The 84546-nt window shown below is 74.7% G+C and carries 61 protein-coding genes; 27 read left to right on the forward strand and 34 right to left on the reverse strand.

From position 1 onward, the window contains the following. Window positions 1-134: 134 nt before the first annotated feature. Complete coding sequence (locus WCD41_RS29305; RefSeq protein WP_337718787.1) at window positions 135-21758, forward strand: LysM peptidoglycan-binding domain-containing protein; 21624 nt, start codon at window positions 135-137, stop codon at window positions 21756-21758. Between the two features lie 73 nt (window positions 21759-21831). Here the strand turns inward: WCD41_RS29305 and WCD41_RS29310 are convergent, their stop codons facing one another. From WCD41_RS29310 to WCD41_RS29325, 4 genes are all read right to left on the reverse strand, one after another. Continuing rightward, the gene (locus tag WCD41_RS29310; protein WP_337718788.1) at window positions 21832-22230 is read right to left on the reverse strand and encodes a VOC family protein; all 399 of its coding nucleotides are present in this window, start codon (window positions 22228-22230) and stop codon (window positions 21832-21834) included. Between the two features lie 79 nt (window positions 22231-22309). Beyond that, window positions 22310-23644 carry an MFS transporter gene (locus WCD41_RS29315; RefSeq protein WP_337718789.1) on the reverse strand — a complete coding sequence of 445 codons (1335 nt, stop codon included), beginning with the start codon at window positions 23642-23644 and terminating at the stop codon, window positions 22310-22312. A gap of 106 nt (window positions 23645-23750) precedes the next feature. Continuing rightward, the gene (locus WCD41_RS29320; protein WP_337718790.1) at window positions 23751-24647 is read right to left on the reverse strand and encodes a 5-oxoprolinase subunit C family protein; all 897 of its coding nucleotides are present in this window, start codon (window positions 24645-24647) and stop codon (window positions 23751-23753) included. Further along, entirely contained in the window at window positions 24644-25303 is a 660-nt protein-coding gene (locus WCD41_RS29325) for a 5-oxoprolinase subunit B family protein (protein ID WP_337718791.1), read from the reverse strand. Before WCD41_RS29325 ends, WCD41_RS29320 begins: the two co-directional genes overlap by 4 nt. A gap of 80 nt (window positions 25304-25383) precedes the next feature. Here WCD41_RS29325 and WCD41_RS29330 point away from each other — a divergent pair, with 80 nt between their 5' ends. Then, the gene (locus WCD41_RS29330; RefSeq protein WP_337718792.1) at window positions 25384-26100 is read left to right on the forward strand and encodes a GntR family transcriptional regulator; all 717 of its coding nucleotides are present in this window, start codon (window positions 25384-25386) and stop codon (window positions 26098-26100) included. A gap of 308 nt (window positions 26101-26408) precedes the next feature. Continuing rightward, window positions 26409-28793 (forward strand): hypothetical protein, encoded by a 2385-nt coding sequence (locus WCD41_RS29335; RefSeq protein ID WP_337718793.1) that lies wholly within the window; start codon window positions 26409-26411, stop codon window positions 28791-28793. A 117-nt stretch (window positions 28794-28910) separates the two neighbouring features. Here WCD41_RS29335 and WCD41_RS29340 read toward each other — a convergent pair whose 3' ends face one another. Continuing rightward, window positions 28911-29879 carry an aldo/keto reductase gene (locus WCD41_RS29340; protein WP_337718794.1) on the reverse strand — a complete coding sequence of 323 codons (969 nt, stop codon included), beginning with the start codon at window positions 29877-29879 and terminating at the stop codon, window positions 28911-28913. 152 nt (window positions 29880-30031) lie between these two features. Here WCD41_RS29340 and WCD41_RS29345 point away from each other — a divergent pair, with 152 nt between their 5' ends. Beyond that, a complete protein-coding gene (locus tag WCD41_RS29345; protein WP_337718795.1) occupies window positions 30032-31777 on the forward strand; it encodes an MFS transporter in 1746 nt (581 codons plus the stop codon). Between the two features lie 113 nt (window positions 31778-31890). On the opposite strand, the gene WCD41_RS29350 is transcribed toward WCD41_RS29345, so the two are convergent. From WCD41_RS29350 to WCD41_RS29375, 6 genes are all read right to left on the reverse strand, one after another. Then, window positions 31891-33708: an NAD(P)-binding domain-containing protein gene (locus tag WCD41_RS29350; protein WP_337718796.1), complete on the reverse strand. Its 1818-nt coding sequence runs from the start codon at window positions 33706-33708 to the stop codon at window positions 31891-31893. 157 nt (window positions 33709-33865) lie between these two features. Further along, complete coding sequence (locus tag WCD41_RS29355) at window positions 33866-35119, reverse strand: M23 family metallopeptidase (protein WP_337718797.1); 1254 nt, start codon at window positions 35117-35119, stop codon at window positions 33866-33868. 89 nt (window positions 35120-35208) lie between these two features. Next, a complete protein-coding gene (locus tag WCD41_RS29360; RefSeq protein ID WP_337718798.1) occupies window positions 35209-35856 on the reverse strand; it encodes a response regulator in 648 nt (215 codons plus the stop codon). After that, window positions 35844-37583: a histidine kinase gene (locus WCD41_RS29365; RefSeq protein ID WP_337718799.1), complete on the reverse strand. Its 1740-nt coding sequence runs from the start codon at window positions 37581-37583 to the stop codon at window positions 35844-35846. Before WCD41_RS29365 ends, WCD41_RS29360 begins: the two co-directional genes overlap by 13 nt. A gap of 90 nt (window positions 37584-37673) precedes the next feature. After that, on the reverse strand, window positions 37674-38438 hold the full coding sequence (locus tag WCD41_RS29370; RefSeq protein ID WP_337718800.1) for an SDR family NAD(P)-dependent oxidoreductase: 765 nt from the start codon (window positions 38436-38438) through the stop codon (window positions 37674-37676). Then, complete coding sequence (locus tag WCD41_RS29375; RefSeq protein WP_337718801.1) at window positions 38435-39217, reverse strand: enoyl-CoA hydratase/isomerase family protein; 783 nt, start codon at window positions 39215-39217, stop codon at window positions 38435-38437. Before WCD41_RS29375 ends, WCD41_RS29370 begins: the two co-directional genes overlap by 4 nt. An 84-nt stretch (window positions 39218-39301) precedes the next feature. On the opposite strand from WCD41_RS29375, the gene WCD41_RS29380 reads away from it, so the two are divergent. Beyond that, a complete protein-coding gene (locus tag WCD41_RS29380; protein WP_337718802.1) occupies window positions 39302-39919 on the forward strand; it encodes a TetR/AcrR family transcriptional regulator in 618 nt (205 codons plus the stop codon). On the opposite strand, the gene WCD41_RS29385 is transcribed toward WCD41_RS29380, so the two are convergent. Genes WCD41_RS29385 through WCD41_RS29400 form a run of 4 tightly spaced genes read right to left on the reverse strand, consistent with a single transcriptional unit; the run spans window position 39920 to window position 45272 of the window. Next, window positions 39920-40402, reverse strand: coding sequence for a peroxiredoxin (locus WCD41_RS29385; protein ID WP_337718803.1), 483 nt, complete (start codon window positions 40400-40402; stop codon window positions 39920-39922). Between the two features lie 44 nt (window positions 40403-40446). Then, a complete protein-coding gene (locus WCD41_RS29390; RefSeq protein ID WP_337718804.1) occupies window positions 40447-41733 on the reverse strand; it encodes an acyl-CoA dehydrogenase family protein in 1287 nt (428 codons plus the stop codon). A 12-nt stretch (window positions 41734-41745) separates the two neighbouring features. Beyond that, complete coding sequence (locus WCD41_RS29395) at window positions 41746-44022, reverse strand: SMP-30/gluconolactonase/LRE family protein (RefSeq protein WP_337718805.1); 2277 nt, start codon at window positions 44020-44022, stop codon at window positions 41746-41748. Continuing rightward, window positions 44019-45272 carry an acyl-CoA dehydrogenase family protein gene (locus tag WCD41_RS29400; RefSeq protein ID WP_337718806.1) on the reverse strand — a complete coding sequence of 418 codons (1254 nt, stop codon included), beginning with the start codon at window positions 45270-45272 and terminating at the stop codon, window positions 44019-44021. Before WCD41_RS29400 ends, WCD41_RS29395 begins: the two co-directional genes overlap by 4 nt. Before the next feature lie 156 nt (window positions 45273-45428). On the opposite strand from WCD41_RS29400, the gene WCD41_RS29405 reads away from it, so the two are divergent. Both WCD41_RS29405 and WCD41_RS29410 read left to right on the forward strand, forming a co-directional pair. Then, the gene (locus WCD41_RS29405) at window positions 45429-46235 is read left to right on the forward strand and encodes a crotonase/enoyl-CoA hydratase family protein (protein WP_337718807.1); all 807 of its coding nucleotides are present in this window, start codon (window positions 45429-45431) and stop codon (window positions 46233-46235) included. Window positions 46236-46328: 93 nt separating this feature from the next. Further along, a complete protein-coding gene (locus tag WCD41_RS29410) occupies window positions 46329-47198 on the forward strand; it encodes an EthD domain-containing protein (RefSeq protein WP_337718808.1) in 870 nt (289 codons plus the stop codon). Between the two features lie 8 nt (window positions 47199-47206). On the opposite strand, the gene WCD41_RS29415 is transcribed toward WCD41_RS29410, so the two are convergent. Next, on the reverse strand, window positions 47207-47824 hold the full coding sequence (locus tag WCD41_RS29415; RefSeq protein WP_337718809.1) for a TetR/AcrR family transcriptional regulator: 618 nt from the start codon (window positions 47822-47824) through the stop codon (window positions 47207-47209). A gap of 92 nt (window positions 47825-47916) precedes the next feature. Between WCD41_RS29415 and WCD41_RS29420 the strand changes: the two genes are divergently transcribed. From WCD41_RS29420 to WCD41_RS29455, 8 genes are read left to right on the forward strand one after another with little or no spacing between them, the layout of a single operon-like run. Further along, window positions 47917-49068, forward strand: a complete 1152-nt coding sequence (locus tag WCD41_RS29420; protein WP_337718810.1) for an acyl-CoA dehydrogenase family protein — start codon at window positions 47917-47919, stop codon at window positions 49066-49068. 1 nt (window position 49069) lies between these two features. After that, on the forward strand, window positions 49070-50653 hold the full coding sequence (locus tag WCD41_RS29425) for an acyl-CoA carboxylase subunit beta (RefSeq protein WP_337718811.1): 1584 nt from the start codon (window positions 49070-49072) through the stop codon (window positions 50651-50653). Window positions 50654-50675: 22 nt separating this feature from the next. Continuing rightward, a complete protein-coding gene (locus WCD41_RS29430; protein WP_337718812.1) occupies window positions 50676-52598 on the forward strand; it encodes an AMP-binding protein in 1923 nt (640 codons plus the stop codon). Beyond that, the gene (locus WCD41_RS29435; RefSeq protein WP_337718813.1) at window positions 52595-53050 is read left to right on the forward strand and encodes a MaoC family dehydratase; all 456 of its coding nucleotides are present in this window, start codon (window positions 52595-52597) and stop codon (window positions 53048-53050) included. Before WCD41_RS29430 ends, WCD41_RS29435 begins: the two co-directional genes overlap by 4 nt. Beyond that, window positions 53047-53856, forward strand: coding sequence for an HpcH/HpaI aldolase/citrate lyase family protein (locus WCD41_RS29440; protein WP_337718814.1), 810 nt, complete (start codon window positions 53047-53049; stop codon window positions 53854-53856). Before WCD41_RS29435 ends, WCD41_RS29440 begins: the two co-directional genes overlap by 4 nt. Continuing rightward, on the forward strand, window positions 53853-54740 hold the full coding sequence (locus WCD41_RS29445) for an LLM class flavin-dependent oxidoreductase (RefSeq protein ID WP_337718815.1): 888 nt from the start codon (window positions 53853-53855) through the stop codon (window positions 54738-54740). The genes WCD41_RS29440 and WCD41_RS29445 overlap by 4 nt, the downstream gene beginning before the upstream one ends. Before the next feature lie 12 nt (window positions 54741-54752). Then, window positions 54753-55298, forward strand: coding sequence for a quercetin 2,3-dioxygenase (locus WCD41_RS29450; protein ID WP_337718816.1), 546 nt, complete (start codon window positions 54753-54755; stop codon window positions 55296-55298). Then, window positions 55279-56076: an alpha/beta hydrolase fold domain-containing protein gene (locus WCD41_RS29455; protein WP_337718817.1), complete on the forward strand. Its 798-nt coding sequence runs from the start codon at window positions 55279-55281 to the stop codon at window positions 56074-56076. The genes WCD41_RS29450 and WCD41_RS29455 overlap by 20 nt, the downstream gene beginning before the upstream one ends. On the opposite strand, the gene WCD41_RS29460 is transcribed toward WCD41_RS29455, so the two are convergent. From WCD41_RS29460 to WCD41_RS29480, 5 genes are all read right to left on the reverse strand, one after another. Further along, window positions 56061-56477: a hypothetical protein gene (locus WCD41_RS29460; protein WP_337718818.1), complete on the reverse strand. Its 417-nt coding sequence runs from the start codon at window positions 56475-56477 to the stop codon at window positions 56061-56063. The genes WCD41_RS29455 and WCD41_RS29460 overlap by 16 nt on opposite strands. A 106-nt stretch (window positions 56478-56583) precedes the next feature. Continuing rightward, window positions 56584-57951, reverse strand: a complete 1368-nt coding sequence (locus WCD41_RS29465) for an MFS transporter (RefSeq protein ID WP_337718819.1) — start codon at window positions 57949-57951, stop codon at window positions 56584-56586. 98 nt (window positions 57952-58049) lie between these two features. Then, on the reverse strand, window positions 58050-58511 hold the full coding sequence (locus tag WCD41_RS29470; RefSeq protein ID WP_337718820.1) for a GMC oxidoreductase: 462 nt from the start codon (window positions 58509-58511) through the stop codon (window positions 58050-58052). A 12-nt stretch (window positions 58512-58523) separates the two neighbouring features. Then, the gene (locus WCD41_RS29475) at window positions 58524-59606 is read right to left on the reverse strand and encodes a GMC family oxidoreductase (RefSeq protein WP_337718821.1); all 1083 of its coding nucleotides are present in this window, start codon (window positions 59604-59606) and stop codon (window positions 58524-58526) included. Beyond that, the gene (locus WCD41_RS29480; protein ID WP_337718822.1) at window positions 59603-60769 is read right to left on the reverse strand and encodes a hypothetical protein; all 1167 of its coding nucleotides are present in this window, start codon (window positions 60767-60769) and stop codon (window positions 59603-59605) included. The genes WCD41_RS29475 and WCD41_RS29480 overlap by 4 nt, the downstream gene beginning before the upstream one ends. Window positions 60770-60928: 159 nt before the next feature. Here WCD41_RS29480 and WCD41_RS29485 point away from each other — a divergent pair, with 159 nt between their 5' ends. The 3 genes from WCD41_RS29485 to WCD41_RS29495 all read left to right on the forward strand — a co-directional run bounded on the left by WCD41_RS29485 (window position 60929) and on the right by WCD41_RS29495 (window position 63953). Next, complete coding sequence (locus WCD41_RS29485; protein ID WP_337718823.1) at window positions 60929-61681, forward strand: SDR family oxidoreductase; 753 nt, start codon at window positions 60929-60931, stop codon at window positions 61679-61681. Between the two features lie 75 nt (window positions 61682-61756). Continuing rightward, complete coding sequence (locus WCD41_RS29490; RefSeq protein WP_337718824.1) at window positions 61757-62425, forward strand: GntR family transcriptional regulator; 669 nt, start codon at window positions 61757-61759, stop codon at window positions 62423-62425. Between the two features lie 214 nt (window positions 62426-62639). Then, on the forward strand, window positions 62640-63953 hold the full coding sequence (locus WCD41_RS29495; RefSeq protein WP_337718825.1) for an MFS transporter: 1314 nt from the start codon (window positions 62640-62642) through the stop codon (window positions 63951-63953). 4 nt (window positions 63954-63957) lie between these two features. Here the strand turns inward: WCD41_RS29495 and WCD41_RS29500 are convergent, their stop codons facing one another. Beyond that, complete coding sequence (locus tag WCD41_RS29500; protein WP_337718826.1) at window positions 63958-64398, reverse strand: Lrp/AsnC family transcriptional regulator; 441 nt, start codon at window positions 64396-64398, stop codon at window positions 63958-63960. 80 nt (window positions 64399-64478) lie between these two features. Between WCD41_RS29500 and WCD41_RS29505 the strand changes: the two genes are divergently transcribed. After that, the gene (locus WCD41_RS29505) at window positions 64479-65183 is read left to right on the forward strand and encodes an AzlC family ABC transporter permease (protein ID WP_337718827.1); all 705 of its coding nucleotides are present in this window, start codon (window positions 64479-64481) and stop codon (window positions 65181-65183) included. Continuing rightward, window positions 65176-65502 carry a branched-chain amino acid transporter permease gene (locus WCD41_RS29510; RefSeq protein ID WP_337718828.1) on the forward strand — a complete coding sequence of 109 codons (327 nt, stop codon included), beginning with the start codon at window positions 65176-65178 and terminating at the stop codon, window positions 65500-65502. The genes WCD41_RS29505 and WCD41_RS29510 overlap by 8 nt, the downstream gene beginning before the upstream one ends. Window positions 65503-65518: 16 nt before the next feature. Here WCD41_RS29510 and WCD41_RS29515 read toward each other — a convergent pair whose 3' ends face one another. The 3 genes from WCD41_RS29515 to WCD41_RS29525 all read right to left on the reverse strand — a co-directional run bounded on the left by WCD41_RS29515 (window position 65519) and on the right by WCD41_RS29525 (window position 67661). Next, on the reverse strand, window positions 65519-66019 hold the full coding sequence (locus tag WCD41_RS29515; protein WP_337718829.1) for a nuclear transport factor 2 family protein: 501 nt from the start codon (window positions 66017-66019) through the stop codon (window positions 65519-65521). A gap of 117 nt (window positions 66020-66136) precedes the next feature. Continuing rightward, window positions 66137-66562: an NUDIX domain-containing protein gene (locus WCD41_RS29520; RefSeq protein WP_337718830.1), complete on the reverse strand. Its 426-nt coding sequence runs from the start codon at window positions 66560-66562 to the stop codon at window positions 66137-66139. A 55-nt stretch (window positions 66563-66617) separates the two neighbouring features. Further along, the gene (locus WCD41_RS29525) at window positions 66618-67661 is read right to left on the reverse strand and encodes a beta-ketoacyl-ACP synthase 3 (RefSeq protein WP_337718831.1); all 1044 of its coding nucleotides are present in this window, start codon (window positions 67659-67661) and stop codon (window positions 66618-66620) included. Between the two features lie 287 nt (window positions 67662-67948). Between WCD41_RS29525 and WCD41_RS29530 the strand changes: the two genes are divergently transcribed. Then, window positions 67949-68830 (forward strand): DedA family protein, encoded by an 882-nt coding sequence (locus WCD41_RS29530; RefSeq protein WP_337718832.1) that lies wholly within the window; start codon window positions 67949-67951, stop codon window positions 68828-68830. Here the strand turns inward: WCD41_RS29530 and WCD41_RS29535 are convergent. Beyond that, entirely contained in the window at window positions 68812-69495 is a 684-nt protein-coding gene (locus WCD41_RS29535; protein ID WP_337718833.1) for a haloacid dehalogenase type II, read from the reverse strand. The two genes, WCD41_RS29530 and WCD41_RS29535, sit on opposite strands and share 19 nt — an antisense overlap. A gap of 77 nt (window positions 69496-69572) precedes the next feature. On the opposite strand from WCD41_RS29535, the gene WCD41_RS29540 reads away from it, so the two are divergent. Next, window positions 69573-70538 carry a D-2-hydroxyacid dehydrogenase gene (locus WCD41_RS29540; RefSeq protein WP_337718834.1) on the forward strand — a complete coding sequence of 322 codons (966 nt, stop codon included), beginning with the start codon at window positions 69573-69575 and terminating at the stop codon, window positions 70536-70538. Window positions 70539-70566: 28 nt separating this feature from the next. On the opposite strand, the gene WCD41_RS29545 is transcribed toward WCD41_RS29540, so the two are convergent. Both WCD41_RS29545 and WCD41_RS29550 read right to left on the reverse strand, forming a co-directional pair. Next, complete coding sequence (locus WCD41_RS29545) at window positions 70567-71247, reverse strand: TetR/AcrR family transcriptional regulator (protein WP_337718835.1); 681 nt, start codon at window positions 71245-71247, stop codon at window positions 70567-70569. Between the two features lie 58 nt (window positions 71248-71305). After that, on the reverse strand, window positions 71306-72214 hold the full coding sequence (locus WCD41_RS29550; protein ID WP_337718836.1) for an SMP-30/gluconolactonase/LRE family protein: 909 nt from the start codon (window positions 72212-72214) through the stop codon (window positions 71306-71308). A gap of 83 nt (window positions 72215-72297) precedes the next feature. Between WCD41_RS29550 and WCD41_RS29555 the strand changes: the two genes are divergently transcribed. From WCD41_RS29555 to WCD41_RS29565, 3 genes are read left to right on the forward strand one after another with little or no spacing between them, the layout of a single operon-like run. Beyond that, window positions 72298-73326 carry a thiamine pyrophosphate-dependent dehydrogenase E1 component subunit alpha gene (locus tag WCD41_RS29555; protein WP_337718837.1) on the forward strand — a complete coding sequence of 343 codons (1029 nt, stop codon included), beginning with the start codon at window positions 72298-72300 and terminating at the stop codon, window positions 73324-73326. Further along, window positions 73323-74336, forward strand: coding sequence for an alpha-ketoacid dehydrogenase subunit beta (locus tag WCD41_RS29560; RefSeq protein ID WP_337718838.1), 1014 nt, complete (start codon window positions 73323-73325; stop codon window positions 74334-74336). The genes WCD41_RS29555 and WCD41_RS29560 overlap by 4 nt, the downstream gene beginning before the upstream one ends. Window positions 74337-74353: 17 nt before the next feature. Then, window positions 74354-74593: a lipoyl domain-containing protein gene (locus WCD41_RS29565; RefSeq protein WP_337718839.1), complete on the forward strand. Its 240-nt coding sequence runs from the start codon at window positions 74354-74356 to the stop codon at window positions 74591-74593. Here the strand turns inward: WCD41_RS29565 and WCD41_RS29570 are convergent. Continuing rightward, window positions 74590-76101, reverse strand: coding sequence for a class I adenylate-forming enzyme family protein (locus WCD41_RS29570; RefSeq protein ID WP_337718840.1), 1512 nt, complete (start codon window positions 76099-76101; stop codon window positions 74590-74592). The two genes, WCD41_RS29565 and WCD41_RS29570, sit on opposite strands and share 4 nt — an antisense overlap. A 26-nt stretch (window positions 76102-76127) precedes the next feature. Next, window positions 76128-77474 (reverse strand): MFS transporter, encoded by a 1347-nt coding sequence (locus tag WCD41_RS29575; RefSeq protein WP_337718841.1) that lies wholly within the window; start codon window positions 77472-77474, stop codon window positions 76128-76130. Window positions 77475-77638: 164 nt separating this feature from the next. Between WCD41_RS29575 and WCD41_RS29580 the strand changes: the two genes are divergently transcribed. Beyond that, window positions 77639-79414 carry a flavin-containing monooxygenase gene (locus WCD41_RS29580; RefSeq protein ID WP_337718842.1) on the forward strand — a complete coding sequence of 592 codons (1776 nt, stop codon included), beginning with the start codon at window positions 77639-77641 and terminating at the stop codon, window positions 79412-79414. A gap of 4 nt (window positions 79415-79418) precedes the next feature. Here the strand turns inward: WCD41_RS29580 and WCD41_RS29585 are convergent, their stop codons facing one another. From WCD41_RS29585 to WCD41_RS29595, 3 genes are all read right to left on the reverse strand, one after another. Beyond that, entirely contained in the window at window positions 79419-81341 is a 1923-nt protein-coding gene (locus tag WCD41_RS29585) for a flavin-containing monooxygenase (RefSeq protein ID WP_337718843.1), read from the reverse strand. Between the two features lie 75 nt (window positions 81342-81416). After that, a complete protein-coding gene (locus WCD41_RS29590; RefSeq protein ID WP_337718844.1) occupies window positions 81417-82184 on the reverse strand; it encodes an enoyl-CoA hydratase/isomerase family protein in 768 nt (255 codons plus the stop codon). A 10-nt stretch (window positions 82185-82194) separates the two neighbouring features. Next, the gene (locus WCD41_RS29595; protein ID WP_337718845.1) at window positions 82195-83724 is read right to left on the reverse strand and encodes a class I adenylate-forming enzyme family protein; all 1530 of its coding nucleotides are present in this window, start codon (window positions 83722-83724) and stop codon (window positions 82195-82197) included. 166 nt (window positions 83725-83890) lie between these two features. On the opposite strand from WCD41_RS29595, the gene WCD41_RS29600 reads away from it, so the two are divergent. Further along, a complete protein-coding gene (locus WCD41_RS29600; RefSeq protein ID WP_337718846.1) occupies window positions 83891-84142 on the forward strand; it encodes a DUF3040 domain-containing protein in 252 nt (83 codons plus the stop codon). Window positions 84143-84158: 16 nt separating this feature from the next. Here the strand turns inward: WCD41_RS29600 and WCD41_RS29605 are convergent, their stop codons facing one another. Next, entirely contained in the window at window positions 84159-84401 is a 243-nt protein-coding gene (locus WCD41_RS29605) for a hypothetical protein (protein ID WP_337718847.1), read from the reverse strand. Between the last annotated feature and the right edge of the window lie 145 nt (window positions 84402-84546).

The raw sequence follows: 84546 nt of genomic DNA on the forward strand, positions 1-84546 counted from the left end.
ACACCGACACCGCGACTCCGGTGACGTCGGCCGACTCTGCCGATCCGGTGGTCGAGAACACGGGCGACGACCGGACCTCGACCGGGACGACCGACGGGACGCCGTCCACGCCCACCCCTGCAGCGACCGACGGGGTGTCCGCTCCGGTGGTCGACGACGCCTCGCCGGGCACCGGGGTCGGCGACGGCGCGACGGGATCGGGTGCCGGGCCCCCGGCCTCCGGTGACCAGCGAACCACTGAGCTGACCGACCACCACGACGACTCGTCGCCGGCGAGCGCGGAGGTGGCGTCCACCGACCCCGGCACCGACGGCACCGCCGCGGGAGAGGTCACCGCTCCCGGGATCACTCCTGGGATGGGGTTCACTGCTCTCCTCTCGGACGACGACAACCGCCCCGGCGCGCAGGACGACACGACGAACGGCGCCACCACCGTCGGCCTGCAGCTCCCCGGCCCGACAGCGACGGATGGCTCGTCCGGCGGCGACACCGTGGCGACGACCGGCGACGGCACTGCCTCTGTCGTCCCCTCCGCCTCGGGCTTCACGGCTCTGCTCCCGGGCGGTACTGCGAACCTCTCCCCGCAGGACGCGGCCCCGGCGGGGCTGACCGGCTCCGACGGCGCCACGGACGCGGGCGCCCCCGCGGTCTCCTTCGCCGACGCCACACGGCCGGCGGGCACGGACGTCCCCGACGAGGGCGCGGGGACCGCGCCTGCCGGTCCGCAGATCGTCGCCGTGCCGCCCGTCCTCCCCGGGGGGCCTGGCCTGCCCGGCGGCGGGGGTGGAGGAGGTGGCGACGACTCACGCGATCGCGACGGGACGCACGACGGCCCGGAGGAGCTCGCCACGACGGTCCCGGACGTCGCCCCCAAGCCCGACGCTCCGGCCACCGATCTCCGCGACCAACCGATGGCGCCGCTGCAGTACGGCACCGACATCGGGATGCCGAGCTCCGGCACGGGCTCGCTCTACGGGCCGGTGGACGAGGGGACGACACGCGAGGTCGAGGTCCAGGACACGGGCCCGAGCCGCACCACCATCACCACCGACACGCGCGCCGACGGATCGACGACCGTCTACACCGACAGGTCGGACCGCAACGGGCGGACACAGCGCGTCGTGGAGAGCACGCCGGCCACGGGCACGTCCGGCGGGGCGGACCCGGCGATCTCCGGGGAGTGCTCCGGCGACTTCTGCGGCACGAAGGCGGTCGACTCCAGCGGCGCGTCCTCCGGGCGGTGCTCCGGCTACGGATGTGGATCGGTCCGGGTCGAGACTCCCGACGGCAGCGAGGTCGACTGCTCGACAGCGCAGTGCACCGGGCGGCTGGCGGGACAGGACGGCGCCGAGGACGACACCGTCGTCTCCACCGCGACCGCCGCCGAGGGCCCGAGCTTCACCCTCACCCGCGACGCGGACACGCACCGCGGCACCGGCGAGTTCACCGGTGGCGGCGGGATCGACTCGGGCACCGGCGGCGAGGTCCGCACATCCGAGGGCGGCGGGCACGTCGACCTCGTCGGCACACGCCCCGACGGCACCCCGGACGACGTCGGTGCGACGGCCGGGTGCGCCGCCGCGGGCTGCGTCGCGAGCGGTCGGGATGGACAGCAGGCCACCGCCGGCGAGGGCGAGACCTCGGCGGCCGAGGTGCGGCTCGGTGCCGCGGAGAACGCCGGGGACACCGACCCCGACGCCCCGCTGGTCGTGACCCCCGACCCCGACGGCGGGATCGACACCACGGGCGACGTGGCCGCCACCGGCGACGGCGCCACCACCCGCACGGCGGACGGTTTCACCTCGACCGGGGAGGGCCCGACAGGCATCGCCGCCGTCAGGGACGCGATGGACGGCCCGTCGGACGGCATCTGCACCGGCAACGGCTGCCGCCTCGACGACGGCCGGGGCAACACCGTGACCGCGACCGGTGACAACCTCGAGCCCACCAACCTCGTCGGGCGCGACGGCGACCAGGGGGCGCACACGGAGTGCACCGTGGCCTGCCTCCAGCACGTCGCGTTCGACGCCGCCCCGGATCGGCGGCCCGACCAGTACGGGACCCTCACGGCCGGGACCATGAGCGTCGATGGCCGCGACGCGAACGGCGTCGGGCGCTGGGACTGCAGCCACTGCAGCGTGATGCTCGCCGAGGGCGAGGGGGCCGGCGCACCCCAGGGCACTTCCCACGGCACGACGCGCGGTGACGACGGCCGGCGCGCTCAGCTGCATGCCGACGGCCGCGCCGCGACGGTGGCCGACAGCACCGGGCGGACCTACGTCAACCTCACCGACCCGGCCGGCCACCTCGACCTCACCGGTACCGACGTCACCGGCTGGGGCGGCGGGGTCCACTGCGTCGGCGATTGCCTCGGCACGGACCGCACGGGCGCCACCCTGCGCGCTCCGTCCGGGCGGTCCTTCGACGACGCGCACCCGACCGAGCCGATCTTCCAGCAAGGGACGCTCACCCACCGCTTCGCGACCGGCGAGGCCGACGGTGGCGAGTGGACCGTCGGCAACGCCTGGGCCGAGGCCACGGGGACCGTTCCCGGCGGCGGCACCCAGACCTACCGCCCGACGTACGGCGGTGGGGGCGGGTTCACCCAGTTCTTCCCCGACGCGGTCGACCGCGGCGGCGCCGCGTGCGCCTTCGGGTCGGGCGGTCTCTGCGACGGACACAGCGAGGACGGCCGGCACTTCGTGACGCTGGACGGACCGATCGGCCCCGGGACGCCCGGGATGGGTGAACGCGGCACCGTCCTGTCCTACGACGGCGGCTGGAGCACGTCGGAGGCCGCCGCGGACTCGTCGTCGGCCTTCGCGGGTTCGGACCCCGAGACCGAGCGGATGCCCTGGACCCCGGTCACGGACGCCGCCGTGGAGGAGTTCGACGACCGCTACACCCGCGGCGCAGGCCGCGCACTGTCCGAGGGCGAGATTCCCGGTCAGGCCCGGTCGGAGGTCGTCCCCCCGAGCATCGGTGTCTCCGACCGGTTCGGCTCGGGCATGACGGTCACCCAGGGCATGCGTGACGCCCTGGCCCTGACCGCACTGCGCAACCAGGTCACCCGGGATCAGGATTCGTCGGCTCTGGGGCCGGAGCTCCCCGTCCTCGACGGGCTGGTCCGCCAGGCGCGCAGCGACGGCGACGTCTCCGCCGACGAGCAGCAGGCCATCGCCGACGCCGCCGACGCCCTCGAGAGTGACCACCCCGGTGCGCTCGGTCGGTGGGCGGAGTCCCAGGGGCTGCTCGACGGGATCGAGGCGCGCGCGATCACCGACGCCCCCGGGTACGCGCAGTACCTCGTGGGGCGCAGCCCCGAGGTGGTCGGCGACGTCCTGGGCTGGGCCGCGGACGACCCACGCCGGCAGGGCATCCCGTCCGAGGAGGACGTGCGCCTCGCCGCGGACGGCATCGTCGCGCAGCAGCAGGCGGTCATCGACACCGCCGACGCGCTCGCGACCTTCGCCGACTCGACCGAGAACCGCGCCCTCGACCAGCGCATCGCCGACTGGGAGAACCAGCTCGCCACCGCGCAGGCCGGCGGTCTCACCCAGGCCGAGGCCGACCGGCTCAACGCCGACCGCGAGGCGATCCTCGCCGACTCCGCACCCCTGGAGCAGCAGCGGCACACGCTGCTCACCACGCTGCGGACGCAGCAGGGCGCCCTCCGCGACCTCGACCTCGGCCTCCTCGCCGAGGACGGGATCCCCGACATGGAGGTCGTCCCGGATCCCGAGTACCTGGCAGGCCTGGTGGGCCCGGACGCCACGCTCGACCTCGTCAACGGCGTTCAGGCCGGCCTCGATCCCACCGTCGCGGACACCGGGTACCAGCAGGGGCTCGGCACCATCGAGCAGCTGGCCGGGCTCGTCTACGGCGGCGCGCTCGACGCTCCTCGCGCCGACACCAACCAGCTCGGCACGGCGCGCCTGCCCTCGACCCTGATGCCCGACATCCCCGCGGCGATGCGCGTCGGCTCGGTCGTCGACGGTCTCCGCACCCCCACGGGCGCCCTGACCGACGCGTACTACCAGCGCCTGCTCGACCCGAACTCCTGGCACCAGGGCATGCCCGAGGCGCACGAGGCCGTCGCCTACGACCCGAACCAGCTGATGGAGCTCGTCACGGCCGCCGGACTGGCGGACGGTCGCAGCCCCTACGGCACGGCCTACGACCCGACCGGCGTGCGCGGGCTCACCGACGATCTCCTGCTCTCCAGCGCCGACGGTGTCCTGCTCGCGCGCTACGCCGGACAGGTCGACGAGGACCCCCTCGGCCGGCGCGGGCCCGTCGGGACGTGGTTCGACCAGTCCTGGCGCAAGCCCGGCGACTGGGCCACGTGGACGGCGGGACTCGACCCCGACGGCGACGACCTCCAGCGTCTCGAGACCCTCCAGGACGCGGCCAACATGGGATTCCTGGACGCGACCGCGCAGACGATCACCGATGCGCTGAACGATCTCGACGGCATCGAGGCCGGCGAGGCCCGGACGAACCCGGGCGTCAACGAAGCCGCCGGGCAGGCCGTCGTGATGCTTCCGCACATGATCGATGCGCTGTGGACCGAGGTCACGCCGATCCCGGCGGCGCTGATCGACCTGGGCGCCGACCGCGCGGGCATCGACGGAGGCCTCGGTCTGCTCCAGCCCCTCGAACCCGGTGAGAGCGCGACCCCGTTCACCGACGGGCTGATCCACCAGCTCACCGGGTCCGCCGACCGCTTCACCGGTCTCGTCACCGGCGACCTCGACGCCGCGAGCAAGGGCTACACGGGCACCCAGCTCGACGCCGACGGCCGCGAGGTCCTCGACCCGATCTCGGGGCGCCCCGTGCAGGCCAATCCCTGGATGACCGGCCTCGAGGACCTCGGCACGGCGGCCCTGGTCGTGGCACCCGTCTCGGGTGCGCTGGGCAAGGTCATCCACTCGGCGCGGGACCAGGCCGCCGCGGTGAGCGTCGAGGCGGGGATGCTGCGCTCCGGCGCCCGCGATGCCCTGCCCGACGCCCGGATCGCGGTCGAGGGCCGGACCTACACGCCCCGCGAGGCCGTCGCGAACGCCGAGTACCTCGACCTCTTCGCCGCCGACCTGTCACGGCACGCCGACGGGCTGTCCCGCGCCCAGCGCGCCCTGAACGTCCCGATCCAGGCGGGCGCCGCCCCGTTCACCATGTACACCGCCGGGGCACGCCTCGCCGCCCGCGGGGTGTCGACCGGACTCGGCGCCGCCGCCGACGGATTGCGTACCGCCGCCGCCGGGACGATCACGCCGGACGGTGTCCGGACAGCACCCCGCGGGGCCGCAGCCATGGACACGCTCGGTCGCGGTCTGGGGCAGGCCTCCTACGGCGCCGGGATGGTCGGCCGCCACGGTCTCCTGAGGCTCGACACCGCCCTCCAGCAGCTGGGCGAGGACCGGGCGCTGCTCGGCGTCGGACCCCGCGAGTCCGCCGCAGCGATCCACGGGCGGGTGCGCGCCTGGCTCGACAGGAACCCGGTGCCGACGCGCGCGGAGGGCGAGTCGGCCGTCGACTTCGCTGCGCGCGAGACGCGGTACCGCGAGCAGTCCCGCGACGTCCACGCCGCCGCCGAGCGGCTCGCCGAGCGTCGGCTCGCCCAGCACGCCGAGGCACCGGACGCGCGCCCGTCAGTCGACCCCGCCGCTCCCGGTGATCCGGCGGGCCTCCCGGTCGGTCCTGTCCAGGGCACCGTCGGGAGCGGCGGCGGGGCGGGCGGGAGCGGCGGCCCGACCCCGACGCCCGGCGACGGCCCCGCCGGCGGACCTGCCGCGCGCGGTGACGGTGCCGACGGCCCGGCGATGCGCGACGGCGAGACCGTCCCCGCGGCCGACATCGACCCGCTGCACACCGGCGTGCCTCCCCCGACGGTGCTCGACTCCGCCACCCTGAACGCCCGCGGGGCCCGCAGCCTCGCCGACCTCGCCGCCGAGACCGGACGCCCCGAGCAGTCGATCCGTGACGCGCTTGCCGCGGACACCCACGCGCAGGCCCGGGTGGTGCTGGTCCGCGATGCGGCCGGCACCGAGTACGTCGCTCGCCGCGCCCCCGACGCCGAGCAGGCCACGGTCGTCGAGGGCGACCCCACGATCCTCGGCCGTGCCGCAGAGATCCAGCGCATCGCGCGGGACGAGTTCGACGGCCTGTCCGACGCCGAAGCCGCCGCGAGCCTGCGTGCGGATCCGAGCCCCGACCGTGTCCACGCCGCGGTGGTCGAGCTGCAGAACCGGCTCGCCGTCGAGCACAACGAGGCCCGCGCGCCCGGGCAGAAGCGCCACGACCCCGTCACCGACGGCATGGTCGAGGCCGGCGTCGCGTTGCGTGACGGCTTCGGTGTCCAGAAGGAGACCGGCGGCCGCAAGACCCAGATCGGCCTCGCCTACCTCGCGACCCGGCTGCTGCACGCCGAGCTGACCGGTTCCCCGTTGCGCGGCGGTACGGAGCTGGTCGTGCACTCCCCCGACGCCGCGGCCGACGCCGTCGCGGCGTACGGGGACTTCTTCACGGCGCTCAACACACGCTTCAGGACGAGCCTCACGGTCGGCCATCTCGAGTTCGGCGGCGGCATCCCCACCGCCGCGCGAGCACGGGCCCATGCCGCGGACGTCACCATCGGCCACTACGTGGACCTCGGGTTCGACGCGATCGTCAACGCGCGGTCCCGGCCCGCCCTCCGCTCGCGGACGGAGCCGCCCGCGGCCCGGCTGGTCGACGAGGCCGACCTGGTCATGCACCACGACGGTCGGACGCCCCTGCGCATCCAGGGCGAGGCCGTCGGCGGGGTCCCGCGGGCGGACCTCACCGTCGCCGACGACCTCGCCCGCCAGCTGCACCCGACCGAGCACCTGACCGACGGCCGGATCAACGGCCGCGGCCTCGAGTTTCTGCGCACGATCGAGGGTGGGCTCGACCTCACGCTGCCCCGCCACACGGCGCTGCGGGCGCGCACCGACCGGGCGGCCTGGGCCCACCACGTCCTCCCGGACGCGGCCTGGTCGCTGCGGGACGGGCGCCTGGTGCTCGTCGACGACCTCGTCGGGCGTGCACTGCCCGGGCGTACCTACGACGGCGGCTACCAGCAGGCGCTCGAGATGCGCGCCCACGACGGGATGGTGGACCGCATCAGCCCCGACCACCGACCGTTCGGGGAGATGACGCCCGAGACCTACCTGCGGGACGGCGCCGAGCTCGTGGGGATGTCGGGCACGCTCGTGCCCTCCGCCGGCGTGCTGGGCGAGCGATTCGGACTGCAGGTCTACCGGCCCCGGCCCAACCACGGGACGTCGCGGCTCGTCGACCGCGGGCAGCGGGTCCACGCGGACCAGGACGCCAAGCACGCGGCGGCCATCGAGGACATGCTGCGGGCCCACGCCGCCGGGCAGCCGGTCCTCGTCGTGGCCTCGCACACCGCGCTCCAGCGCTACGTCCGGCGGCTCACCGAGGACCTGATCCCGCACGAGCTCGTCGACCCGTTCATGAGCGAGCAGCAGGTCCGGGAGATCGTGGAGCGCGCCGGTGAGCGGGGCGCGGTCACGATCGCGACCAACCGCCTCAACCGCGGCACCGACATCGAGCCGACGCAGGCGGCCCTCGATGCCGGCGGGCTGCACGTCGTCATCACCGAGCCCGTCCCGTCCTACCTGCTCACCCAGCTCAAGAACCGGGCCGGACGCGACGGCCAGGACGGGTCGTGGTCGCAGCACACCGCCCGCGACGACGTCGCCTACCGCACCGCCGACGGCTACGTCTTCTCCTCCGAGGCGCCGGCCGCGCTCCCCGACGGCTCTCCGTTGGCCCGGATGCAGGACGCCCTGAACCGACAGATCGATCTCGACGCCGTCGTCGCCCGGCAGGGGACGACGCCGCCGGCACCGGTCGTCGGGAGGCCGACGTTCCGCACCTCACGGGTGACGGGGCTCGGGGCGAACCCCGCCGGCATCGACCTCCACCAGCTCGCCGTCGCGCGGTCCGGGCGGGCGGTCCCCGAGCTCGGCGTGACGGACAACGCCGCGCTGCAGGCGCTCCTCGAGCAGGCCGGATCCACGCCGCTGACGAGCGCCCGGGCCGCGGAGATCGCCGCGCTCATCCCGCAGCGGACCCTGCACTACGACGTCGCCCGCGGCCTGGCGCGCACGGTCGAGGCGACGACCAGCATCGTCCGGACCGCCGAGGTGGGCGAGGCGCTGGGTATGAGCCCGCGCGAGCTCGCGGACACCCGTGCGGTCGCCGAGGCGCTGCTGGCCCGCGGGGGCGAGCCGACCGGCGCCGGCGCGCTCGCCCTGGCCACCCTGGAGCCCGCCGCACTCCGGGCGTTCGTCGACCATCTCCGCGGCCGCCCCGGCGTCGACCAGGAGGCCCTCGCCACCGCCGTCGAGGCGCTGCGGTCGGCTCGCGACGGGCTTCCCGACGCCGGCCGCACGGTGCGGAGCGAGGCCGCGGTCCGCGAGGACGTGCTGGCCCGACTGCGGGCGACCGACGACGGCACGGTCGATCTGGCGATGGTCGACGGGGCGCTGCGCACGGCCTTCGAGGCCCTCCACCCCGCGGAGCAGGGACTCTGGGACCAGGCCAACCGGATCGAGGGTCTGCTCGCGGGTCTCGATCTCACGTCCGCACAGCGCGACGCGCTCTACCAGGAGCTCCTCGACCGCGACATCACCACCGCCACCGCCCTGCTCGACCAGGCCCCCGACGACCTCGGCCCCGCAGGGACCGCCGCCCTCGAGGCCGGCCGGGCCCGTCTGACCGAGACGCCGGCGCCGCTGCTGGCGTGGCGTCAGAGCCACCGCGACGCGTTGGCGGACCAGGAGGTGTGGTCCGACCGCGAGCTCACCGCGGTGTTCGGTGAGGTGCTCACCGACCTCTACGGCGGCGCGGTGGCCGACTGGACCGCGTTCTCCGTGCCGGTGCTGCGTGAGGCGGTCGGCCTGCCCGCGGTCGCCGACCTGATCACCCAGCTCGCCGACCACGGTGCGCTCCCCGCCGACGTCGCCGCGATGTGGCAGCGGGCCCGCGCCGGCGAGCTCACCGCACAGGACCTCGCGGCACTCGTGCCCGTGGCCGCCGGCGCGGTGCTGCGCGACGCGCGCTCCGTCGAGGAACGGGCCGCCCAGCTCGCGGGCCTCGCCGTGATCGACCAGCACCTGCTCGCCCGCCACGGCCCGCGGCTCGAGGGCACGGACGACGCAACGGCCCTGGTCGACGCCCTGCGCCACGCCGGCGCTCCCGTCGACGTGATCGTCGACCTGGCGCGGACGGACGAGCAGGGCGCCGTCGGGGCCGAGGCCCTTGCCGAGCTGTTCACCGTCGCGGCCACGACCCCGGGTGACGTCGCCGACCTCGTGGCCTCGTTCGCCACGGAGAACGGCTTCACCTGGTCCGCCGAGGCGCAGGAGGGTCTCGTGCGCGCCCTCGCCAGGGCGGTCACCCCGGACGGTCGTGGCGCCCCCCTGCACGGCACGGGTGACCAGGGCGCCGGGGTGCCCGGCGACCCGGCGCCGGCGGACGACCGGACGCCGACCGGTGCCGACGGCGTCCTCGCCCCCGTCTCGACCCCGCCGACCGGAGGCTCCTCCCCCGACCCCGGTCCGGCCGCCGGCGACCGGGCGGCCGCGGACCACGACGGCGGCCCGGCGGGTTTCCTGCAGACCACGCGCCTCGGACGGATGATCATCGCCGCCCTGGCCCGCGGGCCCCCGGTCCTCGGCGCGCTCTTCATCGCCGGCGGCGTGCTCGCCGGACCGGTCGCCGTCGCCCTCGGTGGCACCCAGGTCGCCCCGCCGACCGCGAACGCCGCCGTGGCCCTCGTGACGGAGCCGGCCGCGCCCGTCCCCGCGACGGTGCCGCGCCCCGACCACGTCCACCTGCTCGAGGGCGACCAGCTCGGCCGCCTCGCGTCCTCCCTCCACGTCGGTCTCGACGAGCTCGCCGTCGCGAACCCCGGGATCACGGAGCTCGACCGGGTCCGGGCGGGCCAGGAGATCGCGCTGCCGGACACCTGGGGCGGCACCTGGACCGTGCGCCGCGGCGACACGCTCACCGAGATCGGTGAGCGCCTCGCGCTGACGCCCACCGACATCGCGGAGGCCGACCCGGCGCGCTTCGCCGGCACCGACCTCGACCTCATCCGCACCGGCGAGACCTTCCGTGTAGTCCCGGTCACGCCGCCGGCCACCGCTGCGCACGACCACGTCGACGAGGAGCGGTCCGGCTCCGGAGACCCGACGGCCTCGACGACCCCGACCCCCACCCCGACCGCGACGCCCACCGCGACGCCCACCGCGACGGCGACACCGGTGCCCTCGACCGACCCCGAAACCTCGGTCGGGCCACGTCCGGCGCCCGGCCCCACGTGGTGGCCGGGCCTGACGCTGCCCGCCGCCGTCGCCGGCGCGCTCTACGGTCTCTACCGGCTCACCCGGCGCCACATCGGCTCCGCCCCCGATCGGCGCTCCCCCGACGAGCGACGCGTGGCCGCCGCCGTCAGCGCGCGCGACCAGGCGCTCACCGCCCACCGCGCACGCACCGCCCTGGTGCCGTGGCTCGCGGCGCACCTCGCGGACGTCGAGCCCTCGTGGCCACCCGACGAGATCGCCCGCCGTATCGCGACGGCGCTCGGGGGGCTCGTCACCCCCGTCGAGGTGCAGCGACTGCTCGGCGCGGCGAGGGGAGCTCCGGCGCAGCCCGGCCGTCCGTTGGCCCCGACCATCCTGACCGAAGGCGCGACCGCGGCGCTGGCGCACGTCGCCCGGCAGACGGAGCGGTGGCGCGGTGACATCGACCGGGCCGAGGAGCGCCTGCAGGACGCCATCACCGCCGCCGACCGTGCCGGGACGGGCGACCGGGCCCTCGCGCGGCTGGTCGGCACCCGCCGCGACGAGATCGCCGACGTCCGCGCCGGCCGCCCCAGCGCCGAGCAGCGCGAGCAGGATGCCCTCGCGCGCCTGGTCCGCGCCTGGGACCACCGTCCCCGCGAGGATTTCCTCGCCGCGGAGAGCGCCCTCCTCGCGACACGCATGGACGTCGTGACGGGCCTCGTCGAGGCCGGCGCTCCCGCGGAAGCGATCGAGACGGCCCGCGACGAGGTCGTCGCACTCGCCCGGCGGATGCGCGACGCGGTGCACGGCGTCCCGCCCGGCGGGTTCCAGAGCCGCCACGGTCAGGACGAGGCGAACGACCCCCTGGCCGCCGTCGCGGGGACCGCGATGACGCCGATCCGGGCTCGGCTGCTCGCCGAGGGCCTCGTCGACCCGGCGGCCCTGCCGCCCGGGGTCTCCGCCCGGGCCGGTGTGATCGCGAACCTGTTCGTCCGCCTCACCGGCGAGCTGCTCGACCCGCGCGCGGGCACCCCCGCGGGCGACGCACTGGCGCGCCGGATCCCCGGTCTGGTGGTCCCCCGGGTGCGCTGGTCGACCCTGCCCGCGTCCTCCGGCGAGCGGTCGTGGCACGCCTGGTCGGGCAGCGAGCTCGAGGTGCACGTGAACCTCGGCCGTGGAGCGGGCGCCGCGGTGCACGAGGTGACCGAGGCCCTCCTGATCGCGGCCGGCCACCCGGCGGCCGCCGCGCACCGGATCGCGACGTTCACGGAGCGTGCGGTGCCCGGCGAGGTCGTCGACCCGACGAGCTGGCTCACGCGGCGGGGACGACAAGAGATCGCGGAGCTCCGCGAGGCCGGGCGTCACGACGACCTCCGCGCGATGGCCGTGCACCACGGACGGGCACTGGGCCCGGCCATCGACGACGCGTCGGACGTCGGCCGGTGGCCGAGCGCCGTGCCGGACGCCGCGACGTGGCGGGCTGTCGACCGGGCCTACGCCGCCGGGCTGGTCGCCGAGATACGCCGGGTCGAGGGCCTGCAGCGCCGGACCGACCTCCTGCGCCGCTGGCTGCGGGAGCTCCGCAGGCTCTCACCGCTCCCCCGCCTCGTCCTGCACCGCGCAGCGGGCCTCGCGGCGAGGTCGTCGGGCGTCGATCTGGACCGCGCCCGCAGGGGCGTGCGTGCCGCCGAGACCGCCCTGGACGTCGCGCGACGCGACTGGGCCGAGCGCGCGGACTGGCTGCCCTGGCTCGCGGCGCGCCTCTCCGAGGACGGCAGCTCTCCCTCGGACGCCGCCGTCCGCGCCGCCGTCGCACTGGGGCTCGACCCGGTGGAGGCCGCCGCGGTCGCCGCGACCGGATCGCGCCGCGCCCCGGCGTTCATGCCCGCTGCGGCGCCGGCCGACCGTGTCCTCGCCGTCGTCACCCAGCAGGTCGCGGCCCGCCGCCGTGCCCGGGACCAGGCCGAGGTGGCCGTGACGGAGTGGACCGTCGAGCTCGACGCCGCCCGCGGGGCCTTCTGGACCGCGGTCGAGGGAGCCGTGCACGAGGCCGCGGGCCAGGGGCTGCGGAACCGCCAGATCGCCTTCTGGGTCGAACCGTCGACCCGCGCCCTCGTCACCACCGGGACCGGATGGTTCCCGGCCGACAAGGCGGTGTGGGGCGCGGCGGCGGAACGGGTCGCGCAGGTGCTCGACCGCGCGGAGTCCGGCCCGCAGCAGCGGCTGACCGTCGTCGACGCCGCCCTCGGCCTGCTCCGGGTGCACCGCGCGGCGCGTCTGGCCACCGGGCAGAGCCCGTCCCCGGAGGCCGCGACCTCCCACGCGGCGGCCTTCCGCGCCGTCGACCCGACCCTCGACGCCGCGCATCTCACCGAGCGCCTGGTCACCCTCGGGATCCCGCGGCGCGTGGCCGAGGCGATCGGCGAGCGCCGCCCGACGTACGGCGCGACCTGGGACATGCACCTGCACCACGGCGACTACTCCGACCCGCGCTACACGAAGCTGGCCGACCTGCTGAGCTGGCTGCGGGACGCCGGCCACACCGGCCGGGTCGTCCTGTCCCCGATCCCCCAGCGTGGCCGAGGCCTGGCGACGGCGGGCGGCGGCTTCTACTACGCCAACACCGGAGAGCTCCGCCAGGGCATCACCTTCGGCCACCCGATGCTCACGATGCGCGGGAAGTTCCCCGACGTCCGGCTGTTCGACGCGATCCGCGCGCTGCCGGACGACCTGCGCTGGCGGGCCCTGCCCGGCATCTCCGGCGCGCGCATCGACATCGCGGGAGCGCACGGCTACCTGCTGACGGCGCTGCTGCTCAACCCCGACCTGGCCTACGTCGTCGCGGAGACGACGCTCGCGAAGGAGGCGGTCACCCGCCTGCTGAAGACCCAGGCCGCGCACGTCCAGAACCCCGACTACGTCCGCTACATGCGGCGCCTGACCACCGCGCTCTCCTGGATCGACGAGGCCGTCCGCGCGGGGCGGCTGGCCCCCACCGCGCTGTCGCCGCAGCTCGCCGATCTCGTCGCCGGCACCGTCGCCCCCGCCGACTTCGCCGAGGTGCTCGCCGGCGCGGCCGAGCCGATCCGGCGCACGCTGATCGACCTCGGTGAGTCGCGCGCGGCCGACACGCTGCGCGGCCGCGACACCGACGGGACCCTGCGCACGACGGCCGGGGTGCCCGACCGCTACAGCCCGCACCTGCGCGAGATGCTCGCCGCCGCACAGATCAGCGGCCAGGTGGTCATCCTCCACAACGACGCCGGCGAGGCGATCGTCGACCGCGACGCGAAGTACGTCGCCGCCACCCCCGACGAGCGCCACCTGCGCCCGCTCGTCGCGCTGCTGCGCCAGTACCCGGACGCCCAGGTCTCGCTCTCGCACCTCGGCGTCGGGAAGTGGACGGAGCTGACCGTCGACCACATCGGGCTGCTGCGGCAGGTCCTCGAGCAGGAGGGCGCGCGGCTGGCGGACCTCGGTCGCGACCGCGAGGCCTTCCCGCGGCTGATGTTCGACATCTCGTGGAACGACCTGGCCCAGCACATCCAGAAGGACGTCGCGGTGCGCAGGGCGGCGATCGCGCTCCTGCGCGATTTCCCCGAGCACTTCGTGTTCGGGACCGACTCGGTGAAGTCGCCGACGCTCGACAACTACCTGCGCCACTACTACGACATGTTCCCGATCCTGCGCGACGTCGCCACCGACGCCCACGGGGCCGCGACGGTCGAGCGGATCCTGTTCCGCAACGCGGAGGGCATGGTCGGCGAGGCCGTCCGCCGCGGGCAGGCGTGGGCCTTCGCGGAGCTCACGGCGCCCGACGGCTTCTACGCGCAGCTCGTCGCCACCGGCCTCCTCGGGGTGGCGCGTCAGCAGGTGGTCGAGCGGTGGCTCGCCGAGCAGCGGGCCGCCGGGGCGGTCGCGCCGGCCGGCTACACCCCCGTCGGGCCGACCCCGGACTGGCGACCGGCGGCGCCGGGCGCGACCCGCGCGCAGATCGAGGCCCACGTGACGGCCTACGTGGACAACCACGAGCAGATCAAGAGCGCGGTGGCCTGGCACAACAGCGTCGGGTTCGAGGTGGTCCGCGGACGCGACTCCCGCGAGCTGCGCAGGACGAACCGCGACCTCCGGCGGGCCGACCGGGATCACGAGGCGGCCGACGCACGGGCCCGCGAGGCCGAGGAGCGCCGGCTGTCGGCCCTGCCCGAGGGTCCCACCGTCACGCGGTGGTGGCAGCGGCTGCTGCGGACGCGCCCGGCCCGCGGGCCACCGGCTCCGTCCCCCCTGCGCGACACGCACGGGAACCCCTACACCCTCGAGGCGCTGCTCTCGGCGCGCGAGGCCCACGCGATGTTCGACCACGGTCCCCTGGCCGCGTCCATCCCCGCCCAGCAGGCCGATGCGCTGCGCGCCGTGCAGGACGCGCAACGCCGCATCGACGCGGCGGAGGCCGACATCGTCACGACTCGCGACTGGTTCCGCACCCGTGCGCGCGGGGCCCGGATCGTCCTCGGGAGCGCGCTCGGCCTCGGCATCGGCGCGCTCGCCTGGGCGCTCGCGGGCGGGCCGCTCTCATCACCGGACGGGCTGGTCGGGCTCACCGTCGGTTCCGGTGCCGGCGCCACCGTCGGCGCGGTGCTCAGCGCCGCCGGGTTCGCGGTGCGTGGTGCCGTGCTGAGCCTGCGCGGGGTGCGGGCCCAGCAGATCCGGGTCGTGCACGAAGCGCCGCTCGAGCGCGGGAGGCTTTCCCGTGCGCTGGTCGAGCGGATCGCGTCCGAGCTGGTGCGCAACCTGCCCTCCGAGGTCCGCCACCACGACCCGGAGAAGCGCGCCAGGATCCTCGCGGAGCGCACGGCGCAGGTCCGGGCGGCCACCGACGAGTTCCTCGTGATCGTCGACGCCCTGGTGCACACACCCCTGGCGCGGGAGGTCCGTGACGCCCACGGGCGGGTCCTGCGGGCCGCGGAGCGCGCCGCGGACCGCGAGGCCCTGGCCGTCGCGGAGTACTCGACGTGGCACGACAAGGTGTCGCGGGCAGTGGGAGCGACCGCCTCGTCCTACTTCGGGTTGCGGCCGCACAGCGGCACCGTCGGTCGTCTGCTGCAGTCCGCGGTGCTGGCGACCTTCGGGGTCAACCTCACCTACCACGGTCTGGCCGCCGTCGACGGGGCCCTGCACCTGACCCAGCAGCCCGGGCCCGCGGTGGTGGCCGCCGTCCTCGGCGTGGCCGTCAACGCGGTCTTCGCCGGGACCGACGTGGTCCTGGGGTGGGCGGCCTTCCGCACCACCGCCGCCGGCTACGTCGGGTGGGACGACACGAACGACCCGCGGCTGCGCAGCGGGCAGAACTGGGCCAACGTCGCCCTCGCCGGCGGCGGGGCCCTGCTCACTGCCCAGTTCCTCGCCCAGGGAGACCTCGGCCAGGCGCTGGCCGCCGCCGGCTTCACCGCGGCCGGCGCGCTGCTCGCCCGGCACGCGGTCGGCATCGAGCGGTACCTCGGCCGGGCCGCCCCGCCCCGCCGGGGCGCGACCGCGGCCCTCATCACCCAGTTCGGGCTCGTCGGTCTCGGCCTGGCGGCACTCCCCCACCCCGTGGTGGCCGCCGTCGGGGTCGGCGTCGCGACCGCCGTGCCCGTCACCTACCTGCTGCGCCGCGCCTGGAAGGCCTTCGCCTCCTACGACCCGCGCAAGAAACAGAGGGGCCACGGACCCGACGGGCCGCTCGCGCTCCCGGGCCCGACGCCGTACCCGACCGGGCTCGTGGCGGAAGCGCTGCGCCGGCTCGCCGGTCGGGCCGTGCCGCTCGACCGTCGCCTGCTGCCCTACGACGCCCGTGGTCCCCCGGTGCGGATCGTCCCCGCCACCGAGCTGGAGGCCGGACTCGAGGAGCAGGGTCTGACCCGGGACGCCGCGCACCGGGTCGTCGGCCGGACGATCGCGTTCACCGTCGACGGGACGGTGTACCTGACCGACGAGCACACCACGCGGATCGCCGCCCGCCACGACGAGCCGTTCGTCGCGCTCTGGTGGCGCGACGCGCTCGCCCACGAGGTCGACCACCACGTGACCGGGCGGGCCGGCCCGGGACGTCACGACGCCGAGGCACGCCGCCTCTCGGAGCGGTTCCGCACGCTCGTCGACCCGGACGCGGGCCGCACGGTGCCGCGGGACGCGTCACTGCGCTCCCTGCTCGAGACCCTCGCCGCCGAGCCCGGCGCGACGACGGCGGGTCTCGCCGCCGGCACCCCGCTCGGCCGCGACGTCGTGAGGAACCGGCTCGTCGCCCTCGGGGAGCTGGGGCTCGTCGCCGCGGACCGGACGGTGCGTCCCCACGGCTACGCCCTCACCCCCGACGGCGCCGCCCTGCTGACCGCCCTCGACGCCCCGGTCCGCACGCGGGTGCTGGACGAGGTGGCGGCCGTCCTGGCGACCGATGCCGCGCTCGGGATCGGGTCGCCGCGGTGGCGCCTGCAGGCCCTGCTGCGGCGGTGGCGGGCCGCGCCGTCGGCCCGTGCGGCCGGTGTGGACCGGCTCGTCGTCGGCGGTGGCCGTGCGGCCGGCTTCCCGGTGGTGGGACCCCGCGACCGGACCCTGAACGTCGACGCGACGGCGGCACCCGACCTGCTCGGGGACGTCGCGGCCACCTCGCTGCCGATCGGGCGCTTCGACGAGGTCGTCGTCGAACGCGTCGGGTTCGCTGCCTTCACCGGTCCGCGGATCGGCGCGCTCGTGAACCTCGTGCTCGCCCTGCGCGACCGGGGGCGGCTGGTGATCGTCACCGGGAGGAAGATCGCCCGCGGGCCGGAGCTCGATGATCTCGTCGACATGCTGGTGCGCCTCGGCCTCACCGACATCACCGTGGAGAACGGGCGGGTCGTCCGCGTCGAGGCGACCCGGACCGCCCCGCCGGCGCCGGTGGACCTGACGGCGGTCCTCGAACGGGCCGCCCGCCTCCTGCGGGCCGCGATCGCCGGGGGCGCACACGGTCGCGAGCAGCTCGCCCACGCGCTGAGCTACACCGGGTACCTCCTCGCCACCCGCCCCTGGCTCGCGGCCGACGACGACGTCGTCCTCGACCTGCGGCCGCGCGGACCGCGGGACGGTGCTCTCGCGCTCACGGGCGCCACGCCGTTCCCGTCGGAGCACGTGGCCGCAGTGCTGCCGACCCTGCCCGAGCGCGCGATCGGGCTCGCGGGGATGCGGCGGCCCACCAGCCGCGGGCCGCCGTTGCGGGTGGTGGACACGCTCGCGCTCGAGGGCGCCCTCGTCGGGCGGGGTCTACGACCCACCGCGGCCGCCGACGCGGTGGCGCGCATGATCGCGTTCACCGTCGGCGGCGTCGTCCACGTGCACCACGAGTGGCTGGTCGAGATCGCCGGGCGCCACCACGAGGCCGCGGTCGCCGCCTGGTGGCGCGACGTGCTGGCCCACGAGGTCGACCACCACGTGGCCGGCGGCGCTGACCCCGCGGAGCACGAGGCCCACGCCGCCGCGCTGGCCGTCCGCTACCGGCGACTCCTCGGCCCGTCACCGGACGAGCTCGTCGCCGCCGAGGCGGACGTCGGCCGCGCGGTCGCCGTCGCGGCCGACAGGACCGCGGTCGCCGTGCGCGCGGTGCTGCGTCCGGTGTCGTGGCAGCACCACGTGCGGACGGCGCTCGTCGGCGCGCAGGCGGCCCTCGGCGACGCGCTGGACGTCCTCCACCGCACGCCGGGGCTGGGCGACCGGATCCCCGAGATGCGCGACCGTCTCGACGCGACCGCGGCGCAGGGGTCGCTCCTCGAGGCCGCGGCCCCGCTGGTGGACGGCGACTTCGGTCCCACGACGGCGGCGTTCTGGTCCGGTGCCCTCGACGCGCTCCCGACGCTCGCCCGTCCCGGCGCCGACCCACGCGTCGTCCGGCGCGTCCTCGGCCACCTCGCCCGGGCGCTCGAGCGGCCGTTCGTCCCGGGCCAGGACTGGAGCTTCCTCGAGCACGCGCCGTGGCTCGCCGGTCAGCCGCCCGGCCGCAACCGACGCGACCGGTTGGCACTGGCGCTCGTGCTGGCGGCGACGGGGCGCGCCCCCTGGGTCGCCGACCTGCCCCGGTCGCGGCGGGGCGCGCGGTCGCTCGGCGAGCTGCTCAGCGTGCTCATCGGCGCGCAGGCCGCCTACCGGACGCCGCTGCTGGCGCTCCTGGACGCCGCGCCCGCACCGACCTGGTTCGCCGACCGCCGCCAGTTCCTCGGCGCCTGGAGCGGGCTGGTCCGGACGGTGACCGAGCTCGACGCCGCCGTGGTGTCCATGGGCATGCGCGGGGACGTGGTCGAGACGCTCCGCACGGCGGCACCGGAGATCGCCGCCGCACCCCCCGCGGACCGGACGGCGGTGGTCACCGCGCAGGTCGGACGGCTCCAGGAGGCCGTCGTCGCCCGCGCCGGCGAGCTGCTCGACGTCGACCTGGACCCGGCTCGGGGGACCCTGCGGCCGGGCACCGACCTCTGGAACGCCGCCGTCGTGTACTTCGCCGTCGCCCGCCCCACGACGCGCGCGATGATCGGGCGCTACCTCGCCGTCCTCGAGCGCGGCGGCGACCGGGCCGCCGCGGCCGACGCGGCCTGGAGGACGTGGCGCGCGGCCTGGGTCGCCGAGCACGGGGTGCCTCCAGCCGTCGTCGCGCGGGAGGGCGTTCCGGACGACCTCGTCGCGGAGGTCGGCGGGCGACCCGTGCTCGTGGGCGCGGTGCTCGACCCCGTCGACGTCCTTCACAGCCGGCATCCCGAGCTCGGCAGCTCGTGCCTCGACTGCGTCCGGGGCTCCGAGCGGGCGCTGACCCAGCAAGCGCTGCTCCACCCCGCTCTGCTGGAGGTCAACGTCTGGGCCCGGAACCCGGACGGCACGCGGGGACCGCGCCTCGCCGGCCTCTCCACGGCCGTCACCGACGCCGGCATCCTGATCACCAGCCACCTCCACACCAGCGGGACCGACGCCCACGGGCCGGCCGTCCGGCGCTGGCTGGAGGTCTGGGCGGCCCGGACCGGGCGCGACCTGCTCACGCCGATGACCCACGGCGAGTGGTACCGCCCGGACGCGCTCGCGCTGCGTGCCGGCGAGGTCCTCCGGGTCCCGGTGGCGCTGTCGCCCTCGCTGGACGGCGCGGACGAGCTGTGGAGCGACGTCCTCGACGGATACGTCTCGCTGCCCCACGAGCAGGAGCTGCTGGTGCACCGCCAGCAGCCGGGCGGGCTGCGCCACATCGAGCTGCTCGACGTCGACCCCGCGCGGGTCTGGGCCGGCGTCCACGGACCCGAGCTGACCCCGGCCGAGGCGCTCGCGTGGTCGTCCGCGCTCGCCCGCGCCGAGCCGGTGGCCGCCGCCCTCGACGGCGTGCTCGACCTGCTGGTGCGCGCCGGCGGTGAGCTGGTCGCGGGCCGGCGGGACGGGCCCGCGCTGCGGACGTTGTGGGGTCACCTCGCGGTGACGGCCTCCCCGCTCCCCGCGATCGTGCTCCACCGCCTCACGGCGCCCGTGGTCGACGGGGGCATCGTCGTCGCGGACGCCGCCCACCGGCGGGACGGCGACGTCCTGCGCGTGTGGGCGAGCGATCCCGTCGGCGCCCTCCACGAGATCACCGAGGCCGTGCTCGCGCCGTGGCTCGGGTTCCACGGCGAGGCGGCCCACGTCGTCGCCACCCTCCTCGAGCGCGTCGTGCCCGGGCAGGGCCGCGACGCGGGCTCCGTGCTCCCCGAGCGCCTCCACCGCGAGGTCGCCGACGTCGTCGCCGCCGGGCAGGTCGGCCTTCTCGTCGCTCTCGTCGCCGACCACGGCGCCGCGCGCACCCGCATCGCGCGGATGCTGCCGGCCGGCCCGTGGCGGGAGCTCGCGCTCGCCTACCTCGACGAGCTGCGAACGCTCGCCACCGCGACCGCGCGGGCGCACGACCGCACCGACCGGCCGGCCATCCGCCTGCAGATGGTCGCCGCTCCCCTGCCGGGCGCCCGCGCGGTCCGCGCCGGCGGGCGGATCGTGGCCGGGGCGGGCGCCGTGGGCGGCACGGCGTTCGTCGGTCTGCTCGTCACCGGCGTGCCGGCGGACGTCGCCGCGGGACTCGCGGCGTCCGGGGCGGCCGCCGGCGCCGTCACGGTGATCGGTCTGCGCGTCCGCGCCGCGTACCGCGCCTGGCTGGACCGACACCCGGTCGCGGCCGCGATCCACCGTGCCCTCACGAACCAGCCCGGCGACGGCCCCCTCGCCCTCCCCGGCCGGCACACCTACCCCGAGCGGTCCGTCGCCACGGCGCTGCGGGCCATCGCCGACCGCTCCCTCCCCCTCGACCCGGCGTCGCTCCCGTACGACCCCCGCGGCCCGCCGGTGACGACGGTCACCGCCCGCGATCTTCGGCGCGTGCTCGTCGCGGCGGGCCTGACCACCGCCCGGGCCGCCGACGCCGTGGCCCGGACCCTCGCGTTCACGGTCGACGGGACGGTCGTCCTGGTCCGCGAGCGCGCCGAGGCGATCGCGTCCCGGATCGCACGGCCAGGGGTCGCCGCGTGGTGGGCGGACGTGCTGGCCCACGAGGTCGGGCACCACGTCGACGGCTCCGCGCGGGACCACGGGCCCGACACCCGCCGGCTCGCCCGCGAGCACGACCACCTGTTCGGCGCGTCCCCGGGGCTCACCCGCGCCGATCGGGGGTTCGCGGTGCCGGGCGGGTCCGGCGGCGTCGTCCGCGGCGACGGGCCACGCGGCTCCGACCGTCGCCGCACCACGGCCGCACGGGTGCGGCGCCGGCGGAAGACCTCCGCGATCCGGGCCCGGGCCCGTGGTCCCCCGCGCGACGTCGCGTCACCCGCCCGACCACGTCCTCACTCGATCCCAGGAGATGAACCGATCATGACCACGACCGCCCACACCCCCACCGAGCGGGGCGCGATGCTGCGCGCCATCGCCATCGCCGTCGCCGCCGTCACCGGGGCGGCGCTGCTGCTCGGGCTGCTGGCCGGCGCACTCGGTACGGCGTCGGAGGACGCTCCCCCGGCGGCCACCGCTGCCGCGGCACCCGCGACCCCGGCTCCGCTCGGCCCGACGGCCGTGCCGGTCCCGACGGCCGACACCCCGGTGGTCCCGTCCGCGCCGGTGGCGACCCGGCACGTGGTGGCCACCGGCGAGACCCTGTCCGAGCTGGCCCAGCAGTACCGGGTGCCGACGGAGCTGCTCGCCGCGGACAACGCGATCAGCGACCCGGACCGGATGGGCACCGGGCAGTCGCTGGCGATCCCGGCCCCGCCGGCCGGCGTCGTCGTCATCACCGACGGCGCCACGCTGAGCGGTTACGCCGCGCAGTACGGCACGAGCGTCAGCGACCTGATGGCGCTCAACCCGCAGATCACGGACGCCGACCGCATCCTCGCCGGCGCCGGACTGCGAATCGCCACCGGCTGACGCCCCGACCCGGGAAACGAACGCGCCGTTCGCTGCGTCGATGCGCACGAACGGCGCGTTCGCTCCGCCGGGCTCAGGCCGTCGGGTCGGTCTGGATCATCCAGAGGTGCCCGTCCGGGTCGGCGACGGTGCTGCAGTACCCCCAGCCGGGGTCACCCGGCTCGGTCCGCACCGTCGCCCCGGCGGCGCGGGCCGTCTCGGTCACGCGGTCGACGTCCGCGGCGGTGGGGACGAGCCGGGAGAGCAGGCACTCGCTCGTGCCGGCCTCGGCGACCGCGTTGCCGGCGGACACCCAGCCGAAGCCGCCGCGCGGCACGAGGACCAGGAGCACGTCCGCCCCGAGCGCGAACTGCAGCGGCTCGGGCAGGCCGTCGTCCCCGAGCTCGCCGACGGTCTCCAGGCCGAACGCGGCCCGGTAGAAGTCGTGCGAGACGCGGCGGTCCGCGATGGGCAGCGCGACGGCGAAGGCCACGCCGTGGACCGTACCGGGCGCAGCAGGAGGCCCCGCCCCCTGCGGACAGGGGACGGGGCCGGGGAGGGCTGACGGCGGTTCAGTGCGAGGACGCCGCCACGCGCGGCTCGTCGGCGACGTCGGGCTGCTCGTCCTGGAGGTCGACGTGCGCGGTCTCCGGGGCGACGGCAAGGGCGATGATCGTGATGGCGATCATCGCCGCCACGTAGAGCGAGATCGCGAACGCCGAGCCGAACGCGTCGAGCAGGGCCACCGCGACGATCGGGGCGACGGCGCCGCCGAGCACACCGGCGATCTGGTAGCCGATGGACGCGCCGCTGTAGCGCAGCTCGGTCGAGAACAGCTCGGCGATGAAGGCCGCCTGCGGACCGAACATCGCCGCGTGGGTGGCCAGCGCGACGACGGTGGCCAGGATGATGATCACGGTCGAGCGGGTGTCGAGCAGCGGGAAGAACGCGAAGGCCCAGATGCCCGCCCCGACCGCGCCGGCCATGTACACGGGCCGGCGGTCGAAGCGGTCGGACAGCGCCCCGAAGAACGGGATGAGGACCAGCTGGCACGCCGACGCGATGAGCACCGCGTTGAGACCGAGGCTTCGTGGCAGGTCGAGCTCGGTCGTGATGTAGGTGAGGATGAACAGCACGAAGGTGTAGAAGGCGACGTCGGTACCGATGCGGGCGCCCATCGCGACGAGCAGGCCCCTCGGGTGGCGCTTGAACACCTCGATGAGCGGCATCGAGGACTTGCGGCCGCTGTCGGCCGCCTCGGCGAACACCGGGCTCTCGGAGACAGTGAGGCGGATCCAGAGCCCGACGAGGATGAGCACGGCGGACGCCCAGAACGCCGTCCGCCAGCCCCAGGACAGGAACGCCTGCTCGGTGAGCACCAGGTTCAGGACACCGAGGATGGCGGCCGCGAGCAGGTTGCCGACCGGGACGCCGATCTGCGGCCAGCTGGCGTTGAGCCCGCGCTTCCTCGTGTCGCCGTGCTCGAGGGTCATGAGCACCGCGCCGGCCCACTCGCCGCCGAGCCCGAGCCCCTGCAGGAAGCGCAGCGCCACGAGCAGGATCGGCGCGGCGGCTCCGAGCGTCTCGTAGGTCGGCAGACAGCCGATGAGGAACGTCGCCACGCCCATGAGCAGCAGCGTCACGACCAGGACGTTCTTGCGACCTACCTTGTCGCCGTAGTGCCCGGCGACGAACCCGCCGAGCGGCCGCGACACGAAGCCGACCGCGTACGTGGCGAACGCCAGCAGTGTCCCCGTCAGCGGGTCGAAGCTGGGGAAGAACAGCTTGTTGAACACCAGCGCGGCGGCGGTGCCGTAGAGGAAGAAGTCGTACCACTCGAGCGACGTGCCGACGACGCTGGCGACGATGACGCGCCCCGTCCCCCGGGGTTGCTGGACTTCGGTCATCAGGGACCTCCTACGGATCGGCGCCCGGGTCGTCGGCGACGCGGACCGGATCGGGGTGATGTGGTTCACCGTAGGGATTGTTCAACAATCCCTCAAGGGGTCGTTCCTAGAACTTTCGCACGGGGTCGGGCCGGAGCCGGAGGCGCTGCCCCGGACGCAGCTGGGCGGCGACGTCGACCTCGCGGTCCCTCAGCACGGCGACCACCGGGTAGCCGCCGGTGACCGGGTGGTCGGCGAGGAAGACCAGCGGCTGCCCGGACGCCGGGACCTGGATCGCGCCACGGGCGACACCCTCGCTGGGCAGCTCGACGTCGACGTGGGAGGGCGCGCGGTCCAGCACCGGTCCGCGCAGCCGCATGCCCACCCGGTTGCTGTCCGGCGTGACCTCCCACGGCCGACCGAAGAGCACCCGCAGCGCGTCGTCACAGAACCAGTCCGCGCGGGGCCCGGGGACCGCCTGCACCGTCACCTCCCCGTCGTCCGGCGCCGACACGGGCACGCTGTCGGAGGCCGGCACGGGGCCCGCCGTCTCGTCGCCGACCGGGAGGACGTCGCCGGGACGCAGCGGGGGCGGCCCGAGGCCGGCCAACAGGTCGGTCGAGCGGCTGCCGAGGACGGACGGGGCGTCGACGCCGCCGCGCACCGCGACGTACGAGCGCAGTCCGCGATCGGGGGCCCCGACGCGCAGCTCGTCGCCGAGGGCGAGGACCTCGGGGCGGGCCAGCCCGGCCGGGCGCAACCGCCCGCTCGGACGCCGCACCAGCACCGGACCGGTCGCGCCGGTCACGGCGACCACCAGTCGCCCCTCGGCGCGGACCACCAGCCCGCCCGCCGTGACCTCGAGCCCGGCCGCGTCGGACCCGTTGCCGACGAGCCTGTTCGCGAGCGCCAGGGACCGTCGGTCGGCCGCGCCGGAGACGCCGACGCCGAGGTCACTGCGGCCGGGCCGCCCGAGGTCCTGGACGGTCGCGAGCACCCCGGTGGCCAGGACCCGGAGGCTCATGACGCACGCTCGGAGAACCGCACCCGCACGCCGGGCGTGAGCACCGCGGGCGGGTCGCGGTCGGGGCGCCACATCGGGTGGTCGGTGCGCCCGATCAGCTGCCACCCGCCGGGCGAGGCCCGTGGGTAGATCCCGCTGAACTCACCGGCCAGGCCGACGGCACCCGCCGGGACGCTCGTGCGCGGGACCCGCAGGCGCGGCACGGTCAGGCGCGCGTCGGCGCCCGCGAGGTAGCCGAAGCCCGGCGCGAAACCGGCGAAGGCCACCGTCCAGAGCTGCCCGGTGTGCACGGCGACGACCTCGGCGGGCGTCAGGCCGGTCAGCGCCGCGACGGACGCGAGGTCCGCGCCGTCGTAGACCACCGGGACGTCGACGATCGGGCCGGCGGCGACGGCGGTCCCCGCCGCGGGCGCCTCGACGCGGACGGCGCGCACCGACGCCGCCAGCGCCGCGAGATCCGTGCCCGGCGGGACGCGTACGAGCACCGAGCGCGCGGCCGGGACCAGGTCGAGCAGACCGGGCGGGGGTGCGGCCCGCAGCGCGGCGTGCAGGGCCAGGGCGTGGGCGACGTCGGCGACCTCGACGAGCAGGCCGGTGTCACCGTGCGCGCGGACGCCGAGCACCGGCGACGTGGTCGGGAGGGCCACCTCGGTCACGACGACCACGATCCTCGGATCTTCGGACAATCCCTCTGCCGAGGAATCGGATCATGGGGCGTTCCGCGTACGCTCGCCGCGTGACCCGCAGTGCTGCCGCCACCTGGACGACCACCCTCGCCGAGCAGCGCGGACGCCTCGAGGTCGGGTCGACGTCCGAGCGGGTGGCCGGCCTGCTGCGCACCCAGGTGCTCGACGGGACGCTGCGCCCCGGGGTCCAGCTCACCGAGGAACAGCTCGTCGAGGCCCTGGGCGTCTCGCGCAACACCGTCCGCGAGGCCCTGCAGCGCCTGTCGGCCCAGCGCCTGGTCGAGCACCACCGGCATCGCGGCGTGTTCGTCCGGCGGCTCGACCTCGGCGACCTCGCCGACCTGTGCGGGCTGCGCCGCTCCCTCGAGTGCGGCGCCCTGCGCGAGGCAGCCGCCCGCGGCAGCGTCGACCCCGGCGCGGCGTCGGCCGTCGTCCAGGCCGCCCGCGACGGGGAACGCGCCGCGGCGGCGGGCGACTGGGACGGCGCCGGCACCGCCAACGCCGCCGTGCACCTCGCGCTCGCCGCGCTGGCCCGCAACGCCCGGATCGACGAGGAGATGCGCGGGGTCGTCGCCGAGCTGCGGCTCGCCTTCGTCGTGCTCGCCGACGCGCGGGCGATGCACGAGCCCTACGTGGCCGAGAACGTCGCGCTCGCCGGCCAGGTCGCCGAGGGGCGCCTGCTCGAGGCGGCCGGCTCGCTCGACGACTACCTGCGCCGCGCCGAGGCGCACCTGCTCGAGGCCTACGGCCAGACCCTCGAGGACTGAGCTCCCCGCACTCCCCCGACGACGGGCGTGGTGTTCACCGACCCGTCGCCCTCCTGACCCTGGACCCGACCGGCTCATGACGGCTATCGTGCGAGTTGTTCAACAATCCGTCAATAGAATCGTCAACGACATGAGGGTGACCTGACGTCACGCTCGGAAGTCATTCCGGGTCCTCCGAGTCGCCGCTTGTGCGATTGCACGTCGTGTTGTTCTCATTCCAGGCGGTGGATGTCGCGCTCAGTGGTGAGGCGTCGACGGACGACGACGGGATCGCTCGCCGCGATCGACCTCCGGGGGAGTAAGGACTGATGGCCGTGCAGTGCGCGCTCGCCGGGTGTACCGAGGAGATCGAACAGCCGGAGAAGGGGCCGCAACGCAAGTTCTGCTGCCCGGCCCACCGCACGGCGGCGAGGGCCGCGCGTCTCCGCTCCGCGGCAGCCGGACCGGTCGCGGGGGACGTCACACCCGCCGCGGCGACCCCCGAGGAGCCCGTCGACGAGCCCGCGCCCGGCGTGACCCTGTCCGAGGCCGAGGTCGCCCAGCTCCCCGCGACCACGGCGCCGATGCGCGCGTCCGAGAGCAGCGACGAGGCCCCCGAGCCTGCCGCGTCCGGCTCGTCCGGCTCGTCCGGCGAACGCCTGGTCACGACGACCCGGACCCCGGGCGACGTGCCCCCGGCCCTGAAGCGCCGGCCCGTCCCCCTGCGCCGCGTCCGCCGTGAGCCGCGGCGCGCCCGTGCCGTCATCGCCGGCACGCTCGTCGTCGCGATGGCGTTCGGCGGCGGCGTCTCGCTGCTCGACCGCACCGACGACCCGGCCTCGACCGTCGGCGCCCAGCGCCCGACCGCCCCGGCGCCGGACGGCCAGTGGCTGCTGCACGCCAACGTCGCCCTCGCGACGCTCTCGCACCAGCTCGACGTGGCCCGGGCCTCCGAGGCCCGCTGGCTCGCGGTGCTCGACGACGTGCGTCCCCCGGCCGAGGTGCAGGCACTGGTCAACCGGCGGCAGTGGCTCGAGCGCCAGATGCTCCTGCTGCAGTCGCAGATCGCGTCGTACAACAACCTGGAACAGGCGCGGGCCGCCCTCGCGCTGGCCCGGCAGAACCTCGACGAGCTCAACGCCGCGACCGCGGGCCCGACGCCGACGGTCGGCGCGAACGGTGCGGACCTGCGAGCGCAGCGTGACATGGCGCAGCGCCACGTCGAGATCCTGCAGATGCAGGTCGACGTGCTCGCGCAGGACGTCGCCCTCGCGACGACGGCGCCGGTGCCCGACACCAGCGACATCACCGCGCCCCTGGCCCGGCAGGTCGACGACCTCGTCGCCGACCCGACCCGCCAGCAGGCGCCGGAGGGCGACAACACCTCGGCCGTGGCGCTGGGCGACCCGGCCACGGTGTCCCGCGAGCCGTCCTCGGGCGACCGAGCCGTCGCGCTCCCCGACTCCGGCGAGCCGCCGCGCCCGTCGTCCGGCGGCGGCGTGCTCGAGTCGCTCATCGACCCGCTCGTCGGCGGTACGACGACCGGCGGCGGTGGCGGCGGCGACTTCCCCGAGCCCGTGACCCGCCCGGTGCGCGAGGCTCCGGCCGAGGTCGAGCGCGCCGTCGGCGACACTGCCGGTGGCGTGGGCGCGGCCGCGGGCGGCCTCGTCGGGGACGTGGCCCGGCCCGTCGGCGGGCTCCTCGGCGGCGACGACCGCGGCCCCGACACCGAGGCTCCCGGCGACACGGCCGACCTCTCGACGCTCGCGGCGACCCCCTTCCGCACCGTGGCCGGGGCGCCCGGCGAGGGCGGCGTGCTCGACGGCGGCGGTCTCCTCGGTGCCGACGGCCCCCTCGGGCGCGACGGCCGGGCCGAGGGGCTCACCGACGGGCCGCGGACGGGGACGCCGGCCGCGGACACGGCTCCGGGCGACGTCGACGCGCCCGTGTCCGACGGCTCCGGGCCTCGCGAGGTCGCCCGGTCGCTGCGCGGGCCCGGGGAGGACGAGGCCGACGCGTCGGTCCCTACCTCGCTCGACCCGCGGAGCCCCGCGGCGGGCGACGAGGGCGACGCGACGGTGCCCGACGGCGACGGCCGTCCGACCACCGGCGAGCCCGAGGCCCAGCGCGACGACGACGAGCAGCCGAGCGGAGACGAGGCCGACGGCATCGTCCCGGTGGCCTTCACGGCCGACGACTCCGGAGCCACCGGTGGCGCCGCCGACGGTGACGCCCTGGCTCGCGGCATCCGGCAGTCGGCGAACGAGCAGGTCGCTCGCACGCTCGACGAGGCCACCGGGACCACCGGGGCGGCGCCGGGCGACGAGCAGGACACCGGCGAGCTGGGACGTCAGATCAGCGACCAGGTCGACGAGCAGGTCCGGCAGTCGGTCGAGCGGGCCGCCGGCGGCGACGACCAGCAGGACGACGCGGAGCAGGACGACGGCCAGCGAGACGACGCCCCGCGAGACGACGCCGAGCAGGACGACGCCGAGCAGGACGACGCCGAGCAGGACGACGGCCAGGACGACGAGCAGGTGCGCAGTCAGGACCGCGAGGAGTCGCGCTCGGAGCAGCCGGACGAGGAGGACTCCGACGCGGATGCCGACTCCGGCTCCGACTCGAGCTCGTCAGCGTCGTCCGACGACGGCGGCTCCGACGACGGCGGCTCCGACGACGGCGGCTCGTCGGGCGGGGACTTCGGCGAGGACTGACCCGGGCACGCCGCGCGTCGCCGTGCGATCGCCGTTCCGGTGACGATCGATGTCAGATTCGACATCGATCGTCACCAGGACCGTGACCTCGGGCGCGGCCTCCCCGACGGACGCGTCTCAGCGGTGGCCCGCGACGTCCCGCGGCTCGTAGCGCTCCTCGAGCTCGGCGATCTCGGTGTCGTCGAGGTGGAGGTCGACCGCGGCGACCGCGTCGGCGAGGTGGTGCTCCTTGGTCGCCCCGACGATCGGCGAGTCGACCACCGGGTTGGCCAGCACCCACGCCAGCGCGACCTGGGCGCGCGAGACGCCGCGCTTCTCGGCGACCTCGGCGACCTTCTCGACGATGTGCCGGTCGGTGTCGCGGTAGAGCGTCTTGCCGAACTCGTCGGTCTCGCCGCGGGTGGTCGAGGAGTCCCAGTCGCGCGTCAGCTTCCCGCGCGCGAGCGGGCTCCACGGGATCGACCCGATGCCCTCGTCGGCGCAGAGCGGGAGCATCTCCCGCTCCTCCTCGCGGTAGAGCAGGTTGTAGTGGTCCTGCATCGTGACGAACCGGGTCCAGCCGTTCGCGTCCTGCAGGTGCAACGCCTTCGCGAACTGCCACGCCCACATCGACGAGGCGCCGATGTAGCGGACCTTGCCGGCCTTGACGACGTCGTGCAGCGCCTCGAGCGTCTCCTCGATCGGCGTGTCGTAGTCCCAGCGGTGGATCTGGTAGAGGTCCACGTAGTCCATGTCGAGGCGGCGCAGCGAGGCGTCGATGCCGGTCATGATCGCCTTGCGGGAGAGGCCCGCGCCGTTGGGGCCCTTCCGCATGCGGTTGAAGACCTTGGTGGCGACGACGATCTCGTCGCGGTCGGCCATCTTGTTCAGCCAGTGTCCGGTGATCTCCTCGGACGTGCCGGCGGAGTAGACGTCGGCCGTGTCGAAGAAGTTGATCCCCGCGTCGAGCGCCTGACGGAAGAAGGGCTCGGCCTGGTCGGCGGGCAGCGCCCAGGGCCAGCGGTCGTTCGCCTCGCCGTAGCTCATGGCGCCCAGGCAGATCCGTGAGACGTCGAGTCCCGTCATGCCGAGCTTCGTGTACTCCATGACGCCAGCGTGCCCCGCGGACCGCCGGCCGATTCCGGGTCCGGCCCGGGAATCGGCTGGACGTCAACAGCGCTCGAGGTCATAGCGTCGAGAGAACGCCCCGCGCAGCGCCGGGCATTCCTCCTCAATCCCGACAGAATGGTCGTGCCTCTGTGACCAGCACCGCTCCCGTCGCGCCCGGCGGTCGCCGCTGGGCGATCCTCGCGGTGATCGCTGTGGCGCAGCTCATGGTCGTGCTCGACAACACGATCGTGAACATCGCGCTCCCGTCGGCCCAGGTCGACCTCGGCTTCGACGACGCCCAGCGCCAGTGGGTGATCACCGCCTACGCGCTGGCGTTCGGCAGCCTCCTGCTGCTCGGCGGCCGCATGTCCGACCTGTTCGGCCGCAAGCGCGCGTTCGTCACCGGGCTGATCGGCTTCGCCGTCGCCTCGATGGTCGGCGGCGCCGCGACCGACCTCGTCATGCTCGTCGCCGCCCGCGCCGCCCAGGGTGTGTTCGGCGCCCTGCTCGCACCGGCCGCGCTCTCGCTGCTGACGACCACGTTCCCGTCCGGACGCGAGCGCGCGCGGGCGTTCGGCATCTTCAGCGCCATCGTCGGCGCCGGCGCGGCGATCGGGCTGCTGCTCGGTGGCGTGCTCACCGAGTACGTCGACTGGCGCTGGTGCATGTACGTCAACGCCGTGTTCGCCGCGGTCGCGCTCGTCGGCGGCCTGACCCTGCTGCCGAGCATGCAGCGCCAGGGTCGCCCCCAGCTCGACATCGGCGGCACCGTCGCGGCGTCGGCCGGCCTCTTCGGGCTCGTCTTCGGCTTCGCGAGCGCGGAGACCGACGGCTGGGCCTCGCCGATGGTGTGGGGCTTCCTCGCCGGCGGCGTCGTGCTCCTCGGGATCTTCGTGCTGATCCAGCGCCGGGTGGCGGCGCCGCTGCTGCCGCTGCGCGTGATCCTCGACCGCACCCGCGGCGGCGCCTACCTCACCGTGCTCGTGCTCGCGTCGGGGATGTTCGGGGTCTCGCTGTTCCTGACCTTCTACCTGCAGCGCAACCTCGGTTTCAGCCCGGTGCTCACCGGCGTGGCGTTCCTGCCGATGGTCGCCTCGATCGTCACGGCGTCGACGACCGTCCCCAACGCCCTGCTCCCCCGCGTGGGCCCGAAGCCGCTGGTCATCGTCGGCCTCGTGCTCGGCACCGCGGCGATGCTGTGGTTCTCGCAGCTCGACGCCGGGAGCACGTACGCGGCGGGCGTCCTGCCCGGGCTGGTCCTCATGGGCCTGGGCATGGGCACCGCGATGTCCACCGGCATCAACACCGCGACGCTCGGCGTGCAGCCGGCCGACGCCGGGGTCGCGTCGGCGACGGTCAACACGATGCAGCAGGTCGGCGGGTCGGTCGGCACGGCGCTGCTCTCCAGCATCGCCGGCACGGCCACCGCGGCGGCGCTCGCCGGGGCGCCGGGCGGTGACCCCGCGGTGGCGACGATCAGCGGCTACTCGGCGGCCTTCACGACGGCGGCGATCCTCTTCGCCGTCGGTGCGGTGGTCTGCGGCCTGCTGGTGCGGGGCGGTCGCCCGCAGAGCGCGGCGTCGGCCGAGAGCGTCGAGCGCGCCGAGGCCCCGGCGGACAGCACCGGCCTCGTCGGCGCGGTCCGCGACGCCGCGGGCAGCGCGGTGGCCGGCGCGACCCTGACGCTCGTCGACCCCGCGGGCCGCGAGTCCGGGCGCGCCGTGAGCGACGCGCAGGGCGACTTCGACCTGCGCGCCACCGGCCCCGGCGACCACCTCCTGGTCACCGGCGCGCCCGGGCTCGCCCCGAGCGCGCAGCGGATCGTCCTCGCCGGCGGCCGCACCACCCGCGGCGACGTGGTCCTCGAGGTCGTCGAGGTGCCCGCCCGCACCTGATCGGACCAGGCCCGCCCGCCGAACGCGCGCCTACCGGAAGAACGAACGGCGCTTTCGCTGCTTCGGAAGCAGCGAAAGCGCCGTTCGTTCGTCAGGTCCGGCGCGGTGACCCGTCATGCGCTGTGGTGCGACTCCTGGCGGCCGTGGATCGGTGTCGCGATCCCGGCAGAACGGGCCTTGAGCTGCAGCGCCAGGTAGAGCGAGTAGAAGCGCGACTGGTGCAGGTTGCCGCCGTGGAACCACAGGTTGTCCTGCTGGGTCGGCTTCCACATGTTGCGCTGCTCGCCCTCCCAGGGACCGGGGTCCTTGGTGGTGTCCGAGCCGAGGCCCCAGACCTTCCCGACCCGGTCCGCCATCTCCTGGCCGATGATGTCGGCGGCGCGGCGGTTCATCGAGCCGTAGCCGGTGGCGAACACGACGAGGTCGGCCTCGAGGCGGGTGCCGTCGTCGAGGACGACCTCCTTCTCCGTGAACTCGCTGATCTGGCCCTTGGCGAGCTTCACCTTGCCGTCGGCGACGAGCTCGGCCGCGCCCACGTCGATGTAGTAGCCCGAGCCGCGGCGCAGGTACTTCATGAACAGGCCGGAGTCGTCGTCGCCGAAGTCGAGCTCGAAGCCGGCCTCCTCCAGGCGCCGGTAGAAGTCGGCGTCGACCTCGCGGGCCTTGTCGTACGCCGGCTTCTGGAAGTTGTGCATGATCCGGTAGGGCAGGGACGCGAACACCATGTCGGCGGTGTAGGTGTCGATGCCGGAGGCGACCGCGCGCTCGGAGTAGAGGTCGCCGAGGGCGTACTCCATGAGCGTCTCGGACCGGATGATGTGCGTGGAGCTGCGCTGCACCATCGTGACGTCGGCGCCGACCTCCCACAGCGAGCCGCAGATGTCGAACGCCGAGTTGTTCGACCCGATCACGACGACCTTCTTGCCCTTGTACTCGTCCGGGCCGGGGTGCTGCGAGCTGTGCTGCACCTCCCCCTGGAACGTGTCGCGGCCGGGGATCTCCGGGATGTTCGGCTTGCCGGAGACGCCGAGGGCGAACACGACCTGCTGCGGGCGGAGGGTGACCTCCTCACCGTCGCGGTCGACGACGACGGACCACTCGCCGGCGGCGGAGTCGTAGGTCGCGCTCTTCGCGGTCGTGGAGCCCCAGTAATTGAGCTCCATGACCCGCGTGTACATCTCGAGCCAGTCGCCGATCTTGTCCTTCGGCGCGAACACCGGCCAGTTCTCGGGGAACTTGAGGTAGGGCAGGTGGTCGTACCAGACCGGGTCGTGCAGGGCGAGGCTCTTGTAGCGCTTGCGCCAGGAGTCGCCGGGCCGCTCGTTGGACTCGACGATGATCGCCTCGACGCCGAGCTGGCGCAGGCGGGCACCCAGCGCGATGCCGCCCTGGCCGCCGCCGATGATGACGACCTCGGGCTGGCGGGTGTAGCCGAGCTCGGCGGCCTCGGCCTCGCGCCGCTCGCGCCAGGTGACGCGGTCGGGGTTGGCGCCGTGCTCGGTGCCGAACGGCCGGCGCTCGCCGCGCGGCTCCTCGTGGCCCTTGAGCTCGTCGAGCGTCGTCAGCAGCGTCCAGGCCTTGCCCTCGGCGTTCAGCCGCAGGTGCCCGGTGCCCCGCCCGATCGCCGTCTCGAACTTCAGCCAGGCCTCGGTGATCCCGTCGCCCTCGGTCGGGGTCCCGTCGACCGAGAAGCTCACCGGCGACGCCTGGCGCGCGGCGTCGGAGCGCACGAGGTCGGCGACCCCGGCGTGGCCCTCGACCGTGATCAGGTTCCAGGTGAACGACACGAGGTCGCGCCAGTACGACTCGTCCGCGAACAGCGCCGCCGCGCGGTCGCCGTCCCCGGCCGAGAGCGCGTCGGCGAACTCGGTGAGCCAGCTGCTCACCCGCCGATCGGTCTCGGTGCGCCCGCTCTCCGCCGTCTGCGTCACTGCTGCCTCCACTGCGGGCGACGGTCCGTGCCGACCGGGGGCGGCCGCCCGCCTCTGCCCACGGTCGAAGTGTCGTGAGGGACAGTGAAGCCGATCACCAACATCAGCGGCAGAGGTTGCACCCAGGTTGCGTGCGAACGGCCTACGTGCGTGATGGTCAGGGCCGCCGGTAGGTGACGATGGCCTGGTCGAGCACCATCCGGTCGCGGAACGGGGTCGGGGCGATGCCGGGCGTCAGCTCCACGGGGACGCCCTCGGCCTCGGCGCGGTCGAACGCCGTTGTGCTCGCGACCCGCCCGGTCAGCGTGAACTCGTCGATCAGGTACGGCAGCCCCTGGGAGCCGACCGACGACGGCCCGTCGGTGACGTGCAGGTGCAGGTGCGGCGCCACCGAGTTGCCGGTGTTGCCGACCAGGCCGACCACGTCGCCCGCGCGCACCCGGTCGCCCGGCCGGACGCGGACCGATCCCGTCTGCAGGTGCGCGTAGGTCACGTAGAACCCGTTGCCGACGTCGAGCAGCACGTAGTTGCCGTCCGCCAGCGTGATCGGGATGTCCTCGGGATACCGCCCCGGGACCTGCTCGGGCTGCCCGTCCAGCGTCGTGACGACCGTGCCCTCCGCGACCGCGAACACCTCGTTGCCGTAGATGCGGTAGCTGCGCAGGTCCTCCCTCGGGCCGGCGTAGATGCGCCCGTCGGGCCCGACCCGCTCGTAGTCGATGGCGTAGCGCTGGGCCAGCGTCGGGCTGCCGTTGATCGGCAGCGCGGCCCGGGTGTGCCGGACGGCGTCGCAGCAGCCGTCGGCGGCCAGGACCCCCTCCCCCGCCAGCGGCGGCGCGAGGACCGGGAGCCGGCGCGCGTCGACCGGGGTCGGGGCGACGGTCTCGGTGACGGGCGCGCCGCCGATCCGCGCGGTGAGCCGATGGGTCAGCGACGGCGGGGCCAGCGTCCCGGGCGGCAGCGCGACGTGCAGGAACAGCATCCCGTGCTGCCCGCCCGCCAGCTCCGGCCCGTACGCCTCACCGCCCGTCGGCCTGAGCCGCGCCGCGAGGTCACCGCCCGCGAGCACGCCGAGCACCTCGCCCGCCGGGCCGACCGTCTCGACCTGCTCGATCGTGGCCGGCGACGGCGTGAAGTTCACCAGCGCCAGCTCGTAGACGAGATGCGTGCGCTCGTCCTCACCCAGCACCGGCACGGGCGCGACCGGCACCTCGGCGACGACGGGCGTCAGCACCGGCTCGGGCGCCGCGGGGGCGGCGGCCACCGGCGACACCGCCGCCGACGAAGGTGCGGACGAGGGTGCCGGCCCCGCTGACGGCGGTCCCGCGCACGCGGCGAGCACGGCGAGGACCGCGAGAGCCGCGGCGAGGACGGGGACGGTGACCGGGCGTGGCCGGCGGCGCGGTGACACGAGGATGATCGTCCGGTCGTTCACCGTGTCGGCCCACCGACCCAGCTCCCGAGCGTGGCGGGACCTGGCTCCCTTGACGAGCCGGCGGGTCAGCCCGCGAGGTAGCGCACCACGGCGAGGACGCGGCGGTGGTCGTCGTCGGTCGGCGGCAGGCCCAGGGCCTCGTAGATGCGGGAGATCTGGCCGATCACGGCCTTCTCGGTGACCCCGAGCTCCCGGCCGATCGCGGCGTTGCTGCGGCCCTCGGCCATGAGGCGCAGGACCTCCTGCTGGCGCGGGGAGAGCCCGCCGAACGCGTCGTCGTCGAGCCGGGCCCGGGCCGCCATCAGCGCGACGATCTCGGGGTCGAGCACCGTGCCGCCGGCGGCGACGCGCTCGAGGTCGGCCACGAAGGTGGCGATGTCGGCGATGCGCTGCTTGAGCAGGTAGCCGACCCCGGACGGGCGCTCGGCCAGCAGCTCGCGGGCGTAGCGGCGCTGGAGGTGCTGGGAGAGCAGGACGACCGGGACGGCGGTGGGTCCGCGGTGCAGGGCCAGCGCGGCGCGCAGCCCGTCGTCGGTGTTCCCCGGCGGCATGCGGATGTCGGTGACGATCAGGTCGGGCGCGTGCTCGGCCGCGAGCCGCGCGAGGTCCGGGGCGTCGGCGGCGGCGCCGCACACCGTGTGCCCGGTGTGCTCGAGCAGGTGCACCAGGCCCTGCCGCAGCAGCGCCTCGTCCTCACCGATCACGACCCGCACGGCAGCTCCACGGTCACCGTCGTGCCCCCACCGACCGGGCTGTCCACGCTCAGCGAGCCCCCGACGGCGCCGACCCGGTCGGCCAGGCCCCGCATCCCGCCGCCCGCGGGGCCGCCCACCCCGCCCTCGCCGTCGTCGCTGACCTCGACCCGGACCGAGCCGTCGGCGGCGACCACCCGGACGGCGAGGGCACGCGCGTGCGCGTGGCGCAGGGCGTTGGTGAGGCCCTCGGCGACGACGAAGTACGCGGTGCTCTCGACCGCGGGCGGCAGGGTCCCGTCCTCGAGCGCGAGCTCGAGGCGCGTCGGCAGCGGGACGCGGTCCACGAGGTCCTCGGTCGCCGCGGCGAGCCCGCGCTCCACCAGGGCCGCGGGCATCACGGCGTGCACGTGCCCGCGCAGCTCGGTGGCCGCGTCGTCGATGCCCGTCCGCAGCGCGACGGCACGCTCCCGCAGCGCGGGACCGGCGTCGTCGGCGAGCCGCTGGGCGTCGAGGGCGAGCAGGACGAGCCGCACCTGGAGGCCGTCGTGCAGGTCACGGGCGATCCGCCGCCGCTCGCCGTCGGCGGCCTCGACGAGCCGCTGCCGCGAGCGGCGCAGGGCGGCGTCGGAGGCGCGCAGCTCGGCGAGCAGCCGTTCGCGGTCGATCGCGAGCGCCAGGACCCGTCCCGCCGCCGCGACCGGTTCCGGGTCGGCCAGGAGGGTCGCGTCGTAGGCGATCGCCCCGACGCGGCGGCCCCGGAGCTCCACCTCCACGGCGGCCCGCCCCGACCCCGCGCCGGGCAGCGGCGCCGGCGCGCCGGCGGCGTCGACGTAGTGCCCGGGGCCGGGCAGCCAGAACACGACCTGGGCCGTCGGGTCGCCGAGGGCCCGCGCGCAGGCGCGCGCCAGCCCCGGGCGTCCGTCCGCGCCGCCCAGCCACGCGGCGAGCTCCTCGACCTCCCCGGTCCGGGCGAACCCGCCGCGCAACAGGCCCGTCACGAAGGCGACGGGCACGCCGGCGAGGGCGACGATCTGCACCACGCCGAGCGTCACCGGGTCCAGCCCGACGAGGTCGGCGACTGCCGCGCCGAGCGGCACCATGACCGCCGCGACCACCCCGTAGGCGGCGAGCGGCAGCAGGACGCGGCGCCGCTCACGGTCGGTCGCGCGCAGCCGCCGGACCACCAGCACGACCGTCGCCACCACCACGAGGGCGCCGACGACCCGCTGCACGGTCCCGCCGACCGCGGCGAGGTCGGGCCGGTCGGCGATCGCGAGCAGCTGGTGGGGCGGCGGCTGGGGCGTGAACAGGTACTCCGGGGCCTGCAGGACGAGCACGGTCACCCAGGCGGCCCCCACGACCACGCGGGCGGCCGGGTCGCGCACCCGCCCCGACGGGAACGCGAGGAGCAGCTGCACGAGGACGGCGACCGGGGTCGTCGCGGTGACGGAGCCGACGGCCGCCAGCGCGGGGACCCCGGTGTTGCCGAGGTCGGCGAGCAGCCAGGCCCCGCCGCCGGCGACCAGTAGCCCGCCGGTCGCGTTGCTCGGCCGCTGCCACCACGCGACCACGCCCGCCGCGACGTGCACCCACGCCACCACCACGAGCCCGACGTAGGCCCACGTCGGGCCGGGGGTGGTCACGACGAGGGCGGTCGTGACGAGGCCGAGGACGACGAACACGGCGACGAGCGCGACGAGTGCGCCCGCGAGCGAGCGGATCGACGGCGTCCGTCCCCACGGCATGTGCCGACCTTGGCAGGTGATCGCCCGGGTATGTGAGCGATCTTCGGTGCAATAGCACCGAAGATCGCTCACAGAGGCCGGACGGACCAGTCAGAAGATCGAGTAGGCCCCGTCGACGACGATCTCGTCGCCGGTCTGGAAGCCTCCGGCCCCGCCGGCGAGGTACACCGCGAGGCGGGCGAAGTCGTCGGGCCGACCCCAGCGCCGCTGCGGCATCCGCGGCATGACGGCCTGCTCGAAGCGCTCGTCGTGCAGCGTCGGCGACGCCAGCGGCGTCTCGGTCCAGCCGACGACGAGCGAGTGCGCGTTGATGCCGTACCGGGCGAGCTCGATCGCGCAGCCCTTGATGATCGCCGTCATGCCGGCCTTGGTCGCGGCGTAGGCCTGGTTGCGCGGGGCGCCGTGCACCGTCGACACGCTCGAGGTGCCGACGAGCACCCCGCCTCCCCCGCGCTCGATCATGTGCCGCGCGGCCGCGCGCAGCGTCAGGAACGCGCCGTCGAGGTTGATCCGGGTGACGCGGCGGAAGTCCTCGAGCGTCGTGTCGACGAACCGCGCCCCGGACCCGCCGATGCCGGCGTTGGCGAAGCAGGAGTCGACGCGCCCGAAGTGCTCGACGACGCCGTCGAACGCCCCGGTCACCGCGTCCTCGTCGCCGACGTCACAGCGCCACGCCCGTGCCCGGGCACCCAGGGCCGTGAGCTCGTCGACCGCGGCGGCGTTGCGCTCCTCGTTCGTGCCCCAGATCGCGACGTCGGCGCCGCACCGCGCGAGCCCGCGGGCCATCCCGAGACCGATGCCCGAGTTGCCGCCGGTGACGAGCGCGACGTGCCCGTCCAGGTCGAACAGGCTCACGTCACGGCCCAGCGGCCCGTGAACGTCGGGTCCCGCTTGTCGCGGAACGCGGCGAACGCCTCGGGGGCGTCCTCCGTCGCGAAGTTGACGGCCTGCGCGCGTGCCTCGCTCGCGAGCGCGTCGCGCAGCGTGCGGTCGGCGTTCTCGTGCAGCAGGGCCTTGGACTGGGCGACGGCGACCGGCGCGTTCGCGACGAGCCGCGCGGCGAGGTCGTCGACGAAGGCCCCGATCTCCCCGGGCGCGACGACCCAGGTCACGAGGCCCAGCCGCAGCGCCTCCTCGGCGTCGATCATCTCGGCGAGCAGCGCGAGGCGCTTGGCCTGCTGTATCCCGACCAGGCGCGGCAGCAGCCACGAGCCGCCGAAGTCCAGCGACAGCCCCCGCTTGGCGAAGATCTGCGAGAAGCGCGAGGTCGGCGTGGCGACAACGAGGTCGCAGCCCAGCGCGAGGTTCCAGCCCGCCCCGACCGCGACGCCGTCGACGTGCGCGATCGTCGGGACCGGCAGCTCGTGGAGCATCAGCGCGATCTCGTTGATGAAGCGCATCCGGTCCAGCGGGTGGCCCTCGCGGGGCCCGGAGAGGTCGGCGCCTGCGCAGAACGCCCCGCCCGCCCCGGTGATCACCACGGCGCGCACCGCATCGTCGTCGCGGGCCGCCGACAGCTGCGCGTGCAGCGCCCGCCAGGAGGCCAGGTCGAGGGCGTTGCGGCGCTCGGGCCGGTTCAGGGTCAGCGTCAGCACGCCGCCCTCGCGGCGGGCGAGCAGGACGTCCTCGTCCATGGGGGGTGCGGCTCCGTCCCGTGGCGGCGGTGGTGCCCGGCGAACCTATCGATCGATCGTTCACCGGGCCACTAGGCTGTCGCGATGACCACCGTGCCCCGCGGTGGCGGTCGCGACGCCATCACCCGGGCCGCGCGCGAGAGCTTCGCCGAGCGCGGCTACCACGGCAGCTCGATCCGCGACATCGCCGCGCGGGCGGGCCTGTCGCTCTCGGCGCTCTACCACTGGCACCCGAGCAAGCAGGACCTGCTCACGGCGCTGATCGAGGAGAGCACCGCGGAGTACTTCCGGCGCTGCGACGAGGCGCTGCAGGACGCCGGCGACGACCCGGCCGCGCGGCTCGACGCGCTCGTGCGCGCGACCGTCGAGTACCGCGTCAGCCGGCGGGTCGAGAGCACGATCGCCGCCTCGGAGTGGCGCAACCTCGAGCCCGGCAACCGCGAGCGTCTCGACGGGATGCGCGCGGCCGCGTCCCGGCTGTGGGCCGACCTCGTCGACGACGGCGTGGCGCGCGGGGTGTTCGGGTGCGAGCACCCCGCCGACGCCCGCCGCGCCGTCGTCGCGGCGTGCAACGCGATCGCGCAGTGGTACCAGCCGGAACAGTGGTACGAGCCGGGTGAGCGGGAGGGCGGGCTCGCGGTGGAGGACCTCGTCGCGCGCTACACGGTGATCGCACGACGGATCGTGGACCACCGCCGGTGATCAGAGCTTGGTCAGCACCACGTCGGCGGTGGAGACCTCGTGGTCCGGCGGCGCGGCCTCGACGTCGATCCAGGTCAACGTCCCGTCGTCGATGATCGACGCGTAGCGCTGCGAACGGATGCCGAGCCCGAAGTCGGTGCCGTCGAGGTCCAGTCCCATCGCCTTGGCGAACAGCGCCGAGCCGTCGGCGAGCATGATCACGCCCTCGACGCCCTGGTCCTTCGCCCAGGCCGTCATAACGAACGGGTCGTTGACCGAGACGCAGACGATCCGGTCGACGCCCTTCGCCGAGATCTCGCCGGCCTTGGCCACGAACCCCGGGAGGTGCGCGTCGCTGCAGGTCGGGCTGAACGCGGCGGGCACGCCGAACAGCACGGTCCGTCCCGAGCCGAAGAGCTCGCCGGAGCGCACGGACTCGGTGGTGCCCGCGGCGTCGACCGTCGTCAGCGGCACGTCGGGGATCTTCTCTCCCACAGCGATCATCGCCGGGTGTCTCCTTCGGGGGTCGGATCGGTTGGGGACAACTACTAGCGGCCCACGGCGGCCGCGTCCAGCAGGTGCGCGAACTTCCTGCGCGCCGCCTCGCGGCGTGTCGGCACGTGCTCGCCGGGCACCTCGCGGGGCTCGTAGCCGCGCAGCACCCGGCGGGCGACGGTGACCTTGTGGACCTCGTCGGGGCCGTCGTAGATGCGCGCCGCCCGGGCGTGGCGGTACATCGACTCCAGCGGCAGGTCGGTGGTGAAGCCCAGCGAGCCGTGCACCTGGATCGCGCGGTCGATGACGTTGTAGAGCACGGTCGCGCCGTAGAACTTGATCATCGCGATGTCGGTGAGCGCCGCCTCGGTGCCACCCTGGTCCATCTTCCAGGCGGCCTGCAGCGTCATCAGGCGCGCGGCGGTCATCTCCGCGGTCGAGGTCGCGATCCAGTCCTGGACCATCTGCTTCTCCGAGAGCACCGACCCGTGGGTGTACCGCGAGACCGCCCGCTCGCAGAGCATGTCGAAGGCGCGCTGCGACTGCCCGAGCCAGCGCATGCAGTGGTGGATGCGCCCGGGACCGAGCCGCTTCTGGGCGAGCAGGAAGCCGTCGCCCTCGGCGCCGACGAGGTTCTCCACCGGCACGCGGACGTCGCGGTAGATCACCTCGGCGTGCCCGCCCGGCCGGGGCTCCTGCTCCTCGGGGTGCTCCATCGTCGGGATGTCGCGCAGGACCTCCACGCCGGGGGTGTCGGTGGGGACGACGAACATCGACGCCCGCCGCCGCGGCGCCGCGTCCGGGTCGGTGACGGCCATGAGGATGAGGAAGTCGGCCACCGAACCGTTCGACGTGAACCACTTGTGGCCGTTCACGACGTACTCGTCGCCGACGCGCTCGGCGCGGGTCGTGAGCAGCGTCGGGTCGGCGCCGGCGTTCGGCTCGGTCATCGAGAACGCGCTGCGCAGCGTGCCGTCGAGCAGCGGCTCCATCCACTTCTTCTTCTGGTCGTCGTTCGCCCCCAGGGCGAGCAGCTCGGCGTTGCCCGAATCGGGGGCGTTGTTGCCGAACACCGACGGCGCGTACGCGCAGCGCCCGAGGATCTCGTGCATCAGCCCGAGCTTGACCTGGCCGAACCCGCCCCCGCCCAGCTCCGGCGGCAGGTGCGCGGCCCACAGTCCGCGCGCCTTGACCTCCTCCTGCAGCGGCGCCGTCGCCCGCTTGAGCGTCGGCCCGTCGAGGTCGAGGGTCTCGAGCGGCTCGATCTCGTCACGGACGAAGGTCCGCATCCACGCGAGCTGCTCGGCGAACTCCGGCTCGGTCGAGAAGTCCCAGGCCATGCGCTCTCTCCTTCATGCCGTGAATGCCAGGTCGAGACCGGCGGTGTCCCACTCCAGCGCGTAGAGGATGCCGCGCCCGGACGACGTGACCCAGGCTCTGCGCGACCCGCTCCCGGCGAAGCAGATGTTGGTGACGTACGGGTCGTGCTCGGGCACCGGGACCTGCCGCAGCAGCGTGCCGTCGGGGGCGATCACGCTGATCGCGCCGGTCATCAGGGTGGCGACGCAGACGTTCCCGTCGCCGTCGACGGCGAGCGAGTCGAGCATCTGGTAGCCGCCGAACCCGTGCAGGAGCGCGGCGCCCCGCGGGCCGACGGGCTGCGCCGTGCGCGCGAGGCGTCCCGAACCGGTGACGTCCCACGCCCATACCCGTCCGGTGACGGTCTCGGCGACGTAGAGCCGCGACCCGTCAGGGGCGAGGCCCACCCCGTTCGGCTGCGTCAGCGGGTGCACGACCTCGGTGATCGACGAGCCGTCCGGGCGCGCGTGGTAGAGGGCCCCGGTGTCGCGCTCGCGGTCCCGGCTCTTGCCGATGTCGGTGAACCAGAAGCCGCCGTCGCCGTCGAAGACGATGTCGTTGGGTCCGCGCAGCGGCCGTCCGTCGCAGGCGGTGTAGAGGTCGGTGACCTCGCCCGTGTCGAGCGCGACCCGCTGGATGCTGCCGCCGACGTACTCGTCGGGCTGGTGCCCCGGCGCGGTGATGCCGTCGCGGTCGTGCCAGGCGAAGCCGCCGTTGTTGCAGACGTAGACCGCGCCGTCCGGGCCGATCGCCGCGCCGTTGGGTCCGCCGCCGAGCTCGGCGACGACGGTGGTGGTGCCGTCGGGCGCCACGCGGGTCAGCGTGCCCCGGCGGATCTCCACGACGAGGACGTCGCCGTTCCCCAGCGCCACCGGCCCCTCGGGGAAGCCGAGGCCGGTCGTCACGGTGCGCATCGCGCTCACGAGGGCTGCTCCAGGTAGCGGGGGGTTGGCGACGGCGAGCCGGTCGGTCACCGCGGCCCGGACGGCCGCCCGCAGCGCGGGGTCGGTGTCGTCGATCTCCCCGTGGCGGATCGCGGCGGCGAGACCGGCCTGGTCGGCGTACCCGAGGGCGGCGAGCCGTTCGCGGTGGCGGCGCTCGTGCTCGGGACCCAGCCGCAGCTCCCGGCCGACGCCGCCGAGCACGTTCGCCGCGACGCGGGCGAGGAACGCGGTCCGCTCGTCGCCGGTGGTCATGACGTCCTCGCGCAGGAACGCCGTCACGGCGTCGACGAGGTCGACCGCGCTCGGGCGCCCCGTGAGATCGGACGGCGGCGTCTCGGCGGCGGTGTGCTCCCCGGCGGGCAGGCCCAGCAGGAGCAGCAGGTCGTGCTCGTTCTCGGCGACCCGGCGCCCGATGGCCGCGAGCTCGACCGACGACGTCTCCCCCGACAGGTGGCGCTCGGCCATCCGCCGGCAGCCGAGCGCCCACCACGTCGTGCGGTGGACCTGCCACCACCGCACGGCCTCGGGGTCGGGACGGTGACCGGCCACCTCGGCGTAGCCGTCGAGCAGCTCGTCGAGGGTGCCGAGGCCGGCCACGGGCAGCGGCGAGCCGAAGCGCCAGCACTTCACGCACAGCCAGCCGAGGTCCTCGCGCGGGTCGCCCCGGTGGACCTGTTCCCAGTCCAGCACCGCGGCCAGCCCGTCCTCGGCGACGATGAGGTTGCCGAGGCGGAAGTCGCCGTGGACCACGGCGTCGGCGACCGGGGCGGGCCGGTGGCGGTCGAGCCAGCGCAGGGCGATCTCGACGGTCGGCAGGGGCTCGTCGAGGCGGTCGTAGGTCGCCCGGAGGTCCTCGACGGGGTCGTCGGCCGGGAGCCCGGGCACGGCGTCGAGCGGGATCGCGTGCACGCGGGCGAGCGTGCGGCCCAGCTCCGCGGCGAGCCCCTCGCGGGCGGCCGCGTAGCGCTCCTCGCGCAGGATGCGCGGCCCGAGGGTCTCGCCGTCGACGAGCCCCGTGACGAGATAGGGCGAGCCGACGATCGCGGGGTCGCTGCCGCTGTCGACCAGGGGCGGCACGGGGACGCCCGCCGCCGCGGCGGCCGCGAGCGACGCGGCCTCGAGCGCCATGCCCTCGGGGCGGTCGTCGCCGGGCGGGTCGCGGCGCAGCACGAGGTCGCGGCGCTCGGCGGCTCCCGCTGCCGTGAACGACCAGGTCTCGCGGCTGGCGCCCGCGGTCAGGCGGCGCAGGTGCTCGACGGTGACGGCCGTGCCGGTGACCGCCGACAGGCGCTCGCCGAGACTCTCGGCCAGCTCGGGGACGCTCACCGCTTGGTCGGCCCGGCGAAGCCGAACAGGTAGCCCGCGACCTTGCGCATCTGGATCTCCTCCGCGCCCTCGGTGATCCGGTAGCGGCGGTGGTGGCGGTAGATGTGCTCGAACGGGGTGTGCCGCGAGTAGCCGAGCCCGCCGTGCACCTGCATCGCGCGGTCGGCGGCCTCGCAGACGAAGCGGTTGGCGCGGTAGTTGCACATCGAGACGCGGTCGCTGATCTCCATGTGCGGGCGGCGGTCGAGCTCCCACGCGGTCTTGCGGACCAGCCCGCGCAGCATCTCGGCCTCGGTCTGCAGCTCGACCAGCGGCCACTGGATCGCCTGGCGTGTCGCCAGCGGCGCGCCGAACGTGTGCCGCTCGCGGGCGTAGTCGACGCTGCGGTCGATGCAGTACTGGCCGGCGCCGACGCCCGAGGCGGCCTGGCGGATGCGGTTCTCGTGCACGAACGTCTGGGCGACGCTCAACCCTTCACCTTCGGAACCGAAGATCGCCTCGTCGGGGACGCGGACGTCGCGCAGGCTCACCTCGGCGTGGTCGGTGGGCATGTTCAGCGTCCACCAGTGGAAGTCGACCGAGAAGCCGGGCGTGTCCGTGGGGACGAAGAACGCCGTGATGCCACGCGCGGCGCCGTCGTCCCCGGACGTCCGCGCGAAGACGACGTCGTGGGTCGCCGAGTGCATGTTGGAGTTCCAGCGCTTGGCGCCGTTGATCACCCAGTCGCCGCCGTCGCGGACCGCGCGGGTCTCCATCCACGTGGCGTCGCTGCCGTGGTCGGGCTCGGTGAGCCCGAAGCCCAGGCGCGCCGTGCGCGTGAGCATCGGCTCGAGGAACTCCTCGCGCTGCGCGTCGGTGCCGAACGCCATCAGCATGTGTGCGAACGGGAAGTTGCCGACCACCGACGACTCGTTCTGCAGGTCGTTGTGCAGGCCGAGTCCGCGGTGGGCGAGGTGCTCGCGGATCACCGCCATGTCGAGGTTCGTCCCGTCGGAGCCGCCCACCTCCTTCGGCAGCCCGTAGCGCAGCCAGCCCGCGGCGTCGGCCCGGCGGAACATCTCGCCGAGCAGCTCCTCCCAGTCCCGGCGCGGGACGCCGCCGTTCTCGAAGTCGGTGCGCGCGTACTCGCGGCGGTGGTCGAAGAACCGCTGGTTGTCGTCCTGCTCCTCCAGCGGGCGGATCTCGCGCTCGATGAAGTCGTCGAGCGCCTCGAGCCGCCGGGTCAGCTCCGCTGGGAGTGCGAAGTCCACACCGACCTCCTCCTGAACGATCGTTCAGCGAGCATGCCAGCGGCGGTCGCGGGGACGGAAGGGTGCCTCGGTGATCAACGCGGAGTTCGCGCGCACAGAGGCAGCGAAGTTCCCATGGAGCACGCCGATGGGGCGTTCGCTGGTTGACTGGCGCGCATGAGTGACGAGCGCGTCCGGGTCGAGGTCACCGACGGGGTCGCCGACGTGCGGCTGGCGCGCCCGGAGAAGCGCAACGCCCTGGACCCGGCGATGTTCGAGGGCCTGGTCAACACCGGGGAGGCGCTGCGGAAGGACCCGGCGGTGCGGGTCGTCGTGCTCTCCGGCGAGGGTCCCGACTTCTGCGCCGGCCTCGACTTCGGGTCCTTCCGCGCCATGGCGAACGGCGAGCGCCTCTCGGCGTCGGCGCAGCTCCCGCCGTCGGCCGGGCCCGCGCGGGCCACCGGGCAGCGGGCGGCGTGGGTGTGGGCCGAGCTGGAGGTCCCGGTGATCGCGGCCATCCGGGGCAACGCGCTGGGCGGCGGGCTGCAGATCGCGCTCGGCGCCGACATCCGGATCGTCGCCCCGGACGCGAAGCTCTCGGTCATGGAGGTCAAGTGGGGCCTCATCCCCGACATGACCGGCACGCAGGTGCTCCCGGAGCTCGTGGGCCGCGACGTCGCCAAGGAGCTGACGCTGACCGCGCGGGTCGTGAGCGGCACCGAGGCCGCGGCGCTGGGGCTCTGCACGCGGACCGATCCTGCGCCCCTGGAAGCCGCCCTGGCCCTCGCCCGCGAGATCGCCGGCCGCAGCCCGCACGCCGTCCGTGCCGCCAAACGCCTGCTGGACACCGCGGGGCGGGTCGACCTCGCCACCGGCTTCGCCGCCGAGCAGACCGAGATCGGCGCGCTGATCGGGAGCCCGAACCAGGTCGAGGCCGTCACGGCCGGCTTCGAGAAGCGCGACCCGGTGTTCCGGGACGGCTGACCGGCGGCAGGTGTCCCGGTCAGCGGGACCGGGCCATGCCGGGCGGCGCGGTGGCTGGCCACGCTGTGACTCCCCTCACCGTGGAGCGCCACCATGACCGACCAGCCCGACGCCCTGACCCTCGTCATGCCCCTGCGCAAGAAGGAGGGGATGACGGTCGCGGAGTTCCGGCAGTACTGGCTGGACGTGCACATCACGCTGCCCGCCCGCTACCCGGGCCTGCGCAGCGTGTTCCTGCACCTGGTGTCGTTCGCGGGCTCCCGCTGGCCGGCCGTGGACGGGGTGTCGGCGGCGCCGGCGGAGGCCGACGAGTTCCACGGCGTGCCCGAGGCGACGTTCGCGCAGATGGCGGACCTGGAGACGTTCCAGGCGGCGTCGCACTTCCAGATGGTCGACGGGATCAACTTCCTCAGCGAGATGCTCGCCTATCCCAGCCTCGGGGACGCCTCGGCGACGCTCGTCGACACGACCGACCCCGCCCCCGACGGGAGCGACGGGCTGCTGCGCCACCTGCTCTTCCTGCGACGCCGCCCGGACGTCGACGTCGCGACCTTCCGGACGTGGGTCGCCGACGAGCTCGCCCCGGCCTTGGCCACGGGCGCGCGCAAGGTGCGCCGGCACCTGCTGGAGGAGATCGAGGTGGCCCTCGACCACCCCGGCACGGTGATGTCGAAGCCGCTCGACCGCCAGTACCAGGCCTGCGTGGAGGTCGTCCGCGACGGCGAGGACGACCTTGCCGAGCTCGTCGCGGGCCTCGCCGACGAGGTGCGCGCGCACTGCGCCGCGGTGCACGCCCCGCGGGTGGAGCGCTGCATCGCGAGCCGCCACGACGGGCGGATCACCCTCGCCGGGCTGCGCGGCGTCACCGTCGCCGACCTCATCACGCGCCTGCACGCGGAGAACCAGGTCGACCCGGCCGTCTCGCGCATCTTCGTGCAGGACGAGGCGCTGCTCCCGGCCTGAGCGCCGAGTCAGGCCGCGTCGAGGATCGGCAGCAGGACGCTCGCGACGTCCTCCCCGAGCTCGGTCGCCGTCCGCGGGCCGGCGGGGTCGAACCACTTGTAGGTCCAGTTCGCCGCGCCCAGGCAGGTGCTGACGTAGGTGCCGACCGACATGGGCAGGGTCCGCCCGGTCTCGGCCAGGTGGGCCTCGACGGCGTCGCGCACCACGCGCTCGAAGAGGCGCCGGCGCTCGAGGATCGGCTCGGCGAGCTCCTCGGGGAGCGCCGACTCCTCGTGGAAGCAGATGGTCAGCAGATCGCGGTGCTCGCAGGTGTAGCGGACGCGCTCGACGATCAGGCCCCGCACCGCCTCCCGCGTCGACGATGCCTCGGCGACGATCCGCCGCGCGCTGCGCAGGCTCTCGTCGAGGACCTCCTCGTAGACCGCGACGAGCAGGTCCTCCTTCGTGCGCACGTAGTGGTAGAGCGTCGGCTTGGAGAGTCCGACCGACGCGGCGACGTCGTTCATCGAGACCGCGCGGTACCCGCTGCGGCTGAAGAGGCTCACGGCGCCGGCGAGGATCCGCTGCCGCTGCTCGTCGGCGCGGCTGCCCATCGCCGAGCCCGCCCCGGCCCCCCGTGTCGTCATCCCGCCCCCGGTTCCCCTCGCACGTCTTGACCGAACGTCTGTGATGTGGGGTACTTTCGCCCGACCGGTCGGTCGAAGCAAGGAGCGGGTGGGTGACCTACGACCTCGGCGAGGTCCACGAGGACTTCCGGCGGACGTGCCGGGCCTTCACCGACCAGCGCGTGCGCCCCGTCGTCGCGGAGGCCGAGCGCGAGGGGCGCCCGCCGGAGCGCCTCTGGAAGGAGCTCGGCGAGGCCGGCCTGCTCGGCCTGCTGACGCCCGAGGACCACGGCGGCTCGGCCGGTGAGGGCGGCGAGGCGACCGCGGTCGCCGTGCTCGCCGAGGAGCTCTCCCGCGCCTGCGGCGGCATCGCGGTCGGTGCGCTCGTCAGCGCCTACATGGCCGCCCCGCACATCGTGCGCCACGGCACCCCCGAGCAGCGCGAGCGCTGGGTGGCCCCCCTGGCCGCGGGCGAGGCGATCGCGGCCATCGCGGTGACCGAGCCCGGCGCGGGGTCCGACGTCGCCGGCATCACCACCCGCGCCCGTCGCACCGACACCGGGTGGGTGCTCGACGGCCAGAAGATGTACATCACCAACGCGGGTCTCGCCGACGTGCTGGTCGTCGGCGCGAAGACCGACCCCGACGGCGGCCACCGCGGGATCACGACGTTCGTGGTCCCCGCCGGCACGCCGGGGCTGTCGGTGGGCGCGCCGCTGGCGAAGATGGGCTGGCACTCGTCGGACACCCGCGAGGTCGTGCTCGACGGCGTCGAGCTCGGAGACGACGCCGTGCTGGGCCTCGAGGGCCGCGGCTTCCACCAGATCATGTCGGCGTTCCAGCTCGAGCGGGTCGCACTCGCCGCGATGGGCCTGGGCCACGCCGCCGAGGCGCTCGAGACGGTCACGGAGTACGTCCGCGGACGCGAGGTCGCGGGCGAGCCGCTGACCGCGCGCCAGGCCGTGCGCCACCGCCTCGCCGCGATGGAGATCGAGCTCGAAGCCGCCCGCGTCATGACCTACAAGGCCGCCGACCGGCTCGACCGCGGTCACCCGGAGGCCGACCGGTCGGTGGCGTCGGCCAAGTACTTCGCGGCCAAGGCGGCGGCGTGGATCGTCGACGAGGCGGTGCAGCTCTTCGGCGGCGCCGGCTACCTCGAGGAGACGCCGATCGCGCGCCACCACCGCGACGTCCGCATCCTGCGCATCGGCGGCGGCACCGACGAGATCCAGCTCGAGATCCTCGCGAAGCGGCTGGTGCCGTGACGTGACCGGGACTGCCAACGGCGTGCCTCCCGCGTGGGAGGTGCCGGCGCCCCATCCCCCCGGGACGCCGGCACCTCCCTCGGGGGAGGACGTCCTCGCGGCCGCGGAGCGGGCCCGGCGCGGCGGCGACACGAGCCGGTGGCCGGACAAGCTCCCGGTGCGCGAGCGGCTCGAGGTCCTGCTCGACCCCGGCAGCTTCGTCGAGGACGGTGTCCTGGCCTCGGCGAGCACCCCGGGGATGCCGGCCGACGGCGTCGTCACCGGCGTCGGGACGGTCGAGGGGCGCCCGGTCGCGGTGATCGCGCACGACTTCGGGGTCAAGGCCGGCTCGTGGGGCGAGCGGACCTGCGAGAAGCAGATCCGCATCCTCGAGCGCGCCGACCGCGACCTGCTGCCCGTCTTCTACCTCGTCGACTCCGCCGGCGGGCGGCTCACCGAGCAGATGGGCTTCTTCCCCGGCCGCCGCGGCGCGTCGAAGATCTTCCACCTGCAGGTCGCCCTGTCCGGCCGGGTGCCGCAGATCTGCTGCCTGCACGGCCCGTCGGCCGCCGGCGGGGCGTACATGCCGGCGTTCACCGACTGGGTCGGCATGGTCGACGGGCAGGCGTCGATGTACCTCGCGTCGCCGCGCGTGGCCGAGAAGGTCACCGGCGAGCGCACCACCGCCGAGGAGATGGGCGGCGCGCGCATGCACGCCGAGGTGTCCGGCTGCGGCGACGCCGTGTTCGACGAGGACTGGCAGGCGATCGCCGCCGCCCGGCTGCTCTTCTCCTACCTGCCCGGGCACTTCGACGCCCCGCCGCCCGACGCCGCGCCGCGGGAGCCCGAGGCCGCCGGCTGGGACGGCCTCGTCCCCGAGGACCCGACCGTCGGCTACGACATCGCCGCGGTCGTCGACCGGCTCGTCGACGGCGGCTCGTTCTTCGAGATCAAGCCCGACTGGGCGCCGGAGATCGTCGTCGGGTTCGCGCGGCTCGAGGGGCGGGTCGTCGGGCTCGTCGCCAACCAGCCCCGGGTGCGCAGCGGCGCGATCCACGTCGACTCCGCCGACAAGGCCGCCCGGTTCATCAGCCTCTGCGACGCGTTCAACGTGCCGCTGGTGTTCCTCCAGGACGTGCCCGGCTTCATGGTCGGCGTTGCCGTCGAGCGCCAGGGGATCATCCGCCACGGCGCCAAGATGATCACCGCGATGTCGTCGGCCGAGGTCCCGAAGTTCACCGTCGTCCTGCGCAAGGCCTACGCCGCGGGCTTCTACGCGATGTGCGCGCCCGGCTTCGAGCCGCGCGCGACCCTCGCCCTGCCCAGCGCGTTCATCGGCGCGATGGGCCCCGAGGCGTCGGTCAACGCGGTCTACGCGGGCAAGATCGCGGAGATCGCCGACGAGGACGAGCGCGAGGCCTTCGTCGCCGCCCGCGTCGAGGAGCACCGCGCCGAGGTCAACCTGCTGCGCATGGGCGACGAGCTCGTCGTCGACGCCGTCGTGCCCGGCGAGGAGCTCCGCCGCGAGCTGGTCACGCGCCTGCGGCACGCCGACGGCTGGACCCGCACCCGCGGGCGCCGTCACCACCCCGTCAGCCCCGTCTAGTCCCCGTTTCGCAGGAGCGATCATGGACGACCGCGACACCCTCGCCGCACTGATCTCGGCCCCGCTGCAGCCGCTCGACGAGCGGTGGCGCTCCCCGGAGCGTGCCGCCGAGCTCGACGAGGCCCGCGCCCTGCACGACCGTGACCCCGACGACTACTGGGCCTGGGTCGCCGGCAAGCACCGCTGGCTGACGCCGTGGCAGACCGTGCGCTCGGGCGAGCTCGGCGACTTCCGCTACTTCGAGGGCGGGCGCATCAACGTCGCCGACAACTGCGTCGACCGCTGGGCGGAGTCGACCCCGGACCGGCCGGCGGTCGTGTGGGAGGGCGAGCCGGGCGACAGTCGCACGCTGACCTACGCGGAGCTCGCCGACGAGGTCGACCGCCTCGCCGGCGGGCTGCACTCGCTCGGCGTCGGGCACGGCGACGTCGTCGCGGTGTACATGCCGAACCTCGTCGAGGCGTTCACCGCGATCCACGCGTGCAACAAGATCGGCGCGATCTACACGGTGCTGTTCTCCGGGTTCGGGCGCGACGCCGTCGCCTCGCGGCTCGCCGCGGCGCGGGCGAAGGTGGTCGTGGTCGCCGACGCGATCTACCGGCGCGGGAAGCCCGTCGAGCTGCTCGAGACCCTGCGCGCGGCGCTGCCGGACGCGCCGACCGTCGAGAGCGTCGTCGTCGTCGACCGCACGGAGCGCGGCGTGACGCTCGCGCCGGGCGAGGTCGCGTACGCGGCGCTGCTCGCCGAGCACCCCGAGGGCGCCCCGACCGTCGCGCTCGACCCCAACGAACCCGCCTTCCTGATCTTCACGAGCGGCACCGAGTCGCGTCCCAAGGGCGTCGTGCACTCCGTCGGCGGCTTCCTGCTCGGGACCTGGGCGAACGTGCACTGGCAGGCCGGCCCGGTCGAGGGCGACGTCTACTGGGTGGCCGCCGACGTCGGCTGGCTGACGTTCCCGATCCAGGCCGTGATCGGCGGGCTGGCGCACGGCTCCACGATCGCCTGCTACGAGGGTGCGCTGGACACGCCGGGCCCGTCGCGCTTCTACGACATCTGCGCCAAGCACGGCGTCACGCAGGTGCTGTGCGCGCCGACCGTGCTGCGGATGCTGCGCAAGTTCGGCGATGAGCTGGCCGCCGCCCACCCGCTGGACCGCCTCGCGCTGATCACCGTGCAGGGCGAGCCGCTCGACGGCGAGACGTTCACCTGGGGCTCGGAGACCTACGGCGTGCCGATCGTCAACGCCTACGGGCAGACCGAGACCGGGTCGACCTGGACCTACCCCGTGACCGGCATCGACGACCTCAAGGCCGGCTCGGCCGGTACCCCGGTGCCGGGGCACGCCTTCGCGGTCGTCGACGAGGACGGCCACGAGGTCGCGGCGGGGACCAAGGGCAACCTCGTCATGACCCGCCCGTTCCCGACCCTCGCGCGCACGGTCTGGGACGACCACGAGCGCTACCTGAGCACCTACTTCGGGCGCTTCCCCGGCCGCTACGCCACCAACGACGAGGCGGTCGTCGACGCCGACGGGCACCTCTGGGTCCTCGGGCGCGCCGACGACGTCATCAACGTCGCCGCGCACCGGCTCTCGACCATGGAGATCGAGGCCGTGGTGACCACCCACCCGCGCGTCGTCGAGGCGGCCGTCGTCGGGATCCCCGACGCGACGAAGGGCACGGTGCCGATCGCCTTCGTCACCGTCACCGGCGGCAGCGCCGACGAGGTCCCCGACGAGGTGCGCGCGCTCGTCGCCGACACCATCGGCGGCATCGCCCGTCCCGACCGCGTCATCGTCACGGCGGCGATGCCGAAGACCCGCACCGGCAAGATCATGCGGCGGCTGATGCGCGAGGTCCTGCTGCACGGCGAGGCGCGCAGCGACACCAGCGCGCTGGAGGACCCGGGCAGCCTGGACACGCTGTCGGCGGCGGTGCAGGCGTGAGTGGTCTGTGGTTCGAGGACCTCACCGAGGGCCTCGTCGTCGAGCACGCGACGCGTCGCACGGTCACCGAGACCGACAATGTCCTGTTCACGACGATGACCATGAACCCGGCGCCGCTGCACCTCGACCACGCGTACGCGGCGACGACGGAGTTCGGGCGTCCGCTGGTCAACAGCATGTTCACCCTCGCGCTCGTGGTGGGCCTGTCGGTGCCGGAGCTGACGCTCGGCACGATCGTCGCGCAGCTCGGGCTCGACGAGGTGGCGTTCCCGGCGCCGGTGTTCCACGGTGACACCGTGCGGGTGGAGACGGAGATCGTGTCGGCGCGGGAGTCGAGGAAGCGCCCGGAGGCGGGGATCGTGGTGTTCGCCCACCGCGCCCGCAACCAGCGCGACGAGGTCGTGTGCACCTGCCGGCGCACCGGCCTGATGCACCGGCGGCCGGCGCCGTGAGGGTTCCCCGCAGCCTGCTGTTCGTGCCCGGCGCGCGGCCCGACATGGTCGCCAAGGTGCCGCGCTGGGCCCCCGACGCGGTGGCCGTCGACCTCGAGGACGCCGTCGCCGCGGCCGACAAGGAGACCGCGCGCGAGGCGACGGTCAAGGCCGTGGCGGAGCTTCCCGCGTCCGGGACCCTCGTCCTCGTCCGTGTGAACGGCCCGACGACACCCTGGTACGCCGACGACGTCGCGGCGGTCACGGGGTCGGCGGCGCACGGGGTGGTGCTGCCCAAGCTCGAGTCGCCCGAGCAGCTCGCGGACCTGCGCGCGCGCCTCGACCTCCCCGTGGTCGGCGGGCTGGAGAGCGCGAAGGGCATCGCCCGGTGCCGCGAGATCCTGGCCGGCGGCGACCTGCTGGCCGCCTACTTCGGCGCCGAGGACTACATCGCCTCGGTCGGCGGACGGCGCACCGCGGGGTCGCTCGAGGTGCTGCACGCGCGCAGCGAGGTCGTGCTCGCGGGCGCGCTGGGCGGGGTCGGGCTGCTCGACCAGGCCGTCGTCGCCGCGCACGACGCCGAGGCGTTCCGCGCCGACGCCGCCGCCGGCCGCGACCTCGGCTACGACGGCAAGATCTGCATCCACCCCTCGCAGGTCGCGCTCGCCCACGAGGCGTTCACTCCGACCGACGACGAGATCGCCCACGCCCGGCTCGTGATCGAGGCCGGGCAGTCGGGCGTCGGGGTCGTCGACGGCGAGATGGTCGACGACGTGCACCTGCGGATGGCGGCGGCCGTGCTCTCGCGGGCGGGACTCGACGGATGAGGGTCGGCCTGATGATGCCGCCCACCATGGAGCCGGGCGACGCAGCGCGGGCCGAGGAGCAGGGCTTCGACATCGTCGCCGCCGGCGAGCACGTGCTCTTCGGGAGCCCGACGGCCAACGCGTTCGTCACCCTCGCCGCGGCCGCGTCGGTCACCAGCCGGGTGCGCCTGCTCAGCGCGGTGACCCTGCTGCCGCTCTACCCGGCGCCGCTCGCCGCGAAGATGGCGACGACGCTGGACCGCGTCTCCGGCGGGCGCTTCGAGCTCGGGATCGGGGTGGGTGGCGAGAACCCCGTGGAGTTCGCGGCCTGCGGCGTCCCGGTGCGCGAGCGCGGGCGCCGCACCGACGAGGGCCTCGACGTGCTCGGGCGCCTGTTCGCGGGCGAGGCGATCGACGTCGACGGCGCCCCGGCGACCCTCGACCCGCTCCCCTTCCAGCGCCCGCGCCCGCCGGTGTGGGTCGGCGGGCGCTCGGAGGCGTCGATGCGCCGCGCCGGGCGCGCCGGCGACGTCTGGATGCCCTACCTCGGCAGCCCCGACCGCGTCGCTCGCGGCCTGCGCACCGCGCGCGAGGAGGCCGAGCGCCACGGCCGCGACCCCGCCGAGGTCACCGGCGCCTACTTCGCCTGGAGCTGCGTCGACACCGACCCGGCGGCCGCCCGGCGCCGCGCGCTCGACGCCCTCGCCGCCACCTACGGCCAGGACATGGAGCGCATCGTCGACGCCTGCGTGCCCCACGGCACCCCCGAGCAGGTCGCCGCCCGGCTCGCCGAGTACCGCGACGCGGGCGCCGAGTCGGTGGTCGTGGCCCTGGCGACCGACGACCGCGAGCGGACGCTCGACCTCCTCGCCGGCGAGGTCCTCCCCCGCCTGCGCACCTGCTGAGAGGAGACCCGGATGACCGCGGAGTTCGTCAGGCCCGGCGAGTCGCCCCGGAGCACGCTGCCGGGCAGCCCGTCGCCGTTCGTGCTCGCCGCCGGCGAGGGCGAGCGCGCCCACCTGTTCGACCAGCTGTTCACCGTGCTGCTCTCCGGTGACGAGACCGAGGGGCAGTTCGGCGTCTTCACCATGGAGGCCCCACGCGGCCGCGCGATCCCCGTGCACGCCCACGACGACGTCCACGAGATCTTCTACGTGCTCGACGGCCAGGTGCGCGTCGCCATCGAGGACGCCGACGGCGAGATCCTTGACCGCGTCCTGACCACCGGGGACTTCGGCTACGTCCCCGCCGGGCGCAGGCACACGTTCCGCGTCGAGTCGCTGCGCGCCCGCACCCTGGGCGTGAGCACCGGCGGCTTCGAGCGCTTCTTCGCCGCCGCCGGCGAGCGCACCGAGGCCACGGCGCCGCCGGCGGTCCCGGTGATCCCGTCGGGCGAGCAGCTCGGCGAGGCGGCCCAGCGGTTCCGCAACGAGTTCTTCCACGATGTCCGCCTCATCGACTGAGTACGCGGTCGTCCCCGGGTTCCGCCCGCTGCTGCTCGACCTGCACCGGCCCGCGGAGGTCGCCCCGCTGGTCGTCTTCCTGCACGGCGGCGGCTGGCGGGCGGGCACGCGCGCGTCGTTCGGGCCGATGTACGCCGACTGGTCGCCCTCGCCGTTCGCGCGCCTCACCGAGGCCGGGTTCGCCGTGGCGTCGCTGGACTACCGCCTGTCCGGCGAGGCCCTCTTCCCCGCCCAGCTCGAGGACGTCACGGCCGGGCTGACCTGGTTGCGGTCGCGCTCCGAGGACCTCGGTGTCGACGCGTCGCGGGTGGCGCTGTGGGGCGAGTCGGCGGGCGGGCACCTCGCAGCCCTGCTCGGGCTCGCCGACCCGGACGTGCGCGCCGTCGTCGACTGGTACGGCCCCGCCGACCTGACGACGTTCGTCGACGACGCGGCGGCGGGCGGGATCAGCGCCGTCGACCCCGCGGCCCCGGACTCCCGCGAGGCCCTGCTGCTCGGCGCCACCGCGGCCGCGGACCCGGATCGCGCCCGCCGCGCGAGCCCCGTCGCCCACGTCCACGCCGGCGCGCCCCCGTTCCTGCTCCGGCACGGAACGGCCGACCGCCTGGTCCCCACGCGGCAGTCCGAGCGCCTCGCCGCGGCGCTGGAGGCCGCCGGCGCGGACGTGCGCCTGGACCTCGTGCCCGGCGCGGACCACCTCTGGCGCGGCGACCCCGACACCGCGCGGACCGCCTTTGACGACGCCGTCGCGTTCCTGCGCGCTCACCTCTCGCTCTGAGCGAGCGCCGGCCACCCGACCAGCACGAGGACGACGGCCAGCACCCCGAGCACCGGCCCGAACGGCAGCGCGAACCCCCACCAGAAGACCGCGCCCAGGGCGACCGCCACGAGCGTGAGCACCGCGCCGGACGGCCGGCGCCGCCACACCAGCACCGCGGCGACCCCCTGCAGCAGGCACACCGCGCCGAACGCCAGGAGCAGCGGGACGGTCGTCGGGACGCCGTAGCCCGCGAACGGCCCGCCGCCGTAGGTGGGGAAGCCGAGCACGAGCGGCACGCCGCGTCCCTGGGCGATGCTCGCGATGGCGACCGGGACGAAGACGCCGAACCCGAGCCCGTCGACGAGCAGCGCCACCGCGGCGACCCGCAGCGCTGCCCGCCGCGCCCCCTCGGCCCTCATGGTCGACGAGCGTGGCACCGCCGCGGGTGCGCTCTCCACGTCGGTCTCCCCGGAGAGCCGTGGGTGTCGTGCACTGACGGCTTCCTCGAGACATCAAGGTGGAGAGCTACGCCCGTCGCCCTGGCACCACGACCGCGTACACCACCACGGCGAGCCCGCACACCGCTGCCGCGGCGCCCTGGGTGAGGAAGGCTCGCGCGAAGTCGGCGGACGTCGCCGCGGCGCCGAGCACGACGGCGAGCGCGGCCACGGCGAGCGCACTCGACACGTGGGTCGTGGTCTCGAAGACCCCGTAGGCGGCGCCGCGCTCGCCGTCGGTGCTGTCGAGGCCCGCGGCGACGTTGAGGGTCACCACCGCCAGGGCGAGCGCGGCGCCGAGGACGATCAGCACGGGCATCACGACCGCGAGGTAGGGCGCGTCCGGCACCAGGCCGAGGACCGCGAGCGCCGCCGCCGACACGAGCAGCCCGACGACGGCCCCGCCCCGCCAGCCGTGGCGCGCCAGCACCGCCATCGCGAGCCGGCTGCCCGCGATCGCCCCCACCCCGACCGGCGCGAACGCCAGCCCCGCCAGCCACGGCGACAGCCCGCGGGCGACCTGGAACCACAGCAGGCCCACGTAGACGATCCCGTTGTAGGCGACGACCTGCCCCGGCATGCCGAGCAGCGCGCCCCGCAGGCTGGGCTGGGCCAGCACCCCGCGCGGGATCAGCGGCTGCGCACGGCGCCGTTCGGTGACGATGAACCCGGTCGCGGCGAGCGCGGCCACCCCGGCGGTGAGCCAGGAGCCGGCCTCGCTGATGGTCAGCACCACCGACGCCGCGCCCAGCACGAACCAGGCGCTCGAGGTCCACGGCAGGGACACCCCGCGGTCGCGGGCCTCGCCGGGCAGCATCGCCCACAGCAGCGCCGCGGTGGCGAGCGCGACCGGCACAGCGACCAGGAACACCGAGCGCCAGCCGAGGCCGTCGACCAGGAGCCCGCCGATCACCGCGGCGACCGCGCTGCCGCTGCTGCCCGCCACCGCGCTCGCGGCGAACACGGCACTCCGGCGACCGGGCGCGGGGATCGCGCTGGCCAGCGAGAACGTGTTCGGCAGGGCGAGCCCCGCGCCCAGTCCCTGCAGCAGGCGGCCCGCGATCAGCACGGCGAAGCTGCCCGCGAGCCCGGAGACGAGCAGGCCGAGCGCGAACAGCGCCATCCCGCCGGCGAAGCACGGCCGCGGCCCGACACGGTCACCGAGGCGCCCGCCGAGCAGCAGGGTCCCACCCAACGGCACCGCGAAGGCCGTGATCACCCACGACGTCGCGGACCCCGTCGTCCCCAGCGCCTGCTGGAGCGCCGGGAGCGCGACGGTGACGACGAGGCCGTCGAAGACGACGAGGAGGTTCAGCGCCGAGAGGGCCGCCGCGACGGTCACGAACGAGGCCGTGGACATCGTCGCCACGGCCCGCGCGGCGGCACTGCGGGGCATGCCCGGGGCTCGGCGGCGCGAGGGAGCGGCCAAACCATCTCCCGGCGAGGCCTGCGGCGGTGACCCTCTCCCGGCCGTGACGGCGGCCGGACCGACCGTCAGTGCGCGGCGAGGTGCTCGCCGGGCCGACCCGTCGACGACGGCTCGTCGCCGCTGATCAGGGCCGCCGCCTTCGCACCGATCATCGTGATCGTCGCGTTGGGGTTGACCGAGACCATCGTCGGCATGATCGACGCGTCGGCGACGCGCAGCCCGTCCAGTCCGCGCAGGCGCAGCTCCGGGTCGACGACGGCGTCGTCGCCCGTGCCCATCGCGCAGGTGCCCGCGGGGTGGTAGTAGGTGCTGGCCGCGCGGGCGACGAACCGGCGCAGGTCCGTCGCGCTCGTGACGTCGGGGCCGGGCAGGACCTCCCGGAGGCGCCAGCGGTCGAACGCCCGGGCGGCGCCGATCTCGCGCGAGATCGCGATCCCCTCGAGCAGGCCCTCGACGTCGGCGTCCTCGGCGAGGTAGTTCGGGTCGATGGCCAGCGCGCCGCCCGGGTGGGCGTCGAGGAGCCGCACGCCGCCGCGGCTCTAGGGGGCCACGATCCCCGGGGCGATCGTGTAGCTGTTCGCGGGCGCGGTGAACTCCGGCGAGTGGAACGGGACGTGCACCAGCGCCACCTGGATGTCCGGCGCGGGCGTGCCCCGGGTGCTGGTGGTGAACAGCACGCTCTCCGAGAGGTTGTTCAACCCCGCCGGCAGCGGCTCGGCGGCCTCGTAGACCACGCCGAGCAGCAGGTGGTCGTGGAGGTTGCGGCCGACCCCGGGCAGGTCGTGGACCGGGTCGACGCCGACGGCGCGCAGCTCGTCGGCGGGCCCGATACCCGACTGCAGCAGCAGCCGCGGGGAGTCGATCGCGCCCGCGCAGAGCACGACCTCGCGCTCGGCGTGGAGCCGCTCGCCGTCGTCGAGCTCCACCCCGGTGACGCGCCCGCGCTCGACCAGCAGCCGCGTGACCCGGGCCCCGGTGCGCACCTCGAGACCCGGCCGCCCCGCCATCGGGGCCAGGAAGCAGGTCCAGGTGTCCTGGCGGACCCGGTCGCGGATGGAGGTCGGGTTCCACCCGGCGCCCTCGGTCGTGGCGCCGTTGATGTCGTCGTTGCGGAGGTACCCCACCTCGACGCAGGCCTCGACGAAGGCGGTCGAGGTGGGGTTGGCGTCCTTGTCGCGCAGGGTCGAGACGTGCACCGGGCCGCCGGCGCCGTGCAGCGGCGACGGCCCGCCCTCGTGGTCCTCGAGCCCGACGAACAGGGGAAGCACGTCCTCGTAGCCCCACCCGGCGTTCCCCGCGGCGGCCCAGGCGTCGTAGTCGGCCCGGTGCCCGCGGATGTACTGCATGGCGTTGAGGCAGCTGGTGCCGCCGAGGACGCGGCCGCGGGGCCAGTCGTGGACCCGGTCCGCGGTGTGTGTCTGGGGCACGGTGCGGTAGGCCCAGTCGACGTCGGTGCCCCACAGCGACGGCCAGGCCGTGGGGTCGTGCACGGCGGCGTTGTCGTCGTGGGAGCCGCCGGCCTCCAGCACCAGCACGGTGCCGGCGTCGGCGTCCAGCAGCCGGCGGGCGAGCACGCTGCCCGCCGACCCGCTGCCCACCACGATGTAGTCGGGTCGGCTCACGACGTCTCCTCCTCGACGGCGGCGTGCGGTCGCGGCAGGCCCCAGGACTCGCCGGCGACGACGTACCAGAGCGCCCAGATGATCAGCCAGTCCATGCCGACCAGCGCGCTGCCGGACACCGTGGCGCCGTCGGCGGCCGCGGGTTCGTGGAGCACCACGCCCGCCAGGACGTAGTAGTACAGGGCGAACGTCAGCACGGCGAGCACGAACGTGATGACCGTGCGCCCGACGAGGACGACGCCGAGGCGCCCGCCGGTGGGGCGGTTGCCGAAGGCGTTCGGCCACATGACCATCCAGAACACCCAGCAGACCCCGACCTGCGCGCCGAACATCGGCAGCGTCTCGCCGAGCGCCGCGACGTTCGCCGACCCCAGCACCAGATGGGTCACGCCGACCAGCGCCTCGTAGAGGACCCAGCCGACGACCAGATTCCCGACCAGCGCCGCGAGCGCCGTCCGGCCCGGGCTGCCGGCCAGCCGCCACGGCCAGTTCTCCAGGACGGCGCCGGTGAGGATCGCCGAGACGACCACGCAGTAGAAGAAGCCGATCTGGGTGTACGGGTCGAGCAGCGCGGCGTCCGGCGGCGCCCAGGTCGCCATCGACGGCACCGCGAAGACCAGGTACAGCACCACCACCGGGATCACCAGCGCGCCGAACGACGCGGCGCCGAGCCACGGCTGCTGCAGGCCGCTGCGCGTCCACGGCCAGTGCCCGCAGTTCACGGCGGAGATCACGTACACGACGAAGCTGTAGAGCACGATCAGCGAGCCGAGGATGAAGCCGGCGCCCTCGGCGCGCGCCCCGTCGAAGCTGGCGTCCACCGAGCCCCACCCGGCCGCGAGCAGCCAGGTGATCAGCGCGCCGAGCCCACCGGTGACCACCGCGACCGCGAGCCCCTTCCAGGGCTGGCCCAGCCGCGCGAACGGGGAGAGCTCGAAGGTGAACGCGGCCCAGACGAACGCGATGATCGTCCAGAACATCCAGGCGGTGAGCGGCTGCGGGTAGATGCCGCTCGCACTCCACTCCGGGTCGGCCACCAGGTACCAGCTCACCAGGCTGAGGACGACCACCACCGCGAGGTTGGCCAGGCCGAACGCGTACCAGGGCAGGGTCCGGCGGCGTCGTCGGCCGATGCCTGCGGAGGGTTCGAGGGTCGCCGTCATCGCGCCACCGCCGTTCGAGGATGCTCCGGAGGGCTGTGCGGGCGTGATCGGCACCACACAGTGCTCGTGCACCGTAGGAACGATTCCTGCCGGACGTCAACAGATCATGCATGATTTCGAGAAGATGCATGATTGGAGTCGATCAGGCACACTCCCGCCATGAGAGCACTCGACGGCAGGGTGGCGGTGGTGACCGGCGGGGCCTCGGGCATCGGCCGGGCCACCGCGCGACGGTTCGTGGACGCCGGCGCCTCGGTGGTGGTCGCCGACCGCGACGGGGACGGCGCGGAACGGGTGGCCGAGGAGCTGGGCGACGCCGCGGTCGCCGGCACCGTCGACGTCACCCACCCCGCGCAGGTCGACGCGGCGATGGCGCTGGCGGAGTCGCGATTCGGGCGCCTGGACGTGCTCTCCTGCAACGCGGGGCTGGCGACCTCGCCGACGCCGGCGCTGGACGCCGACCCCGACGAGTTCGCCCGCGTGCTCGCCGTCAACGTCACGGGTCAATGGCTGTGCGTGCGCGCGGCCGTCCCGGCGATGCGGCGTGCGGGCTGCGGCGCGGTGACGATCACCGGGTCGGTCATGGGCGAACGGGCCCGCCCCGGCTTCGGCGCCTACGCCGCGAGCAAGGCGGCCGTGAACCACCTCGCCAAGGTGCTGGCCCTCGAGCTCGCGCCCGACGGCATCCGGGTGAACTGCCTGGCCCCGGTCGCCACCGACACCCCGATGCTCAAGAGCTTCCTGGGACCGGACGACCCCGAGCGCGCCCGCGCGGCGTTCATCGCGGGCATCCCGCTCGGGCGCCTCGCCGAGCCGGAGGACATCGCCGATGCCGCCGTGTTCCTCGCCTCCGACGCCGCGCGCTTCCTCACGGGCGTGGTGCTGCCCGTCGACGGCGGGCGCGCGATCTGACCGGCCCGCTTGACCTACTCTGGCGATCGAGGCAGGGCGGACCATCCCCCGGCCGGGACGGCGTGGAGCAGCTCGATGACCGCGGTGCAACCGACGAAGCGCGACCAGATCGTCGACGAGCTGCGCCGACGGATCCTCTCCGGCGACCTCGCCCGCGGCGAGCGGATGCCCCAGGACGATCTCGCGCGGCAATTCGGCGCGAGCATCACCCCCGTCCGCGAGGCGCTGCGCCAGCTCGAGGCCGAGGGCCTGGTGATCTCCGAGCCCCACCGCGGGGTGCGGGTGTCCGGGGTGGACCTGGACGAGGTCACCGCCACCTACGTCGTCCGCCGGCTCACCGAGGCCTACGCGATGCGCCGGGCCACCTCGCGGGTCTCCCGGCGCGACCTCGCCCGGGCCCGCCGGCTGCTCGAGGCCGACCGGTCGGACCCGGCCGTCGCCCGCGACCTCAACCGCGAGTTCCACTTCCTCTTCTACGAGCGCTGCGGGATGCCGGCCCTGGCCGAGCGCATCGCGGGCAACTGGCGCGCCTTCCCGTGGGACCTCATGCTCAGCTCCCCGCGGCGGGCCGAGGAGTCGCATCGCGAGCACCTCGACATCCTCGCCGCGGTGGAGGACGGCGACGCCGACCGTGCCGGCGACGCCACCGAGGTGCACCTACGCCACGGGTTCAGCGCGATCCTCGAGCAGCTCACCGGCCGGGCGGGCCCGGACCCGTTCGACGTCGACGCCGACATCGACTGACGTCCGACGCCGCCCGCAGCACCGTCGCCGCGGTCGCGGTCCCGACGCCGTCCCGGTGTGCGCTCCGCCCGATGACGCACGGTCGGTGTGGTGCTGACGGCCCACTCCTCCGACGGTTCCTTGGTGAAGCCTTGACCCTGGTCGGTCACCCACCGTTCCATGACGGTCACCCGACGACGCCATCGTCGGCCGCCTCGACGAAGAGGAGCCCGTCATGACCAGCGCGACCCTGCGCGTCCCCCGTCGCGTCGCCGCCGCGAGCCTGGTGGGGACGACGATCGAGTGGTTCGACTTCTTCATCTACGGGACCGCGGCCGCGCTGGTCTTCAACAAGGTGTTCTTCCCGTCGGTCGACCCGGCGCTCGGCACCATCGCCGCGCTGGGGACGTTCGCGACGGGCTTCATCGCCCGGCCGATCGGCGGGGCGGTGTTCGCGCACTTCGGCGACCGTGTCGGCCGCAAGCCGATGCTGGTGTACTCGCTGCTGCTGATGGGGGTGGCGACCGTCGGCATCGGCCTGCTCCCGGGCTACGGGACGATCGGCATCCTCGCCCCGGTGCTGCTGATCGTCCTGCGGTTCGCGCAGGGCTTCGGCGTCGGTGGCGAGTGGGGCGGCGCCGCGCTGATGGCCGTCGAGAACGCCCCCGACGGCCGGCGCGGCTTCTACGGCAGCTGGCCCCAGGTCGGCGTGCCGCTCGGGCTGGTCCTGGGCACCGGGTCGTTCCTCGTGCTCGACCTGACCGTGTCCGAGGCGGCCTTCATGTCCTGGGGCTGGCGCATCCCGTTCCTCGCGAGCGCCGTGCTCATCGGCGTTGGCATGTGGATCCGGCTGACCGTCGCCGAGAGCCCGGTGTTCCAGCGCGACCAGGAGAAGCGCGAGGCGAGCCGGATGCCCGTGCTTCAGGTGCTCAAGGAGCACCCGAAGCTCATCTTCCTGGCGGCCGGGTCGTTCGTCGCCACCAACGCGACCTTCTACATCAGCTCGGTCTGGCTCGTGTCCTACGCGACGACCCAGCTCGACTACGAGCGCAGCACGATCCTCGGGGCGAACACGCTACTCTCGGCGTCGGACATCCCGATGATCCTGTTGCTCGGCCTGCTCTCCGACAAGGTCGGCCGGCGCCCGATGTTCCTCGCCGGCATGGCCCTGCTCGCGCTGTTCTCGATCCCGTACTTCCTGCTCGTGCAGACGGGCGTCATCGGGCTCTTCATCCTCGGCGGGCTCGTCGTGCAGGTCTGCCGCAGCGCGGTGTACGGGCCGCAGTCCGCGTACTTCGCCGAGCTCTTCCCGACCCACCTGCGCTACAGCGGCGCGTCGCTCTCGTACCAGATCGCGTCGATCGTCGGCGGGGTCGCGCCGGCCATTTGCGGCATCCTGGTGCTCTGGACCGGCAGCCTGATGTCGGTCGCGGGGTTCACGGTCCTGCTCGCGCTGATCTCCCTGGCCAGCAGCTGGGGCATGACCGAGACGCTGACGCGCGGCCTCGACGGCCCCACCGAGAGCTCGCGGGTCGCCGCGCAGGCCTGACGGGTCACCCTCTGCTCTTGATCGTCTTCATGGTCAGGTGCGAGTCGATCTTCGCCAGCCCCGTGGCCCGGCCCAGCCGGTCGGTCATGAACGTCTCGTAGGACGCGAGGTCCCGGCAGGCGACCCGCATGAAGTAGTCGGGCAGCCCGAACATCCGGCGCAGCTCGACGACCTCCTCGAACGCCGACACCTGCTCCTCGAACGCGAGGAAGACGTCGCGGTGCTTGCTGACGAGGTCGACGTTGACCAGCACCTCGAACGCCCGCCCGTCGAGCTCCGGGTCGATCTCGGCCCGGTAGCCGGTGATCACGCCCTCGTCCTCGAGCCGCCGCACCCGGCGCAGGCAGGGCGCCGGGGTGAGCCCGACGCGCTCGGCCAGGTCGACGTTCGGGATGCGGGCGTCGACCCGGAGCACGGCGAGGATTGCGCGATCGAGGGCGTCCACGCACCGATGATGCGCCATCGGGGGTGACAACGCCCCGAATTCGCCATCGGGTGGCGCGCGGTCCGGCCTACCGTTGCGACGTGCTCGACGGACGGACCTCCCCCGCCACCGATCTCCGCGATGCCGCGCGCGACGTCCTGCCCGTGGGGGCCGGGATGTTCGTGCTCGGCAGCAGCTTCGGGCTGCTCGTCGTCGGCTCCGGGCTCGCGTGGTGGTGGGCGCCGATCTTCAGCGGCATCGTGTTCGCCGGCTCGGCGGAGTTCCTGCTGGTGGCCCTCGCCGCCGCCGGCACCCCGCTCGCGGCGATCACGGTCACCACCCTGCTGGTCAACGGGCGGCACGCGTTCTACGGCCTGTCCTTCCCGCTGCACCGCGTCCGCGGGCGGGTCGCGCGCGCCTACTCGGTCTTCGCCCTCATCGACGAGGCCTACGCCCTCGCCACCAGCCGCCCCGCGGCGTCCCTGACCGGGCGCCGGATCGTCGCGGGTCAGGTGATGCTGCAGGTCAGCTGGGTCGGCGGCGGGCTGGTCGGCGCGCTGGCCGGCGCCCGGTTCGCGATCGACGTCCCAGCGCTGGACTTCGTGTTCACGGCACTGTTCGTCGTGCTCGCCACCGACGCCGTCCGCTCCGGGCGCGAGGCCACCGGCCCCCTGCTCGCCGTGGCGTGCGCCCTCGTCGCCCGGCTCGTCGCGCCCGGCGAGATGCTGCTGGTGGCGATGGCGCTCTTCGTCGCGGTGCTGCTGGTGCGGTACCGCCTGACGTCGACGGGCACCGCCGATGCCTGACGCCGGATACCTCGCCGCCGTCGTCGCCGTCGGGGCGGGCGTCACGCTCGCCCTGCGCGCCGCCCCGTTCGCCGTGATGCGCACGCTGCGGTCGTCGCCGCTCGCCGGCTACCTCGCGCGCCACCTGCCCGCGGGCGTGATGCTGATCCTCGTCGTCTACCTGCTGCGCGACCTGCCGGTCGACCGGCCGCTGCTCACCCTGCGCGTGCTCGTGCCGGTCGCGGTGACGGCCGCCGTGCACCTGTGGCGGCGCAACGCGCTGCTCAGCATGGCCGCCGGCACGGCCGTGTACGCCGTCGCGCTCGCGGTCGTCCCCTGAGCGGTCCTCTCGACGGCTACGCCGGCACCGGCCCCGGCAGCACCGGCGCGTCGAAGGCCTCGCGGGCGAACGACGGGTCGCCCCAGCCGCTCTCGGCGCTCTTCGCGGTCCAGGAGGCGTACTCGTACATCGAGGCGATCAGCCCGTCGCGCACCTCGAAGACGAACACGAAGTGGTTGGCGACGTCCTCGCCGCCCAGGTTGCCCTCGACCCGCGCCTCGACGACGACCAGCGGACCGTTGGCGGCGACGCGGTGGCCCTCCAGCCTGGCGCCGCGCACCTGCTCCTCGTGATGGGTGCCGAACATGGCCTCGGCGGTGGCCTTGCCGCGCAGCACGCCCTCCGGCGCGCCGGGCTCGGTGGACGGGACCGGGATCATGATCCGGACGTCGTCGGCGAGGAGGTCGACGAAGTCGCCCCACGCCCCGGTGGCGGCCCCGCGCTGCAGGCCGGCGAAGGCCGCCTCGGCGACCTCCAGGGCTCGCGTGACCGGTGGCTGGACCTCGATTCGCGTCACGGCGCATCCCCTCGGGCTCGGAGGACGTCCGGCGGTGACGTCCCGGAGCACGTCACCGTGGCACGGTTTCCCGTGACGCCTCGTGGTCCGGTCCCGCTCAGCGGGACCGGAGCGCCCTCAGCCCGCCGTGGCCTCGCCGTCCGCGAGACGCGGCAGCACCTGCTGCCGGAAGAACCGGCCGTCCGCCGGGTTCGACAGGGTGTCCGCGACCGCCTCCGGGGCGATCCAGCGAGCCTCCGGGTTGTCCGGGTCCCGCGGCCGCAGCTCGGCCTCGGGGCTCCGGAACAGGAACAGCGTGATCGTCTTGCGCTCGGGAAGGCCGTGGCGGAAGCCCAGCCGCGTGAACGACCCCAGCTCGTCGACCAGGTCCAGCTCGGTGAGCCCGCACTCCTCGTCGATCTCGCGGCGGGCCGCGGCGAGCACGTCCTCGCCCGCCTCGACGTGCCCCTTCGGCAACGACCACGTCCGGGCCGGCTGGCGGACGACCGCCACCCGTCCGCGAGGGTCGACGACCACGCCTCCGGCGGCAGCACTGCGCAGCACGCCCGCAGTGTGCCCGTTCGCGCGGCGCGGCGTTCGGCAACGGGCGCCCCTCGCCCTACGAGGCGAGCGACGGGGCCCTTCGCCCGGACGGCGGAGACGCGGGCGGCGCGAGGACCGCCGGCAGGCGGACCACCTGGGCCGCGAACGTCAGCCCGGCGCCGAAGCCCATGAGCAGGGCGCCGTCACCGGGCGCCGCGCGGCCGGCCGCGAGCAGGCCGTGCATCGCCAGCGGCACCGAGGCGGCCGAGGTGTTGCCGGTGTCGACGACGTTGTCGGCGACCGCCACGTGCTCGGGGAGCGCCAGGGCGCGGACGAGGGCGTCGGTGATGCGGGCGTTGGCCTGGTGCGGCACGAACGCCCCGAGCTGCTCGGCCTTCACCCCGGCGCGCTCCAGCGCCTCCTGCGCGAGCGGCACCATCCGCGACGTCGCCCACCGGAACACGGTGGGGCCCTGCATGCGCAGACCGGGGAACTCGCCCGGCGTCACGTCCTTCCAGGTCGGCTCCTGGACGATCAGGTCGGCCTGCGACCCGTCCGCGCCCCAGGCCACGGGCCCGATCCCCGGCTCGTCGGAGCGGCCCACCACGACGGCACCCGCCCCGTCGCCGAAGATGAAGGCGGTCGAGCGGTCGGCCGGGTCGACGATGTCGCTCATGCGCTCGACCCCGACGACGAGCACGTGCTCCGCGGTGCCCGAGGCGATCAGCGACGCCGCGAGCTCGAGGGAGTAGCAGAACCCCGCGCACGCCGCGCCGACGTCCATCGCGGCCCCGTGCACCGCCCCCACCGCGTGCGCCACCCGCGTCGCCACCTGCGGGGAGGTCGCCGTGTGGGACATCGTCGCCACGAGCACCACGTCGACGGCGCCGGCGTCCACCCCCGCGGCGGCGAGGGCGTCGCGCCCGGCGGCGCTCGACATGGCCACGAGCGACTCGTCCTCGCCCGCGAAGCGGCGCGACCGGATCCCGGACCGGGCGAGCACCCACTCCGGGTCGACGTCGAGGCGCCGGCACACCTCGACGTTGTCGACCTCCCGTCGCGGCCGGTAGGCGCCGAGCCCGAGCATCGCCGCGCCGTGCACGGTGTTCCGGGAGATCATCGGTGGTGTTCCTCCGAACATCGTGGTCGTCATGACCACGGTGACCCGCCCCGTCGGTTACTCGGAAGTCCTACTAATTGGTACGGACGTGCGTCGCCTCACAGTCCCCTCTCCTCCCTGAGACGGAGGGCGGGACGGGAGATCGTCCCGGCGGCCGAGGCCACCCCGACCGCCGCGCCGCGACGATGACGTCCGGCGGGCAGACGGCTTGACCGTGCCGTGGCGGCATGGTGTCGACTGACCGTCGGATTTTCTGGAGCGAGCCGGATCGACGGGTGGAGCTGGAGATGACGGGCGCAGGCGCCGGTACGGAGCGGGACGACCTCACGGAACCGGTCGACGACGACGCGACTCCCACCGAACGCACCACGACGGACACCCCGGAGGAGTCCGCGCCGGCGAGGAAGAAGCGCTTCCGCTGGCGCAAGGAGGACTACACCGAGGAGGAGTGGGAGGAGGCGCGGCAGGCCATGCGCAAGGCCGTGCCGTGGGACGGGCCGATGAAGGGGGGCGACTGGTTCCTCATCATCGCGACCTTCTCGATCGTGGCGCTGAACCTGGCGTCGATGCCGTTCCGGCCGTTCCTGCTCGCGTCCCACCCGATCGGCCTCGCCGCCGTCACCGGCAGCCTCTCGGCGGTCGGGGCGGGCGCCGCCTTCGCCGCGATCGGTCAGGGCCCGCTCTGGCTGGTGATCGTCGCCGGCGTCTTCGGCATGATCAAGTTCGACTGGCTGTTCTGGCTCGCCGGACGCCGTTGGGGCGCGAAGATCGTCGAGATGTTCGCCCCCGGTGACGTCGCCCAGCGGTTCGTGGGCTGGGTCCGCTCGGCGCCGCCGTGGGTGATGGGCCTGGCCGTGGTCCTCTCCGCCCTGCCGGGCATCCCCGCGCCGGCGGTGTTCGCGCTGGCGGGCCTGGGGCGCATGCGGCTGGTCTCGTTCCTGGTCCTCGACGCGATCGGGGCCGCGCTGATCGCCGGACTGGTCGCGGGGCTCGGCTACGGGATCGGCCAGCACGCCGTCGACGTCGTCCTCGCCGTCGACCGGTACGCGCTGTGGATCACCCTCACCCTCGTGGTCGTGGTGTCGGTCCGCGCCGGCATGAAGGCCCAGCGCGAGCAGAAGGCGCAGAAGGCCGCCGAGGCCCGGGAGGGTCAGGACGCCGCCGGCTGACGCCCGTAGGTCGCCAGCAGTGCGGCGACGTCGGCGAAGTGGTGGTCGAACGCGTCGTCCGGCGCCGGCGCGTCGCCACCCGGGCGGTCCAGGTACGCGGTGCGCAGGCCCGCGGCCCGGGCCGCCCGCAGGTCCCAGGAGTGCGCGGCGACCATGAGGACGTGCTCCGGCGGGCGGGCCACGTGCGCGATCGCCGCCCGGTAGACCGCCGGGTCGGGCTTGTAGCTGCGGACCGTCTCGGTGGAGAGCGCGGCGTGCCAGCGCAGGCCCGCGTGCGCGTCGAGGCGCAGCAGGGTCGCGTGGTCGGCGTTCGACAGCGCGACGACCGCGTACCGCGCGGCGAGCCGCTCGAGCAGCTCCGCGGTGTCGGGCCACGCGTCCAGGCGGGCGGTGACCGACGCGGCACGCTCCAGGTCGGCGACGTCCGCGTCGGGGGCCACCCGCAGCGCCGCCTCGCGGTCGAGCACGTCGGCCGTCACGTAGGCGCGCTCACCGGCGACGACGCGGCGGTGCTCGGTCGCGACGTGACGGTGCCAGTCCGCCACACCGGCCTCGAGTCGCTCGCCGTCGGCGCCCGGCACGAGGGCGGCGACGGCGGCGCGCAGTCCCCCGTCGTGGTCGACGAGGGTGCCGAGGACGTCGAAGACGACGGTGTCGATGGTCATCCGGACCTCCGGTGTCCGTCACGGGCTCGAGCTGATGGTGGACGATCGTCACCGACCGAGCCAGTGACGGAGGCGCCATGAAGATCGTGATCGGCGGTGCCTCGGGCCACGACGACGTCCCCGTGCTGGCGAGCCTCGCGGACCGGCACGAGGTCGCCTTCGCCCCGGACGACGCCGCCCTCCAGCACCACCTCCCGGGCGCCGAGGTGTTCGTCAGCTGGACCTTCCGCGGCTCCGGCCTCGAGCGGCACTGGGCGCTGGCCCGCGAGCTGGCATGGGTGCACTGGTGCGGCGCGGGCGTCCGGCCGGCGCTGTTCGACGCGATGGTCGCGAGCGACGTCGTCCTCACCAACGCGCGCGGGATCTTCGACCGGGCCATGGCCGAGTACGTACTCGGCACGGTGCTGGCCTTCTCCCTCGACCTGCCCCGGTCGCTGGAGGAGCAGCGCGCGCGGCGCTGGACCCACCGGCACTCGGAGCTGCTCTTCGGCACCACCGCCGTCGTGTTCGGGGTCGGGGCGATCGGCACGCGGATCGGGGAGCTCCTCGCGGCCGCGGGCGTCGCGGTGCACGGCGTCGGGCGCACGGCGCGCGACACCTCCACCGTCTTCGGGCGCGTCCACGGGCACGCCGAGCGGTTCACGCTGCTCGCCGACGCCGACTGGGTGGTCGCCGTCCTGCCCGACACCCCCGGCACCGAGGGGTACTTCGGCGCCGCGGAGTTCGCCGCGATGCGGCCGTCGGCGCGGTTCGTCAACGTCGGGCGCGGGAGCACGGTCGTCGAGCCGGACCTCGTCGCGGCGCTGCGCCGCGGGCGGATCGCCGGCGCCGCGCTCGACGTCGTCGCCGAGGAGCCGTTGCCGTCGGGCAGCGAGCTGTGGGCGCTGCCCCAGGTGATCGTGACGCCGCACATGTCGGGCGACTACCGGGGCTTCGAGGACGACCTGTGCCACCAGTTCCTCGGCCTCCTCGCGGCCCACGAGGCCGGCGCGCCGATGGACAACGTCGTCGACAAGCACGCCGGATACGTCCCGACGCACTGACCGGAGGCGCCGACGGCCTGCGCGGACCTCAGCCGGGACGGGCGGGCGAGAGCGAGGACAGCGCCATCGCGATGAAGTCCTCGCCGAGATCCTGCAGCGTGCGGGCACCGTCGGGCCGGTACCAGCGATGCATCCAGTTGAACATGCCGATGATGCCGAGGACCGCGACGGCGGGGTCGATGTCCGCGCGGAACACCTCGTCCCGCACGCCCGAGGAGATGATCTCGGCGAAGGTGCGGCCCGAGCGGTCGGCGTTGTCGCGGATGCGGTCGGCCTCCGGACCCGTCATCACCGTGTGCACGTTCTCGGCGAGGAAGACGAACAGCTCCGGGAGCTCGGCCATCGTGCGCACGTACTCCCGCAGTGCCGACTCGAGGCGCTGCGGCGCCGGCTCGGGCAGCGCCGCCACCTCGTCGAGCCGCTCGCGCAGCGTCTCGAGCGGACGGTGGAGCAGCCCGACGAGCAGCTCCTCCTTCGTGCCGACGTAGTAGTAGAGCGTCGCCCGGTTGACCCCGACCTCGAGGGCGACGTCCTCCAGGGTCGACGGGCTGTAGCCCAGCCGCTGGAAGACCCGGGCGGCGCCCGCGAGGATCTCGGCCCAGCGCTCGTCGGACCGGCGACCGCTGGCCGTCCGGCGTTCGAGCCGGCGCCGGGCGATGTCGCTGTCCGGGGCGTCCGGCGCGGTACGGCGCCGGCGTGACGCGGACACGGGCGATCGCCCTCCCTCGGCTACGGGCGGACCCGGTGGTGGCCGGGCCTCGCCCGCGTCACCCTAACGGCCGGGCTCCGGCGGGCGATCCGGCCGACACGCCGACCGAGCCGGTGTGCAGCGGGAGCGGGTCGACGCCGAGGTCGAAGGCCACGAGCCGTCCGGTGCGCGCATCGGTGACGTGGAGCCGGCCGTCGCCGCCCACGCAGCAGTTGGTCGGCTGGGTCCCCTCCCCCGTCGCGAGCGTCTCGGCGAGCTCGCCCCCGACGTAGGTGAAGACGGCCCGGCCGACGCTGCCGCAGACGTAGAGGCGCCCGGCGGCGTCGAAGCACAGCCCGTCGGGCATCCCGCCCGGCAGCGTCAGCACCTTCTCCGGGGTCCCGAACGTCCCACCGTGCACGTCGACGGCGAGGACCCGGCGCGTCAACGACTGCGCGACGTACAGGCGCCCGTCGGGGCCGAAGGCGAGCCCGTTGGGCATCGCCGGGACCTCGAGCGCACCGAGCACCGCGCCGTCCGGCCCGAGGGCGACGACGTGACCCGCCGCGACGTCGGGCAGGTCCTCCCAGTTCGCGCTGTCGGAGACGTAGAGCGTGCCGTCCGGGCCGAAGCACAGGTCGTTGGGCCGGTGCGGCGACGGCCCGGGCAGGTCGCCGCTGACCGCCGTCACCGTCCCGTCGGGCTCCACGCGCTGCACGCAGCCCGGTATCTGCCGCGGCGCGTGCCAGAACCCCCTCCCCTCCGCTGAGAGCCCGCCGTTGTTCGCGACGTAGAGCTCCCCGGAAGCGCCGAGCGCGCTGCCGTTCGGCGCCCCGCCGCAGTCGCCGAGGACGGTCACGCCGCCGTCGGGCGCGACCACGCTCAGCGCCTCGCCCTGCATCTCGACCACCGCCACCGAGCCGTCGGGCCGCCAGGTCGGCCCCTCCGGGAAGCGCAAGCCCTCGGCGACGATCGATGCCTCGCTCATGGACATCGACGCTAGGACCTTCCCGAGCACTGCGTCAACGTTTATGCTGACGACTTGCACACCCGACGACGAGGGGCCAGGCCATGACCGACGGCACCGCCGCCGACCCGCCGCCGGAGCTGGCCGGCGCCGAGGGGACCGCGCTCGCGCGCGAGATGATGCGGCGGATGCAGCGCGTCCGCCTCTTCGAGGAGGCGACGATCGCGCTGTTCGGAGCCGGCGAGCTGCCGGCGATGGTGCACCTGTCGATCGGCCAGGAGGCCGCGGTCGTCGGCGCCTGCCTGGCCACCCGGACCTCGGACTTCATGACGGGGAACCACCGCTCCCACGGGCACCCGATCGCGAAGGGCGCCCGGCTCGACGCCCTGATGGCCGAGCTGCTGGGCAAGGCGACGGGGGTGTGCGGCGGCAAGGGCGGCAGCATGCACCTGGCCGACTTCTCCGTCGGCAGCCTCGGCGAGTCGGGCATCGTCGGCTCCGCGATCCCCGTCGCCACGGGCGCCGGGCTCGCGGCGCAGGTCCGCGGCTCCGGGCAGGTCGCGCTCTGCTTCTTCGGCGACGGCGCCGCCAGCGAGGGCGTGCTGCACGAGTCGATGAACATCGCCGGCGTCTGGGACCTGCCGGTCGTCTACTTCTGCGAGAACAACGGCTACGCCGTCAGCCTCACCGCGCAGGAGTCGCTGTCGGTGCCCGACGTGGCGATGCGCGCGGCGGGCTACGGCATGCCGGGCGTCACCGTGGACGGCCAGGACGTGCTCGCCGTGTTCCGCGCGAGCCGCGACGCCGTCGAGCGCGCCCGTTCGGGCGCCGGACCGAGCCTGGTCGAGGCGAAGACCTACCGGTTCCACGAGCACGCCTACGGGCTGGTCGTGCCCCAGCCCTACCGCGACCAGGCGGTCGTCGACAGCTGGTTCGACACGGTCGACCCGATCACGCTGTTCCACGACCGGCTGGTGGCGTCGGGCGTGCTCACCGCCGACGAGCTCGGAGCGCTGCGCGACGAGGTCGCCGCCGAGGTGGAGGACGCGGTGGCGTTCGCCCGCCGCTCGCCCTACCCGCCGCCCGAGGCGGCCTGGACCGACGTCTACGCGCCCTCGGCGGTGACGGCGTGAGCGCGCCCCCGGCGAGGAATCCCACCCGCGCACGGCAGCTCGGCTTCCTGCAGGCGATCAACCGCGCCCAGCACGAGGAGATGACGCGCGACGGGAGCGTCGTGCTGATGGGCCAGGACCTGCGGGCCAACGTCTTCGGCGCCGCGGCGGGCGCCCTCGACGCGTTCGGCCCGGCGCGCGTGCGCGACCTGCCGCTGGCCGAGGCCGGCTCGGTCGGCGTCGCCGCGGGGGCGGCGATGGCGGGCCTGCGCCCGATCGTCGACCTGACCGTCGCGAGCTTCGTCTTCGGCGCGATGGACCAGTTCGTCTCGCAGCTGGCGAAGGCGCGCTACATGTTCGGCGGCCAGGCCACCCTGCCCGTGGTGGTCCGCGCGGCGCTCTACTACCAGGGCGGCACGGCCGGCCACCACGCCGACAGGCCCTACCCGATGTTCATGAACGTGCCCGGCCTCAAGATCATCGTGCCGTCCACCGCCCCGGACCTGCTCGGCCTGCTGAAGTCGGCGATCCGGGACGACAACCCGGTGCTGTGCTTCGAGGACGCGAACCTGTGGGGTCGCAAGGGCCGCGGTCCGGCGATCCCCGACGACGTCGAGCACCTCGTCCCCCTCGGCTCCGCCGCGATCCGCCGGCCCGGGACCGACGTGACCATCGTCGGCATCGGGCTCGGGAGCTATCTCGCCCTCGAGGCCGCGGAGGAGCTCGCGGCCGAGGGCGTCAGCGCCGAGGTGATCGACCCGCGCACGCTGGTGCCGATGGACTGGCCGACCATCCTCGGCTCCGTGGGCCGCACCGGGCGCTGTGTCGTCGTCGACCCCGCGAACCGCACCTGCAGCGCCGCGAGCGAGATCGCGGCGCGGGTGGTGGAGGACTGCTTCGGCGCCCTGCGCGGCCCCGTCGCGCGGGTCACCACCGACGACACCCACGTGCCCTTCAGCCCCGCGCTCGAGAAGCAGATCTACCCGACGCAGGCCAAGGTCGTCGCCGCCGTCCGGCGCGCGCTGGCCTGAGCACCCCGAGGAGAACGATGGCCCGCCACGAGGTACGGCTCCCCCAGCTCTCGATGGGCATGAGCGACGCCGAGATCGTCGACTGGTACGTCGAGGACGGCGAGGAGGTCGCCGCCGACGCCGACCTCGTCGAGATCGAGGCGGAGAAGGCCCGTCAGATGATCGTGGCGCCGCACCCCGGCACGGTGCGGGACCTGCAGGGCGACTGTGGCGACGTCGTCGAGGTCCGCGGACTGCTCTGCGTCATCGAGAGCTAGGACCGCTCCCGCAGGACGCGCTTGAGCACCTTGCCGCTCGCGTTGCGCGGCAGGTCCTCGTGCAGCACGAACGCGGCGGGCACCTTGTATCCCGCGAGGTTCGCGCGGCAGTGCTCGCGCACGGCCGTCTCGTCGAACTCCTCGCCCGGCGCGGGCACCACGTGGGCGCGCACGGTCTCGCCCCAGTGCGGGTCCGGGCAGCCGACGACGGCGGCGTCGCGGACCGCGGGGTGGGCGGCGAGGACGCCCTCGATCTCCGCGGGGTAGATGTTCTCGCCACCTCGGATGATCATGTCCTTCTTGCGGCCCGCCAGGTAGAGGTAGCCCTCCGCGTCCCGGCGCGCCATGTCCCCGGAGCGGAACCACCCGTCGCGCAGGACCTCCGCGGTGGCCTCCGGCGCCCCGAGGTAGCCGTCCATCACCGCGTCCGCCCGCGTCGCGATCTCGCCGACCTCGCCGTCGGGCACGTCGCCCCAGTCGTCGTCGCAGAGCCGCAGGTCGACGCCGAACGCGGGCCGGCCGATCGAACCGAGCAGGTGCTCCCGCCCGTCGAGCGCCCGCCGGTGGTCCTCGGGGCCGAGGATCGTCTGGATGCCCGCCTCGGTGCCCGCGCCGAAGGCGTTGATGAAATCGCACCCGAAGCGGTCCATGGCGCGCCGCAGCAGTGCGGGTGACATCGGGGACCCGCCGTAGACGATCGTCTGCAGGGACGGGAAGTCGGAGGCCGCCACGAGCGGCTCGGCGAGCAGCGAGTCGATCATCGTGGGCACCAGGAACACCTGGCTGAGCTCGCCGGAGGCCATCCACCGCGCGACCGTGGGCGGGTCGAACCGCGGCAGGGTCAGCGAGGCGTAGCCGCGGGCGATGCCCGACAGCAGCCAGTACATCCCGGCGATGTGGAAGTACGGGGCGGCGGAGTAGTGGAACGTCTCCCGCGTGAGCCCGGTCGCGACGACGGTGGTGGCGGCGAGGTGCTTGCCGAAGCACTGGGAGTGGACGGCGCCCTTGGGTGTCCCGGTCGTCCCGCTGGTGAAGGCGAGGCACACGGGGTCGGTGTCGTCGACGGCGACGTCCACCTCGACGTCGTCGCCGCGCTCGAGGAGCTCGCCGTAGGAGACGTCGCCCGCGTCGGCGTCGTACCCGACCGTCGCGACGAGCCCGGGGACGTCGACCGCGGCGACCATCTCGGCGTAGCGCCCGCTGAAGAAGAGCACCTTCGGCGCGGCCGCGTGCAGCACGGTCCGCAGCTCGGGCCCCGCGAGGCGCGGGTTGAGCGGGACGAAGACGGCGCCGAGCTTCAGGCACGCGAGCAGCGTCTCGACGTACTCCGGGGAGTCGGTGGCGAACAGCGCCACGCGGTCGCCCTTGCCGACCCCCAGGCCCGCCAGCCCGGTGGCCACCCGGTTCACCCGCCGGTTGACCTCCGCGAAGGTGCTGTGCCCGGTGTCGGTGACGAAGCACCGTGCGCCGGGGGCGTAGCGGGCCTGGATGCGGATCCAGTCGGCCATCCGCAGGGTCGGCGACATGCGCGCGGTCAGGCCGGGGTCACGTCGGGATCGGCGACCGCCGGCACCGGGTCCGCGGTCGGTGCCGCGGTGGTGTCCCGCATCGTCGCGGCGACGACGAGCCCGACGGCGGCGACGACGAGCAGCAGCGCCGCGGACGCGTAGCGGCTGCCCGTCAGCTCAGCGCTCAGGGCGGACAGGTACGGCCCGAACCCGGCGCCGAGGGCGCCGCCCAGGCCGTAGCCCAGCGCCGCGCCGGTGTAGCGCACGCGGGTGGGGAACGACGCGGTGAACGACGCGAACGCGGGCACCGCGACCGACCCGCCGATGCAGACGAAGACGATGAAGCCGGCGACGCCGAGCACCCCGGCACCCTCGGGGGCGCCGACCGCGGCCATCATCGGGAAGACGACGACGGCGGCCAGGACCAGCAGCAGGATCTGCACGCGCTGCCGGCCGTAGCGGTCGACGAGCTTCCCCGTGAGCAACATGCACGGCATGGCGCTGATCATGCCGACCGACGCGAACCGGGCGGCCTCGCCGGGCGACAGCCCGCCCGCGGTCTGCAGGTAGATCGGCAGGTACGCGGCCGAGAAGTAACCGATGAACAGCACCGACGCGGCGAGCACGACCACCCGGGCGAGCGCCAGCGGGTGCTGCCGCACCACGTCGCGCACCGGCGTCCGCGACGCCGTCTCCTCGCGCTCGGCGCTGCGCTTGAACTCCGGCGAGTCGTCGAGGCGCGTGCGCAGCACGAGGACGAGCACGGTCAGCGGCAGCGAGAGCAGCAGCGGGATGCGCCACCCCCACGCGCCCATGATGTCGTCGGCGATGACGAGCGTGACGACGCCGACGACGGCCGGGGCGAGCGCCGCACCGAGGGCGTTGCCCAGCGGCGTGATCGCGCTGAGGAAGCCGTGGTTGCGCCGCGTGCCGTGCTCGGTGACGAACGTGGCCGACCCCATCAGCTCCCCGCCCGCCGAGAACCCCTGCAGCAGGCGCAGGGCGACCAGCAGGACGGGCGCCAGCACACCGATCGTCGCGTAGGTCGGCAGCAGGCCGATGACGAACGTCGCCGTCCCCATGGTCACGACGGTGGCGATCAGCGCGAAGCGACGCCCACGCCGGTCGCCGAGCCGGCCGAAGAACAGCCCGCCCACCGGCCGCGCGAGGAACCCGGCGCCGAGGGCGAGCAGCGCGGCCAGCACCCCGTTCGACGGGTTGTCGGCCGGGAAGAACAGAGGCGCCGTGAACACCACGAGGTAGGTGTAGATGGCGAAGTCGTACGCCTCGATCATCGTTCCGAGCATGCCGGCGGTCCCCGCGCGGCGAGCTGACTGGTGGCCCCGGGAGGCCGGTGCCTCGGCTGTGGACATGGCGTTCTTCTTTCGTCAACACCAACGTAGACGTTGAAACAGTGGCGGGAAGTCAAGGTCAAGTCAAGACGTCGACCGGCAGATCCAGCGTCTACGTTGACGTTGACTCGACGGGGCCGGCACCGCGACGATGCGGAGCGGGGACGACGAGGAGGAGCCGGGACATGCCGGACGGCAAGGGTTTCGAGGCGATGGACTTCGTCGCCTCCGCGGGCGTGGACCCCGAGCGCGTCGACGCCGAGGCGCTCCGGGAGCGGTACCGCGCGGAGCGCGCGCACCGGGTCGACACCGACCGGACCGCCGTCGTCGAGCTCACCGGCGAGCGGGCGCGCTGGGCCGCCGACCCCTTCACCGCGCCGGTCCCGCGCGCCCCGGTCGCGGACACGGTCGAGCTCGTCGTCGTCGGGGCGGGCTTCGGTGGCCTGCTCACCGCCATCCGGTTCCGCGAGCTCGGCTTCACCCGCATCCGGCTGATCGACACCGCCGGGGACGTCGGCGGGGTCTGGTACTGGAACCGCTACCCGGGCGCCATGTGCGACGTCGACGCCCTCACCTACCTCCCGCGCCTGGAAGAGACCGGCTACGTGCCGCGCGACCGGTACGCGAGCGCGGGCGAGATCCTCGACTACGCCCGGACCCTCGCGGCGCAGCACGACCTCACCGACCTCGCGCTGTTCCACACGACGGTGACGGGCCTGCGCTGGGACGAGGGCGCCGGCCGCTGGATGACCACGACGGACCGGGGCGACGAGATCGCGTCGACGTTCGTCATGGTCGCCGACGGCTACTTCAACCGGCCCCGGATCCCGGCGATCCCCGGCCTCGACGACTTCCGCGGGCACACCTTCCACACCAGCCGGTGGGACCACGCCTACACCGGCGGGGCGGACGGGGGCCCGCTGACCGGCCTCGCGGGCCGGCGGGTCGGCGTCATCGGCACCGGCGCCACCGCCGCGCAGGTCGTGCCGCCCCTCGCGCGCGGCGCCGAGCATCTCGTCGTCTTCCAGCGCACGCCCTCGACGGTCGGGGTGCGCGCCAACGGGCCGCTCGACCCGGGCGTCGTCGCGGACCTCGCGCCGGGCTGGCAGCAGGAGCGCATCCACAACTTCAACGCCATCGTCTCCGGCCGCCGCCAGCCCGTCGACCTCGTCCGGGACGGCTGGACCGACTACCACCAGGCGCAGCGGGCGAACCTGCTGCACATGGAGGCGCTGCGGGCGCGCGTCGACGCCACCGTCGACGACCCGGTGACCGCCGAGGCGCTCAAGCCGTACTACGCGTACTTCTGCACGCGCCCGGTGTTCCACGACGAGTACCTCGAGACCTTCAACCGCCCGAACACGACCCTCGTCGACACGGGCGGACGCGGCATCGAGCGCCTCACCGAGCGCGGGGTGGTGGTCGGCGGCGAGGAGTACGCCCTGGACTGCCTGGTGTTCGCGACCGGGTTCGAGTACGGCACGGCCTACACCCGCAAGACCGGGTTCGACGTCGTCGGCCGCGACGGGCTGCGCCTCTCCGAGAAGTACGCGACGCGGTTCTCGACGCTGCACGGGCTGATGAGCCGCGGTTTCCCGAACCTCTTCATGGTCCCCGGCGGCAACATGCAGTCGGCCGTGACGCTCAACGTCCTGTACACGCTCGACGAGAACGCGCTGCACGCGGCACACGTCGCCGCCGGGACGCGCGGGCGCGGGGCGCGGTGCTTCGACGTCGACGCCGAGGCGGAGGAGAAGTGGGTGGCGGAGTGCGTCGCGCACGCCCGCGACAACGCGGAGTTCCTCGAGTCGTGCACGCCCAACCGCTTCAACGCCGAGGGCGACCTGTCGCGGCGGGCCCTCGCGAACGCCAACCACCCGCTGCCGGTGCTCGAGTTCTTCGACCTCCTGCGGGCGTGGCGCGACGAGGGCTCGATGCCGGGGCTCGTGTTCGACGAGTAGGCCCTCAGGCCACGTGCGCGGTGTCCCGCCGCTTCTCGACCACGAAGTCGTCGAGGCCGGACTCGCGCATGAAGTGGTGGAAGTCGACGTTGCGGAACGGGCTGTTGACGGTGACGCGGCCGCGCGCGTTGCGGTAGTACGTCGACATCCCCGGGTGGGTCCACACCATCGACGCGTGCGCCGCGTCGACCTCCGCGTTGTAGGCGGCGTGGACGTCGCGGCGGCACTCGATGCTGCCGGCGCCGGTGCGGAACATGTCCTCGAGCAGCCGGCGCACGTACGCCGTCTGCTGCTCGAGGACGACGATGAAGCTCCCGCCGTGGCCGGGCTGCAGGTTGGGGCCGTAGAGGCAGAAGAAGTTCGGCAGGTCGGGCACCACCGTGCCGAGGTAGGCCTGCGCGTCGTCGTCGTCCCAGATCTCGCGGATCGTGCGGCCCGACCGGCCGCGGAGATCCAGCGTGCCCAGGAAGCGGACCACGTCGAACCCCGTCGCCGCGACGAGCACGTCGACCTCGTGCTCGACGCCGTCACCGCCGACCACCGAGTGCGGCCGCACCTCCGCGGCGCCGTCCGCGGTGAGCGTGACGTCGTCGCGCCGCAGCGCGCGGTACCAGCCGTTGTCGAACAGCATCCGCTTGCCGTAGGGCGGGTAGGTCGGCAGCACCTTCGGCAGCAGGTCCTGCCGGTCGCCGAGCTCGGCGCGGATGTAGCCGGTGAAGAACTCGCGGTGGCGGTCGTTGACCGCGTTGAGCGACCGCTCGGGATGCGGCCATGCCGGGTCCCGCTGCAGCGTCGGGTGGAGCTTGTCGTTGAAGTTCCAGAACAGCCGCAGCCGGTACCACAGGCGGTAGAGCGGGACCGTCGTCAGCAGCCAGCGCAGCGCGTCGGGCACCGGCGTGTGGAACTTCTCGAACGGCACGATCCACTGCGGCGAGCGCTGGTAGACGTGGACCTCCTCGGCGTCGTCGACGATCGCCGGCACCACCTGCATCGCGCTCGCGCCGTTGCCGATCACCGCGACCCGCTTCCCGCTGACGTCCAGGTCCTCGGGCCAGTCGCCGGTGTGCGCCCGCTCGCCCGCGAAGGTGTCGAGCCCGGGCACGCTCGGCCAGACCGGACGGGCGAACGCCCCGACCGCGCTGATCAGCACGTCGGCGCGCAGGGTCCGCAGCGCCCCGCCGGGGCCCCGCACGTCGACCTCCCACGCCTGCGCCGCCTCGACCCACCGCGCGGCGAGCACCTCGGTGCGCAGCCGGACGTGCGGGCGGACGCCGAGGTCGGCCGCGGCGGAGGAGAAGTAGTCGTGGAGGGTGTCGCGCAGCGAGAAGTACGCCGGCCAGTCGTAGGTGTCGTAGAACGAGTAGCTGTAGAGGTGGCTCGGGGTGTCGACGCCGCAGCCGGGGTACCGGTTGCGCCACCACGTGCCGCCGATGGCGTCCGCCTTCTCGAGGATCGTGTAGTCGACGCCCATCCGGTCCAGCTCGACGCCGATGGCGATGCCCGAGGCCCCCGCGCCGACGACGATCGCCCGGAACCCGGGCGGCGGGACCGCCTCGGCCGGCGCGGGCCGCCCGGCGTCGCGCTCGGCGGGGAGCCCGAACACCTGACGCAGCATCGGGCCGTACTCCTCGGGGACGGCCTGGGCCATCGAGACCGACAGCATCCGCCGCAGCAGGGCCTCCGACGGCTCGGGGATCGCGGGCGCCCGGCCCTCGAGCCACGCGGTGATCGCGGCCGCGGCGGCGTCCCGGATCTCCTGCTGCACCGCGGCCGGCAGGCCGGCGTCGTCGTGGTCGCTCATCCCCCGGGCGCGCGTCGGGCGGTAGGGCTCCTCGAGCCAGCGCTCGTCGCCCGTGAGCTGCACGAGCATCGGGAGGAGCGACGGGATGTTGGCGATCGCCACGGCCTCGTCGACCGGCGCTTTCATGGGGACGTCCTTTCCTCGCCGACGGCCCGAGCGTAGGTCGGCGAGCCTCCCTACGTCAACGTTGACGCTGACGAATCACGACCGCCGTCGCGCGGCCAGGACCGCCGCGAACTCCGGCCCCGCCATGGCCTGCTCCTCGAGGGCGAGCCCGTAGTCGAGCGCGCGGGCCGCCGCGTCCTTGAGCGCGAGGTTGAGGACCCGCTTGGTGCTCTGCAGGGCGAACGGCGGCAACGCCGCCCAGTGCCGGGCCGTCGCGGTCGCCGTCGCGAGCACGGCCGCGTCGTCGACGACCTCGGTCGCGAGGCCCATCGCGACGGCCTCCTCCGCGGTGAGCACCTCGGCGCCGAGAACCAGGCGCTTCGCGCGGTTGACGCCGAGGATCGCCGGCCACAGCGCCGCGCTGCCGTTGCCGGCCGTCACCCCACCCGCGACGTGCCGGTCGCCGAGGCGCGCGGAGCGGGCGACGACCGCCGCGTCGGCGAGCGTCGCGAGGATCGCCCCCAGCCCCAGGGCGTCCCCGTTGACCGCGGCGACGACGGGCTTCTCGAGGTCCAGGAGGGTCTCGACGATCAGCCGCGCCTCCTGCACCGGCGTCAGCCCGGTCAGGGTCGTGAAGGTCCGCGACGCGCTGCTGTCGCCGCCGCGGCAGAAGTCCTCCCCCGCGCCCGTGAGCACGACCGCCCGGACCCGGTCGTCGGCGCGGGCCCGCACGAACAGGCGGGTGAGCTCGGAGTGCATCGCGTCGTCGACGGCGTTCCCGTGCTCGGGTCGGTCGAGCGTCAGCGTCGCGATCCCGTCGTCGACGGCGATGCGGACGCGCGTGAACTCCTGCTGGTCGAGCATGGTTCCCCCACTACGGCTGCCGCCTGAGCTCGCGCTTGAGCACCTTCCCGCCGGCGTTGCGCGGCAGGGCGTCGGCGACGACGAAGAGCGCGGGCACCTTGAATCCCGCCAGCCGTGACCGGCACCAGGCCCGGACGTCGTCCTCGTCGAAGCGCGCCCCGTCGCCGACCACCACGTGGGCGCGGACGATCTCGCCCCAGTGGTCGTCGGGCACCCCGACCACCGCGACCTCGCGGCACGCCGGGTGCTCGGTGAGCACGTCCTCGATCTCGAGCGGGTAGACGTTCTCCCCGCCGCGGATGATCATGTCCTTCCGGCGGCCCGCCAGGTACAGGTAGCCGTCGGCGTCCCGGTGGGCGAGGTCGCCGGTGCGCAGCCGGCCGTCGACGAGCACCTCGGCGGTGGCGTCGGGCCGGCCCAGGTAGCCGTCCATGGTGGCGTCGGCACGGAAGACGAGCTCGCCGACCTCGCCGTCGGCGACCTCGCGCAGGTCGTCGTCGCAGACCCGCAGGTCGACACCGGTGACGGCCCGCCCGATCGAGCCCAGGAGGTGCTCGCGCCCCGCGAGGGCGAGCCGGTGGTCCTCCGGGCCCAGCGTCGCGGAGCACCCGCCCTCGGTGCTGCCGAACATGTTGAGGAAGTCGCAGTCGAACACCGCCATGGCCCGGCGCAGCAACGCCGGCGACATGGGGGCGCCGCCGTAGCCGATCGAGCGGAGCGCGGAGAAGTCCCCGGTCCGCACCGCCTCCTCCTCGAGCAGCATGCTGATCATCGTCGGCACGAGGAAGACGTCCGAGAGCTCTCCCGACGCCATCCACCGGGCCACCGTCGACGGGTCGAAGGCCGGCAGGATCAGCGAGGCGTGCCCCCGGGCGATGCCCGCGAGCACGTAGTTCATGCCGCCGACGTGGAACAGCGGCGAGGCCGTGTAGTGGCACGTCGTGCTCGTCATCCGCCGGTCGACGAGGCACTGCGTGACCAGGTGCTTGACCATGCGCTGCGAGTGCACGACAGCCTTCGGCAGCGCGGTCGTCCCGCTGGTGAACGCCAGGCACACCGTGTCCGCGTCGTCCACCTCGACGTCGATCGCGCGGTCCTCGCCCCGCGCGACCAGGTCGTCGTAGGCGTGGTCCCCCGCGTCCGAGTCGTAGCCGACGGTCGCCACCAGCCCGGGGACGTCGAGGGCGCGCACCATGTCGGCGTAACGGTCGCTGAAGAACAGCACCCTGGCCTGCGCGGTGGTCAGCAGCGTCTGCAGCTCGGGCCGGGCGAGGCGGAAGTTCAGCGGCACGTAGACCGCGCCGAGCGCCAGGCACGCCAGCAGCGTCTCGACGTACTCCGGGCGGTCGGTGGCGAACAGCGCGACCCGGTCGCCCTTGCCCACGCCGAGGCGGGCCAGCTCGCCCGCCAGCCGGTTGACCCGGCGGTCGACCTCGCCGAACGAGCGGACGCCCTCGTCGGTGACCAGGCACGGTCGGTGCGGGCTGTTCCGCGCGTGGATGCGCACCCAGTCCGCCATCCGCACGTTCCGCTGCACCACACCGACCCCGCTCGTCCGCGGACCGTCATCGCCGGCGTTGACGCTAGTGGGGCGTCCCGCGTGGCGTCAACGTTGTCGCTGACGGAGTGGACTCACGCGGCGCGGGTGAGGCGGCCGCCCCGCGCCCGGGCCCACGATCGGCCCGGACCCCGGGGAGGTGTCGGCCGTGCTCGACGATCGCGAACGCGAAGAGCTCGAGGAGATCGAACGGGCACTGCTCGCCGATCCCGGGCTGCGGCGACGACTGACGGGCCGGCGGGTCCACCGGGCGGTGCGGACGCCCCTGCTCGTGGCGTGCGTGGCCTTCCTGGCCGTCGCGGCCGTGGGCCTGCTGATCCTCGGGCTGCCGCTCCAGTCGATCGTCGTCGCCCTGATCGCCTGGTGGCCCTGGCGGGTCCTGCGCCGGCAGCGCCGCTGATCGTCACGACGGGCGGTCACGACGGGCGGGCGCGGCGGGCGACGTAGAACGCGGGCGCCGTCGTCGTGGTCCCGCACTCCGGGCAGGAGCGCTGCTCGTAGCGGCCGCCGTCGGTCAGCTCCCCCGGCGGGAAGCGCCGCAACCGACCACGGCACCGCTCCCCCGGGCAGATCAGGTCCTGGTGCCACACCAGGTGCTCGACGCTCGACGACGGGTCCTCGCCGAACCGGAGGTGCTGCCTGACGTCGTCGTCGCCCATCCCGTCGAGGGTCGCCTCCCCCGGGCGCGGCGATCCCGCGCCGACCGGGAAATAGTTCCCGGAGCGGTGGGGCAGGTCGGGCTCGAACCGACGACCTGACGGATCGAGAACTCAGCCGGCTCATCGCTGCCCAGGCGTACCGGAG

Source organism: Actinomycetospora aeridis (genome assembly GCF_037400275.1).
Classification (GTDB): domain Bacteria; phylum Actinomycetota; class Actinomycetes; order Mycobacteriales; family Pseudonocardiaceae; genus Actinomycetospora; species Actinomycetospora aeridis.

What these genes read in the sequence shown, in the direction of transcription:
- WCD41_RS29315 (WP_337718789.1), bottom strand. Translation starts at nt 23,644, where the DNA reads ATGACCGAAGTCCAGCAACCCCGGGGGACGGGGCGCGTCATCGTCGCC.
- WCD41_RS29320 (WP_337718790.1), bottom strand. Translation starts at nt 24,647, where the DNA reads ATGAGCCTCCGGGTCCTGGCCACCGGGGTGCTCGCGACCGTCCAGGAC.
- WCD41_RS29335 (WP_337718793.1), top strand. Translation starts at nt 26,409, where the DNA reads ATGGCCGTGCAGTGCGCGCTCGCCGGGTGTACCGAGGAGATCGAACAG.
- WCD41_RS29340 (WP_337718794.1), bottom strand. Translation starts at nt 29,879, where the DNA reads ATGGAGTACACGAAGCTCGGCATGACGGGACTCGACGTCTCACGGATC.
- WCD41_RS29365 (WP_337718799.1), bottom strand. Translation starts at nt 37,583, where the DNA reads ATGCCGTGGGGACGGACGCCGTCGATCCGCTCGCTCGCGGGCGCACTC.
- WCD41_RS29375 (WP_337718801.1), bottom strand. Translation starts at nt 39,217, where the DNA reads ATGGACGAGGACGTCCTGCTCGCCCGCCGCGAGGGCGGCGTGCTGACG.
- WCD41_RS29380 (WP_337718802.1), top strand. Translation starts at nt 39,302, where the DNA reads ATGACCACCGTGCCCCGCGGTGGCGGTCGCGACGCCATCACCCGGGCC.
- WCD41_RS29385 (WP_337718803.1), bottom strand. Translation starts at nt 40,402, where the DNA reads ATGATCGCTGTGGGAGAGAAGATCCCCGACGTGCCGCTGACGACGGTC.
- WCD41_RS29390 (WP_337718804.1), bottom strand. Translation starts at nt 41,733, where the DNA reads ATGGCCTGGGACTTCTCGACCGAGCCGGAGTTCGCCGAGCAGCTCGCG.
- WCD41_RS29405 (WP_337718807.1), top strand. Translation starts at nt 45,429, where the DNA reads ATGAGTGACGAGCGCGTCCGGGTCGAGGTCACCGACGGGGTCGCCGAC.
- WCD41_RS29410 (WP_337718808.1), top strand. Translation starts at nt 46,329, where the DNA reads ATGACCGACCAGCCCGACGCCCTGACCCTCGTCATGCCCCTGCGCAAG.
- WCD41_RS29415 (WP_337718809.1), bottom strand. Translation starts at nt 47,824, where the DNA reads ATGACGACACGGGGGGCCGGGGCGGGCTCGGCGATGGGCAGCCGCGCC.
- WCD41_RS29430 (WP_337718812.1), top strand. Translation starts at nt 50,676, where the DNA reads ATGGACGACCGCGACACCCTCGCCGCACTGATCTCGGCCCCGCTGCAG.
- WCD41_RS29445 (WP_337718815.1), top strand. Translation starts at nt 53,853, where the DNA reads ATGAGGGTCGGCCTGATGATGCCGCCCACCATGGAGCCGGGCGACGCA.
- WCD41_RS29450 (WP_337718816.1), top strand. Translation starts at nt 54,753, where the DNA reads ATGACCGCGGAGTTCGTCAGGCCCGGCGAGTCGCCCCGGAGCACGCTG.
- WCD41_RS29455 (WP_337718817.1), top strand. Translation starts at nt 55,279, where the DNA reads ATGTCCGCCTCATCGACTGAGTACGCGGTCGTCCCCGGGTTCCGCCCG.
- WCD41_RS29460 (WP_337718818.1), bottom strand. Translation starts at nt 56,477, where the DNA reads ATGAGGGCCGAGGGGGCGCGGCGGGCAGCGCTGCGGGTCGCCGCGGTG.
- WCD41_RS29465 (WP_337718819.1), bottom strand. Translation starts at nt 57,951, where the DNA reads ATGCCCCGCAGTGCCGCCGCGCGGGCCGTGGCGACGATGTCCACGGCC.
- WCD41_RS29480 (WP_337718822.1), bottom strand. Translation starts at nt 60,769, where the DNA reads ATGACGGCGACCCTCGAACCCTCCGCAGGCATCGGCCGACGACGCCGC.
- WCD41_RS29485 (WP_337718823.1), top strand. Translation starts at nt 60,929, where the DNA reads ATGAGAGCACTCGACGGCAGGGTGGCGGTGGTGACCGGCGGGGCCTCG.
- WCD41_RS29490 (WP_337718824.1), top strand. Translation starts at nt 61,757, where the DNA reads ATGACCGCGGTGCAACCGACGAAGCGCGACCAGATCGTCGACGAGCTG.
- WCD41_RS29495 (WP_337718825.1), top strand. Translation starts at nt 62,640, where the DNA reads ATGACCAGCGCGACCCTGCGCGTCCCCCGTCGCGTCGCCGCCGCGAGC.
- WCD41_RS29510 (WP_337718828.1), top strand. Translation starts at nt 65,176, where the DNA reads ATGCCTGACGCCGGATACCTCGCCGCCGTCGTCGCCGTCGGGGCGGGC.
- WCD41_RS29525 (WP_337718831.1), bottom strand. Translation starts at nt 67,661, where the DNA reads ATGATCTCCCGGAACACCGTGCACGGCGCGGCGATGCTCGGGCTCGGC.
- WCD41_RS29530 (WP_337718832.1), top strand. Translation starts at nt 67,949, where the DNA reads ATGACGGGCGCAGGCGCCGGTACGGAGCGGGACGACCTCACGGAACCG.
- WCD41_RS29535 (WP_337718833.1), bottom strand. Translation starts at nt 69,495, where the DNA reads ATGACCATCGACACCGTCGTCTTCGACGTCCTCGGCACCCTCGTCGAC.
- WCD41_RS29540 (WP_337718834.1), top strand. Translation starts at nt 69,573, where the DNA reads ATGAAGATCGTGATCGGCGGTGCCTCGGGCCACGACGACGTCCCCGTG.
- WCD41_RS29550 (WP_337718836.1), bottom strand. Translation starts at nt 72,214, where the DNA reads ATGAGCGAGGCATCGATCGTCGCCGAGGGCTTGCGCTTCCCGGAGGGG.
- WCD41_RS29555 (WP_337718837.1), top strand. Translation starts at nt 72,298, where the DNA reads ATGACCGACGGCACCGCCGCCGACCCGCCGCCGGAGCTGGCCGGCGCC.
- WCD41_RS29565 (WP_337718839.1), top strand. Translation starts at nt 74,354, where the DNA reads ATGGCCCGCCACGAGGTACGGCTCCCCCAGCTCTCGATGGGCATGAGC.
- WCD41_RS29570 (WP_337718840.1), bottom strand. Translation starts at nt 76,101, where the DNA reads ATGGCCGACTGGATCCGCATCCAGGCCCGCTACGCCCCCGGCGCACGG.
- WCD41_RS29575 (WP_337718841.1), bottom strand. Translation starts at nt 77,474, where the DNA reads ATGTCCACAGCCGAGGCACCGGCCTCCCGGGGCCACCAGTCAGCTCGC.
- WCD41_RS29580 (WP_337718842.1), top strand. Translation starts at nt 77,639, where the DNA reads ATGCCGGACGGCAAGGGTTTCGAGGCGATGGACTTCGTCGCCTCCGCG.
- WCD41_RS29585 (WP_337718843.1), bottom strand. Translation starts at nt 81,341, where the DNA reads ATGAAAGCGCCGGTCGACGAGGCCGTGGCGATCGCCAACATCCCGTCG.
- WCD41_RS29590 (WP_337718844.1), bottom strand. Translation starts at nt 82,184, where the DNA reads ATGCTCGACCAGCAGGAGTTCACGCGCGTCCGCATCGCCGTCGACGAC.
- WCD41_RS29605 (WP_337718847.1), bottom strand. Translation starts at nt 84,401, where the DNA reads ATGGGCGACGACGACGTCAGGCAGCACCTCCGGTTCGGCGAGGACCCG.